We start from the raw sequence: 115343 nt of genomic DNA, 5'->3' as shown, positions 1-115343 counted from the left end.
AGGATACTGTTCTCATAAGATTCCATGTAGCCGGCCAGGGCCGGGTGGATCTTATCCTGCAGGCCGGGGTGCGGGTGCACACCACCCACTATCCTCCCCCCAATCCCCAGGTCCCGCCCTCTTTTCCCATGCTACTGCGCAAGTACCTGAAAAATGCCACGGTGGTAGGGGTCCGGCAACACCACTTTGACCGTATCCTGGAGGTGGACCTCCAGAAAGAACAGCGATACCGGCTGGTTGTAGAACTTTTCTCTCCGGGTAATATAATACTTTTGGATGAGGAGGATCGGATCATGCTCCCCTTAAAAAGGAGACTGCTCCGGGAGAGAAAGCTGGCCTCCCATGAAGAGTACCAGTACCCGGCTGAAAAGGGTATTAATCCCCTGGATTTAAAGTACCAGGACTTGGAGGATCTTTTTAAAGAATCAGATTCCGATGTGATCCGCACCCTGGCCCGCAGTGGCCTGGGGGGACTGTACGCCGAGGAGGTTATGCTCCGGGCCGGTGTGGATAAGAAGAAGCCCAGTCCGGACCTGGAAGAAAGTGAAGTGCAGCAGATCTTTGCAGCTATCAACAGTATATTCCAGCCCCTGAAGGACCAGGACCTGCACCCCCAGATCATCCAGGGAGATAAGGAGGATGTGCTGCCCCTGGATCTGGAGTTCTATAAAGGGAAGGAGCAGAAAAGTTTTGAAACCTTTAACCAGGCCCTGGATGAATTTTACAGCAGCAAGTTCGGGGAGGATATCAAGAAGGAACAGGAAGATGTGTGGAAGGTGGAGGTGGGTAAGTTTGAAAAACGGCTGCGCATACAGGAGGAGACCCTGGAGGGCTTTCACCGCACCATAGCTGAATCCACCCGAAAGGGGGATTTAATGTACTCCCATTACCAGCAACTCCAGGCTCTCATCGACACCATACAATCCGCTTTACAGAACCATTCCTTCAAGGAGATCGCCACCACCTTCAAGAAGGCCAAAAAGGAGGGAGTTAAGGAGGTCCAGATCATTGAGTCCATGGATAAAATGGGAGTCGTCACCCTTAAAGTGGAGGGTGAATACCTGAATCTGGATCCCCGGCTAAATATTCCCGAGAATGCTGAAATATATTATAATCGGGGTAAAAAGGCCAAAAGGAAGATCCCGGGGGTGAAAATGGCCATCGAACGCACCCGTAAGGAACTGGAGAAAGTGAAGGCCAAAAGAGAACTGGCCCTGGAACGGGTGAAAATACCCCAGAAACGGGTTAAAAGGGAGTTCAAATGGTTCGAGAAGATGCGCTGGTTCTTATCCTCCGACGGTCACCTGGTGGTGGGGGGACGGGATGCCACCACCAATGACCTGGTGGTGAAGCGTCACCTGGAAGGTAATGATATCTATCTGCACAGCGACATCCACGGAGCACCCTCGGTGGTTATTAAAAGGGGGGATACTGAAATAACCGAAGAAACCATCCGGGAAGCGTCTAACCTGGCCGCGTCCTTTTCCAGTGCCTGGGGTAAGGGTTACAGCAGCCAGGATGTCTACTGGGTGCACCCGGACCAGGTTTCTAAAACCCCCCAGTCCGGGGAGTTTCTGGCCCGGGGTGCCTTCATAATCCGGGGCAGCCGCAACTACATCCGGGGGGTGCCCCTGGAAGTGGCGGTGGGGGTGGTGGATTATCAGGGGGAACGTTTGATGGCCGGGCCCCGGGAGGCCGTCTCCCAGTACACAGATAAATATGTGGTCTTGAAGCCTGGTTACCGTAAAAAGGAGGAGTTGAGCCGGGAGATCAGGAAGCACCTGAACCGGGATGATGTAGTATCCCTAGAGGATATTATCCGGGTGTTACCTTCGGGTAAATGTGATGTGGTGGAGAAGGTGGGTTGAGGGTTACTGGAGGATGAGTCGAATGCTGAAAACGCTGATAATATATGAATCTAAATATGGAACCACCCGTAAGGTGGCCAAATATTTATCACTGGTTTTGGGGCCGGCACGATACTGTACCACCAGCCAATTCCAGCCGGAATATGAGGACTTTGACCTGGTAATTGTGGGGTCACCCATCTACAGTGGGAAGATCCTGCCACCGGTATCCCGATTCCTGGAAGACCAAGCAGAGTGGTTGGAAGGTAAGTTAGTTGCCCTGTTCTCTACCAGCATAAGTCCTGAAGATGGCTATGAAAAATTGGTGGATATGGAGAAGATCCTCGGGAAAGACGTCCCCAAGAAGGCCCTGGGCGGTACCTTAAAACTGGATAGTTTGGACTCGGATGATCAGAGGGATCTGGAGCTTTTTAGTGAGATGGTGGGATTCCCCCTGGAGGATATGGACCTTTTCAACCTGGAAGAGGTCTTAGAATACGCCCTGGAACTAAAAAATATTCGGGATAATCTCCTGCCAGCCATGCCCACCGCAGAGCTGCAAGAAGCTGTGGAAAGGTTTCTAAAAAGCCACAACACCTGCACCCTCTCCACCTCCTTCCAGGAACGGGTGAGGTCCACCCCCATCGAGTACACCTACCACCAGGGACATCTCTATCTGTTGAGTGAAGGTGGGGAAAAATTTGCCAACCTCCTCCGGAATAACCAGGTATCGGTGGCGGTGTATGAGGATTACACCACCATGAACAACCTGGCCGGGATGCAAATCAGTGGTGAAGCTTCTCTAGTTGAAACTGAGGATGAATATCAGGATATAATATCCATGAAGGGGTTAAACGTGAATATGATTCGAAATCTGCCCTTCAACATGAATATCATAAAAATAAAAGTCAACAGAATAGAATTTTTGTACTCTGAATTCGCCCGAAAAGGCTATGGGACTAAACAGATTCTTAACTTCCAATAGGGGCCAGGAGCAGTTTATATGAATGAAGATTACTATTTAGACTTCCAGAGGTACCCCCTAGAAACTTGGAAAGGGGAGTTGAAAGAATCAAAACTCCTCCCCAGCCGGCAGATATTAAAAGAAGACCTGGAAGCTAGGTTTAAGGTTCTAAAAGAGCAAGGGATTTCTAACCTGCAGGAACTGATGGATGCTTTGAAAACACCTGGAAAGGCCCGTGATTTTGCTTCCCAAACCGGACTGCCAGAGGATTACCTTCTAGTTTTGAGGAGGGAAGTTATGAGTCTGAAACCCGGGCCAGTTAATCTTTCCAAATTCCCGGGGGTTAATGCGGGCGCCATTAAAAAATTGGAGGAAGCGGGGATAAAAACCACCCTACACCTTTTCAGGAGGGTGAAAACTCCCCAAAATAGGGAAGAACTGGCGGATGAGTTGGGAGTGCCTCGGGAGGATATCCTGGAACTTACCCAGCTGACTGATCTGTCCCGGGTTAAATGGGTGGGGCCGGTCTTTGCCCGGATAATTTTAGATTCTGGAACCAATACTGTGGAAAAATTGTCCAAAGCTAAAAGCGGCCCGTTGTATGGAAGATTATTGGATATAAACCAAGAAAAGGGATACACCAAGGCCCGTTTTGTGGAAAGCGACCTGAGTTTGTGTATCGAATTTGCTAAAAAAGTCCCTATAATCATCGAGTATTAATAACTAGTTCTGTTATTTACCCCAGTGCCCTGCAGATAGGACCCCACCACGCCGATATAGTGATTCAGTCATCCTCTGATAGGGAGGGATGGCTTTATGACTGGCGAGGTAAAAAAAATAATTGTAATTAGATCCTTTTTTTCTCCTTCATCCTCTTTTTAAAAAGGAAGTTAAGGTCAATGACGTACTTCCCCTCCTCATCAGAGACGATGATGGAGTCATCATCCAGGAGGCTGGGCAGGTCCACCTCGTATACTCCATGTTCATGGACCATGATGGTCTCAATGGAATCTCCCCTGGCTTCTCTTATTTTAGGGGCCTTTCCCTCCTGGTGGTATTCAAAGAACTTACTACCACACTGCGGACAACCCTCCAGGAGCTTATCCGAAGTTTGGTACTCGGCCTGGCACTTAATGCACCGGTGCATCGGCACCACCCAGCTGGGCGATCATGGACAGGAAGTTGGATTTCCTTTTAACGGTTTTCATGACATTGGCCGGGCCAATGATGGTTATGCCCACGGTTTTACGCTTGGACAGGCCGAAGAATGTGCTCTGGTCCTTCTCCAGGGTGTAGATATCGATGCCCAGGAAGTTCTCCACATCGATCTCCCGCATGGTGGTTTCGATGAGTTCGGCTTCCTCGCTGGGGGTGAGGCCTCCCTCCATAACCAGGAGATCGCCATTTTTCACCTTATCCACGATCATGGCAATTTTTTCCATGCTGGAACGGTTTTTGAGAGCATCGGATGAGAGGAAATCCATCTTGATACTGTTGTTAGTTTCATCCATTGTAATCCTCCTAGAAATGGTTAACCATGGTCTGGTAGAGGTCTTCCACATTCTCTCCCTGCAATGCGGAGATGGGTACCACCCTGTGCTGGGGGAAAACCGCCTTGATCCTCTCGGTGGAGGCCTCGGGAAGGTCTATTTTGTTGGCCACTATGAGGAAGGGTATCTTACGGGCTTCCAGGTTGCCCATGATGGTGATGTTGGCCTGGGTCAGGGGGTCCTGGGTGGCGTCCACCACTAAAAGCACACCGGTAACATCATCCAACCATTTTATGGCTTCAATTATTCCCTTAGTCGCCTCTTTAGCCCTTTCTTTGGCTTCTTCCTCTGATAGGCCGAATTCCAGAAAGTCTTTATAGTCGATCTTGGTGGCGATCCCGGGGGTGTCGATGATGTCGAAGTCCAGTTCTAGACCATCCTGTTTGAGGGTTACGTGTTCCTGACGGTACACCCGGCGGGTTTCGTGTGGAACCTCTGACACTATTCCCAGGGGCTGGCCGATCCAGTCCGTGGTCATCCGGTTAGCCAGGGTAGTTTTCCCGGAGTTGGGATGTCCATAAAATCCGATTTTAAGTTTTTTATTTTTTCCAATGAGTTTGTAGAATACATCGCGAAAGTAGTTTCGCCTGAAAATCTTGAACATAACATTAACCACATAATCACTCCTGGTAAGTCTCACCCGGCTCTAAAACCACTACCGTTGCTCCGGTGGAGGATTCCACATCCTCTTTGAACCCCTGGGGGTCCTGTTCTATCACCGGGAAGGTGTTGTAGTGCATGGGTATTACCACATCTACATCCAGCCACCCGACGGCTATTTCAGCCTCCCGGGGGCCCATGGTGAAACGATCCCCAATGGGCAAAAAGGCCAGGTGGGGTCGGTAAATATCTCTAATCACTGTATTCATGTCTCCAAAGATTCCGGTATCTCCCGAGTGATAAATCCTTCTTCCATCTTCCAGTTCCAGTATATAGCCACAGGAGCTTCCTCCCGGTTGGCACATTCCCTCCAAGAAGTCCAGGTCCGAGGAGTGGTTGGAGTTGACCATGGTTATCCGGACGCCACTGGCCTCCACGGTACCACCCATGTTCATGCCCAGCGCCTCGATCCCCTGACATCCCAGGTATTTGGATAGTTCATGGATGCAGATCACCAGGGAACCATCCCTGCGGGCCAGTTCCAGGGTGTCCCCGAAGTGGTCCTGGTGTCCGTGGGTGACGCAGATCACATCGGCCCGTACCTCCTCTAAACTACAGGGACAGGAGGGATTCTCAGTTATAAATGGGTCAATAAGGATGTGCAGATCCTCACTGGTAACTATTTCAAAAGCAGAATGACCCAGCCAGGTTATTCTCATCCTTTAATCTCCAGATCCATCTCCTGGGAGAGGTTCCAGGCATCCTCGAACATGTGTTCTATTTCCTGGATAGATTTCTGGTCCCGGTACACCACACCCACCTCATAACTCTCGTAGATGGGGTCCGTGGAGATTATCAGTCCATTTTTATCATCAGCCACCACCGCTACGGTGTGCACGTGGGGCATGGTCCTGATCTGGACGTCGTTTTCTAAAAGGAGTTTTATAAGTTCCACAGATGCATCATCGTCCAGGCTGGCTTCCTGGATGATCATACGACTCTGGGTATCCATGAACTTCTTCAGGACCGACACGTCGATGTTACGCACCCAGGGATACATCATCAGGATCTTCTCCTCGGCCTGGGATATGGTCTCCTTAAGGGCTCCCTGTACGTCCTGGGCCTCGAAGGACCAGATTATACTGGGATCGGTGGTCTCGGTTTTAAGACGGTTCAAGGTCCCCTTAAAGGAGTCCAGTCGCTCATCAACCAGGGTTTCGATGTCCTGGGCATTCAGGATGTAATCATCTTTAAGTCTTTCCAACCGGTTTTTTACGTAAGCATCATCTTTAACCTCAGAATTAAGCGCTCCCTTACCTGGGGGTTTTATTGGCATTCTCCTGACTTTCTCCTTTTCTTCCCTAACCTTGGGTGGGGTTTCAATCTTTTCTACCTTGACCTTTTTAACCGGTTCTGGAGTAGTCTCTTTGGGTTGGGGGGTGATCTTCTTAGATTCTTCCCCTTCTTTGGTTTCTACTGGAGGCTGGGTAGTGCCCGTCTGATCTTTGGGAGCAGGACGGGGCCGGATGGGAGGCACTTTCCTCTTAACGGGTTTAGGAGAAGATTTCTCTTTCTCCGGAGTCTCTTTTTCAGGAGTTTTTGAAACTGCTAAACCCTTTAATGCTTTGGTTCTAGTGTTTTTAGGGCTTGATTCTTTTTTAGTTGAGATCAGAGCCGCAGAGCGGCCTGTGGAGCCTGCAAATAGGATTATTATAATCATACCCAACACCGTCATGATCAGTCCTAAGAAGAATGCTAACGGACTGGGTGGAGTTAAGAACCCAAGGTACATTAAGTAGAATCCAGCGATTACCAGTAACAACCCGAAAATGGTGACTATCATATTTATCATCATAAGCCTCCTACTGTTATTATGATAAGGGGTTATTTATAAATTAATAGGATTATCCTTACCCCTGGGCACAGCACCTTATAATATTGACGGCCTCCTCGGTTCCCTGGTACTCTAGAAATTTCTTTTTAGTAGTTGAAGCACCAAGTCGTAAATCATCACTCTCCAACAGATTATTTATATCCTCGGCCAGTTTACTCGGGGTAAGATCCTTCATATCCCTGATCCGGGATATTCCATAACTCTGCATGTTTAAAGCATTCTTCATCTGCTCGGGATGATTTTCAATGGGAACCATCAGATTGGGTACCCCCAGAGAAGCCAGTTCCATGGAGGTGGTGTGCCCGGCCAGACTCACCACCAGATCCGAGAGCTTCATCCAGCTTAACATGTCCCTCAGGAACCTCTTAACCAGGACCTTAGATGGGAAAAACTGGGAACTGACATCGATGTGGGGGCCGGTTACCAAGATGATGCGGTGACTTCTGATTCGATCCGCAGCATCAGCCATTAACTTTAGAAGTTTAGCCCCGAAGTGACTGCCACCCACCGTAGCCAGCACCACTCTCTGGGACGGGTCCAGATTATTGTTTCGTCTAAGTTCATCCCGGCTGGGCATGGTGTTTGGATCCTTTTTTAAAAGAGGGCCGGTGTAGGTTATTTTTTCTTTGATCTTTGGAGGTATTTCCTGGGATCCGGGTATATCCGGGACTATGATGGCCTGGGATAGTTTTGCAGAGTCCTGGATGAACCTTTCCAGGCCACTTTCCAGGTACTCCATCTTCCGATCCTGGGGGTAGATTTCTTTAAAGTTGAACTTTAACTCGTTGCTGATGAGTACACAGGGCACTCCCAGGACTTTACAGGTGATGGGCACCGAGTAGTGGGAATCAGCGATGACCACCTCCGGCTGGAAGTCCTTTATGATTTTGGACTCGTGGTATATACTTTTTAAAAAGGTGAAGGGGGCGTCCATGGATTTGCGGGCGGTGTGCTTCAGGTCCAGTTCCCCGGCACTGCCGTAGAACTTGATCTCTGGAAGCTCCACAGCCGGGTAACTGGTGAATTCCTTTAGAAACTGGTATCCCTCCCCGTAGCTGGCAAATAAAACTTCAGATCCGTCACCTTCCATTTTCTGGGCCACAGCCAGGGACCGGGAGACGTGTCCCATTCCAATTCCACAGGGGATGAAGAGGGCCTTCATGTTATTAAACTACATCGCTTGTTATTAATAAGTTTAAAAATTTGGAAAATGTGGAGTATTTTAGAATAGAATTATGCGTGAAGGTGAATGATCTACGGTATGACTTTTTAATCAGCCCAGTATGTAACAAAATACATCCCAAAAGTAAAAATAATAGTTCATTAATAAAAGTATGTAATACTAGCAAGATGGGGGTTGATACCAGGATACGGTTTCAATTCACAAAAATGATCCAGACTACGAAACATTTATATAATAGTAGTCCCAAAAAACAATATTGACATTCATAGAATAAACTATGCACGGAGGAGAAAAATATGGAGTTCTTAAAAGATGAAGGTGGACAAGGAGCAGCTGAATACATCCTACTGTTCGGTGGAGTAATCGTTATAGCCATTGCAGCTCTCTACATATACTACACCTACATGCGAGGCACCACCCAGTTAAACGCTGCTGAAGACGTTGAAACTGTAAGAGCAAGCGCCAAAATAGGATAAAGAAACTATAAATAAGAAGTTGCGTCTTAATAAGACGCTATTCTTCTTTTTTAGGAAGTTAATTCTCTGATTTAATATTTATAATTTATAATTATCGGGTTGGTGAAAATGGATTTTTTTACAGATGAAGGTGGACAAGGAGCAGCTGAATACATCCTACTGTTCGGTGGAGTAATCGTTATAGCCATTGCAGCTCTCTACATATACTACACCTACATGAAAGGCACTCTTGCATTTGAAATCAGTGAAGATATAGATAGTGTAAGAGCAAGCGCCAAAATAGGATAACCCAACTAAAAAGAATGCACATCTTGTGCATATTCTTCTTTTAATGGGATGAATTCTACTATAATTATATAATAAAAAGAATAAATAAATATTAATATGAAAAACTACATCTATCTAGATGAAAAAGGGCAAATTAGTGCGGAAATGATTCTTTTAATTGGTGCCCTGCTTATCATTGTAATCGTAGCTGGTGGTTACATCTTCGGGATCACCAAGTCCGTTGGCGGTAACATTACTGAAGTTATAGACACTGCCCGAGATAATACAATTGGAAGGATGTAATCCTGATTATTGAATATCGAATCTTTTTTTCTATTCAATAATAGTACATAACTTTTTCTATCATTACTTTAAGAGATTATCACACCCTCTAATCCCTGAAAAGCAATTTCGAATATTCTAAAATCTATTTTATATAAATATATAAGGAATTGCTGTTAAAATAATAAACCATGGAAGTTTCTGTAATCATTCCCATGTACAATGAAGAGGAAAATGTTCTCCTCACTTTACAGGAAGTGAAGAATGTGATGGGACAGTATAGTCCCTACCAAATTATTGCTGTGGATGATGGTAGTTCTGATAACACCCTTAACCTGCTGAACCAGTATGCATCAGAAAATCCAGAAGTGGAAGTTTTAAAGCATCCCCTAAACATGGGGATGGGAAAAGCCCTAATTACAGGTTTTGAAAAAGCCTCTGGTAAGGTAATAATTACTTTAGACGCCGATCTAAGTTATGATCCCAATTATATTCCTTTAATGGTTTGGAAATTGCATGAAGAAAATGCAGACATTGTAATTGGTTCCCAGTATATGGATGGGGGTAAAACAGAAGACATACCTTTTATTAGACTCTTTGTGAGTAAAATGGCCAACCGAATTGTTGGTTACTCCATGAATGAGAACATTAGCACCGTCACTGGTATCTTAAGAGCTTATAAAAAGGAAGTTCTGGATTCTATCGAAATAGAATCTCGTGGTACTGCCATAAATCCCGAGATACTTTCTAAAGCCATTGCCCTGGGATTTAAGATCATAGAAGTCCCTGTGACTCTTAAAGGTAGGGAATTAGGAGAATCAAAAGTACAATTCCGATCTACTACGATATCACACCTGCTTTTAACCTTCTACGAAAGGCCCATGATTCTATTCGGATTTGTGGGACTATTTTTATGCTTAATTGGGATAATATCCGCAATTTATCTCTTCTACTTGTACTTAATTGGACAGTTGGACCCCAATCGACCCCTGATGATATTCATGGTGTTAACTCTACTTTCAGGGATACAAATACTCATTTTTGGCTTCATGGCGACACAGATCAGTCTCTTGAAAAGAGAGATCTACATCGTGCAGAAGGAGAATAAGTTAATGAGGAAAAGATTTGAAGATGAATAATCCTTGATTAGGTGTTCTGATGAATTATCCTCACGTTTCGATTATAATTATAAACTGGAACGGTTGGAAAGACACCATAGAATGCCTGGAATCAGTTTATCAAATTGAATACCCTACTTTTGATGTAATTGTCGTAGATAACAATTCTCTTGATGATTCATTGGATCAAATTAGGGCATACAGTTCAGGCGAATTAAAGTTTGATTCTGATTTTTTTGATTATAATGCAGAAAATAAACCGCTCCATGTCACCGAATATATGGAAGGTGAAACTCCCTCGGATATTAAGAATCTGGATTTGATTATTTTAAAAAATAAACGAAATTACGGTTTTCCAAGGGGAAATAACGTGGGAATTAAGTTTGCTCTAGAAAATCTTGACCCTGACTTCATACTACTACTTAATAACGACACTATAGTACACCCTTATTTCTTAACTGAACTTGTTCAAGAAGGTCATTTAAATGAACTTGTAGGTATTTTAGGACCTAAAATTTATTACTATGATAAAAAGGATGTGATCTGGAGTGCAGGGTGCAGAATTTCATGGAAACTGGCTAGAGGTATCCAGATTGGAAGTGGCGAACTGGATCATGGACAGTACGACGAAAAAAAAGAGGTGGAATATGTCAGTGGATCGGCCTTTCTAATTAAAAGTGAAGTAATAAAAGAGATTGGATTGATGGATGATAAGTATTTTTTATATTTTGAAGAATCAGACTGGACTTTAAGGGCAAATAATGCTGGTTTTAAAAGTCTTTACGTCCCGAGGGCTAAAATTTGGCACAAAATTTCCAAATCGGGGGGTGGGATTTCTCAACCTCTTGGGCTCTACTATATAACCCGTAACCGTTGGGTATTTATGAAAAAGTGGGCTAAAAAGAGTGATTACATCTTTTTTGTAATTTATCAAGTTTTAGGTGCCCTAATACTTCCAATACTCCTGAGTATTGCATATAAAAACAAAAAATTATTTTTGGCTTATTACCGGGGCCTTAAGGATGGCATAAAATAGATATTATTTTAATCTATCAATATCAAGCCAATAGTAAGTTTTTTGATATAGTATCTGTAAATCTAAAGGTAAAACTGTATTCCAAATCCCTGTAGTAGTGTATATCCACTTGTAATGAGCTTTATGTTTTTTTATGAGTTTTTTTAAAGTCGAATAGTATCCGTCTGGAGTAAAGGAATACCCTGGAGAAGCATGATAACCACCCATAGGGATTACAAAAACATCATAACCTAAATTTTTAACAGTTAAACAGTAATCAGTCGCATATAAATGCCAGTTACCGCATGTTATTTCATCGAATTTTTTATCTTTAAATATTTTTTTGGGGATAATGAAAAGACATTCATCCAATGTCTGAACCTTCTGGGGTTCTTTAATTTGTATTTTTCCAGCAAATTTAGGTGGAAATCCAGTTTTAATATTAGATATAAAATCTCTACCATACCTTCCGGCGACCCCTGCAACACCTAAATGATCAAGATTTTTAAGAATTTCTTCAGCTTCTTCTAACCATATATCTGAATCCAGCTGAAAGTCCTGATGTGCAAACATTAAATACTGTCCAGTGGCTTTCTTCCCACCATAGTTCAGAGCTTCTGCAGCAGAATTGAATTTTTCAGAATGGTTGTCTATTAAAATCAATTCATATTCCTGACTTTGCGTAATTAAACTCTTCAATAGATATGTTTCAAGAATATCTTTATTATTATAAACGCAGACTAATGAAATCATTAAATACTCCTGATCAACGTTGAGGAGACGACCCGATATTTTTCATGTACCCAACCGCCAAATATAATACAAGATGTGATATCTTCCCTAATTTTATTTTTTCTGCTTAAATTTAGTGATTTAATCAAGATAATAATCAACATCCAATTTCAATTGAGTATTTGTAATAATTCAGTTTTTGTAAAGATGTTTAATGGTATGGATATAATTTAATTTTTCCGAATTAGTAATATTCCTCAATATAGGAATGTGACTCAGTATCATTTCTCTTATGAGTATTAAAGTGAACTGTATCTTTTGATTAATAGTTCCATATTCCTTTACAGTAAATGCCATATTATTTAAACTCAGTTTTTTGAAATAAAGCATCTTATCGTTATCTTTCTTTATACTCCGTTCACCTTTGTGGTATACCACAGATTTTGGCACGTAGATGGCTTTCCAAGATTTCTTATGTGCTCTCCAGGATAATTCCGCATCTTCATAGGAAATGATATAGTCTTCTTTAAATAAACCAACAGATTGAAGCATTTCACTTTTGTAAAGAGCAGCAGCCCCTTTAGCACCGATTATTTCTCTTTGATGATCATATTGATTTTTATCAACTTTTTTATAACCTCTGTCAATTATTCTTCCCCAATTAATAATATGACCTGTAGAATCGATAATTTTGTGATTATCATCCCTCAATATTTTTGGAGCGTAAATTCCCACTCGTTCTTGGTTTTTTGCTGCTTCCATTAATTCTTTTAAAAAGTTTCTATCTACAGTTGTATCATTATTCAAAAGTAAGATATATTCAGGATTTAATGCCATAAAAGTAAATCTAATCCCAATATTATTTCCTTTAGCATATCCATAATTTTTAGCATTTTTTAAAAGAATTAGTTCTTTATTGATATTTTTTTCTTTTTTATTAATTGAAATATGATTAAAATCTTTCTCTTCTAATTCAAACAATTTAATATCAGCGGTCCAGCCCGCTAATCTATGTTGAGTTTTATTGGAACAATATTCGTTTATTTTTTCGATAGAATCATCATCAGAACCATTATCAACTAGAACAACATGATAATTTTCATAATTGATTTTATATAGAGATTCTAAACATTCTAAAGTATCTTCCCATCCATTCCAGTTTAGGATAATAATTCCAACATTAGGGCCCATTCTTCACCTTCTGATGTTATTCAAATAGATCCTTAATTAGAGCATGATGATTTTAAAACATGTTTATATGCTTTTAATGTCATATCAGCAGCTTTATTCCAGGTAAAATGATGTAAAATTCTATTTTTCAATTTATTACTTTTAGGAGATTTCCAGGCTTTGAATACAGCATCTTGAATGGACTTGATATTTTGAGGGTCACAAACAAATACATCAAATCCAAAGTATTCTGTGATTGGTCCATGAATACTCACAACACAATTAACACCAAAACTAGCAGCTTCTAAAGTTGATAAACCAGGACTATCACGTAAACTGGGTAGAGCATGTATCTTTGCCCTTGAATAATAGTGATGTAAATCTTCATGTGGAATTTCGTTCAAGAAATATGTGTTTCCACGTTTTTTACCTGACTTAATACATTCTTTAGCATAAAATGAATTTTTGTTCCCAATAAAAACTAATGGAATATCAGGAAAATTGAAAAGCGCTTTTATTAGATTTAATTGACCTTTCCAAGTTTCAAGTCGCCCTACCTGGAGGACATATTCGTCAGGTAACTTTAATACTTCTTTAGGAGGTCTCTGTGCCTTATAAAGATCAAAATCAGTCATTGAAGTACAGTTTGGAACTATTAATGCTTTTTTACGAAGTTCAGGCATTTTGAACTTGTAGATTAATATTTCTAATTCTGCATAAGAATTAGGCAGAATGATGTCTGCTAACTGAAGCATGGCACGAACTTTATTAAATTGTTTTTGATTGTCAAAAAAAACTTGTAATCTTGACAATATATGGGGAATATTTTTATTAACTCTTGCAGCCATCCTAACAGCGGAAGAACTAGAATAAGAGTGTAGATCTTTATAATTTAAACCATAACTAAGATCCCAATAAATTGGCGATAATGTTATGGGTAAATTGTTTTTCTTGGCATTGAGCGACTGTTTTAAACCATTTTCTGGTTCTTGTATATTAAAGATGTGTACTAAATCGTAGTTTGACAAGTCTGCTACAATGGAACTATTAATGTCAACTATTAATCCTTTTTTTTCGAGATGAAATTTAGTTTTAGTGATTTGGGTAGTATCTCCACCCCATTCGCTAAACTGTTTATTTCGACTATTTTGCATTAAAATTTTAAATTTAAACACCTTCTACATAAATTAAAAGATTTCTATTTTGTTTTTTTATATCAATATTTACGTATAAATTTTTATTTTTCGCCAAAGTAATAGTCCCATAATTAAGCTACCAACTATTTCGTTTGCAATTAAAGCAATTGCAGAACCTATTGGCCCTATTGAAGGTAATAACATGATGCTGATCCCAATCACAATTAATAACTGTATAATGTTAACCCACCAATAAACGTACACCATGTCAAAATTATAACCTATTATACCTAAAGGACAAATTAAAATTGCAATACAATATCGAACGCATAGTAGAATTCCAATAATTATACCGCCATTATATGCCTCCCCAAAAATCCATGGAGTTGTAAAAGGCACAATAAATGAGTATAGTAAACCGAAAGTTGATGCAAGTATACTAAATTTAAATGTAATTCTTAACATTTCTACACTTTCGTGTGTTTTCATTAATTCCGATGCACGGGGCCAAAGAGCAGTATTTACTGCTGCAATAAGCACCGTGAGCGGTACAGTGAAATATTTAGCAACACTGTATATTCCTACTTGATTGGGTTCTAAATAATATCCCATTAACCAAATATCTGCTTGCATCGTAATCATTACAGCTAGTGACGAAATTACCATGAAAAAAGTAAAAGAATAAATATTATAGCTTTCTGATGATTCAGAGATGTTTTTTAAGTTTGGTGCTTTCCAGAATTGTTTTAATGTTTTTATGAATGAATTCGATGGATCTATAAATGTCGACTTAGGAACTGATAAAGCGAATGAAGAAGCGTTAATTATGCTAGCTAATATATTTACACCTATCACAAGCTGTAATGACCAATTATTTAGTAATGCAATGATTAATATGCCAATGAATATCACAACCGTCTGTAAAGTTGATAATATAGCATTGGCCCGAAAACGCTTTAGAGATTGGAAGTATACATATGGTATGTGGGATATTACACTAAAAATACCAATTAATAGGCTTAATCTAAGATAGTAAGTAAGACTTTCATCATGCCAGAAATTTGTGGAAATCAAAGGGGCTAATGCATAAAATAATGTTGAAAGTATTAATATTAAAACTAATCTAAGCCTGAAAGCCCATCTTAAGACTCCAAAAAAACCCACCTTATCATCACGTGTTGCTGCTTTAGAAGCGAATCTAATTGTAGTTTGCCCTATACCCAAATCAGATAATCCAATTATTAATGTAGAAAAACTAATAACAAGTGCAAATATTCCCATACCAGAAGGACCTAACCCCCGGGCAATAAGTGATGTTGTTAATAATCCCACTACAATAGCTACAATTTGGGGGATACTTGAAATAATCACATCCCCTATTGCTTTACTAAATGGTTTTATCGCATTTTTATACGAGTTTACTAATTTCATGATTGGAGTCATTTAGTGCCTTTTCTTATACTTAATAGATTTTAACTCAAAAATACATATGTTGTCATATAATTAGTATTTACGATAGTATTAGTGAAAGTGGTATAATTATAGGTTCATTTGAAATCCTATTTCAGATGTTGTAAATATGGTGGATTAATTATGAGAAATAGGGAATCCAAAAAACTAAAAGAATTTTACGAAAAGAATTATGAACGGGATTCTGACTTATTTGAAATACCCCATACTAATGACTTTATGTATGCCCAAGTTATCAATCAAATCCTCCCTTATTTACATCCGGGTATTAAGATTCTTGATTTAGGGTGTAATACAGGTATTTTAAGTTTCTATATGGCAAAAAAAGGGTGTGAAGTATTGGGTGTTGATCTTGCAAGCAATGCTATAGAATCTGCAAAAATTAATAAGCGACACCACAAGATTGAAAATGTTCAATTTGAGTCTATTGACTTTATTTTGGATTGGAAAAAGGAAAAAGAATTTGATCTAATCCTTTGTAACCAAGTTATTGAACACATCCCACGCGATGATCTTTTTTTAAACAAAATATTTCTTTCTCTAAAAGAAAAAGGAGATTTAATATTGTTCACTCCCACATCTTATTCTTCTTTAGCAATTCTTTCTAAAAAATTAACTGGGAAGTGTTATCATGATGAAGAGGTAGGTCACTTGCGCCGATATAATAGAAAAGGGATTCAAGATTTAATTAAAGGCATAGGATTTGAAATAAACAAAGTAGTCTTCTTAGACAGTGCATTAAGAGACTGGTTTATAATTTACAAACCATTAAGAAGGTTTAATACAATATTTTCACTCCCTATTGTTCGTAATGTTTTTAATGCTATTGATACCATATTAGCAAAATTATTCTTATTTCCAGCAACTATATGCATTCATGCTCATAAGAAATGATTATAGTTCTATTTTATTTTGATATAAACGGAAATAAAAACATTTTATGCATCTCAAACATTATTTTTTATTATATCTTCTGTTTTTTGATTTAACCATCATTTATCATATCAATTTATAAAAATTAATCTATTCTAATTAAATGAAATCAGAAGATTAGGAAAGAATTAATACAACTTGATATCATCCATTAATTACCCATATATTAATTTAAACCAGTAAATAGCATATTAAAGGAAAATTGGTAATATGGATATTTTAATGTTTACGCCACTATTTCATCCCCATATTGGTGGGGTAGAAAAACATTTAAAAAGAATATCTGAAGAATTAATTAAAAAAGGACACAATATCACAATAATCACTCAAAAAAATGATAATAAATTGTTAGACTATGAGAAAATCGGGAAAATTGAAGTATACAGATTTCAAAAGATGAAGAATTTCAGAATTTGGATCTGGATTTACAAACACAGAAAATTAATAAAAAAATCAGATATTATACATTTCCATGATTATGGAACATTTATTTATTGGTTTTTGCCATTTAGATTTTTGTACCCTCTAAAAAAACTATTTATAACTTTTCATGGATATGAAGGAATATTACCCATACCAAAAGTTGTAAAAGTATGGAGAAAAATTTCTGAATATTTAACTGAAGGTAATATCTGTATCGGTACATTTATCCCTAGATGGTATGGCACTAAAACAGATTTCGTATCCTTTGGGGGAGTTGACGAACCTATAAACCATATTAATTTTGAAAATGGATCTGCAGTTTATATAGGCAGATTAGAAAGTGATACGGGCATTACTGAATATATCAAAGCCCTAAAAATCCTTAAAAAAAAGAATATAAATCTAAAATTGGATATTTGTGGTGACGGTTCTTTGAGACATGAAATTACAGCTTATATAATTCAGAATGACCTTAACGTTAAAATTCACGGCTATGTAAATGACATTAATCCATACTTAATTAAATGCAGTTTCGCATTTCTTTCAGGATATCTATCCATTTTGGAAGCTATGATTAATAAAAAATTAGTCTTCAGCATTTATTCTGATGAATTAAGAAGAGATTATTTAAGATCAATACCAAACTCTGATGAGATAATGATCATCACAGATTCATCAAATGAATTAGCAAATGAATTATTAAGCTACTATAGAAATCCTGATAAAAGAAAGGAGAAGGTTGAAAAAGCTTATGAATTCGCTAGGGAACAATCCTGGAAAAACTTAGCAGATATCTACTTAAAATTATGGACTTTGAAGAGATGATCTAGTAATTAAAATCATTCCCAGATATTCTTAAATCTTTCAGACAATCTATCAAAATTAAATTTTTCTCTACCTTTTAAAAGATTCTGCTGTTGTTTAACATAGCGCTTATTCGAAGGATTTTTTATAATTTTTATAATAATATCTTTCATTTCTTCGTAACTGTCACATAAATAACCTATATCACCCATTTTATCAAAATAATATTGAAGATAAGGATTTCTAAAGGCAATTATTGGTTTCAAATAAGAAAACGCATCAAATAGAGTGGCGCTAGCTCTTAGTTTACTATATTGCTCCCCATAAACAAAAACAACATAATCAACTTCTTTAACATAATTACCATATTCTTCCTGACTTAAAGGAACATATGGTGATGGGACAAAGACCGATTTTGGAAACTTTTCAGCAGACTTATCAGTTAAGTGACCTATAACAAGAAATTCAGCATTTTTTATTTCTTTAATTTGATTTATATCTTCTGATAATTTAAAAAAAAGATTAATACCTTTCATAACATGTATTACACCTAAATAACCGAATTTAATTTTTTGATTAAAGGAAAATCCACTTATTTGATGAGATTTATAAAAATAGGGATGATCTATCGAATAGACATATCCTGCGAGTTTTGGTAGTTCTTTAATAAGATTTTTCTCTATAGGTGAACCCAAAACCAAGTAAAGTAATCTTTTTGAATTAAAAAATTGTAACCATATCTTTATCCAAAAAATTATTCTTGTAGGTACTAAAGGCATTGCTGATATTGAGTTTAGATCTCCATGAAGAACTGAAATAACATCAACATCTTTAAAAAATCTGGTTAAAATTTTAATAGAAATAAGTGTAGAGCTTCTTACAGAAGTAAATATAATTTTGAAAGATTTTAATTTTTTAGACAAAGTAAAAATGTTATTAATAATATTGAATTCCAAATTGAATCTGAAAAAATCGGATTGAGTTCTTTTTGGAATTTTTATTTCCTTATAATCAATATTTACAAAATTATCTTCAAGAAACTTTCTAACATATTTGATATGCTCCTTTTCTGCTAAGAATAATATCATTTCATCATTGAAAGCATTTTTTACAACATTAATGAAAGCAGAATTGAATTCTACATGCTCTAGTCCGACACATTGCGGTTCAACAATTATAATCATTTTATCCTCACGAAATCTATCTTAAATATTGTGATAGAAAAAAAAATAATTTTCTGCTATTTTTTTCCAATTAAACTCGTTTGTGATTATTATAAAACCGTTAGAAGTGATTTTATTTCTTTTATTCACATTTTTAATCAGTTCGATAATTTTCTTTGCTAGAAAAGAGTGATCCTTTTCTGGAATGAGAATCCCTGTTCTATTATTTTTGATAATATCAGGAATTCCGCCAACATTTGATCCAATAACCGGCACCCCGCAAGCCATGGCCTCCAATAATACCACACCAAGACCTTCAGTATTTCCCTGAGAATCAATTACAGAAGGTAGGACAAAAAGATCAGAGGAGTTGTATAAATTTAAAAGTTCAACATCAGAAACATTTTTTAATATCTCTATCTTATCCTCTAAATCCAAATCATAAAGCAAACTCTTAAGTTTCTCTTCTAGTGGCCCAGAACCCACAATTTTCAACTTTACATCGTCTCTTTCATTCACTATCTCCTTCATAGCTTTAATTAGATATTCATGTCCCTTTCTCTCAATCAAATAGCCTACAGACAATATCTGAAAAATATCTTCATCTTTGGGAACATCCATTGGCCTGAAAAAGTCCGTGTCCACCCCAAAGGGTATGATCTCTAATTTATCTTCATCCAGCCCTGCATCTACACAAGCATTCCTGGTAGCAGAGCTGTTGGTAACAGTCTTACTGGAATTATTCACCAGCCATCTTAAAGCAAATTGCATATGATAACGTTTGGCTAGATAAACCTCCTCCCCATGTATAGTGTTGATGTAAGGAACCCCATAAAGTTTCTTTAAAAACAAAGCACCCAAACCATTGGGGATAGGCCACTGCACATGGACCATGTCCACATCCCTAAATTTTAGCAGAGAATACCAAACATTGAAAATTAGAAAAGTGAAAACCTGAAACTTTACAAACCATCCTTCCTTTACGTTATCGATCATCCCGGCCCGTCCTGCTAACTTTTCAAACCTTTTGGGGTAAAAATAGTGGAATTTTTCTATCTGAACTTCATCCATAGAATATTTAGATTTTCCACCTGTATGTGGTGCTATGACGCATACTTCATGTGCTTTTTTAGCTATCTCCCTCATGAGTCGATGCACGAATATGCCGTGAGGATCATCCTCATATTCAGGGTAGGCAGAAGTAATTACTCCTATCTTGATTTTAACCACCTTTTCTTTTGAAAACGGTGAAAGTACGATACTGATGAACGGGTTCATAAGATGTAAATGTCATATTCCCCCATGTACCCCAATAAGATATATAATAATCTGGTTGTACTCTTTCCAGCTCCTGATCGAACGCAGCATTGTCTTCCATGGTGAAGTTGAAATCTTCGGGACCCACATACATAGACTGGTTATTTTTAAAGATAGGCATCTTTCCTACGTTCATCTGGAGATACCAACCAAAACCGTACCACAAGTCAGCGTAGATTACTTTGGATTTGTATTGAGGGTCGTAATCCATAAGCCAATGACTTACTTCGTAAATATCTTGATTTACGTATTTGTTATTCATATTAGCAGTTTTTATGGCTTCAAAATGGTTAATAGTTGAAAACAGCATCAAAATCGATAAAATTACCACAATTAGATACAATGTCAAGTTTTTCCCTTTGAAATTGACCCTTAACTGACTGGCTCCCCATGAAAAAGCACGCGTCAAGAAATAAGCTATCGGTACAATCATTGTAACAAAATAACGATGATCTTTCGTTACATATACGCTTTGGAAGATAAAAAAGGCCATAAACCATGAGAAAAAAAGCAAATCCATCTGACAATTTTTAATTCCTAAATCCTTCAGTATGGTATATATCAAGTAAATTAACCCAAAGAATATCAATTCTGACCCAAAATAGTGTATTTTTCCAAACGTAACCATAAATAAAATTATTAAGACACCAAATAACACCAATTTTGCCATATTTAATTTATTTAGCTTGATATTCAAAGAGCTCTTGCCACTCCTGATTTCCCTCCATTTTCTAAACCAGTAAACTGCAAATCCCAGTAGGGCCAATAATAGGACCATCAATGCCTGAACCCCTAAATAGGCATGCATATTCTTCAAGTAGTATAATGGATCGGGATGATAAGCAAAGTGCTCTGTTGATCCTGCCGCAGAGCTAGAGGTACGGAAAAAATCCATGAAACTATATAAAGGATTTCCAAATTTTATTCCCAGATATATAAGGAAAGGAAGAACAATGAGTAACGATAAACCCATTCCGATAAGAATATCCCTCCTACTTTTAATTTTATCCCAATTAATGAAAATGTAAAGGAAAATGGGAAATATAATGAGTGCCATGTTATACCTGGTTAAAAAGGCCAACATTGCCACCGGGAATGATAAATAGAACCACTTAGAATTTTTCTCCACCGCTAAATAGGTTAAGTAAATGGCCCAAATTGCAACCCCTACACTAGAAACATCATTAAAACCGGCTCCTACTAAGGTAAGGACCATTGGAAAAGTAGCAAAGAGTAAAGTACCCACCAAGCTAACTAAAGGACTAAAGCGTTCATTGAAAAAAAGGTAAAGTCCAACACATCCGGCTATGTATAGAAGACCATCTACAATGAATAGGGGTGTAACGGATAGATCGCCGAAGAAGAAGAAAATTGCGGTTAAAAACGAAATGAATGGTGGTCGGTTAAGATCCGTGTAGTTTATACTTTTCCCTGCAAATTCAGCAGCATTGGCCAGATAATCAAAGGTGTCCATGATAGCGCCAATGTCCATCTGGATTTGAATCTTAAAATAGGTGATTAAACTCACTATAACTATTAAAAGAGCTAAAAAAACCCATTTAGGCTTATTATTAAAAGAATATTTCAACAATTATATCACCTGTCAACAAAGTAAACCCCCAAATTCATCCTGGGGATCATGGCCATCAGAACACATTGCTCTGTGTTCTCAGTCCTGTTCAGCAGTCCTTTGGTTAAAATACTAACCGCACCTGTCTTCTGGCCCAGCTTCTCCACCCCGGTGACCCGGTCCATCACATCACCTACTTCATTCCCTTTTAGGACTTCCTCCACCACGGCAGGAGGATATTCAAAGCCAGCGCTCACCCCTAAGGTTATCCGTTCCCCATCGTAGATTGCACACCACTGCAGATCCAGATAACCGGTGATACTGTGGGGTGTCTCCAGAAATCCGGATTCAATACCCACCGAGAGATTAACATCCATAAATGCATTCCTGGCCCGGTTCATCGCCCCCTGGATGGTTTCGTCCAAGCCGATGGGCTGTTCACTTACCCCGGAGTCTACCTCAATTCCATCTACATCCACATTAGAATAGATTTGCTCCATAACATTACGGGTGGCCCTTACTTTCAGGGGGTTGTGGGTTCCTACCTTGACCTTTATCATTTATACTCCTCTGGTTTATCCATACTTATGCTTTCTAATGGCTTGCTATCTCCCTACAAGGGAAGGACTTAATAATGACGATAAATTTGTAATGTTTAGGACTAATAGAGTCTTTTTCATTCTAAGATAAGTATCTTATCCAATAGAACTTTCAACAGCAAAACCTAATCGTTTTATTGGATCCTATCTTCTGATTCTTAGGTTATTGCAGTATCCTTAATCAAGAGTTCTACTCTCTTTTCTGATTATTCTGATTCATGTTTAAAAATTCTTGGAAGATTTTGTTCTGCAGGATTGATCTCTTTATAATGGGCCAAATTTATCTTTTTAGTTGGATTCCAAACTAAATAATAATCTATATCATTTTCTTCAAGTCCTTTCTCAAGTTCTTGAGAATAAGTGTCAGTGGAACCATAAAAAGGAGAATCGAGGTAATATGATAAATGAAGAGTCTGTAATGCTAGCGAATCAGAAGCAATATTCCCTTGAATTTTATATTCATCTTTTAAATTCTCACTGACTGTGTAGATTGCCTTATTATTACTGTAATTTATAAGAGTGATGGTGGGTGACAAAATTAAAAATATGAAGAAAAGTACCAATATTGTATTAAAAATTTTATTTTCTATATTGTAATTCTCGTTGAGAACTTTGATTAGATAAAAACCTAGAAAAATCACTAAATAGAATAAAAAGTAAAAATATCGTAAATCAACAAAAAAGGGGAGATATCCTAAAATAAATATAATAAAAGTTACCATTAAGCAAAGGATTGCCCATTTTACTTGCTTATTTGGTGATTTAAAAAACATTAATATGCTTAAAATAATTATTGGTAGAATGAGAGGAGAAAATGTAAACAGGATAAAAATTGATTTTACAATATTTTTTATAAAAATATTAACCTGATATGTAAAAGATTGTATGGAATCGAATGGACTCCAGGGATAAAGTTTTACATAGGAAGGGTCCTCCCAAGGAGTTATGGCAGTGGGATTAGGGTGTGATACAGTTCCAAACATATTCATAGGATGGTTTAATTGGATATCGGGCCCCAAAGCATTATAATTATAAGTTCCTGATGTTCCAATAGTTAAATAACCATATTTTTCACTGATTTGAAAAGACCAAGCCCCTGCTATTAAGAAAAATACTGTCAAACCAATCAATAAATTCTTTAAGATTGTTTCGTTTTTTTTATACTTTTTAAAATAATAAATAGCGTTAAAAATTAAGTAATGGACAAGGAAAAATGGAAAAGCAAAACTCTTACTTAGATAAGCAAGGCCACCAGTTAATCCACAAAATAATCCAATTGTTAGGTTATTTTGATATTTAGGATCGAAAATAAAGTTTAGATAAAAAATTAGAAAACTTGACATCAACAAATCAGAAGTTAACATGAAAAAAACGAAACACAAAGTAACTGGAATCAAAGAGAATATAAAAAATGTTCTTAGTAATTGATTAATTTTGAACTTGAAAGTTAAAAAATACATTCCAATAATGTTGAAAGATCCTATTATTATCGATAATATCCAAGCTGATTTTAGAGCAGATACTTGACTAAACCCTTTCAAAAGAAAAGGAACCAACAACCACGAAAACAAAGGACTCCAATAACCATTCACAGCATCTTCAAAATTTCCTAATGCATATTTCTGTGCAATACTTAAGTAACATATCCCATCTGCACCTGGACCAAAATCATACTGAAAATAGCCAATCAAAACAATAGCTGTAACAAAGTAAATGAACAGTGCAATAATCAAACCGAAATAAGATCTCAGTTTCATAGAATCCGGTTTTAAATAAGCATCAGGATTCACCTCACCTTTCATTTAATACTCCCATCAGGGTTGATCTCTCCCTTCCTGATCCGGGTAGATGATATTGGTCTTCCATCCTCTGCCAGGACCATTCCAATGATTATTATATCCAGGGGCTTCATCCCCTTCTCCTGCCGTATCTTGTTGATCTCCCGGGCGGTGGGTTCGGTTTCGGGGCTGACCACTATGGCCTCTATGCTTTCATCCTCCACGGTGGGGCCGTAGTGTTCCTCCAGGCGAGCCAGGATATAATTACTATGCCCCTCCAGGAGGGCGTTTAAATTAGCCATGCGGACATTGCAGGGCTCGATTTCGCCCTTCTGGCCTCCAAATTCATCGGAGGTTACTCCGATGAGGACCTGTTCTGCTACCTGGAAGGCCTTCTCCAGTAGCATGCGGTGTCCCTGGTGGAACTTGTCGAAGGTTCCTCCCACTGCCACTTTACGGTATCTCTTATCTCCCATGCGGCTAACCCCTTTTTAGGTTAAGTTGATTATGTAAAAGGTTAGATAATAAACTATGCTCCAGGAACATAATGTGGTGGTCAAGAACCCCCAGCGTGTGGAGTTGCGCTTCGCCTCCTGTTACCCTAACCTGTACCGCAGTGCCATGTCCTCCCTGGGATTTCATATCATCTATGACTTTTTAAACAGCCGGGAGGACACCTACTGTGAGAGGGTAGTCTATCCCCACGCCCGCAGCCTGGAAACCGGCACCCAGTTGAAACATTTTGATATGGTGGGCTTCTCCCTCCAGTACGAGGAGAACTACCTCCACGTCCTGGAGATGCTCCAGAAAGGAGGGCTAGCCATCCGGAAAGAGGATCGGAAACCGGATGATCCCCTGGTCATTGCCGGGGGGCCCTGTGCCACCTCCAACCCCCTGCCCATGACTCCCTTCGTGGATCTGTTCCTGGTGGGGGATGGGGAGGCCATCCTCCCCCATTTCCTAGAGGTATTTAAAGAACTCAGAAACCCCCGGGAGGAGTTGCAGAAGTTCCTGGAAATTAAGGGTGTGTATCTACCCGATAATCCGGTGGAGATCAACCTCATCCCGGATATGGACCAGGCTTGGAAGCCGGTGCACCAGGTTATACCCGAGACTCGAGAAAAAAGTTTAACCCCGGCCTTCGGAAGATCCTTCCTCCTGGAAGTCTCCCGGGGCTGCACCCGGGGCTGTCGTTTCTGCATGGCCGGCTGCCTGTACCGTCCCCGCCGGGAAGTTCCCCTGGAGGAACTTCTAGAAACCGCCGAGGCAACCAGAGAATCCACGGGACTTAATAAAGTAGCACTTATCGGAGCCGCGGTCTCGGACCACTCCCGGATTGAGGATCTGTGCCAGAGCCTTTCAGAAAGAGGTTTCCAGATCACCCTACCCTCCCTCAGGGTGGAAGCAGTGACCGACCAGCTCTTAGAGATCCTGAAAAGTAGCGGGCTTAAAACCGTCACCCTGGCCCCGGAGTCCACCTGGAACCTCCGGAAGGTGATAAACAAGTCACTCACCGATGAGGACATCTTCCAGGTGGTTAAGAAAACCTTCCAGGAGGAGATGAACGTCAAGTTATACTTCCTGGTGGGCCTGCCCACTGAGACTGGTAAGGACTTGGAAGAAGTAACTAAATTAATCAAATCTCTCCAGAAGGAGGCCCCCCGTAAAAGCTCCCTCCGGGTGAGTGTTAATCCCTTCATTCCCAAACCCCACACTCCCTTCCAGTGGCACCACTTCAACTACAAAGAGATTAAAAGTAAAGTGAACATCCTGAACCAGGAGTTCCGTTCCCGTTACTTCAAGGCAGAAAGTCCCCGCAGCAGCCTCATCCAGTACGTCTTATCGGTGGGAGGAGCAGATATGGGGGATGCCCTGGAAAGATCACTCCAGCACAAGTTATACCTACCGGAATGGCAGAAACTGGCTCCCCACTGGGAGTTAACATCCAAACTGCCCTGGAGGAACATCCAGGTGGGAGTGGATGATGAATTTTTAAAAGATGAATATGAAAAGGCATTAAAAGGCGAATTCACACCCTGGTGTGAGACCTTCGGTTGCCAGAACTGTGGGGCCTGTGAATAAATAAGACAACAGATAGAGGTAAGGACCATGAAACCATCCCAACGTATAGAATCCATTGACTTCTCAGGAGTCCGGAAGATGTTCGAATTAGTAAAGGAGGACTCCATCAGCCTGGCTCTGGGGGAACCAGATTTCGACACCCCTACCAACATCAAAGATGCTGTTAAAAAGGCCCTAGATAAGAATTTAACCCATTACACCAGCAACCAGGGCATCCTGGAACTGAGGGAAGCTATAGCAGAAAAATTAAAAAGAGATAACCACCTAGAAACCTCCCCCGAAAACATCATAGTCACGGTGGGTGCCAGTGAAGCTCTCCTGATGGCCACTCAGGCCCTGGTGGAGAATGGTGATGAAGTAATCATCCCTGATCCGGGTTTCGTATCCTACGGAGCCTATGTGAATCTGGCGGGAGGTACAAATGTCCCGGTAAAGGTAAAAGAGGAGGATGAATTCCGTCTAACCCCTGAGAATGTTATGGAACATGTTAACCAGAACACCAAGGCCATCCTCATGAACTCCCCCAACAATCCCACCGGAGGCGTCCTGAAAAAGGAGGATGTGAAGGGCCTGGCTGAGATCGCCCAGGACCATGACCTAGTCATATTCTCCGATGAGATCTACGAGAAGATCATCTACGGTGCCAAACACTACAGTCCGGGCCGTTACACTGAAAACGTAATAACCATCAACGGTTTTTCCAAGGCCTATGCCATGACTGGCTTCCGGATCGGTTACACCTCCGCACCATCAGAACTACTAGAACCACTACTGAAGGTCCACCAGTACAGCACCGCCTGCGCCAGTTCCCTCTCCCAGGCTGCTGCCCTAGAAGCCCTGACCGGCCCCCAGGATAGTGTGGGAATGATGGTCAACGAGCTAAAAAGAAGAAGGGACCTGGTGGTGGAAAGAATTAACCTGATGGGGATCAAGTGCAAAAAACCCAGGGGAGCCTACTATCTCTTCCCCCATGTGGATGACCCTGAACTCTTCGTGGTTCAAGCCCTGGAAAAGGGGGTAGTCCTGGTACCGGGTAGCTCCTTCGGTAGCCATGGCGAAGGTCACTTCCGCCTCTCTTACGCTGCTTCCTATTCTGATCTGGAAGAATGCATGGATCGCCTGGAATCCCTAATAAAATAGCTCCTAATTTTTTTTAAATTGAAAATGGATTAGGTTTGCCTAATTCATTTATTCAAGGCGAATATTCCCCCTATATACATTAGGCCATCCTAACTCAGGGCAAGAAATAAATACTCTCTTTTTCATAGTTTATCAAACCGAAGTTTTAATTTAATTAATTTGCTACTTAAAAATGGGGATTGATTAGACTTGTGGGAAGAGGTTAAACTGGAGGGAATGCCGGGACTATCCCAGGAAGAAGTTAACCTTAAACTGAAAACTGAAGGATATAATGAGCTTCCCTCCCCGGATAAGAGAACCATATTCACCATTGCCCTGGAGGTGGTGCGTGAACCCATGTTCCTCCTTTTAATTGCCTGCGGCAGCATCTATCTGGTGCTGGGAGACCTGGAGGAGGCCCTGATGCTCCTGGCCTTCGTGTTCGTGATTATGGGCATCACCTTCTACCAGGAACGGAAAACCGAGAACACCTTGGATGCCCTGCGGGACCTGTCCAGTCCCCGGGCCCTGGTCATCCGGGATGGACAGCAGAAAAGGATCGCAGGCAGAGAAGTGGTCACCGGGGATATCATCATGCTCAAGGAGGGGGATCGGGTCCCGGCCGATGCGGTGGTGCTTTCCTGCAGCAACCTCTTGATAAACGAGTCCCTCTTAACCGGGGAGTCAGTGCCGGTGCGTAAGGTGTCCTGCCAGGGAGTGCTGGACATGCATCCTCCGGGTGGTGATGGACTTCCCTCAGTCTACTCTGGTACCCTGGTGGTGCAGGGACTTGGGGTGGCCCTGGTGCAGGCCACCGGACTGGATACTGAAATGGGCCGTATTGGTAAGAGGCTGCAGTCCCTGGAAACCGAGGACACCGTCCTCCAGAAGGAAACCCGCCGGGTGGTCCTGAACATGGCCCTGGCCGGTGCGGCCCTATGCGTAGTGGTGGTGGTAGTCTATGGCTTAACCCGCCTGGACTGGTTGCAGGGCTTCCTGGCCGGGATCACCCTGGCCATGGCCATCCTCCCCGAGGAGATCCCGGTGGTATTCACCATCTTCCTGGCCCTGGGTGCCTGGCGCATATCCCAGAACAATGTCCTCACCCGGCGTTCCCAGGCCATACAGGCCCTGGGATCGGCCACGGTACTGTGCACGGATAAGACCGGGACCATCACCCTTAACCAGATGACGGTCCGTGAACTGATGGTGCAGGGTGAGTCCCTGGAGGTTAACACCCAAGAACGGGAGTTGCCGGAGAAGTTCCATCCACTGGTGGAGTACAGTATCCTGGCCAGTCAGAGGGACCCCTTCGACCCCATGGAGAAATCTTTAAAGGAATTCGGTAACCTTACCCTGCAGGACACCGAGCACCTCCATGATGAGTGGAGCCTGATCCAGGAATATCCCCTCTCGGAAGAGCTTCTGGCCATGTCCCATGTATGGCGCTCCCCTGATGGGCAGGAATATCTCATCGCTGCCAAGGGGGCTCCGGAGGCAGTGGCGGATCTGTGTCACCTGCCAGAGATGGAATTAAATGTCTTGCAGGAGCAGATCACCACCTTAGCCGATCAGGGTTTGCGGGTTATTGGCGTGGCCCAGGGACGATTCACCCAGAAGGACCTGCCCGGAGAGCAGCACGACTTCCCCTTCCAGTTTCTGGGCCTGGTGGGCTTCCTTGATCCCCTGCGCCCCCAGGTACGGGAGGCGGTGGCCGAGTGTTACCAGGCTGGTATCCGGGTGGTGATGATCACCGGAGACTACCCCGGCACCGCTTCCCACATCGGATCCGAGATAGGGCTCCGGAACTGTGACCAGGTACTCACCGGGCCGGAATTAAACCAGATGAGTGATGAACAACTGAAGGAGAATATCCCGGAGGTTAACATCTTCGCCCGGGTGGTTCCGGAAGAGAAGCTGCGCCTGGTGGAGGCCCTCAAGGCCAGGGGGGATACGGTGGCCATGACTGGGGATGGGGTGAACGATGCTCCGGCACTGAAATCCGCCCAGATCGGTATCAGTATGGGTGGCCGGGGGACGGATGTGGCCCGGGAGGCCTCGGCCCTGGTGCTCCTGGATGATGATTTTTCCTCCATTGTCTCGGCAGTGAAGATGGGCCGGCGCATCTTCGACAACCTGAAGAAGGCCACCTCCTACATCTTCGCCGTGCACGTGCCCATTGTGGGCATGTCCCTTTTACCGGTGATCTTCGGCTGGCCCCTGGTCCTGTTTCCCATGCAGATCGTCATCCTGGAACTCATCATCGACCCGGCCTGTTCCGTGGTCTTCGAGGCAGAACCCGCCGAGGAGGATGTTATGCGCCGGCCTCCCCGCAGCTCCAGGGATCCCCTCTTCCATCCCTGGACCATAGGTATCAGCATCCTCCAGGGAGTGGTGGTACTCTTGATTGTACTGATGGTCTTTGTAGTGGCCTTCTACGGGGGTCGGGGTGAGGATACCTCCCGGGCTCTGGCCTTTACCACCCTGCTTTTTGGTAATCTGGCCCTGATCCTCTCTAACCGTTCCTGGAACAAAACCATTCTCCAGACCCTGCGTTCACCTAACCCGGCCCTGTGGTGGATCATGGCCCTGGCAGTTATTATCCTGGGACTGGTACTCTACCTACCACCTCTGCAGAGTTTATTCCAGTTTGGGGTGCTCTCACCCACCGATATCCTAATCTGTTTCCTGGCCGGTGGTATCAGTGTACTGTGGTTCGAGGCCCTGAAGGCCACCAAGTTCAGTCTGAAACCCCCTGCTAAGTGAGTAAGGGATGTTGGGAGTGGATTAGCACTACTGCCCTGGGGGGCCAATAAATATTAGCCTCCCCCACCAATAATAATGTCATGGCAGAGTCACTAAAAGGCAAGTTCAAAAAAAAGTGCCAGGAAATGGGCATACCCCTGGTGGGCTTTGCACCGGTGGATAGGTGGGAAAACCCACCCCCGGAACTGCCCCACCAGTTCGAGGAGTGGATACCCGAAGAATTCTGGCCCCAGTCCATCTACCCCGAGGCCAAAACGGTAATTGTAATTGGACTGCCAGTGCAGCTCCCGATACTGGATACCGCACCCTCCATATATTACCATGAACTTTACCATACCATTAACCGGCTTTTAGATGAGAAGGCCTACCTGTTATCTAATTATCTTACCAGAGAGGGTTATCCTTCTATCTACCTTCCCCGGGATGGGTATGGCGATATTGAAGTGCTGCTGAAAAAGCCCCTGGCCTTTTTCTCCCACAAGCACGCCGCTTATCTGGCCGGTCTGGGATCCATAGGGTGGAATAATGTACTCTTAACTCCAGAATATGGACCCCGGGTTCGTTTCACCTCAATCTTCACCACCGCCTCCCTGGAGGGGGATCCTATCCGTGGTAATGATCTGTGCACCCGTTGCCTGTCCTGCGCTAAAAGCTGCCCAGTGCATGCGCTGGCCACTAAAAAGGAAGAAAACTTCCCCCCACCTATGGAGAAGATGAATTGTGCCAATCGGAGCAGGAAACTCCGTAAGAAGTATTTATCCCCCTGCGGAATATGTATCAAGGTCTGCCCGGTGGGAGAGGATCGGGTGGTGTTTGACCGGGAAGATACCAGCATCTACTTCCAGGAGGAGAATTTCGAGAAGTATCACCGGGCCTGGGAGCATGTTAGAAAGTATGGGAGCAAAAAATAAAAAAAGATTCTTATGAAATATGAATTCGCAGCGAGAATGGGTAAGGTTCCCCGATCCTTTATTCGGGAGATACTGAAGGTCACTGAAGACCCGGAGATAATATCCTTTGCCGGTGGCCTGCCCAATCCAGAATCCTTCCCTTATCATGATATCAAGGAAGTGGCTGTCCAGGTTTTAGAAGAAAGCGGAGCCCAGGCACTCCAGTACAGCACCACCGAAGGGTATTATCCCCTGCGGGAATGGGTGTCTAACCGTTATCAGAGCAAGGGTGTGAAGGTAGACCCGGAGGAGGTCCTGGTTACCAACGGTTCCCAGCAGGGCCTGGATCTGGTGGGGAAGATCTTCCTCAACCAGGAGGACCCGGTCCTGGTGGAAAGACCCACTTACCTGGCAGCTCTGCAGTCCTTTGGACTCTACGAACCAGTATTCTATTCCGTGCCCCTGGAGGAAGATGGGGTGGATGTTAACCGGCTGGAGGAGGCCCTGCATGAATTTGATCCCAAACTCTTCTACGCGGTTCCCAACTTCCAGAACCCCACCGGCATAAGTTACTCCCTAAAACGCAGGAAGGAAGTTGCCCGGGTCTTAACCGGTAGTAATACGGTTTTCGTGGAGGACAATCCCTACGGGGAGATACGTTTCATGGGGGAGGACTATCCCCCGGTTAAGGCCTTTCTAGAGGAATCCGTACTCCTGGGCTCCTTTTCCAAGATAGTTTCCCCAGGCATTCGCCTGGGTTGGATAACTGCTCCAGCAGAGGTTATGGATAAACTGGTAACTGCCAAGCAGGCCTCGGACCTGCACTCCAGTTTACTGTCCCAGATGATTGTTCACCGTTATCTATCTGAGTACCCTGTGGAGGCCCATTTAGAAAAAATACGCAGCATGTACAAAAGTCAGCGGGACCTCATGGTCTCTTTGATACAGGAAGAGTTTCCGGATGATGTGCAGTGCACCGAACCCGAAGGGGGAATGTTCCTGTGGGTTACCCTTCCGGAGGGTATGTCCTCCCTGGAGCTTTTTGAAATGGCCCTTAAAGAGCAGGTGGCCTTTGTACCGGGACAGGCCTTCTATGCTGAAGAACCACAGTACAACACCTTGAGGATGAATTTCTCCAATAGCAGTGCGGAGAAGATAGAAACAGGTATAAAAAGGTTGGCCCGGTCCATAAGGGAACTTGAAAAGTAGTTTGTAATTATTTTTAAAAAAATATAGAAGGGGGGTTTAATTAAACCCCTTATGGTTTTCTTTTAGATAGGAACACTCCGGCAGTTACCAGTAAGAGTGCTAGGATGGTTCCTATTATTGGTACTCCTGTTTTTTGCATGGTCACGGTAGCTGCAGATACTTCGCCAGGTTCTTCCGGATTTGGTTCCGGCAGTCCCAGGATAGCTCCGGGGTCAATGGCGGCGTAGAGATATCTGGTTTCGTTTTTGTAGGTGGCAGGGTGGTGTATGCATTCGTAGATTGGTTTTGACAGGTCATCGCAGTAGGTGGGTATGTTCGCGCAGGCGTACCAGCAGTGGTAATACCAACTAAAGCTTGGGCCGTAGAACTGTGCGTCAGGATAAGATGATAACGGGTAGGTATCCTTAAGATTGTTCAGCCAATTATTTACTTCATTGTAGGTACCCCAGAACCAACCACCACCCAGTGGATAATGGGTCCATTCCGTGATAACTTGTTCGTATCCCACTATTACTTCTTCATCGTAGGCCGGTTGATCCACCACGGTTACGTTGTAGGTTCCATTGAATTCATTGTTGAACTTGCCAATCTTTGCTGCTTTAGTGTAAATAATTAATTCAGCTACTTCACCAGCATTTAAATTGCCAATATTCCAGGTTATAGTCCTTGTGGCTTGGTCATAGATGGCTTTGGCAGGATCACTATTAGATACATAATCTACCATGTCAGAAATGACGTCGGTAACCACCACTCCGGTAAAGTTGTCATCCAGGTTTGGATTGGTAACCGTTAAGTTAAAAATAATATCGTCACCAAGGTTTACTTCGTGGTCGTTAACCGTTTTTTCGGCCGTAGCGTTTAGAATTGGTTCTTCGGCAAAAACAGCACCAATTATGCTCAATCCCATTACTAGGATCAATATGGTTGAATAAATAGTCTTTCTCAATATATCCCCCCCAAGTGATATATTATTAATACAATATTCTTAATTAACTTATCGTTACAAGTGTGGGTCTTTATCTACTGGGATTCCTCTCCGGATGGAGAATATCTAATCCTCAGATAATGAATTAGGGCTAGATCTATTACCACATCACCATAACGAATACCGCGAACACCACATTGAGGTGGCCTGAACCATACTGGGCTCCCCTCATTAGGGGTGGTCACTTTTTCTGCTTTGTAGATACTCATCTTTTTTTATCCCCCCCTTTTTCTCTTTCCACTGTCTATTTTTATTTTTGAACGTATTTAAAATTTGCCCTGACAAAGAAAAATTAGTATTATTTTACAATATTTACACTTGAAATTCAACTTTTTATAAGCAAATAATTACGGGAATATTGATGACGTCGAACAATATTACAGTGGAAATGTATGTCTAAAAGTTGTATGAATTATTATTTCAATTGAGTTATTCACTCTGTAATGAGAATAATTAGCAGAATGAGAATAATTAGCGCCGGGGACGGGATTTGAACCCGCGTGATCCAAGGGATCATGGGATTAGCAGTCCCACGCCGTACCAGACTGGGCCACCCCGGCATTTGAAAAAAAGGTAGGTATTCAAAAGATTGGTGTCTCTACTATTTAAATACACAAGGACTTGGTGAGGTTAAAGTGGGCGTGTTCAAGAGTGGACAGACCTCGTGTCTACTGGTGATCCGGAAGGCCAACTCCACCCCGCTATTCCACAAGCATCAGCTGACCAGAGTAGAGCTGCTTCTTTCCAGACCTGACACGTTCCCCTGGTTAAGAACGTTAACCCTGGCCCTCCAGCCAGAGCCCGTCCACCAGTGATCCTGCGGGACGAGGTTTCGACATTGAACTTCTGGGCCAATAAACATTTAACCTGCCGCCTCTTGAACTTCGACCGCGCCGTATAGGGGATGTGCGCTTACAGAGGACCCCTGACCCTCCAGTCTAGCCCATTTAGTGTTGGTGGTAGGAAGTATTTTAAGGTTGTGATTCACCCACCCACCATTTCATTGGAATGATATTTCACCAGTTCCCAACATATAAATGAACATGGACGGGCTTTTGATAATGGCTGTGGTCATCAGCATCTACATGGCCTTTAACATCGCCGCCAACGACATCGGCAACTCGGTGGGGACGGTAGTAGGCAGTGGCTCCCTTAAGATGCGCCGTGCCCTATTGTTAGGGGCTTTTTTTGAATTTATAGGGGCCCTGTATTTTGGTAACAACGTTATCAGGACCGTAGGGAGTGGTATCATCTCTCCCGATGTCCTACAGGCCACCGGGGCTTTCATCATAACTCTATCTGCGGCTCTGTGGATCACCATCACCCTGCTGCGAAAGATACCCATCTCTGGTTCGGATGCCATTATAAGCGCCCTTGTCGGTTATGGATTAGTCAGTACAGGTATTTCCAGTATGAACCTGGGTACTTTAGGTTTTATTGTTATTAGCTGGATCATGTCCCCCCTCTTAGGGCTGGCAGCTGGTTTTGGGGTTTATTACCTTCTTAAAAATTTCTTATTCCAAAAAGTCACTGCCATGGCTGTTAAGGACCGTGTGGAGAAAATATTTTCCTACCTGCAGATCGGTAGCTCCGCCTTCTCCGCCCTGAATGTGGGGGCCATTGACATTGCCGTGGCCACGGGAGTGCTTTATTATGCCTTCGGAACATCAGTCAGCGAGAATATACAGATCCTGGGTGCTCTGGGGATTGTGGCGGGAATAATGGTGGCCGGGGGACGTATAACCGAAACCATTGGTCGCCGGATCACCGAGCTGGTACCTTCCCGCGGTTTCTCGGCACAGATAGCCGCAGCAACGGTGATATTTTTCTTTGCTGGTGTGGGCATGCCGGTTTCGCCCACCCAAACCCTGGTGGGCACGGTTATCGGGGTGGGGCTGGCCCGGGGTACCAGCACGGTGAAGGTGGATGTTATAAAAAACATCGCCACCACCTGGATTGTGACCATACCCGCCTGTATTTTAATCTCCGCTTCTTTATATCTCGTCGTGAACTTTCTGAGTTGAAGGTTTCCGGATTTCAAGATCTAAGCCCTGACAAACCATACTATTAAATGGAAAAAAATAATTGTCACATCCAGCAGATACAACTATGCTTATAAATTAATAGTTTCTTTGAAAAAGGCCCCGGGGGGTTTTTGGCAGCTAACTGTTGTGGAGGTATGAGATGAAAGCAGATGCAGTTAAAATAGGAGAAGCAGTTTATTGGGTGGGAGTTTTAGATTGGGATATACGGAACTATCATGGTTATACCCTGGGTGGAACCACCTACAATGCCTATCTGGTTTTTGGGGATGATAAAACCGTTCTTATAGACAACACTTATCCTGGGAGTTCAGCTCAGTTATGGGGCCGGATAGAAGATGCCTTTGCTCAGGAGGGGAAGGAAGTTAACATCGACGTGATTATCCAGAACCACATTGAAAGGGATCATAGCGGAGCCCTCACCGAAGTACACAAACGCTTCCCCAAGGCACCCATCTACTGCAGCGCGGTGGCCATAACCGGGCTTAAACAGCACTACCCCGGACTGGAGGGCGCTGATTTCCAGGCAGTGAAGACCGGGGACAAATTGGAAGTGGGGGGCCTGACCTTCGCCTTCCTGGATGCCAAGATGCTCCACTGGCCGGACAGCATGTTCACCCTCCTGGTAGACGAGGGCATATTATTTTCCAACGACGCTTTCGGACAGCATCTGTGCTTAACTGAACGTTATGACCATGAAATACCCGAGTACCTCCTGATGGATGCCGCCCAGAAGTTCTACGCCAACCTGGTGACCCCGGCCTCCATGCTGGTCCTCCACAAATTCAAGGAGGTCACTGACCTGGGACTTCTGGAGCAGATCCTGATGATTGCACCTAGCCACGGTCAGATCTGGACCGAACCATTGAAGATCATGGGGGCCTACAGCAACTGGGCCTCGGGTGTGTGTGAAGACAAAGCCACCATCGTCTACGATACCATGCACTACTCCACCCGGCAGATGGCCCATGCCCTGGCCGAGGGACTCATGAGTGAAAGGGTTAAGGTTCGTATGTACTTCCTGCATGAGGATGACCGTAGTGAGATTGTGAAGGACATCCTGGACAGTAAAGCCATTCTCTTAGGGACTCCCACCCTGTTTAACGGACCCTATCCCAGCCTGGGCGACCTTTTAATGTACCTGGAGGGTTTGAGCTTTCAGCGTACCGGATTGAAAAGGCTGGCGGCCACCTTCGGATCCAAGGGCTGGAGTGGCAAGGCTGTGGACCGAGTGGCGGATTGGTTAGAAAAGTCTGGATTTGAGGTCTTAGAAAAGTATGAGATTAATTATCAGCCCACCGCCGAGGAACTGGACCACTGTTACGAGATGGGTAAACAGATGGCTCTGAAGATCAAACAGATGGGTGAAAATTAAACGAGGTGAATGGATATGAAATCGATGGACTATGAGAGCCCCATAGATAATAGGAAGAAGGTGATGGTGGTTACCTTTTGGGTGAACCGAAAAGCAGCACGTACCGAGGGCTGTGCTCCCTTTCTAATAAAAAAGATCACCACCAGCCAGAACACCCATCTTCCCGACGAAACTAAACTCCTGAAATTTACTGAAGAGTTATTGGAAGAAGTAGCTGCTGATCTGGATGACGGAGAAACTGTGGAGTTTGTTTTCAACATCGGGGAAGAAGTCATGGATGTCAGTTTGAGTAACGACTCCTTCAGTGTGGAGGTAACCAAAAGTCCGGAAATTGAAGAGGAAATTATAGAAAAGCTGGAGATGGAACTGGGCAAGAAGTTCCCCAGTCTGTGTGATTCCTTCACTCCCCGGGTAACTCCCCACCAAAAATAAGGGGAGTTGTCTCTATTTTTTAAAAAAAATACATATCTACTAATTTTATCCGTTAAACACCTATAACTCTTATAATATCTCCGTCGGAGACTATTCCCTTAATCTGGTGGTCCTCAATAACCACCAACTGGTTGATGATCCCCTCCTCGTTACCGTGCTGATTCATCTTGCGAACTGCGGTTACAAGATCATCGTCCGGACTGACACAGACCACGTCTTTGATCATTACCTGATCCACGGTGGTACCCAACTCGTACTTATCCAGTATCAGGTTATGGCCCAGGTCAGTGGCCGTTACAATACCCACCAGCATCTCCCCATCCATGACGGGCAGAGAGCTTACCCGGTGTTTCATCAACTTTTCAAAGGCAAAAACCACGTCTTCTTTTGGTTCAACGGTAATTACGCCCTTTGTCATTACATCTTTAACCTTCAGTTCCTTTAACATCTTCTTCACTTCCGTAAGTCTGTGTTATGTTCTCGATAATTGAATCAATGGTAGTGGTAACATCAATGTTCTCGATGACCGGTATATGAAACTTGTTAGCCTGGCTTTCAAAGTAGAGGTGGGTTCTCCGGATATCATCAAAGGAGTCCATGTATCTTTTCAGTGGCCTTCGAGCCCACATCTGCCGGCAACGGGAATAAAAACGTCCTCGGTGCACTTCCTCATCTTGAAGGGTAAGAACGAACATTTTGACATTGCTGAGTGATACCAGGTCTTCTCTGATAAATCCAGGCACAATATGGACGCCTTCAATGACTATGCTTATTCCCTCTTTGATGGCCCGTTCAATTACGGCCTCCACTCCCACGCTAACCGTATCCACATGGTCCCGGAAACCAATGAGCACCTGGTCGGATTCGGATGGTGGTGGAATGCGCAGGGAGAGATATGCAGTGTAACTGGACTCGTATAAGGTGGGAATAAGTTCCTTGGAGCTGGTTTTACGCATGACCTCCCTTATCATGTCAGTGCTGATCATGTTACGGATGCCCAGCCGGTTGGCTACTTCAAATGCAATGGAGCTGGTTCCCACCCCGGAAGCACCCCCCACCAGGATAATCAAAGGATCAGTACAGCGGCGAAGATTTTTCCAGTGCCGGTACTTGGAGGCTATTTTCTTATCCTCATCCTGTAATTTCTCGATGACCTCCTTTATGAGGTCCTCCAGCATAATTACTTCCACTCCTTCTCGTTTGAGGTGAGCTTCGACCTGGGAGGCAAAGGTGTAAGCCTTGTTGGGGTCCATCTCGGCCCGGGTAAGAGACCTGGCCAGAACTCCCTTCGAGAAGGGTTCCCTGTATTTCTTACCACCTACTTCTCCTTCAACCATGATCATGCTCATCTACTCACCTTTTTAAAGTAAAAAAAGTATCTAAATGAAGATAGGTTTCCCACCTTTAAATCATTTTCTAACATTAAATTATTACCCATCATTCTCTAATAAAAGCCCCATGCTTTATTCAAGATTTTTTCAGATCTAAATCGATTAGTTCTGTTTCAATATCGGGCCTATTTTCCCCCTCTTCAGAGATGGTAATTAGACAGGCATAACCTTCATCCAGTTTACCGGGGTTCACCACCTGGGTCCGGCCGATTCTGTCTGTCCCCCTGGATTCGTGGATATGACCACAGATATTTATGGTGGGCTGGAATTCCTCTATAACCTGGCGTAGGCTGGTACTTCCTGCGTGTTCCCCGGAGGGAAGTAGGTCGGTTTTAGTACCGTGTGGTGGGGCGTGGGTTACAAAAATAGTTATTTTATGGTCCTTTATCCCTTCCAGGGCCTTTTTAGCCTCATCATAGATCTCCACTTCCTCAAACTCCAGGGGAGTGTTGAAGGGAGTGGGATTGGAACCACCAAAGCCACAAATACCCACATTCTTAACCACAGAACTCCGAGCATGGATGTTAATGGCACGGGAGCGTTCGATCTCACCATGGATGGATTCGGGGTCGCAGTTACCCGGTATAACCATAACTGGGACATCATAGGAGCTGATCTCGTTTAAGATATCTTCGCCCAATTTGGCCGGGCCAAAGTGGGTAATATCACCGGCCAATAGGACCAGATCCACCTGGTTAGTTTTCAAATAGTTTATTAGGGGTCTGAAGTCACCATGCATATCAGTTACTGCCAGGATCTTCATTTTAATCCTCCGATCTAAAATTACAATTTAAATCCATAGTAGAAAAGGGATGAACAAAAAGGGAGAATTATGGTTCAATCTGTTCTTTGAAGAATGAACCCAGTTCCTTGAGACTCAACTTGAGATTTTCTGGATCACCATAGACCGCCACCAGTCGGTCATCTTCAAATTCGATGATGACGTTATGGTATTCGGCTATTTCCTGAACCCGATCCTCGGCCAGGGGTATCTTGAAGTTCACCCGGACCATGGAAAAGCCGGGGGGTGCGCCCACCACGAACTTGGATCGCTCCTCCTTCAGGGGATAGACTTCTTCACCCCGTGCTGCTCTTCTAAGTTTATCCAGCCAGTGGTCAGAGTATTCTTTCCCCCTCTCATCTGCCAGGGCCATCAGGGCCTCCTGAACAGATGTTAAAAACTCATTCATCCTCTTAGCCTCCATGATCCGCTCTGGATCAGTGGGGTCCACCTTGTAAAAGTTGATGGTGGTCTTGGCCAGTCGGATGTTCTGGGGTATGGAGGGCGGGATCTGCACTTTATGACGGCGCAGGTCGGTTAAAAGTTCCACCAGGATCATCCAGGTCTGTTCGGCAGGAAGTGAACTCATAAATGGCCTTCCAATATTTTCTTGGTGCTGAAGTTTATTTCAGCATGAGCATCCTTTAGTTCTGCTTCTATTTCTTTAATATCCTGGTACGAGCTTAAAAACAGGACGTGATAACTTTCCGTGCCACTAATATTTAAGATGGCAATATCTTCATCCATTTTAATCTGTTTATCTTCCATGGAGGCCTTGTACTGCACGAAGGGTCCAAATTTTTCGGGTAGTTCAGTGTATCTGAAGATACCAACCAGGCTGGCTACAAACAAAAGTAACACCTCATTTATTTTTAAAAGTAATTTGGATGTTGAAAGTTAAAAAGTTAGCGATATTAAAAAAAGAAAAAGTTTGGGGAGAGTTATTCTCCACCAGTTATTTCATCCGAAGAGATCAAGCCTTCCTCACATTTTTCCAGTGCGGAGTCAACGCATATTTGGTGAGCATCCACAGTGAGGTCGTCTATACTGACTCCCATGGCCATACCATAGAGTTGGGCCAGGTGGAAGACGGGTATTTCGAAGTCGGTACCGAACTTGTTGTTGGTCTCCATTTGCCCCACATCGAACTGTAAGTGGCAGAAGGGACAGACGTTGATGATGGCGTCCACACCAGCTTCTCTCATGTTGGTGAGTTTTTCCTTGGTGAAATCAGCGGTTACGTCGTTATCCCGGGATCTTAAACCTCCACCAGCTCCACAGCACATCATTTTGTCCTTGTATGGTATGGATTTAGCTCCGGTGACTTCCACCAGTTCATCCAGGATGGTGGGCTGGATAGGGTCATCGATTCCGATTGCTTCGCTGGGTTTGAGGAAGTGGCAACCGTAGTGCACTGCTACATTGAGATTTAAAGGTTTAGTGACAGCTTCGGCTAGTTTGTCCAGTCCCACATCGTTGTAGAGGATTTCCGCAAAGTGTCGGACTTGGATTTCGCCCTTGAATTCACGGTTTGCTTCAGCCAGTACTTTGTTTACCTTTTCCTTCATTTCAGGGTCTTCGTGTAAGAGGTGGTTGGTTTCGTATAAGGAACCAAAACAGCCGTTACATTCGGTCATGATGTCATTACCCTGATCTTCAGCGATGGTGATGTTCCGGGCAGCTATTGAAGCCCAGGTGAGTCGGTCGAAGGATCCGAATACCCCTGGAGCAGGGCAACAGGATGCTCCTTCCATGTCTTTAAGTCCTACGCCCAATTTATCAAACATGATTCGGGTTGCTTTCTCAATACCGGGGTACCGGTTGTTCATGATGCATCCTAAGAAGTAGGCAAATTCTTGTTCAGCCATATTATCACCTTATTCTAGTTCTCCTTTCTCCCAGTTGTAGCCTATGAGCTTATCGAAACCGGCAGTCTTGATTATCGTCTGAACTTCCTCTAGTGCTTCGGGGAAGGTGTGGGTGGTTGGTGGTAGTTCATCCAGTCCCACTCGTTTTCTGAGTTCCATGGTGGCATCGTTAATTGGCACACCGTGTCCTGTTTTTAAAACGAAGGATCCTACTGCCTTGTGGGCAGGGGCCATGTATCCGGCCTGGGCAGCGTAGTTTCGCACGATCTTAACTACGTCCACAATCTTAATGCCCCGTGGGCATCTTTCCTGGCATTCGTAGCAGGTGGTGCACATCCAGATGGTGTCATCAGATATGACATCGTCTTTGAGGCCCATAACGGCTCGGCGCACCAGTTGTCGGACCCGGTAGGGAGTTCTCCTCCCGGAGGGGCAGGCACCGGTACAGGTACCGCACTGGAAGCAGATAGCCACACTTTCGGCACCGGCGTCCATTACTTCTTGTTTGAATTTTGGATCTATATCAGCACGGGTTATTTTATTTTCATCCGCATTGAGTAACGTCATACTTTCACTCCTTTCCTTTTTAGGTTCTTCAACAGCTTCTTCTGATTCTTCTGAAGGCTCATCTTCTGAAGGTTCCTCGGTTTTCTCTTCTGGGGATTCTGGTTCGGTTTCATCCGTCTTCTCCGACTCTGAAATGACTGGTGTTACTTGTTCTTCTGGTTCGATGATTTGTTCTTCGGTTGACTCTTCTTCATGGGGAGCTTCCTCCTCAGGAATAGTTTCAACTTCGACTTTCACTGGTTCATCAGCAACTGTTTCTGGCTCTGTTTCTTCAACCGGGGTTTGCTCTGGCTCTGTTTCTGTCTGGGGCTCTTCGGTTTTCGCTGGTTCTTCTGGTATTTTTTGTTCTGGCTCATCTTCGCCAGTTAAAACTTTTTTTAAGCGATTCAGGAAACTCATTTATAGTTCACGCCCCGGCCATCATATTAGTATCTAGAAAAACTTATGATTACCAATGAAGGGTGTATTTGGTTCCATATATATAGGTTGCGGAAAAATTGCTTTGTGTCACCTTTTAGGTTACACTCGATTTGGTAATCTAAAAATATGGTAAAAAACTTAAAGTAATAGTAGGGGGTGACCGGATGGGTGAACCACAACCCGAGGCCAGACGTGTATACTTTACCATCTTCTTTGGATTTATGTGGCTGCTGTTTCTGGCATTATGGCTAATCCTCTACGCAGAAGCCTTCAGCCTCATCCAGAATATCGGGATATTCCTATTATCCCTGGTGATAGTGGGGATAATAATGGTGGTCTTATGGGTACCCTGGAGTTACAGGCTGCCGGAATAGTGGCTATAATAATTAAGGAATATAATAAATTAAATATTGATAATTGATTAATTAATTGAAAAGATGATCCCATGTTGGAGATAACCCTACACGACGGCCCTGCCCGGCTGGGCAAGTGGAACAACCTTATAACACCCACCATACTGGACGCCGAGCAAGTAGCTGTGGTGGATAACCAGCCCATGCCCTATGAAGTGCCCCGGACCCTGGCCCAATGGTCAGTGGCGGAGACCATCCTGAAAGCACAAGAAGGTAATCGGGATGATACAGCCGTGATCCACGGGGCCAAGTACTTGGATCTTCGGCTGGAATGTGCTCAGGAACTGGAAAAGTTGGGCTATAGGAATTTTCTTTTGGCTAACGTTGATAAACTCCTAAAAAGACCCCGAAATCTGGTGGAGACGATGGTAGCGATCCGGGAGGCTATAAATCCTAATTCATCTTTATACGTGCCCTTCTGTCATCTGAACTTCATCCCCCTGCTTTCCTACCTGGGGGTGGACCTTTTTGGAGATGCGTCCTGCGGATACCATGCCCTACTAGGGGTTATGCTCACCCCTGACTTTAACTATCCGGTGGCGAACTATGAGATCTACCATAAGGAAAAATATGATATGGACTACTCCGGACTTTTAGAGTACAATAAAAACAGTATGGACTTCGTTATCCGGGAAGTGAAAGCCCATATGAAGAATGGGACTTTAAGGAACCTGGTGGAGATGCGCTGTGCCTCCTCTCCCGAGACCATGGCTGCACTCCGGATACTGGATAGTGAATATTCTGATTTTGTGTTGAAGTATACGGGGTTATATTAAATTAAAGAGGCTGTTTCTGGGTGAAAATAAAACGAAATGGGCCCATGTCCCAATTAAAATGAAATTTCCTAAATTTAAGATAAATATTTTAAATCAGTACTTGGAAACGGGATAGGTTGGAGGTTTAGAAGGAATCACAGTACAGGCTTAACTCCAGGAGGCTTATATGGCATCGTGTCCTTTTAACCTCCACAGATCCGGGGGCCTTTCACATATAAAGACCAAGGGGAGACATATTCGATTGGTTGGATGGAGAAAAAATTAACTCCCCAATGTTAGTATAGACTAACTAGTATTTACATTCATTTCAGAAAATAGTAAGTTTAAGTATTATAATCAGAAAATATTTTGATTTCTCCCTGTGCTAGAATCTACATGACACAAAAAATTTAACCAAAAAAAACAACAACCACCTACGGAGGCTATGAAATGTTTGACCAGTACCTATGTCCCAATACCAATTGCAACCATCAAAAATCTGGAAAAAAAGGACAGACATGTCCTGAATGTGGTGAGAAGTTAAAGAAAGTAGGAATGAGAGAAGGCACCAGCATCATACAGCAAAAGAGAAAAAGGTTCAGCTAATTAAAAGAAAATTAATTAATATTCTTTTCCTCATTTTTTAACTAAGACCACAGCGTAATGGTAGGGTCCCACTTCCATCTCTTCCTGGGATTGGAAGCCCCTGCTTTCCAGGGCGGAGTTAACTTCCTCCGCTGTGATACGACTCGATAGGGGAGGTCCGGGTGTGCCTTCTATCTTCTTAAACTCCACAATAGCCAGCCTACCCCTATTTTTCATGATTCTTAAAAGCTCGGGAATAACCTGATCCAGTTCTTCATTGTAGACGAAACCGTGCAGAACGTTGGCCATTAGACATAAATCCACAATTTCATCTTCCAGTGGTAACTTCCGGGTTAAGTCAGCTTCCACCACTTCCAGATTTTCGATTTCCCCTTCAGCTACTTTCTCCCGTAAAATATCCAGGGACTGGCTGTAACGGTCCACAGCCCATACCTTACCCTCAGCGCCCACTATTTTAGATGCTTCTCGGGATATGAAGCCATCACCACAACCGGCGTCCATGAACACATCGCCTTCGGATAGCTGGAGTGATGATAATACTCGTTTGGCATCCAGGATCGCTTCACTGGACTTTCCACCGTGTTTGTGCAGTTTTTTTTTCAGACATATTATTTTCTCCTATGATTCTGGTTTTAATCTGGTTCGGGAGAAGATTATAACTCCCAAGAAAAATATTATGGCGGTTAATAGTATGGACCATCCCACCTGGTAGGCTATATCATCCCATCCTCCTCCAAAGGTTAGTACCGTCCGCATGGCAGTGAGGGTATGGGTCCAGGGTAGTATCTCATAGATCTGGAAGGGCTGGCCCATGAAGTTGGCCACCACCACCTGGGGCAGCTGGAAAAAGGCCCCGGTGAGGAAGCTCATGGGTACGGTGATGATGGTGGCCAGGTTGGTGGCCTGCTGGTCATTTCTGGCAAAGGATGCGATGATCATTCCCAGGGCTACCGAGGCCAATCCTCCAATAACTCCCACCACTAACGCCAGTAGGATGGAGTTCAATCCACCCTGCCAGTTGAAGCCCATCAGGAGCGCTATTCCCAGGAGTATTAAGACCTGGGCTGCGGCCACCAGTGACCAGGGTAGCATGTTGCCTAATAAAAAGTCAATGGATCGCATCTTAGACATTTTAAGTCGTGATAATGTGCCCCGGTCCACTTCCCGGGTCAGGGCGGAGGCCACGGTGGTGGCCAGGAGGATGATGGCGAATACGATCATACCCGGGGCCAGGAAATCAAATTGGGTGAAGCTTTCTGTACCCGGAAGGGATTGTACATCACTTTCAATGAGTTTAGGGGCTGCTTGAACGTTTGTACCAGTTAGTTGGGCCTTTAATCCCGTGGACAGATCATCCTGGTATTGTTCGATGATCCCCACCAGTATTCCCTGAGAAATTCCGAACTCCACATACCCGGTGTCACCACGGATCAACACAGTATTAGAAGTGTTAACTCCATTTAATGAGCCCAGTATAGATTCAGAGAAGTTAGCTGGAATTATAACTGCAGCGTCAACTTCTCTATCTTTTAAGAGATCATCTGCTTCTTCTAGACTTGTCTCAGTGACGTTGAATATTTTAACGTCACTATCTTCATACTCCACGTCCTTCAGTATCTGGGTGAAGTTATCCCCAAAGTTTAGCTTCTCGGAGGTTAAAGGTAGGGTAGCTCCCTCATCGTTGTTGATTATGGCCAGATTGTGGGGCTCGTTTTCCTCTCCCATGCCTCCGAAGGCAAAGCCAAACACGACCATGAAGAACATGGGGAAGATCAGTATCATAATGAGACCTCTGCGGTCTCTTACTAGTTCCTTGGCTGCTTTAGATGCAATCGTGATGAACTTCATTTTAATCCCTCAAACGGGTTCCAGTTAGGTCTATAAACACATCTTCCAGAGTGTTTTGTCGTACTGATAGATCCAGGATACGTACCCCTGATGATTCTACGGTGCCCATGATCTGGGGCAGTTTACCCACCGCATCCAGGGCGTGCACATTCAATCTTCCATCCACTTCCAGCACGGAGTCAATCTCGTCCAACAATTCCAGGGCCTGTAATACCGGTTTATTTTTCTGGGGGTCGGATAGTTTCATATCCACCACATCCCCCTCACCGATCTCCTTTTTGAGGTTATCTGGTGTGTCCAGGCGAAGCAGTTTACTGTGGTCAATGATGGCTATACGGTCCGAGAGTTTATCCGCCTCATCCATGAGATGGGTGGTTAATATGACGGTTTTTCCTTCATCATCCCGTAAGGAACGTATATAGTTCCATAAAACCCGACGGGACTGGGGATCCAGGCCTTCTGAGGGTTCGTCCAGAACCACGATCTCTGGTTGGTGTACAATGGCCAGAGCCAGGTTCAACCGCCGTTTCATACCACCAGAAAGATCTTTAACCTGGGTGTTGGCCTTGTCTGTTAAAAATAAATCGGATAAGAGTTTTTCGGCCCTTTCTTGCCGGTCTTTTTTGGGCATTCCGTACATATCCCCCATGAGGTTCAAACTCTCAGTGGGAGTTAGATGTTCCCATAGCACCAGTTCCTGGGGACAGACCCCGATGGTGCCCTTTTCCACTTCATGAACATCCTGGCCATTTACCAGGACCTGTCCACTGGTGGGGCGTAACAGGCCCACCATCATACGGATGGAAGTGGTTTTACCCGCCCCGTTAGGGCCTAAAAAACCAAAAACTTCTCCTCGTTTGATTTTAAGGTTGAGCCTATCAACGGCCCGGAAATCACCAAAATCTTTGGTTAAATCCCGGGTCTCCATGATGTAATCCTTCATGAATATCTCTCCTTTCTATCCATTTACTAAGAAACATGACTAATGTACTTTACAGTTAATGATCTATTACTGTCATAAAGTAAGTATTAACCTCTAAAATAAGATTATAATTCGTTAAAGATAGTTCCTAACTATCAATTCGTTGATGATTCCCCGGCCCCACTTATCAGAATTTATATTACGCTTAGCAGCCACTCTTTCAATCTTATAATCCTGGTAAAGCTCATCAAAGAACTCATCATCCGGTTTCTCATTTTTAGGGTCACTGTTGCTGAGTATTAGGTAAGATCCCCGCTGATCCATATCCTGGTAGAAACGGGCCAGTCTCTTCTGATCTTCTTCACCGAATCCGTTGGCAGAGTAGTCCGTGAAATAAGAAGTGTGGTTTAGGGGCCGGTAGGGGGGGTCCATGTATACTAAGGTCTCCTCTTCTATGAAGTCTCCAGCCTGGGTGAAATCTGCGCACAGAAGCTCGGTTTTTTGTAAGGCTTCATGTACCAAGTGCAAGTTTGCTTCATCACAAATAGTAGGATTCGGATAGCGACCGAAGGGGACATTGTACTCCCCACTCTTATTGAGTCGGAACAGTCCATTGTAACCAGTCTTGTTGAGGAATATCAGGTAAGCAGTCCGCTCAACCCACTCTGAAGAGTAGTTTTCGTAGTCCGTATCGCCCATCTGCCCATTATAACTATCCCGGATCTGGTAATAATTATTTTTACGCTGCGCTTCTGCCATTTCCAGATGATCGGTTTCTATGTTCCTTAAAATATGTATCAGATCATGGTGATTTTTCTGGATCACCTGATAAGCCATGATCAACTCGGGATTAGCATCCAGGAGGAATGATTCTTCAACTTTATAATGGGCTTTCAAATGGAAGAAAAGGGCTCCGCCACCCAGGAATGGCTCCACATACCTGGGGATGACTCCTTCATCCAATATATGGGGTGGTAGGCGTTTTTCTAATTCCTTTAGTAGCTGGGTTTTTCCACCCACCCATTTGAGGAATGGTCGGGCTTTAGGGTAAACTTTTCGAGTCATTTAATTTAATCCCACTTATTAACACGTTAGATTTGTTATTGGAGAATATCCTCCGGCGCCCCAGCCAGCACCACCAAGGCCTCGGCCTCCAAGAAGTGCAGTTTCCCGGGGATGACGAGACAGTGCAGGGGGCCTCCAAAGTCCTCTTTAATCAGTTTTTTGATTTTGTTCGCACGCACCAGTGGCTCTGGGGCTCCCGCCCGGGCCACTACCACCGCCAAACTATCCCCGGTTAACACTTCATCTTCCCGGTCCTGGGCCACCCTCAACAGATACTGCAGTCCTTCGTTGGCGGTCATGTAGTAATCACGGTGGGCCTGGATGTCCAGTAGGGCCAGGGTGTGCAGACCCATCTTCAGGTTACTAACTATGACTTCATAGGGAGAATGGGGAAAGTAGTTCTCCTCGGGCCGGGGAATAGTGGTTACCTTGCCGAATTTATAGGCCTGTAACCCAGCTAAACCGGGTGCAGCCGATAGTATCGATGAGGAATGAATCACCCGGACACTTATCCCCAGTTTACGAGCTTCTATTAATAGATCAGTGTGGGTGGTGGCTATCAGCGGATCCCCCGCCGTTAAAAAGGCCACCTTACTGGTCTTTGCATGCTGAAGGGGCAGGTTTTCTTCTTCCACCTCTTCCCGTTGGAGTATCTTTATATCCGCACCAATTAAATCTTCTAAGGAACTTAGATCACCGCCAAAAAGACGGGCCGTGTAAAACTCAGCGTAAACAACATCTGCTGATTTAAGGGCCTCCAGACCCTTCAGGGATATGTCCATTTCATCGTAAAGTCCCAGTCCAACCAGGTAAAGCATATTTCCACCTTCAAGTCCTAGTTATGGGCTGGGAGGTTTATAAAATTTTATTTTAAGTTAGAACATAAATTAAGTTAGGCAAAGCTTGCCAAGATTCACTTAAGGGAAAAATGAGGAATCATATGATCGGACTCAAGGTCCCCCGGAAAGAAGCCAACCAGGCACGCCTGTTCCTTTTGGAAAATAAAATTCTGAACCTGGATTTTAAAATTAAACGTTCCCTGGATTACGTTTACTTACCCCTTCTGGAGAAACCCGGAAAGGATTTGATGAGGGATAGAAGCCTTCAGATCGTGGAAACAGAATTTGAAGAGGCAAAAAGAAGTCCCCGTAGTATGGAGGAATACTTGAAAGGTCAGATCCCAGCAGAGAAGATGGAGGACCTTAAGAAATCCTTTGACATCATTGGTGAGGTGGTGATTCTGGAAATACCGGAAGAACTGGAAGGTGAGAAAAAGGCCATTGCAGAGGCAGCTTTGAAGTTCACCAAACGCCGGGCCGTTTACCGTAAAGGGAGTGAAGTTAAGGGAATCACCCGAACCAGGGAACTGGAACACCTGGCCGGAGAGGATCACTCTGAGACCATCCACCAGGAGTTCGGAACCCGGATCATGCTGGACGTGAAGAAGGTCTACTTCAGTCCCCGTCTGGCCACCGAAAGGAAGATCATTACCGATCAGGTGGAGGATGGTGAACTGATACTGGACATGTTCACCGGGGTGGGGCCCTTCGCCCTCTCCATCGCCCGGCATCATGAGGTGGAGGTCTACGCGGTGGATATAAACCCGGAGGCCATCAACTATCTTAAAAGAAACCTGGAGCTGAATAAATTACAAGAACGAATAATTCCCCTTGAGGGTGATGTTAAGGACATTCTGGAAGGGATGGATCTTAAGTTTGACCGGGTAATCATGAACCTGCCTGGTTCGGCCCTGGAATTTTTACCAACGGCCCTGGAGCACTTGAAGCCGGGGGGGGTGGTGCATTACTACCAGTTCAGCCGGGATACAGATGATCCGGTGGAAAATATTAAAAATATGGCAAAAGACCGGCGGGTAGAAATACTTGAAATAAGGAAGGTGAAGTCCACCAAGCCCGGGGAGTGGCACGTGGCGGTTGATGCTAAAATAAATTGAATTTTTTATTATAAATTCATGAGAGCTATTCATAGGAGGGAGTTTGTATGGAAAGCATTCTACCAGAAGTACTGGAAATCGAGTATTCATTCCAGGATCAGGGCGGCCATAACACACTTAAACTGGTGGAAGGTCGGCTTTTCTTTTTCAGTGAAGCCCATTCACGACTATCCGAGAAGAATGAATATTTAACCATGGTATCGGCCCCGGAGAGGGATGATTGGATACTCTTCTGGAAGGCCCTGAACCACGCGGGAGTTTGGGACTGGGAAGAAGATTATCGTCCCGAACCAGGATTAACCCTGGAAGCTGATATCTGGTTAGTGAAAATAGACAGAGGAGGACAGTCGGTGAGGACCAGATCATGGTTTGTGGAACCTACTACCCGGAATGAATTTTTCATGGCCCTTAAACACCTGGCCGGGGTGGATGTAACCCTACCCTTCCAGTATCTGTCCCAGAAATTAAGAGAATAAAATATTCAGGTAAGATCTTTTAGAAGGGTTTCAAAATACCCTTCTCGGTGATGATGCCGGTAATAAGGTCCGAGGGCACCACATCAAAGGACGGATTCCTCACCTCGGTAAATAATGGCGCAGCTCTGCATCCAGCGAAGCTTAAAACTTCATCCGGGTCTCTTTCCTCTATTTCAATCTCGTAGATGGAATTGTCATGGTCGAAGGTGCTTTTCGGTGCGGCCACGTAGAAGGGCACCCCAAATCTCTTGGCCGCCAGGGCCACCATCAGGGATCCGATCTTGTTGGCCACTCCTCCCTTGGCCACCCGATCGGCGCCGATGATAACCTTATCAACTTCTCCCTCCTGCATTAGACGTCCGGCCGCTCCGTCAACAATTAGTTTTACGGGTATGCCCTCCTGTTGCATCTCCCACACGCTTAAGCGTGCCCCCTGAAGTACGGGCCGGGTTTCGTCACAGATCACGTTGATGTTCTTACCATCTTCATGGGCGGCACGTATCACACCCAGGGCGGTTCCGTAATCCACACAGGCCAGGGCCCCTGCGTTGCAGTGGGTTAGAAGGGTGTCACCATCACTTATGACCGTGGCTCCATGTTTTCCCATGGCCCGATTGGTATCCATATCCTCCTGGTACATTTTAAGGGCTTCTTCAAGAACCGATTCTGATTTAAGCACCCGGTCCACTGCCCAGGCCAGGTTCACGGCCGTGGGCCGGGCGGCTTTGATCTCCTGGGCTGCTTTTTCCAGATCATCACCGGCCAGTTCCGCCAATGCCATGGCAAAGGCGGCGGCCACACCTATGGCCGGGGCTCCCCGGACTATTAAAGTCTTTATGGCAAATATAACATCTTGGTAAGTTCCACACACCAGATACTCCACTTCGTGGGGTAACAGGGTCTGGTCTAACAGGTAAAGCTGATTATCTTTCCAGTACAGGGTTTTCATATCCATCAGATCCATCAAAAAGAATAATTATAGGGATCTTGATCCCTACTCTCCAATAATAACTGTCTCTTTAGTAGTGGCTGGCGGGGGTCATGTCTAGGTGCTTATCTTCCTTACCCGGCACTCCATAGGCATCGGCCCGACACTGGGTGCAGGCCCTGAACACCGGAATGATTTCTTCCACTGCATCACGTACCTCAGATAGTTCCGCACATCCCGGTCGGGGATAATCCTTCATCTTGTAGAGGGGTATGAGGGGCAGAACGTTCATCAGGTTAGCTCCACGTTTTTTTACTTCACGGGCAATGTCGATGATATGTTTATCGTTAAGGCCAGGTATTAGAACGCTGTTAACCTTGATCACCACTCCCTTACCGGCCAGTTTCTCAATACCCTCCAGTTGATTCTTGGATAACACTTCGAAGGCCTCTTTTCCCTGGTAAAGTTTTCCATTGTAGAATACGTTGGAGTAGATGTGCTGACCAATCTCTGGATCCACGGCGTTGATGGTCACGGTCACCGAGTTGACGTTGGCCTCCACAATGTCATCGATCCGATCGGGTAATAATAGTCCATTGGTGGAAAGGCATTTAATTAGGTCCGGGAATTTCTTATCGATAATCTTAAAGAACTCGAAGGTTTCCGGGTTGGCCAGGGCATCTCCAGGGCCAGCTACTCCCACCACTTTAATGCGCATATCCTTTATGACATCTTCCACATGTTCCACTGCTTGCTGGACGTTCATGACCCGGGCGGATACTCCGGGCCGATTTTCGCACTTGTTGATCTCCCGGGTGCAGAAGTTGCACTGTATGTTGCAGCGGGGGGCAATGGGCACATGGACCCTTCCCACTTTGTCGTGCATCTTCTCGCTGAAGCAGGGGTGTACCTTGGTTAAATGGGCAAATTTAGATTCATTTTTAAATTTAGGTTCACTCATCATTTCATCTCCCTAATCTAGATAATATTCAATCACTCCTCATCTTGGCAATGATCTCCCGGCTCTTATCAATCCACTTTTCCTGCATGAGCTCATCGGTACAGGTCAGGGCGATTATTTCATCCTCGGAGTAATGATCCACCACCCGGAAACCCTCGGGTATTATCCGGAAGAGCGCGTCGTAAACCTTCTTTTTAAGGTCCTGTTGGGGATCCGTAACCACCATTCCCGCCATGGTATGTTGAGGATCGTCCACCACTACTTCCATACGGCTGGGTTGGTGAATCTTGTTCCGGCCCTCCAACTCCCAAAGTTTTTTCAAAAGAGCGGGTAAATATTTCTCATCCTTAATACGAATAAATGCCTCGTTAGCCTTTTTATCGTATTTATATTCAGCAAATTCTTCTAGGAGTATGGGGGGGGATGTTTTCTCCATCTTTACCACTATAATAAAGACCGGCTCCCGGGGGTCGGCGTAGATCTGAACATCCTTCACCGAGCGGGTAAGCTGAACATCCTGTAAAACCTGTTGCAGTATCATCTCATACACTGCCGCTCCCTCTGGATCGTAGCATTCCACATTCATTTCATCTGGTCCCCTAATCCTGATACCAAAAGAGCAGAACCCACGGCCCCAATATGGGAGGAGTATTCCGGTACAATCACATTAATACCCCCCAGAACGGTGGACACTGCTTCCACCAGGCCCTCTATGAGGCTGGTTCCACCCACCTGTATCAGGGGTTCGCGCACATCTATTTCCTGAAGTTGCTGCTCGTACACTTGTTCCGCCACTGAATAACAGGCCGCGGCAGCCACATTCTCCTTGGAGTTACCAGCAGCCAGGGAAGTAACCAGGTCCTGTATTCCAAACACGATACAGTAACTGTTGAGTAGAGCTTGCTTGAAATCCCCCTTCAAAGCCAGGGGTCCCAATTCGCTGATATCCACTCCTAAACGGCGAGCAGTAATCTCCAGGAACCTTCCCGATGCCCCGGCACAGATTCCCCCCATGGTGAAGTTGTCGGGTATCCCGTCGTTGACGGTGATGACCTTGTTGTCCATCCCTCCAATGTCCAGGACAGTGGCTTCTCCCTTTTGATGGTCAGCCAGATAAACCGCTCCTTTAGCGTTAACGGACAGTTCTTCCTGGATTAGCTGGGCGTTCATATGTTTTCCGATGGTAAGACGACCGTAGCCAGTGACTCCTACCCCCTCCACATCGTCTAATTTGTAGCCAGTGTCGGCGAAGGCCTGATCCATGGCATCCTGACTACAAGCAATAACATCGGTAGTTGGCACCCATCCAGTTCCTATGACTTTGTTATTTTCCATTATAGCCACTTTGGTAGTGGTGGAACCAGAGTCTATCCCCATGGTTAGACCTTCCTGTTTCTCCCGGGCCAGAATGCTCTTCCGGGCCACGATGGTCGATAAAGCCTCCATCCTGATGAACAGTTCGTCGGCCTTGGTCCTCTCGGTGAAGGAGTAGGTCACCACCGGCAGGTTGGTGTTTTGCTGTATGAAACGACGAATCTCATTACGTACCAGGGCTCCCTCGGCGCAACGGAAGCAGGTGGCAATGAAAACGGCATCGGCATCCGATTTACCCTCTACCAGGGACATGGCCCGGGCGATCATAAGCCGGATGCTGCTACTGGCGGCGTTGAATCCAAACTTCTGATAGGCCTCGTTAATGTAGTCCAGGTCAGCTTCGGGTATGATTATCTCCGCACCAAAGGTAGCGGCAGCCTTTTCTATTTCCTTCTGCACCCCACTATAATCAGTACCGCATGAAATTTGTGCTATCTTCACCATGTTAGTCCTCTCCCTCAGCTTTTTCTTTTGCCTTCAAACCATCCAGGAAGGAATTTATCTGGTTAACCACTTCCATGGTCTCCTCCCTGGTTTCTGGATACTGCAGTTCCAGTACGGGGATTCCTCGCTTGCGGAGGAAGTACATAGACAATTCATTGGTCCGAGCACAGCCAATACATCCAAATCCGAATGGTGCATCTTCCATGATAATAGCAGCATCGGCTTCCTCGATTAGTGGTCCGAATATGGCCATACGGCCTCTTACTCCGGATGGAACCTCTATGGCCGCGTACTTAAGACCCTTAATGGGTTCCTCCTCGGTGATGTTAAAAGGTGGTGAATCGATTTCCGGGTCAGTAACCTTCTTTCTTATCTCTTTCTGCAGAACCAGTGCCTCGTGGCCTTTTCGCTCCACCAGGTCGGCTAGGATGAGTGAGTTCGGTGGAAAGATTGCTATTTTCATTTTAGACTCCCTTAGGTTTTTTAAGATCTTCTGGTCTCTGGGTAATCTGGATGATATCACTGTAGATACCCTGAGTAATGTCAACCACACCCAATGCAGCGATTACTTCGCCTCTTTCATGGATGGGAACCACCACTACGGGTGTACCCTGATATGGCCCTGTTTTGGGGACCTGGTGGGATATTTTTCCCTCCTTAAGTACCAGTTCCAGTGTAGGACCGGTGTAATTGTAATCTATAACCTTTCCGTCCTCTATACGAACGCCGGGTTGTGTTTTGGTGCGCATAGTCAGGGGTAGGCGGTTTACCAGCTCGTGTATGGCCAGGGCCAGTTCCGCTATATCTTCTCCAGTTGATGAGGAATTTATGTTCATTTTTCACACTCCTGAGCTATTTTTTTAAACTCTTCGGGACTTATCTTACCGCCTTTTTTTATTTCAACTGATTCTGGCCACTCCAAGGCTTCCCCTACGTATCCTAAAAGTTCGAATTCTTTTTCCAGTTGATGGAATCCCTCCCGAGCCCCACCTCTCTTGGCCCGGCAGCGTCTGGGATCTCCTGGCGGGAATCCTCGATCCTTGGTGAATATGTTGGCTGGATCCAGTTTTCTGATCTCATTTATGGCCTTTAAAACATCCACTTCTTTACCATGAACCACCGCCCCGTAACAGGTGGATTTTATGGTAAGGGGAAGTTCCAGCATGTGCAGTTCCCCCACCACTTGGCTTTGACTTACCTGGGCTGCCGGCCCCAGAATGATCATCCGGGTTACCTTAGACTCTTCTTCGGACATAAACTGTATCCCCTTCTTTAAATTTTTTAAGATTTTCCATACCCTTAACCACTTTTCCTAGGATATTTGTACCCTGAAATGGTTCTCCAGTGGGTCCAAACTCATCATGGTCCTCAAAACGGATCCCCAGCATCCCAATATGACGGCGGGACATGTTGGTTAATCCAATTTCCCAGGCTCGGGCCTGGCCCTGGGGCGAGTTTTCCGGGATCAGTCCCCGGGCTTCCCGGGAGTCTCCATGGAACATCATAAGATTCATGCCCGGGAATGCGAAGTGAACTTTTAGGGAGCCTACCGGGGCATCCAGGAGTCCTGTGATCTTCTGGAAGTACCAGGTAGAACGAGGAGCCTGGTTATACAATTCTATCTCTACCATGTCCTCTTTTTTAACCCCAAAAGTGGTCACTTCTCCTTTTTCTACAATTTCCATGGTGTAATGTGGCTCCTGGCGAACCACCACGGCCTCATCATCCTCCAGGCCACTCCTAATCTGCTTAATTCCATTCGCTCTTAAAAACCCATCTGCTTCTTTCTGGGTCATGGCCAGGGTCATTATCCTCTCGGGATGTATCTGGAGGGTTACTTCATCACCGTAGCGGGCAATATCCACCAGTTGCATCCCCTTAACCACTTTACCAAAAACGTTGTGGGATGGAGTGGACACCCGGTCTTCCCGGTATATGTAAACCCGACCCATACCCTTACCCTGGTTACGTAGGGTTAAAGTGCCTCTTTTACGCTTGGCAACCCATTCTATTTCTCTCTTAATTCCCTGAAGACCATAAGATCCCAGGAATGAATTAGAATCATAATCAACCTGTAATTTACCTGATTCCGAAAGTGCGTAGAAGTGTTCCACCGATTGGGGTGATCTGGGTTCAGGTTCCACCTGAAGGTAGGTGAACACCTGGTTGCCCTCAGATAACTCGGTTTCCAGGTCGATGATGGCTGCACTTTTCACTATGCTCTTCCTTTCCACTACTGGTTTGACCTCCAGTACATGGTCATCATCGGTAAGCTTCATTATGGTTCTTTTACCGCCCACCACCCTGGCAAAAACCCCATCATTGCCCTTAGGAGCCCCATAAACCGCGTTATGTTTGTCCTTGCTAAATATGATGTGGGTGGCATCGGCAGTGAATCCTGATAAACTGAATATAACATCCCAGCGCTGGTAGGTGTATTCGTCATGGGATGGCTTTAGGGAAGTGGCTATGGGTCCCACAGAGGCTTCCTGGGAGGTTATCCAACGTACCCTTAACCCTGAAAAGTCATGGTAACGCTCCTTCCACAGATCTATAAGTTCGGGAGGGGATTTTTTGAGTAATTCTATGATTATGCTTCCCTGAGGAGTCTTCAAGCGGTACTTGTTTACGTGTCTTTCCACTTCTTCCCTACCCTTTACCACTCCCAGAACACTTCCAGGTAGATAGGGGGCCTGGGCAGCTTCAATGGCATCCTTTATGGTGGAACCACTGGTAAGTTCAATTTCGTCTCCATTAACCTGAACCTTCATGAATCTCACCTAGATAATTTCCTCTTTTACTCCCATTATACTATCCCTCTGGAAGTCAAAAACGATCTCCTTTTCTTTATCACAGGTTAAGAACAACTTATTTTCCTCCAAAACAGTCCCCACCACACCACAGGTTATATTCACCTTTTCCAGGATGTTTTCACATTCATGGACCTTCTCTTCGGATACGGTTAGAACAAAACCTGCCCCGGGATACAGTTTAAGCCAGTCCTCCCAACTCACTTTTTCGTTGCGAGGGATTTTATCCAGTTCCACGGTTCCACCTTTCCCCGATGATTCTAAGAGCATTCCAAGAGTTCCCAGGATGCCCGGATTACTGATATCCCTGCCGGAGTTAACCAGATGTTTCCGGGCCAGCTCATTCATGGCCCTGATCTGACCCTGAACCAGTTCCGGGCTTTTCATGGTGGTGGTATCCCAGTTGAGATTGAACTGGGGATGGACTTCCCCATCCAGATCAATGGCCACCAGTATCTGGTCATCCACCTGGGCTCCTCCACTGGTAATCAGATCATCCCGGCCGATTATGCCAGTTATGGAAACGTCCAGAGCATTGTAAGGGGTATCAGGGTGTACATGTCCCCCTACCATTGGTACACCAAATTTTTCAACACCTTCTCTGATGCCCGCCATTATCTCGCGACATATATCAGAATCAGGGGTCGAAATGACGTTAGTCATACCCAGGGGTATGCCCCCCATGGCCGCAATGTCATTCACATTCACCAGGACGGAACAGTAACCAGCCCACCATGGATCAGCCTCCATGAGCTTGCCCCACATGCCATCGGCAGCCAGGAGTATCAATTCCCCGTGACCAATATCCAGGGCCGATGCATCATCACCAAAACTTAAAACCGTACGACCAGCAGTCTGATAGCTGTCACCTAACAGGCTGGTCACATTTTTTATGCTCTTTTTGCGGGTTATTCCCTCAAAATTTTTAATAGAATCAACCAGTGATTTTAAAGCCAAAAATCCACCCCAGTAGCTTTGCTTAACTTTAGTAAGTTAATTATTAAGTATATCTCACCTGATAGTGAGGGTTAATCTTCTTGATTATCTGTAGGATTTTATTTTTAAAATTTTCCATATTTACTATTTCTATGGTTTCACTACCTTTAAAAAGCTCCAGAAATATTTTTTCACCAATTATATCATCCCAGCCACTTTCCAGTTCAACCACCATGGATCCATCGGCTTTAAAACCTTCCTCCACCACTTTGTCCAGGTCACCATCAGTGATGCCGATGATGGGAACGTTGAAACGGTAGAGTATATCAGCCGCTACCAGAGTAGTGTCATCTCCCACTGTAACCACCACATCTGCATTCCGTAAACGATAAATATCCTCAGCAGCATGACTTAAATATGAAACCATCAGTTTTGAACCATTTTTCTCTGATGGTAATATCCGTGGTTTTACCCGGGACTTGCGGAGGAGTCCGGTCTTAATAATGGCCCTTTCCAAGTCCACCTTTCCCAACTTTTCCACTCCATGTTCCTTCAGTTCCCCGCCAATTAGCTGGGTGATTACACCATTCTCAGCCACCAGGGCCACGTCATGGGAAGTGGACCTTCCCACCACGATACCATTAACGAATATGTTCTCATCAGGGGATACACCGGCAATGTTACGGCAGATACGTTGACTTTCCTTCCAACAGGGATCGCTCTTTTCTATTGAATCTCTGATTTTCTGGGCTGAAACTGTTTTCAAACCCAACTTTCGGGCCATCTCGGTGGCTAGTTCCTGCAGATCAGCCCTCCAGGCCACTACACTACCATCTTCCTCACCGGGCCGTTCTATCTGAATAAGGGGAATGTGGGGGAGGCAATGGCTGTACACCTTATAGCCAAAGGCCTGGCCGGTAACACTGGACTTCCCATAGTTAATCAAAACAATAATATCCTGTCCGTCTTGGCTGAGAAGGTCAATAGATTGACTGGGAAGAAGTTTTTGACTTATATCAATTCGCCCTTCAAGATTGGAGTCGATTACAGCAGTTCTTCCCATGGTACCGCCCAGGCGGGCCTTTACCTCACCGTAGTCTTCCATAAATTCCAGTATTCGAAGGGCATATCCTGAATCCACAATTTCGGGTCCGTGGACCACCACACCAATCTTCATCATTTCACCTTAGGATCCTAAGCATATTATAATTTACCCACACTGAAATTGGAATTTCAAACCGATTTATATCTGCAGATCGTCCTTAAGATCATTTAAGATCCTTTTATTCGTCTTTTGAATAGTTTAGATCCACATATTTCACAGTCCTCCCCCTTATACTGGGGGGGATACTGCTTCTTGCATCCCTGGCAGATCAGTATCCAGCGGTACACTTCTTCAATACCCTGGGTTAAAACACTCCGGTAGAGTATTTTGAGTATTTTCGAAAGGTTCTGGATGGAGTAATCATCGGTAACCAGGATTGGTTCGTAAGATTCTGTTAAAGTTACTGCCAGGGCTAGTATTTCCGTATCAACCTCAGAAAGTCTCAGTATATCACCAGAGGTTTCCATTATGCTTTGAACTCTTTTAATGGCCCATTTCTCCGGTTCGCGTACCTCCAGCCTACCATCTTCCAGGGCATCCTCAGTAAAAATACGGGAATTAAAGTCCTTGATTTCTCTAATAACGCCATTTGTAGTCATATTAGCTGAATCAGATGATAAAAACCTTCCAATAATAGCAGAGGTATCCAAAACGTATACTTTGCCTTTTTTATTATTAGAATGACTAAAATTTGCCATAAAACACCGTTTGAAAATTTTTAAAGTTCATTATCTTCCAAATCACTTTTTTATTAGGAATTTATGATTTAAAAGATTTAAATTCGTTTTTGTAATTGGGAGAGGGGCTTATGAGAAAGGTTTTTATGTCATAAAGAATAAACTTTCCCTCCGAGGGAGAGAAGAATTTAGACTCCTCAAGATTTTTTCGCCACGAAAAAACCGCCTCCGATTTGGACCTAAAAACTCTCCCTCACCCTTTATATACGGGATTAAATGTTTTTTTTATAGGTCAGGTTTAAATAATTCACACCAATGTGGAGTATTCATCAGTAACCTCAGATTATAAGACTAATCCTACATATTAGAGCTGGACTTAAGGAAGTGATTTGGTGAAGAGCAGGAGCATGGAAGAACATCGAAAGAACAGCCCGCGTAGCATTAAAGTTGGAGTCATAACCCTCAGTGACTCTAAATATCAGGATTTTCTCAGGGGAAAGACTGATACCGATCTTTCCGGGAATTTATTAAAGGACTCTCTAGGTGATGTGCATCAGGTGTTGGATTATAGGATAATCCCCGATGACTCGCAAAAGCTCACATCAACCCTGGATGTCATGAAAGGAGAGGGAGCGGAGGTTATCGTAACCACCGGTGGTACGGGAATCGGTTCCAGAGACATTACCATTGAGACCCTTAAACCGCTTTTTGGTAAAGAACTGAGCGGATTTGGTGAAATATTTCGTTATGAGTCTTATAAAGAACTGGGAACCGGTGCTATCCTCAGCCGGGCCACAGCAGGAGTTTACGGCTCCACTCTGATCTTCGCACTTCCTGGTTCGCCAAACGCCGTAAAGCTGGGTTTGAAGATCATCAAGCCCGAACTGGGGCATCTGGTTCGTCACCTTAAAGAATAATCTGTGGGATGCTAATTTTTATAAGATGAAAAGTCGCTTTTAGTAACCAGTGGCTCCAGTTTAACTCCTTTTTTCAGAAGATTCTCCCGAGCCCCCTCTTCACGATCCACCGCCACCAAGGCCCGAACCACCAATCCACCACTATCTTTAACTGCTTCCACAGCTTTTAAGAGAGAATTTCCAGTGGTAGTAACGTCCTCCACCACCACGACCCGATCATCTTGTTTCAGTTCACCTTCTATGAGCTTGGAGGTACCGTAGCCTTTTTTAGATTTTCTGATCATGAGCATAGGAATACCTGAGGTCAGGGAAACGGCAGTGGCTATGGGAACTGCACCCAGGGCTGGACCGGCAACTTTGTCCACCCTTTCACCCTTAATTTTCTCAGCCATCATCTCGCCAATCTGGGACAGTATGCGGGGATCCGTGATGGCCTTCTTCATATCCACGTAGTAATCACTCTCCCGACCCGAGGCCAGGGTGAACTTGCCGAACTGGATTACCTGGTGGGTGGTTAAAAGTTTTAAAAGATTTTTTCGCTGTTCATCCATGAGAATCATCCATCCTCCGCCCTCTCAGACATAAACGGCATACCCCTCTCAGGTGGTCGTAACAATCACTGCAAACCCGGCTTCCACAAAGCTGACAGGCGTACATCTTTCCCTGTCTTCCACAGATACTGCAGATACCCGGAATCTCCAATTAAGACACCTGAAAAAATGAGTAATATTTAAAGGGTTTCTGAAGCATTTTTAAGGAGTATTTTATCGCCGATCTGTTTGATCATGTCATAGGGGACCACTGTTTCCCCTTTAGAGAGCCCCAGTCCTTCGGATATGCCGCCTTTTCCTAGTATGAAGGCTTCGATCTGGTTGGTTTCTATATTCAATTCCAGGTCCCTTACTTTACCAATGACCACTGCTGAGCTATCTAAAACTTCCTTTCCAATTATCTCTTCAATTATTCTCATACTCATCACCATCAAGATGGGGCGGTTTTACTCCCGACCTTCTTTTTTACTGATTTATTTTAATAATATTTTCGTGATACTATATATTTTTTTAGAGAAGTTTTTTTCTATGAGTATTTTTGGATTTTTCCCTTTATAATTTATTGAAATATATTTTAAAGTAGTTATAATGTAAATTAGATAAATTAAGATAAAATTTGTTTAGATTTAATTAAAAATAATAAAAAGAGGGATTTAGAGTTTAAATCCCTTTGAAACAAAGGTCCAGATGTTCCTGGGCGGGTGGTTTGGTTAACAGACTTACCACCACGGTAACCACGAAGGCCAATGGCAGACCAATCACGATGGGGTCTACCGTAGGCCAGGGTGCGGAGGTCAATATTACCGCATTACCGGTAAGTGCCTGGCAGATACCCAGGGCCGCTGCTGATTTCTGGTATCCGAATAGTATCCAGAACACACTGAAAACAGTACCAGTAACGAGTCCTGCTATGGCTCCAGCCTTGGTGGAACGCTTCCAGAACAGGGCAAAGGCATAAAGCGAAAGGAAAGCTGCTGCAGTTATACTGAACCACATGGCTGTGCCCACGGCGATGATGTTCTCCGGCAGTATGTATCCCAAGATCACGGCGATGATCACTGCTATGGCGATTCCTGCCCGGGATATCATCACTGAAGAGGCTCCCGTCTTTCTGGTTATGGTTTCATAGATGTCTCTTCCCAGGGCAGTGCCCTGCACGTGTACCTGGGCCGATAGAGTGGACATGGCCGCTGATAGTAGGGTTACCATGAAGAGATAGGCGAACCATACTGGCATGGCGGTTCCGATGAAAGCCGGTATGATCTTATCAGCATTACCCCCGGCCACGGCCACGGCCAGTTTCCCCACGGTATCAAAGAAGTACACGTTGGATAAGGAGCCCACTACGAAAGCCGTTCCAGTCATCATGAAGATGAATATGCCCCCTATGAGTACGGCCCGGTTGAGTTCCCGGTTGGATTTAACGGTCATGAACCTAACCGCCAGTTGGGGCTGGGATAAAACTCCAACACCCACCCCTAAAATTAGGGTACTTACCAGTGTCCACCAGAATGGGCTTCCCAAAGTGGGCATGGAGGTCCAGCCCGTGAATCCCGTGGCGGTGGCCTTGGCCGTGGCACTCTGGGGTACAATGTTAACCAGGTTGGTGAGGGCCTGGTTGGCATCTACCACTCCCCCCAGTATCCAGTAGGTGGAAACCAGGAGGAACAGCATTCCAAAGAACATGATGGTTCCCTGCAGGGCATCGGTATACATCACCCCACGTATACCACCAAAAATCACATAAACTGCCACTATAAGGGCCATTCCAATGAGGGCAAAGTTGTAATCGATTTGCAGGGTGGTCTCCACGAAACGGGCCATACCGATCAGGACCACCGATGCATATAAGGGCATTCCCAGGAATATAACTGCCCCCGAGAAATACTGGATGAATTTACTATTAAAACGTCGGGAAATGAATTCCGGGAAGGTCAGGGCACTCATATTGTGTCCCATTTTCCTGGTGCGTTTTCCGAAGAACACAAAGGCGATGAAAATACCCACCAGGATGTTCAGGAAGGTGAGCCACAGCAGTCCCATACCATAAACTCCTGCAGTACCTCCGAAACCCACGATGGCCGCGGTACTGATGAATGTTGCCCCGTAACTCAGGGCCATGATATACGGATGGGTTTTACGGCCGGCTACCATGTAGTCATCGGCACTTTTGGTACGTTTCCAGGCCACGTAGCCCACATACCCCACCATCAAAAGATAAATCAAAACTACAATACTTAAAACTAAAAGATCCACTAAAAACACCCCCTAAATGAAGAACGAGAATGGGTCTAAACTTGGAATCAGCCTTCTTCATCCCAGAGCCCCAGCTCTTTCTCCTCCATTTCTTTCTCCTTTTTATGCCACTCCATCTCTTCTTTGATCTGCTCTTCCTCGTCTTCACCGCCTTTATTCCAGTTTACGACACCATAAACTACACATAAAAGCATGGCCAGAATGCAGCCAATATACGCGCTCCAGATCCATGGATCATCAATTCCCAAAACCATTTATTGCACCTCTTATAATTCTGACAACCCAGTTTTTTAGTAGACTGGTTTATCATTATTAATTGGGTGAAATAGTCTTTTATAAATATCTATAAAAAGTGAAGGGGAGTTTTAGCTGAGAATTATTTAGATCAAAAAGTAATCAGCAATGAGAGAGTTTTTCTTAAAAATAAGATCATATTCAATGGATTTCTGCGCAGAAACCAGGGAAGATGCTTATTTTTATGCTCTATAAATCTGTATTAAACAGGAATACAGATAACCTCAACAATTAAAAGAGGTGAAGGTATAAATTACTATAAAAATAGGATGCCAAGATGATAGAACTAGTTTTTGGTCTTGCGGTACGGGCCCTAATCACCGATGACGATGGAAAGATCTTAATTATAAAAAGATCCTCTGAATCCAAGACTAACCCCGATAAATGGGAACTTCCCGGGGGAAAAGTGGATCAGGGTGAACCATTTGATCAGGCCCTCATTAGAGAAGTTAAGGAAGAAACTAACCTCAACATTTCCTTAGACCATGTGGTGGGGGTTTCGGAGCAGAATTTAACTCTGATAAGGGCGGTTCATATCATTCTCTCCGCTAAGGTGGAGGAGGGTGAACTTAACCTCAGCAGCGAACATGATGGCTACGCCTGGGTCTACTTTGACACTCTTCCAGAATATGAGCTGGCTGATTGGTTGCGGGACTTTGTTAAAAACCAAATCCCGGCTGGAGGAGATACTGCCGGAGAAGAAGACCAGGAGAGTTACCAGGAAATTCTGAAACCATGGCTGAGTTCCCTGAAGTCTTCAGTGGACAATATCCGGAAGAAGAGGTAGAATATAAAAAGGAGTGATTTGTTTGTCAGGAGTATCCGCACCAGTATATTTTGTTCGAGAAGAAGAAAAAGGAAAATCTATAGAATTAACCATTCCCCAGGAGTTTGTTAAGGACTTCTATTTCCGAAGTGATGAACACCTCATGATCATGCTCCGGGTGATGGGTACTGATTCAGATAGGGTTAAATATTTCTTTGAGGATGGTGAAGAGGATAAATTCACCGTGAAAACCACCGAAAGCCTTCATGGCAAGCAAATATCTGAGGAACTGATTCTGGCTTCAATTTACCTGGACGAAGGCCCTCCTCTCTCGGTAGACATCGACCAGGAGCTTCCCCTGATCAGAGTGATCCTGGACTTCCAGCGGAAGTAAAGGGTCAGGGGCCTGGGGGAAGGTCAAGAAATTCTGGGGGAAAATAGATTACTTTTACAATAAACCTCATTTCTTTTAATCAAGCTTCATTTTCATATCGCACTATTTTGAAGTAGGCTCCACTGAAGACTGTGGTCCCGGAAACGTTTAAAGAAAGACCCTGTGAGGATGTTCGGCCGCCCGGAGGTGTTTGACCATTTGCACCAGTTAAACCGGAGTTATTCCCTTGTGATAGGGATGGAGGTGTTCCGTTCAGGGACATACTGCCCGGAAGTGTACCGGTATTGTTACCAGAACCAGCCATATTACCAGGAGGCTGATTCGTTCCATTCCTGGAGTCTGGTTGTTTCTGTTCTGAGTTGCCAGTAGGTATCTTATCTAAGGAATTGGGTAATATAGGTGGCCCATAGGGGAGGAGGAAACTGGCCTCATAGTTTCCATTCGGTTGCTGGAATCCCCCCGAACTTTGATTGGTGGTGAGTTGATTGGTGCTGGTGAGTGTGACCACGTAAATGGTGCTGTTGGGATATTCGGTCTTAACCTCATCGATGCTGGAACTGGTGGTCACGTTTCCCCCCAAAACATACTCCACCCAGTACTTAGATTGGAAGTCTGCAGCTACAAAGACCGCATTTTCCACGGTGAGGTTCTGCTTGATCTGTACCAGTTCGTTGTACTGGGCGGTGGTGATGGTGGGCCCCATGTTATCAAAGCCCTCTGAGGCGGTGTGGTAACTGGAAAAGGCAAAGATGACTGCCACCATGATGACCAAAAGACTTATAATATGCTTACGACCAGGATACCTTGCCAGGGATTCTGTTTCCAGGAACTTCAGGCCCAGGGGCACCAGGAGGGCAATGGGTAAAAAGGCCATTAACAGGAAGCGGGATTGGTACTGGGAGGATGGTATGAAGGATAAAACCGCGAGAACACCAGCCAGTGCCAGATATAACCATGCTAACAGTGAATTTCTGTTCATTAGGTTGGGAGTGGTTATCTTTTCCTTTAAACCCCGGTATAGTATAATGATCGCCGCTAGAACTCCCACCAGATAAGGTAGACTGCAGAATATCATTGCAGTGAAGGGACTGGTAACGGTCCGACCCTCCGTGGTGGATGAGGATGAGTTGAAAAAGGAGATCACTGTACTGAATTTGGTGTACATCACCGGGTAAACTAGGAACAGGACTATAAAACATCCAAGTATCCCTATACTTAATATTATCAGAATTTTAAGGTCGAAAATGGGTAACTTACCGGTTTTAATTTTTTTCACCACAATATTGAAGATCAGCAGTGCGAAAAAGAGCAACACCGCCAGGGCCCCGGTGTAAATATGGGTGAGGAGGTTTAAAATTAGAAACAAGACGGTTAAAACTCCGAACTTTTTCCACTGGCTAATATTTTCAAACCACCGAATGGCGAAGTAGAGAAAGACCGCTAGGAACAGGACACCCACCAGGTTTTGCAGGTAGTCACCGATCATGGCGAAATAGTTAATGTTAACCGTAACCAGGAAGGCACTTAAAAGTGCAGGGACCCTGGATCCCACATTTTTACCACGAGCATAAAATTCGGTTAGTAAGTAAGCAGGAAAGGCCAGAAACGAACCCATCAGGGCCATTCCTATTTTTATTCCCAGGAAAGAGTTCCCAGTTAAAATTACCCAAGGAGTCAGCAAGTAGTAAGCCAACGGTGGATCGTTACTCATGGGAAATCCGTACTGGATCACGTTACGCACCTGGATATCATAGAAAGCCCCATCGATTCCGTAAGAGAAGGAGTAACGGGTGAGAACGTACATATCCAGAATGAATGAAAAGATAAATATGGCCACTAGGATAAAAAGCCAGTATTTTTCCTTCAGAACATTAGTTACACTCATTTTAACGCTGCTTCCCATGTTTTTTTAGTTGGTATTCGATAACTGCTTTGAAATCTCATTTCCATTTATGATAATAGGCTCTAAGTATGTTTTTTGGCGGTATAAACGACTTTAATTGTCTAAATTGCATCTTAGAGCCCTCTTCTAACCAATGAAATGGTTATCCTATTTTATTTACAGTCCACAGGATCATACGGGCCAGGAGCAGGGGATTTTCTGGATCCACTTCCGGATGGGAACCACTTAAAAGAACCCTCCCTGAACCGTAGTTCACGCCAAAAATGGCAGCGTACCCCTGGTAGCCGGTTTGATTATCTGCATAGGTGGCCATTGGCGTGTCTGAAGCAGTGGAGTACATGGCAGGACCGTTCTGATGGTGAAGGTTAAAGTTAGAGGATCCGTTTCCCAACACACTTCCACTGGAAGTTAGGGTTATGGGGACCAGTCCCTCGTAGATAACATTTTTAGTATTCACCGTGGATGCCAGGCCCCATCCAGAGTAGTAGCCATCCACCTGATTAGAAGCAGCGTAGGCCCCGCGCATATTCCTATATAACCTTTACCTCCGCTGACAAATTGCTTGATAGCCGCACTATCGATGCTACTTCCCTTAACATAGCTGGAGGCATCCCCACCGGGCACGATCAACACATCGTAGGTGGATAAGTTACTGGCCGTGACCACCGTAGTGGTGGCATATTCATAGTAATAGTAGGGGGTGAGGTTCTGACTGTTGGTGGTGTTAAGACAATCCAGAATACCGTTCACGCTTTCGGACATGGATCCCTCCCCATTGTAAACCAGGACTTTAACCGCCTCCACCTGCCTCGGGGTGTCGTTACTGGCATTTAAATCCCCGGTAAGGGGATATCCCAATATGATTAAAGATGAGAATAGGAAAAAGATTACAGCACCGATGACGAGCAAAATTTTAAATTTATTTATGGTTTAACCTCCTTAGCTCTTATGAAACTTAAATGTTAATTTTAATCCATTATAAAAGTAGTTTTTCCCAAATTGGTCCTTATTCCCACCAATATATACCCAAATCTTTACCAATTCTAAGAATATTGATCGAAGATACTGCACGTATTGGTGATACTAAAAAAAATATTGAGCAAAAAAAAAGATTAGAAATTACTTTTTAATAAAAAAAATGGCCCCACTCATGGAGTGGGGATGGGAATAAAGTTACCTTTCTAGGCACCAGCTCCACCGGCTAAAGAATCGGAATTAACATCCATCAGCACCGGTTTAGGTAGTTCAATGCCAATGGTCTCCTTGATGACGTCCTCCACAGTATCAACCGGGATGAACTCCAGTTCGGCCTTAACATCCTCGGGAACATCATCCAGGTCCTTCTCGTTCTCCCGGGGCAGGATAACCCGTTTTATCCCTGCCCGGTGAGCAGCCAGGATCTTCTCTTTTATTCCCCCTACGGGCAGTACTGCTCCTCTTAAGGAGATCTCACCGGTCATGGCCAGTTTGGAATCCACGATCTGTCCAGTGACCAGAGATGCGATGGTAGTTAAAAGCGCCACTCCGGCGGATGGTCCGTCCTTGGGTATGGCCCCGGATGGAACGTGGATGTGTAGATCTTTTTTATCAAATTCCATGTTCTTCAGGTGGAAGGCCAGTCTGGAACGGATGAGGCTCTGGGATATCTTGGCGGATTCCTTCATCACATCACCCAGTTGACCGGTTAGGGTAAGTTTCCCGGTTCCGGGCATGAAGGCACCTTCGATGAATAGAATATCTCCCCCCACCGGAGTCCAGGCCAATCCAGTCACCACCCCTGGCGGATTTTTCTTACCCACCTCGTTGATCTGGGTGATCTCGTGTCCCAGCATGTCGTACAGCATGTCCTCCTTAATTACGTAGGGTAAATCAACCTTACCCAGTACGATCTTCTCGGAGGCAACCCGGGCCACTGTGGCCAGTTGCCGTTTCAGGTTTCTCACCCCTGCTTCCCGGGTGTACTTTTCGATGATGGTCTTAAGGGCCTCGTCGGTTATCTGCAACTGATCCTTAGTTAGACCATTGTCTTCTAACACAAGGTCGATGAGATGGTTTTTTCCGATGTGGAACTTCTCGTGGCTGGTGTAGCTGCCAATCTCTATGATTTCCAGACGGTCCCGTAGAGGTCCGGGGATGTCACGCAGGGAGTTGGCGGTGGCAATGAAGAACACATCAGACAGGTCGTAGGGCACCTCCAGGTAGTGATCGGAGAAGGTGTCATTCTGTTCAGGGTCCAGGACTTCCAGAAGGGCGCTGGCCGGGTCGCCGCTGTAGGAAACCATTAGCTTGTCCACTTCATCCAGGATGAACACCGGATTTTTTTCACCAGCCCGTTTCATACCATTGATGATCCGACCAGGCAGGGCTCCCAGGTAGGTACGGCGGTGGCCGCGTATCTCTGATTCGTCCTTAACACCACCTAAACTGATTCTAACGTATTTTCTCTCGAGGGCTTCGGCGATGCTTTTTCCCAGACTGGTTTTACCAGTTCCGGGAGGTCCCACCAGTAGCAGGATGGATCCTTGCTGGTTATGTTTCAGTTTCATAACCGTCAGGTGCTGGATGATACGGTCCTTCACCTTATCCAGTCCGTAGTGCTCCTTATCCAGTAGGGAACGGGCAGCTTCGATGTCTATATCCTTGACTTCACTTTCCCCCCAGGGGAGGCTGACCAAAAGATCAAGGTAGTTTCGTATCACATTCTCTTCCGAACTGTGAGGACCCTGCCGGTCCAGTTTGGCCACTTCCTCCAGAGCCACCCTCCGCACTTCTTCGGGCATGTGGGATTCTTCAATAAGCTCACGATAATCTTTCTTACCAGATCCTCCTTCTGCTTCGCTGAGTTCGTCCTGTATGGCTTTTAACTGTTCTTTGAGCATGTTTTCCCGGTGCTTCTTATTCATCTCCTCATTGAACTTGGCAGCCAGTTCCATCTGGAACTGGATGGACTCTTTTTGTTCAATGAGCATATCCAAGAATGCCAGACTTTTTTCCTTTAAGGAACGTATTTCCAGGAATTTTTGTCTTTCATCCACGGAAAGTCTCATATAGGGGAATACGTATGCTATTACCTGGTTAAGGTCGTTTAGTTGATTGACTTTTTCCAGGTAGGATTCTGCTCCTTTAAAGTTTTCACTTATCTCCGAGACTAGGAACCTTATGTGTTTCAGGATTTCCTCCTGGTTTTCGGGGTCGATATCTACTTCGTCAGGTATTAAATGATATTCAGCCCGGTAATTCATGCCATCAGGGATGAGTTGGTCTATCTGAACCCGTTCTATGATATCTATCTTCAAATGGTAGAAGTCCCTCATTTCATGGGCATTTTCAATTCTGATGAGGGTTCCCACTGGATAGAAATCATGTTTTGCATAGCGACCTGCCCGGAATTCCTTCACCCCCAGGACAATGCCGTAGAAATCATCATTTTTAACCCGTTGATATATTTCGCTCCCGATTTTTTTACCAATTTTCATGTTCATATTGGTTTGGTGTAATAACACCCGGTCAGGTATGACCAGTACCGATAATTCTTCATTTAAGTTTGTTTCTTTCATTTTATCACTCAAGACGTTGTTTTTCAGGTGGAGAGGATTTTTTAAAAAATTCATGGATTATTTTAATACTACCGTTATAGAAGGACTCTTAACGGCTTATTCGTGCTTTTCGAGTTGTTCGCACTTTGCAAACGCACAGTTAAATAAAAAATCAATTGTTTTTTTGTGTTTTTGAAGGGCCTGTTTGTTGAAGGTGTAATAAATGTAATTTCCTTCTTTTTGGGCGATGAGGATCTTGGCTGTTTTGAGGACTTTCAGATGTTGTGATGCGGCTGGCTGGGTCAAGCCCATTATTTTTGACATTTCAGTTACACTGATCCTTTCTACTTCGCCGGAGGCCAGCGAGTAGACCAGAAGGAGTCGATTAACGTTGCCCAGAGCCTTGAATAGCTCTTCTAATTCAGAGGATATTAAAGAGCTGGTCCTGGAATTTATCCTCATCATGACTCTTAAGTATATAAGAATATACTTATATACCTTTCCTTTTTAGTACTTTTTGTTTAAATATTAATATTCACTGGGAACATTCTTCATAGAAATGTTTATATGTTCTCCACAAGAAGATGTAATTAGGTGAATTAGACTGAAAATAGTTCTAATATCACCCCCGTTACCGCCTCCGTAAAACGGGATGATAAGGATTCCTGGAGTGTTAAAACTCCGGGAATCTTTTTAATTACCCGGAATTAATATATGTGCAAGTTTTTAGCACCAATTTATGTGAATAGGTTGTAAAATTGTAATAAGGTGAAGTATAATGAAAGAAACGTTCAAGTTAACCAGCACCATGGATGTGAAGGACAAAAGTGGAAAACTTTTAGGGGCAGTATGTGTTGCTCCTGCCAAGGAAATTGGCAAACGGGATATACTTTTGATGGATGAAAAAAGCACACAGTCCGTCCGGAGTATTACTGAACTTATAAACATGCTCTCCAAAAAGAATGTTTCTTTTGAAGAACGTAAACAGGTTTTAGACTTCTTATCTGAAAGATTGCGGTATTTAGAGCGAGAAATTACCCTCAACACTTTGAAGACATTGAAAGAAAGCAAGGAATAATCCAATTAATTGACAATCAAAGGGGCGTAGACATTTCACCTGATAAAATGTCTCTTATGGAACCAAATGCAACCAAGAAAAGGTTGCATAGTGAGTTAGAGGAAAACGAAGCTAATTTTCGAATAGTTGCGGATTTTACCTATGACTGGGAATACTGGATATCACCCGACGGTAGAATAATCTATTGTTCTCCTTCATGTAAACGTATTACTGGGTACGAACCGCAGGAGTTTGTGAAAAGACCACAACTTCTTCACGAAATCATACACCCTGAGGATCAACCACTTCTGGGTGACCATTTCCAAAAAATAGACGCCGAAGATGCAAATTATCTGGAATTTCGCATAATAAATCGTGAGGAAGATGTGCGCTGGATTTCCCACGCCTGTAAATCTGTTTTTGATGAAAATAATCAGTATTTAGGCTGTAGAGTTAGTAATCGAGACGTTACTGATGAAAAGTTGGCCGAAAAGGCTCTTAAAAAGAGTGAAGAGAAGTATCGGACTCTTTTTGAGACCATGACGCAGGGTGTAATCTACAGGGATTCAAAGGGTCGGATTACTTCCATGAATCCTGCTGCCGAGAAGATTATGGGCTATAAGGTGGATGACATCGTAAATAAGAAAATTGAAGACCCCATCTGGAAGGCAATTCACGAAGACGGTACAGAATTTCCAGCAGAAACTCATCCAGCCATTGTAGCCTTAAAGACTGGGAAAACAGTGAAAGAGGTGGTAATAGGGATTGAAAGACCATGGCAAGAAGGTTACACTTGGTTGAACATACAGGCCATTCCCCTATTCCGGCCTGGAGAAGTGAAACCCCACCAGGTTTACACCATTTTTGAAGACATTACCCCTGAAAAACAAGCTGAAGAAGCACTTAAGGATGTCAAACTGAGTTACGAGAGCCTATTTTTTAATGATATGGTTGGTTTGGCTTATTGCAAGGTTGTTAATATTCCCCATGAACCTTTAGATTTTATTTTTATTGATGTTAATAATACATATGAATCCTTTTCAGGTTTAACACGAGAAAAGGTAGTGGGTAAAAGAATTAGCCAACTCTTGCCCAATTTAGATCAATCCAGAATAGATCTCTTAGCCAATGTGGGTCTAACCGGAGAAAGCATAAAATATGAACATTATGAGCCTCACTTTAAACGCTGGTTTGATATGAGCATCTACAGCCCTAAAAAGGGTTACATTGTTATCATCTTTCTTGAAATATCAGAGCGGAAAAATGTCGAAAATTCATTGCGCGAAACCCAAGAAAAGTTAACTTTACTCTTTGAAACGCTGCCCATAGGAGTTTCCATTATAGATCAGGACCGGAAGGTCATAGATGCTAATCCTGCACTGGAACAGATCCTAAGACTTTCCCAAGAAGAAATAATTAATGGAAAGCATAGAAGACGGAAGTACATCAGACCAGACGGTACAGAAATGAGAGAAGATGAATTTCCCAGCTCAAAAATCTTCCAAAGTGGAAACCAGATTAAAGAAGCAGAGATTGGCATCACCACAGAAGATGGGCAAACCATTTGGACCAACGTTAAAGCAACCGCATTACTTTTTCCCGATTGGAAAGGATTGATACTTACTTCAGATATCACACAACGTAAAAATGCAGAAAAGGCCCTTAAAGAAAGTGAAAAAAGTTATCGGGAGTTAGTTGACAATTCCCTGGTGGCCATCTTTAGGACTAATTTGCAGGGGGATATTTTATTTGCCAATGAGGCCATGGCCAGTATTTTCCACTACGATAGTGTTGATCAATTGAAGAAAGATAATATCGTAAAGTTATACCAAAATCAAGAGCAGAGAAATTTAATAGTTCAAAAACTGAAGAAGGATGGTCAGCTTTCCGATTGTGAAGTTGAAATGGTTGATAAATATGGTAAGATCACGCATGTGCTGGTAAGTCTCAATCTAGAAGGTTCCGTGATTACTGGTATGTTTATGGACATCACTCGGAGTAAGATAGCGGAGCAGAATCTGCGAGAAAGTGAAGAACGCTATCACTCTTTATTTAACCAGATGACCGAAGGTTTTGCCGTACACGAAATTATCTGCGATAAAGAAGGAGTACCCGTTGATTATCGTTTTCTAGACATTAACCCGGCCTTTGAAAAGCTTACCGGACTTAAAAGAGAAAAAGTAGTTGGAAAGCTGAAAAGTGAGGTGTTGCCAAACGATACTGTGGACTGGGCGAAGATTTATGGGATAGTGGCTCTTACTGGACATCCTATCCATTTCGAGGATTATTCAGATACTTTGAAACGATACTACGAGATTGATGCTTACTCTCCTAAGCCAAATCATTTTGCATCCATTTTTACGGATATAACTGAGCGTAGAATGGCAGAAGAAAATCTTAGAGTAACTCTAAAAAAGCTGGAGAAATCTAATTACGACTTGGAACAGTTCGCCTATGTGGCCTCCCATGACTTGCAGGAGCCTTTGCGGATGATAAGCAGTTTCCTCCAGCTTCTCCAACGACGTTACGAAAATGATTTGGATGAAGATGCCAATGAGTTCATTAATTTTGCAGTAAATGGAGCATCTCGTATGCAAGAACTCATAAATGATCTTCTAGAATTTTCCCGTCTGAATACCAAAAAAATCGATTTAAAGGAAATAGATACAAAAGAAGTGTTAGATCAAGTAATATTCGAATCAAAAATGATGATAGACAAGAATAATGCACTTATAACCCATGGCCCACTTCCAATTATCTCAGCAGATTATTCACAGATGAAACAGTTGTTACAGAATCTAATTACCAATGCTATTAAATATCATGGTCCAGAGAAGCCAAGAGTTCATGTTACAGCCCAAAGAGATGGAGGAGATTGGTTATTCACCGTAAGTGATAATGGCATAGGAATTGAAGAAAATCAGAGGGATAGAATTTTTAAGATATTCCAGCGGTTGCATGGAAGAGATGAATATGAAGGAACGGGCATAGGTCTGGCTATAGCTAAGCGGATAGTAGAAAGACATGATGGAAGAATTTGGGTGGAATCAAACCCAGAAGGAGGTTCCACATTCTACTTCACCATTCCCCAGGGGGTTAATTATGAGGTATAGCGCTGAGAATCCATTAGGTAAGATGGTTGAGATTTTATTGATTGAGGACAATCCTGGAGACATCCGTTTAGTGAAAGAAGTATTTAAAGATGCTAAATTAAATAACAACCTTCAGGTAGCATTGGATGGGGAGGAAGCCATTAAAATGCTTCGGCAGGAAGGAGAGTACTTCAAGACACCACGACCAGATCTGATACTTCTTGATTTAAACTTGCCAAAAAAGAATGGCAGAGAGGTTTTAAGAGAGATTAAAGAAGATGATAAACTTAAATGCATACCAGTGGTTATATTGACTACCTCCAATGCAGAAGAGGATTTAATCGAAACCTACAAACGTGATGCCAACTGTTACATTACCAAACCAGTTGATCTGGACGAGTTCATCAAGGTAGTGAAAAGTATCCAGAATTTCTGGCTGGAGATAGTAAAACTGCCTCCCCGGTGATAAAAATGAATGAAATTAAGGTTCTTTTAGTAGAGGATAACCCCGGCGATGTGATAATAATAAGGGAAATGTTTAAGGAGATTTATGGTCTTGATTTCAGGGTTGTACATGCCAAGGGACTTCATGATGGAATAAACCATCTTAAGAACACTGATTTTGATATTTTACTTCTGGATTTAAATCTTCCCGACAGCCAGGGAATTGAGACCGTTAAAAGCATGAACCAGGAAGCTCCAGATTTGCCCATCATCATCCTCACCGGATTTTCAGACGAGGAACTGGCCATTAGTTCCGTGGGAGAGGGTGCTCAGGACTACCTGGTTAAAGGACAGATAGATAGCCCACTTTTAGCCCGATCCATAAAGTATGCCATAGAGCGTAAAAGTATTGAAAGAAAATTAAGAAAAAGCGAAGAAAAATATCGACTTATGGTGGAGAAGATACAGTCCGGAGTGTTTTTAATAAACTCCCAGAACAAACTGAAATATGTAAACGAAGCCATGGCCAAAATGTTAGGTTACAGTGTGACCGAGATGATAGATAGGGATATCTTTAATTTTACAGTGCCATCTGACAAATATAAATTAAAGGATCATTTGAGCAGCCTCAAAAAAAGACCCGCGCAGACCTATGAACTGGAATTTATCACCCATAAAGGTTCCAAAGTATGTTTTCTCATTGCCACCAGCGCCCTGTTTAAAGGAAATGACTATTTAGGAGCCATTTCTATCATGACCGATATCAGCGCACGTAAAGGGATGGAAAAATCCTTAATGGATGCCATGATAGAGAAAGATAATGAGTTCTTCTTAATCATGGGCAGTATGGTGGAGGCCATGAAACCACTTATTCAACAGGATAACGTGGAGGACTTTCATGACAAGTTTACCTAGATTATACAATCCAGTTTGGATCACACTTAGTATTTCTTAGAATGTCGAAGTTATTTTTTTAGGAAGTGAAGAAATGCCCCACTATGGCGAAAAAAAGGCAGGGGGCATGTCCTACTGGACCCTGGAAGGGGATCAGACAACAGCCTTAAAACCCTACCTGGAAGGCCTTGATAAACAATCCCAATCGGTAATATTCAAAAGGAACCAGGAATATTATATCGCCAGCGCAGAAAAAACCATAGCCAGATTGGAACTGGCAAAAACCAGGGTCAAATGTACAGGAATATCTGATAAAAAGTATCTTATGTTGATGGATAAGATTTCTACTGGCCTGAACTGGCTGAATGCTCTTAAAAATGAAATCAAGGATGCAACCAATGACCAGGAACTGCAGACGGTGATATCTTATAAAAAATGGCATGCAGTGAAACTTTTACCATCGGCGGCAGAGGGATATGCCATTGCATATACTATGAACCTGAAAATTAATTACCAACCTAAAATTAAATTAAGCCATAAAACTGAGTTGGCAAATGCTAAACATCATAAAAAACACGCCCAAAAGATATTCAAGGATTTGTTAAATCTAAAAGAGAATTCAGACTTTCAAAAGGCCGAGATAAGTCGTTTAGACGCGTTTGAAGGGTTAGAAGCTGCTCAGATAATAATTAACTCCATGTTCGACAGATAATATCTTAATACCTTTGTCCCTTATCTATTTTTTAGAATATTCTGTTTAGTTAGATTGTCATGTTTGTGCACCAGTCTCACAAACTGCAAAATCGGGACATTAAACATGGAAGCGTTCATTATTAATTTATATTCCCCATTTAACCACCCTGAAAAGGCAGATTACTTCAGATACTCGTCTTTTTCTTCACCCAAATATTCCCGGTAAGATAATGCTTTGAATTTAGTTCCCAGATCACGAGTAATCCGTTCCATCCTTTTCACCTTTTCATGGATGTTCAGGGCTTTCAACTGGGTTAAATCTTCTTCCATCTCAGATAAACTGGCAATCATTTCCAGAAACAATTTTTCTGAAACGATCATGACCTTTACACCCTCCCCATAGGGTTTAAGATCCTGTGGCCGGCACTCCACCTTACAATTTTTCACCGTTCCCACAATAGGCTGCGGATCCATCTTAATACACCTCCTAATGCAATTTCCCGAGATCAACTACTGGGCTGCATCCCTCCTAGTCCGGACCTTCACATTTTTTTCAAATGCCTAAGATAATTCTTCTTCTGCCTTTTTAAGACTAATGGGCGCGTATAGTTAACATTAACACTTTTTAGTGCCATTCTACAGGCAGAAACCACTGGCCCATCCATGGTGTCACAGTGGGCCCATGATATCACCTCTACTTTTATTTTTGTATTTATTCGATAATAAATCCCAAGTAATATTTGCTGAAACCGCTCCCTTGAAACGCTCCCAAAGAAAATTAAATGGAGAATAAATTCCATACTACTATAAGTTACTGTTAAGGTAGAAAAAATATTTTAAAGCCACATGAAAACCGCAGATATCCCTAAAATCCGACTTCACAACCAACAACTGGAGAAAGGCAAATTCATAAAACCCGATAGATTGTTATCCTGGTTAGCGGCAATTCAGGCCCAGGACTATCAGGGTGCCAAATGGTCACTCGGTCTGCGCTTGCCAGGGAGTACTGAGGCCATGATTGAACAGGCCCTAAGCGAAAAAAAGATGGTGCGAACCTGGCTTATGCGTGGTACTCTGCATTTTGTGGCAGCATCAGATGTGCGCTGGATGCTAAACCTTTTAGCACCAAGAATCATTTCCAGGAATGCCCGGCGCTACCGGGAGCTGGAACTGGATGAACCTACCCTGGCTCGTAGCAATGAAGTGTTGAAGAATGCTTTACAGGAGGGGGAAGAGTCAAATCGGAGGGACCTGTTGTTAATTCTCGAAGAGAATGGCATCTCCACTAAGGGGCAGCGTGCCGCCTACCTGCTCCAGAGGGCTTCTCTGGATGGCCTAATCTGCCAGAGTGTAACGATCCGAAACAACCCTTCCTACATTTCCCTGGATTCTTTACCTAAAAATAACACTATAAAACCTGAGTATGGACTGGTGGAGCTTGCTAAACGATACTTCACCACCCGTGGCCCAGCTACTCTCCAGGATTTTGTGTGGTGGTCGGGACTGCTCATGGCTGATGCCCGGGAAGGTTTGGAGGGTGTGATGTCAGATTTAGTATCGGAAGATTTGAATGGTAAAACTTATTGGAGAACCCCTCACCCCACTCTCGAGTCAGATCTCTTGCCAAAGGTTCACTTACTCCCCAGTTTCGATGAATTTTTGATCAGCTATAAAGATCGCAGCGCATCACTGGTTACACCTTCCGCTCAGGAGGTGGCGGTGGGTAACCGTTTTAAAAACACCATTGCCATAAATGGTGAGGTTGTAGGAACCTGGAAGCGTGATTTGAAGAATGATGGGATGATTATAACCTCAATACTTTTCAGAATACTTGATGCCAAGGAGAATAATGCCTTGAAATCGGCAGGAAAACGCTATGTCGAATTTTTAGGCGCGACAGCCTATGATGTTAAATAGGATGTGGAGTCGTCAATAGATGTATAATCATACCTTATTTTACAAGCGTGTTGATTTTTTTCAGGTCTTCTAGGGGCTTGTTGGATCTTTTCAGGAGTGTTCATAAAGAAAGGCCCCGTAACTTGCCATTGGTTCTTTAGGAAGCTTGCCTGAAACCATTAAGAACCCCTTTGGGAGCAAGGCTCGAATAGCATCCCCCCACCGAGTCACTTCCCTATCATTCATTCAATGTCCTCCCGATTTTCCTTCTTCCAGGGGAAGTTTACTGATGTTCCAACCCACGAATCCCCCCAAAATATTATAGACATGGTGAAAACCAAGTTCTTTCATGATTCCCATGAAATACTCTCCCCTTACCCCGCTTTTACAATAAATGATGTATTTTTTATCTTTATCCATGTTTAAAACCTTCTTTCTGAATTGGTGACCATCATAATCTAGATTCTTTGCACCGGGGATGTGTCCTGCTGCAAATTCATCCCGAGGTCTAACATCCAGAACAACTAAGTTAGAGTCATTCTCATGTTTTTTAATAAATTTAAACGCATCCTGGGGTGATATAGTTCCCATCTGGTCTTTTTTAGATTCCGACATCAGACTCCTCCCGTTATAGAACTAAGGGGTCACTCGGGGCTTAGGTTTACCGTATATCAAGTCTGCCGCCATAAAAATTCACCGACCCCTTTTATGGCTAAATCCCATATTTCAACAATTCCTTCAGTGGGAAACAGGCTTTGCATCGAGCACACCCGGCTTTAGCTTTTAGAGGATTTAATCCGCACTCCCTAACAGTATCCAACCATTCCTGGTAGATCCTGACTGCATCTTCCAATTTAGGAGGGCGTTTTTTTTCATAATCTGCACCGTATAGTGGCCGGAAGGGTTTGGGTAGGGGTATGGCCCCGGTTTGGGCTATTTTTCTAATCCCCTCCATGGTCTTCTCCGGGGGCTCCAGACCCATCAGTATCCAGGAACTGACCTGGTTTTCTCCTAACACATTCACTGCATTGGTCATGGACTTCAGGTAAGCATCCAGAGAATTTCTCTTAGCTTTTCCGGGAATGACCTTTTCCCTCCTTTTCTGGTCATAAACCTCCAGGTTGAAACTAATGGCATCAGTGCCTTTAGAATGCAAATCTTCGATTTCTTCCAGGTTAAGTGGCCCTATCTCGATGAATATGGGTAGTTTGCTGACCTTTCTTATCTCCGCAATGGTGTTTCCATATATCCAGGCCGCGTTTTTAAGTGCCCCGGCGTTTAGGTTAATGTCCTTGGGTTCAACGTATTGTTTTCTTTTTAAGATCTCTTTATCGCTAAGGTCAGGATTGTACTTGTCCTCTAGGTTAAAACAGGCCCGTAATTCTGGATTTTCTTGGATGGTTTCTATGGTTCGGGCCACCTGCCGGGGATGGCGGAATATCACCCGGTGGCCCACATCGATTATGCAGAATTTACAGCCCTGTCCCTCTTTTTTGTAGGTACAAAAGTTGGACAGGGCCGTGGCCAGGGTATCTTTACCATGTAACTGTATCTGGTCAGAATGGGGTGTTAAATGCCAGGCAGGTTCTCTTAGGGTGGCTCTTATAACTTTTTCACCATCCTTTAGTATCCAGCCCTGGTGGTCAATGATCTTAAACTGGTAGGGTGATTCTTCCAGGAAGGGCTGGAGAACTCCAATGTTACAGGGTTCCTGGTGGTCTAGGATGAATGATTTCCCACTACCAGCCACTCCGGCCCTTGATTTTCCACTTTCAGCATATGCCTCCGGTACTATCTCCCGGGCATAGGGTGCGTTGGGATCCACCCGGATGCCTTTACAGAGCAGATCTACCTTTAATCTGGTTAATTGATTCATTTTAGAATATTTTAAATTTAAACCTCGTAGGAATTGATGTCTGGGGACTGTCTGGGGACGTTATGAAAATCAATAGTAATCTTAAAAATAAAAAAGGATGATGAGTTAGATTAGTCGCCGCTCAACAGGCCACCAATAGCTCCCCCAATCCCCATGGCTACGATATTCACGATTAGTGAAACCAGAATCAGGGTTAACCCGGTGACTAATCCTGCTGCTAATCCAGCGATACCACCAAAAATGGTTCCTCCAATGATTAACAGAATGGCCAGCACTATTGATCCGAAGGCTCCGGCCACGGTAGCATTCCAAAGACCTCCCAAAAGACCTTCATGAACCCAGTATCCCACAATAAATCCAGCAATGAACAGTCCCAGGTTAACACCCCAGTAGGCGTTGACAAAATATCCAAACAAGTTACCCAGTATCACTGCTAAAATAAATCCAACAATAACTGGACCCCATTTTACCATATAATTCCCCCTTATCTTTGTATTGGTGTTATAGAATATGGAATTAAACCTATCTAAACATTTGTATTAATTTTCAATGTCAGCTTCCTGGTACTCCACGAGCAATTGTTCCTCCTGGTCTTTTTTCGGGAACTTGAAGAATACTATGGCCGCTCCAATAATGATGGCTACTATCCCGGCAATGTAGGCCCAATGATCTCCTGCTAAAAATGAAGCTCTGGCGGCACTTATGATCTGGGTTGAATATTGGGGATGCTGCTGTGCAAGGGCCATGGCACTGGAAAATGATTTCTGAAGTGTTACTTCTATGCTGCTGGATATTTGCTCCTGGATAGAGGCCGGCAGAGCACTGATCTGTGATGCAATGGAACTGGCGTAACCAGCGGTTAGCAGGGCGCCGAATATGGAGGTCATGATGGCACCTCCAAAATCTCGTTGCAAGTCTGCCGTTCCCGAAGCCATACCCACTCGTTTAACCGGAACTGAACCAGTGAGGGAATGGGAAGCAGGAGTTCCTGCCAACCCGACCCCCACTCCGACTAGGGCATAGGCCAGCCCCACCTTCCAGTATGGAATGTTCTCCTGCCATAAGAACAGCATGGTGAAGAATCCTAACAAGCAGAATAAATATCCTAAAAGGAGTGTAAAACGGGCCCCATGAGACTCAACCAGCCGGGCAGATCGTGGTGCTACCAGAATCATCAGTGCTGCTGCCGGTAAAATTGAGATCCCGGCATCCAGGGTGGAGTAGCTGAGAACATTTTGTAAGAACTGCTGGCCAATGTACATGGCCCCCATTAGTGCACCAAAAACAATGGTACCTGCGCAGGCCGCCACCCAGAATATGCTACGACTGGCTACTTTAAGATCATAGAGAGGATTCTCTACGTTACGCTGGCGCCTTATAAATAAGACACCAGCAGCAGCGGCAATGATTATTAACCCCATAACCATAGCTCTTGAACCAGGAACCGGGGCAAAGTTAATGGCCAGGATTAAGGTTCCCAGTAATAAAAGAGATAGAAGACCTCCAATGTTATCTACTGGAGCTTTAGTTTCGTTTATATGAGCGGGAATGAACATTATGGCCATTATGAGAGCCACCGCAGCCAGGGGTAATGTCACTAGAAATACGGAACCCCAGTTGGCAAAGGTGAGAAGGTATCCGGAGATTACCGGTCCAAGGGAGGCTATAGCCGCCCCTACGCCGGACCATAATGCAATGGACCTGGTTCGTCTTACACCGGACCAAAAAGCAGCTATAAGTGCCAGAGTGGTAGGAAAAGCCATTCCTGCAGCTAAACCACCAAGTATACGGGCCATAATAAGGATCTCAACCGAAGGAGCGTAGCCAGCTACGATGGATGCGGGTATGGCCAGCAGAGTGCCTATGATAAGCATCATCTTCCGGCCATGGTGGTCTCCCAAGGCCCCAAACCACAGTACCGACGCAGCCAGCCCCAGGGAGTAACCAACTGCCACCAGATTAATCTGTACCTGTGAAGCGTCAAAAGCAAATCCGATGGAGGGTAGAGCCACATTGGCAACTGATAAATTAAGATTGGCCACCGCCGCCACCAGGATGAGGGTGGTAAGTACCATCATCCCGGGGTCAGAATCTTCTTTGGTGTTTAATTCCGCATCCATTTTTCTCAAAACCCTTGAATACCTAAGGGATTGCTTGTATATGAATATACTATGTAGTGAATATGCTATGCTGGCAAATTACTTTAATCACTCCAAACTTGGGGATGGACTAAATCCTGAAAATAAATGTTGAATTTTTATCAACGGTTGAATCTTCCTTTTATTCTCTTATACTGTTCTACTAAATCTTTAATTTGCTCTTTTACATTCTTCTTAGTGCTGTAGGGCAATATTCCGCCATTTAGACTTATTTCTTCTTTTTCTAATTGGCTTAGATTGGTGATGCCTTTCTCTTTCCACAGATCAAGCCATCCTTCTAGAGGACGTTCCAGGTTGGTAATATCCATCCCTAAGTGCTCTCCCCACAGTATTTTTCTGAAGTTTTCAATGTAACCAGATTGGGGGGAGTTCATGTCAAACATTATGGCATTCATTTCCATGTTCCGGTGATTTTCTGATATTTCACTACTTCCAAACTCCTCGGCGACACTCAATGAAGATCCGTCAAGATTAGCAGTGCCTATTGTGGCCCATATATCGTCTACGATGGCAACTTTGCTGTGAATGTAACAGTTATGCAGTTTGTTCTTTCCATTAGAGAATTTACCTGACCATTTGGCAAAAACTCCAATTTGAGGATGTTCAATGGTTAACCTTTGCAGGTCTAGTCCCATGAATTCAAAACCGTAATGTTGCCAGCTCCGGTAAGTGGGAACGTCAGGAACTTCATTAATGAGCATGATGACCTGTAACTTGGGGTTTAGTTCAACTGCCTTTTTTAAAGCCCCGATAATGTATTTATTGGTGAAGTACTGGTTTTCGAGATAAATAAAATCTTGGGCGTTGGTGATGGCTTTTCTGTACGCTTCCAGCACTCCGGCTTCTCCTTTTTTGGATAGGGTCTCGGGGGTTATGGATCTTACGATCTGTAGCGACTCATTTTCAACTCTCAGATCGGGATTGAAGTCCATTATCTTTTCTGAGGTTATAATACGGCTTATTTTTTTATTTAAAGATTTATTTTCATTAATCTTATCTTCACCATCGAAATCCAGGTCGGAAAGATAATTCCAGAGTTCAATGAAAAATTCTTCCAGGTGGTTGATTACTGGACCTTCGAAATACGTTGAAACGTCATGGTAAGGGCCTTCGTTTTTATCCAAACGTCTTGGTTCGTTAATGTCATGTTTACTGGTATCCCAATAGCTCTGAGTAAAGGGTGATCCAATTATAAATGCTTTCTCTCCATCGGCAACAATTACCTTGGCATGCATAGAAAATGGGCCTTTGGCTGGGAATCTTCTTACTTTCACATCACTTTCTTTAAAATAAGCATATAACTCGTCGTAATTATCAGGAACCACCCTATTTTCATTTATGATAATTTTAACATCCACCCCCCGTTTTTGAGCTTCTAAAAGTTTGTATGCTAACGGATCATCGCTTTTATAATCTGATGGATCATCTGAGAATGAAAAGAATCGGGGCACGAATTCAGGGTAAAATATAAACTGGGTTAAGTAAATGTAGGACTTAGCTTGCTCGATAACTTCCACCATCTTTTCCCAGGCCACATGATTATCAATCAATATTTCAAAATTATTATTCGAACTCACTCTGGATGGTGAAGCACTGTTTAATGTAACCGGCCATCCCTCAATCTCAGCCCGGTAAATAATAATATCCCTTATTTTTTCAATGGTGCTGGTGATGTTCTGGTGGACTTCCGTTTCTTTAAGCTCGAATACACCCAGCCTATCCTTAACTATGATTCTTATATCCGGATCTTTGTCGAGAATTTCTAGATATTTTTCTGGGGGATAGATGATGCGGTAATATCCATTTTCATCGGTAATCGAAGATCCTAAAAGATCATCCCTCAAGGAGAATAAGAGATTATATTTGTCCTTTATAAAATCCAGGGAACTTCCTAAAATTCCTTCTTCCTTAATTAAAATTCCTTCTTTAATAAAAGATTTAACCTTAGATTCTATGAGATTCAGGGCATTTAATTCAATTTTCCCATAATCAACATCTTCGGCTATTACGATCAATCCTTCAACAGGATTACCCTTTTCATCTTTAATCTGCCCTTCAACTCCAATATTTCCATTATGAAATTTTATAACCCCAAAATCAACAACATCTTCAATTTCTTTAGAAATGTTCATTACCGGTTTTTCATCGATTAAAAACACTATTTTTATTTTATTTTCCGATTTCTCCTTTTGTTCGAGATTTAAAGTTAAATCAATTTCAAATTTACCATTTTCATCAGTTACAGCATCACTGATGGTAGGAGCATCAGCAAAAAAGGAAGAATTGTCTAGAATTACCTTTAATTGAATGCCAAAGATGGGTTTTTCGTTATCGTCCACCAGTTGTCCATACACCTTAATTTCCATAGAAATCCCCCTTTCATTACTGAACTAGTTTATGAAGCTTAAAACAGCATTTAATCCGGAATAAAGACCTTCCAACTAATAAAAAAATCTAACCAGATTATTGCTCTTGGTATAAATTATATGGGATTTATATTGAAAATTTTTTTCCATCATATCAAACCATTAAAAATATTATAATCACTTCTTAGCTGGTTTGTCTGAAGGCCCATTAATAAATTTAATAGTACATTTAAATTGTATAATTATTTATATCATAATCAACATATAACATTTTATAACCATTAAAAGGAGGTGAAATAGATGGAAGAAGTAAAAGAAGCAAAAACCATGATTAAAGAAGTAAAATCTTTGCCAGTAGTCGCTGTTTCTTTGATAGTATCAGTTATTACATTGATTCTAGCATTCATATTTGGAGTGATCTGGTTCATAATCGGATATGCAGCCATATACCAACTAAGCACCATTATTATCAGTTTAAACAATGAAACAGCAGCAATAGTGAATTCAGTGGCAGGTTCAATCACATCCATGGGAGCCCTATATCTAATCATTATATGGCCTATAGAAGCATTTATCGGAACATTTATTTTGACTGCAATAGTAGCCCTACTCTACAACGTACTAGCACCCAGAATCGGCGGCATTAAATTAGAACTTGAATAAAAAAGATTTGATATAATAAAGAGGTGATGTAAATGGTTGAAACACAACAAGCGAGTGCAGGTGGGATGATTGGACTTGCAATTATTATCGCAATCCTAATACTGGTATTCCCCTTCTTAATCTATTGGCTAGCATGGTTTGCAGTATTCATGTTGTTCTTCGGTGGTATTGCGGCCTTATTCGCAAAATAGTCTAAATGAAAGCATGAATACTTACTTTTATTTTTTAAAATTGTCTTTATTAATCTGTAAAACTAACGAACATGAACCTTTAACAAAGTAACTAAAATTAGACTAAAATTAATACAAATAATAAATCACTGCCATTATACAAGTGTTATTATACATCTTTCAAATTCATTGATTGTGTTAGTCGATTTATATGTTTTTTAATTTCTTCTAATTCATTTTCTTTTTCGTTAAGTCTATCCAGTAGTTTTTTATATTCATCAGGGATGATTTCTCTTTCAATAGCCACTTTATCTATGGACAATTCATCTAAGGCGCCGATATATTTATTTTTAAGGACTTCTATTTCATTGTAAGAATGATAATCAATATTATCATTCAATTTTTGTCCTAGAAGAGCATTTATGGTTGATTCATCCATTCCTGATTCATTTAATTTATTTTTAAAGTACTTTCGAAGCATAGTAGAAGAAAAAAATCGTCTTTTTTTTGTTAAGTAGCCAAAGTTGGCCCTATTGTTCACACGTTTAAAGATAGAACCATGAGAAGATTTCTTTAAAGCATGGTTCTGTGAATTAACGAAAAGAGGATCGTTAAGTGATTTAATATCTTTATTCTTCCTTTTTCGATCAATCAAGTAGCTTATAATGGCTTTCGTTGATTCAGGAGTGTTAAAGGTAACGTAAGGTTTGCCAGTCCTATTTTTTTCTATTTTCCAAGTTCCAACAATTTCATCTATTTTAAGAAGTTTATTCGCTATTTTTTTTACATTAAATAATTCTTCAGGTTCTAAATCGAGGTATTCTGTAATGGAATTAATAAAATCCCCATAAGTTAAGCATCTTAACTCTGTGGCCTCCATGCCCGATGATAAATGTAGCAAAATTATGGCTTTATCTCTCAAGTTGCTTAATTCGAGAGCTTCTTTAATCTGATCTAAAGAAATGAGTATGTTATTCTCCAAATGAGGGGGTTCAATAAGTTTTATTTTGTTAATGTCCTTAGTATCAACATTAAAAGCATGATAAAATGCTTTTACAGTATCTACTCGGTTAATAATTGTATTTGAGGATTTACCACCTTTTTTAAGGGTTTCGATATAATCGTTGAAAAACTCATCTACTTTTCTTAAACCATCTTTTTGAGCCTCTTTAATTAACTGAGATGGATTTTTACCTACAAATTCAAAAAAAGATCTTAATCTTCCAGCATATACTCTTTCAGTTGCTTCCGAGAGGTTCCTGCCCCTAATGAACTTAACAAAATATGGATCATTAAATATTTCGATTTCAGATTCCTGCATAATAATCAGGCCTTTTCATTTATCAAACATTTCTGTGGTATTAAATATACTTATTTATCAACATATAAAAATTTAGTTATTATCTAATTTTTTAGCTGAAGCTAAGTCTTTTTGACCGAATTCAGACTTATTTAGGTCTTTTGTTATATTGTTGAGCATTCCCATCATATCGTAGATGATCTCGGTGAATATTTCTTCCCTCTCTAAAAATGCTTTTTCTAGTCCTTTCTGTACATTGATGTCAGAAACAATTCCAAGCAAACCAATATATTCCTTTTTAGAATTGAAAATGGGCGAAACTGCCAAGTTTGTCCAAAAAACGTTGCCAGTTTTATTTAAAAACTTAAACCAATTGTATCGTTCTATTTGAACCTCAAATGGTTTTCTATGCCGAATAAATTCATCTTTTTCATCAACAAAATATTTTATATGATTTCCTAACATTTCATCTTTGGTGTAATTCAGTATATGCGCCATATGATCGTTCAAATAGGTGATGACTCCATTTTTATCCAAAATAAACATTCCGGCGGAAGCTTTTTCGACTAGATAACGATATCTTCCTTCACTATCGGCCAATTCTTTTTCCATCTTTTTGCGTTCGGTGATATCTAAGTGAAGCCACAACCGGCCGTAAGGTTTATCGTATATAGATATGGGTATAAAATCGCGTATACATGTTCTTCCACCGGTCATATCAATTTCTTCACCTATTACCGGTTGCCAATTACCAACTATTTCCTGAATGCGGTTGATTTCCTCGGCGCTGTTTTGATAGACATTCTCAATTTTTTTAATCATTTCCGATGCGGTTTGTCCACTCAAGTCTTCTGGTGCTTCCCTAATATTGAAATAGTCACAAAACGCCTGGTTTGCAAACTCAACTAGATCATCCTCTGTTACCAACAAAATGCTAGCACGCATATTGGAAAGAATAGTATAAAAACGTTCCAAGGTGGTTTTAATTAACTCTTCAGCCAACTTAAGTTCGGTTAAATCAAGAATAGAAGCTATTGTTCTTTTTGTTCCGGGAATAACGGCCACATTAATTAAAATGCTCCTAATGTTTCCTTCTTTATCAACGAATCTAGCTTCATAATGTTCCGGAGGGGTTCCTAAATCATTTATACGCAGGTGGTGATATTCTTCCATAATTTCCAGATCTTCTTTTGATACCATTTCTTTCCAGCTTGTTTTATCTTCTAATTCTTCTTTAGAATATCCTGAAATTTTTTCAAACTGTGAATTAGCCATTAATATGGTATTATCTTCGTCAACAACAATGGTTGCTGTCCCTGTAATTTCAAAAAGAGCCCTATAAAATCCTTCTGATTGTCTAAGATCGTTTTCAACTTTCTTTAAATAAGTAATATCTTGAGCTGTACCCCTAACCCCAATAACCTTTCCATTCTTGTCGTTTATAGGTTTAGCGATAAGGTGAACGATACGTATTATACCATCCGGTCTAACTACCCTAACATCAATAGTGTGATCTTTGCCTGTTTTAAGTACATTTAGGAGAGCCTCATAAAAATATTCCCAATCGTCAGGATGTATAAACTTCTTTTGATCAAAATATTTGACCTGCCCATATTTGTGATCATATCCTACAATTTTAAAAAGTCCTTCAGTCCAGGTTAGATTTAGAGTTACAGGATCAACTTCCCAAAAACCAATCTTGGCAATGGCCTCTGCTTCGTTAAATTTGTATTTAATCTCTTTTAGATCGAGCTCTAACTGTTTTATTCTTTCAAATTCTTTATTATGTATAAATTCTTCATCCCCATAAGGATTAAGCTTTTTATTTTTCATATTATCAGTTTTAGGCATAAATTATAAGCCCTATATAATGAGCACTTATTCAACTAAGAGTTTTATTATTAAAAAAGAGTTGTAAGAATAAATAGTTAAACCTAACCTTCAGCAGAAATGTTATTTTATTCAGATAATGAACTTATAACTTGTCAAAAATGAAAGTATGGCAAGGATCCAACCCCCTATGTGATAAATTTTATTCTCAGGGCTTCACTATATCGGAGGCCAACTTGCCATCATTTTACTTATTTCTTTTTCTTAGAAACATCTTCCTCGCCACTGCCCATAAGTGATGCCAACCAGCGAGTTTCATCAAAGCTTTCCAGATAAACTATGATGACCATGGTTAAAGGCACTCCAATGAAAAATCCGACAGGCCCTAAAGCCCAACCCCATACAAATACTGAAGCAAATACCACATAAACTGACATTTGAAGATCTTTTCCAGTTAGTTTTGGGAAGACATAACTTTCTGCTATGGTATTAATAATGACAAAGAAAAGCCCCATTACTATAGCCCCTTGTATACCATATTTAGCCCACGCCACTAGTACGGGAGGTATAGCTGCCAGTATAATGCCTACATATGGTATAAATCCTAATACAAATGTCAATAATCCCCAGAGAACTGCAAAATCGATGCCAAACAGTAGGAGAATAGCCGAAACACCCACTCCATAAAGAAGATTTACTTTTGCTCGTATTACAAAGTATTCGACGAAGCCTTCGATGAGAGTAAATGTCTTTGTCAGGTTAGGATTATCAGCACCCATCATCTTTATAAGTCTATTTCTGATTTGAGGAAGCTCATAAACCAGGAAGATAACTGAAAACAGAATAAAAACTCCCATAGAGATAATCCCTGCAGAGTCTGTTTCAGGTATGCTGGAGACAATGAAATTTATTATTTCGTTCCCGTATTGTGCAAGAAAACCATTAGAACTTATAGATAAGGTTGGAATTGCTTTTATTAATTGCGCTAATGCCACAACAAGGAAACCTATTACTGCCGTACCTAAGGCCAAAATACCAACCAGGGTTACTATCACTGCTAAATTGTAAGATAGGCCTCTTTTTTTCAGCCACATCAAAAAGGGATAGATTATTATGCTCAAGAATATTGAAAGTAATAATGGCCCCAAAATCTCAGAAGTATATTTCATTCCTAAAAATGCCACAAAAATAACGGCTATTATGACAATTTGCTGGAGAAATGGTGGTATTTTAAAATCATCAATCATTTTTTTCCCTCCCTTTTAACGTGTAATAATTTACAATGCCAAATATTTATAATTATCGAAGTTAAATGTGCAATAACCAGTTTTAAAGATAGATCACATTCATACACCCTAAATTAAAGTTAAGAAGGTTAATTTAATGGCCAAAGTCAGGATCGAAATTGAAATATATAAATTCACTTTCTCGAAATTTTAGTTTTAAAAAAAGATTACTTGTATAAATCGTTTTTAGATCGCACATTAAAAACCAAAAGGAATCCTAATCGTCAACACCAACGCCAAAGGAATAATCCAAATATTCACTACTTAAACAAGAATAAATGAGGTATAAATTGTTCACAAATTATAAAATTGGAAATAGTTTATATGCCAGATTTAGGACCAGCGGACGTGGAGAGCTAGAAAGAGAACCAGAAGAAGAATGATGATGATGATTGGGAGCTCTTGGCAATAGAGGGATCTATGTCAGTAATAGCAAGAATACGAGGAACCAGAAGCCCGCGAAGCTGAAACTGATTTATCAAACGATACAGAAGTAAAATAAGAAAAATTAGCTATCTTTTAAAAAATGAGGAGTGATCACCGAATCGGAGTATGACCTCTTATTTGGTTAGGCCAATTTTGAATTCCTCTAATTTATTATTTCTTAAAAATTATGGAATGAGAAAACTTCTTTTTTTAACCTATAAATATTTCTTTTTGATTTCCTCGTACTCTTCTTCCGTTATCGCCCCAGCATCTAATAATTCTTTGGCTTTTTTAATTTCATCCATGGGACTGATGGTTTCTGCGTTTTCATATTTTTGTTCTCGGGTTTCTTTCAATTTATTTCTTAACACGGTAACGAAGGCATCTCCTTCATTTTTTTTAACCCTTTCAACTTCTATTTTCATTCCAGAAGTAAATATTTCAAGATCTCCCCATAAAACACCTTTCTTAAATTCTATACCGGTAATGTCTTCATATTCAACAAATTTTTCTCCTTTGGTCCATCCACTTATTCTTCCCGATTTTTTAAGACTTATACCATCTTTTTCAAGTTTCAGTTCGATTTTATTTCCTTCATGATGCCCAACAACCATTTCTATCACCGATTAAGTATCTTCATCATTAATGTATCTCAAGATACTATTATGTATGATTGCACATTTATAATCAATAATTATTTAATATTTGAATCATATAATATATTTAAAGTCAGTAATGGGCATGAAGAACCGAAATAAACATTTAGGGGCAATGATGGCTATAAAACTCTATTATCCATACAATAATATTAAAAAATTAATAAGGGGGAATAGCTTATGGCTGATGTGAACATTCCGCAGAATATTTTTTGGCTTATAATAATTGTAATCGCAGTAATAACCATAATCATAATCGTTATGCAGTGGAGAAGGGTTAGAGAGGCTCAAAGCAATGTAGAATTCCTTCAAAAACAGGCCGACCTCAAGAAAATTGAACTTGTAGGGAAGGACTTAGAAGCAAAACGTATGATGGAAAATGTCATACCTCTACCACAGGAACAACAAGAAAAACTCGCCCAAATACGGGGAGAAACCTCCAAACTAATGCACAAAGCCGGATTCATGCACAGTGAAATAAACGAAAGAGTAACCCGCCTGGAAACCAGAACCGAATACGAAAAACTCCAAAAACTCCTAACCGAAATAGAAAAAAAAGAAAAAGAAGTAGAAAAAAAGAGCAAAGGAAAAGGGGGACTGTAAAATATGACCGCACTGGAATTATTCGCCATCATAGTCTTAGCCGGAGCAGTAATAGTACTACTTTACTACTACATCCGAGACCGAAGTATAAGCTTAGAAACCATGAGAACCGATGCCACTAACCTGGGCCAAACTGTACGCACCGGAGCCAGTGATCTAGGAGGCAAAGTAAAAACTGAAAGCCATATGCAAGGCATGAGTGAAAAGTTACAAGTATCCGAAGTCAGTGAGAAGGTTTCCGGAGTCGGTGAAAAAATAAATGTATCTGGAGTCAGCGAAAAAGTCTCCGGCGTGGGAAAAAGCCTAAAAGGCAAAGTCAAAGAAGTCCCCATAAGCACCGACGTCCTATCCGGAAAAATAGACCAATTCCTAGACGAAAAAAGCGACCAACTCATAAAAGACTGGGAACTAGCCACTAAAAAAGATATTAGTGACCTGGAAAAGAAATATGGTAAAGTAGCAACGGATCTAGACGATTTGAGCAGACGCTTCAATGAATACAGAGGACATGCTAATAATAAATTTAAGAATATTGAAAAACGTTTGAACGCTTTAGAGGGTGAAGAATAAATCTTTAATGGCATTTAAAGATTTTAAAGAACTTAATCATCAATACATTCTCATTTCAGCAGGTGGTTATAAATGCTGATTTTAACCTCCCCAACCATTGAAGGGAAAAAGATAATTGAACATCATGGTTTAGTAACCGGAGATGCTCTCTTGGGAGCCAACCTATATAAAGATTTGTTCTCAGGAGTGAGAGATGTGGTAGGTGGAAGAACCTCCAAATATGAAGAAGAACTTACCACTGCCAGGAACTTGGCCATAGAGAGTATGGAAGAAAAGGCGGCAAAACAAGGTGCTAATGCAATCATAGGGACTCGTGTATCTTATCATAATTTGGGAGGCACCATGGGAAACACCATAATGGTCACGGTCACAGGGACGGCAGTTACTTACCAGGAATCTTAAACTCTGGAAGGGGAATATTGTTATGCCAGCAGTGGTGAAATTTCTCAGAGAAAAACGTTGGGCATTGGTAGCCATATTCTTAGGAGTATTCGCAGGCTTTGGTTCTGCTCTTATTTGTATAGCATGGAATTTAGTTATTTTTGGATTTAACATAATGTACATAGTGTCTCCTCTTCTGGGAGGGTTCATTGAAACTTTCATAGCTAGTAGAAAGTACGGGAGAAGTACCGGTGCTATCAGCGCTCTTTTAACCTTCATGATAATCAATGGTTACGGCTGGTTCGGTCCTGGCATAATCTTCCCCAAAGAACCTGTTACACTAAGCTTAATCACCATAATCGCCATAATACTCACGATTCAAGCTGCATTCCCTATATTGGTTAACTATATCCTCTTTGTAGTTGTTGTAGGCACATTGCTAAAGATAACTAAAGCACTACTCAACCTACCATCTAGAATAATGCAAAGAATGCCCGTTGAAACCGAGAAAAAGGAACAAACCAAACAACCAGATGAAATTTTCCTTGATGAACTATCTATACCGCTATTATCGGTTCCTCATGTAAATGGGAAGAAAATACAGAGATATGTAGGTTTAGTTGCTGGAGAAGGCATCGCCGAAGAGAAAAAGTCTGAAGGAAGACTTTCAAATCTTTTAAAAATCATTGAACCGACACCACTGGAGGATATGAATTTAGGAGAAGCCAAAAAGGGGGCCCTGTCCCGAATGCTCGAAAAAGCTAAATCAATGGGAGCAAATGGAGTGGAAGAAGTTTTAATTGACTATGTCTCAATGGGCGGGTTACAAGGGAGCGTGACCATCGTAACTGCCACTGGAACTGCGGTCATATTAGGTGATGAATTATCTGAAAAGACTTCTATAATAAATGAAAAAATAGGGGTTTCAGACAGTGCTGAAAGTATTTCCCGAGTGGATGACAATATAAGCGATGAATCCAGCACCGACGATTTATCAACTGGACACAACGAACACCCTATTAAACCAAGCACCGGGCTTAATAAATTTGAACTGGCTACCAGTAATGATCTTAAAGAGCTTGAAAAGAGATACTTAAATGTATTAAGAGACTTAAATACGCTCGATAATAGATTTGAGGAAGATGATAAATATTCAGATAAGATCGGGGAAAATTTAGATTTATTTAATAAATCTGATAATAGGGGGATGAATATCATGAGAATTAAAGAAGAGATAATTGGGAAAGAAGTCATGGATGTTAATGCAAATGTGATTGGGAAAGTAAAGGATCTGGACATAAACTTCGAAACCAGAACATTAGAAGCATTAATAGTGGGAGAAAGCGGAATTTTCGCAGGCTTAAGAAGTTCTGAAGACATTGTAATCCCTCCTCACATGGTAGTGGCTATTGGGGATAAGATACTCATAAAAAGAGAATACTGAGGCTAATAAAAAAAGAGAAAAAAGTTCTCCCCTTATGGAGTGTTTTTTAGATTAGTGCTAGTTTTCCGCCGTCTGTTAGTGGTTATGGTTTCCTATTCAGCCAGCTGTTTCAGAGGGGGTTTGGTCGTTCATATGTTGTATCCATCGTCATTCATGGGGATAAGCTGGGGTCTTCATCGGTTAGTCCAGTGCAGTGGGAATTTTCCACTTTAATTCCGGCAGAATCAGAGGAAAGGAGACTGAAAAGTTACCTGAAATTACAAAAAAAGATGCAGGAGTTGAAAGAAAGAAAAACCCTCAACTGAAGGGAAAAGAGATGAAAAATGGCCAACAAGATGAAAAGATACAGAAACTAAATATTTATTTTAAGATTCTTTTAAATAAATAAAAACAGGACATTCAGGGAATTTCATTATGAATAAAAAATTTTTGATCCTTTTGGTGACTATTATTCTAGTTACAGGAGTTGTGTCCATATCCGGATGCACTTCCTCAGTATCATGCCCTCAATGTGGTTCTTCTAATGTGGAAGATGTCAGAATTTACACTAACCTTACCACCGATAAGCAAATGCAAGTTTGCAACTGTAACAATTGCGGATACAATTTCGAAGTGGAAAAATCGTGATTGTAGTTTTTCATATCCCTGTATGCTGCTAAATTTATTTTTTAGCCCATTATATCCCTGCGCTGGTAAGCCAAGACTCCCAATAAGACGAGTAGGACTGCAACCAATAGAAGCAGAATAAGTGGTGTTTCTATGGTATCTCCGGCCAGTAACTGGGGTATGTGGGTAAAGGGAGAAATGTTCAGTATCCACTCACTGATATCAAAAAATTCACCTACTAAATCAATAATGACAATCACTGCCAGGGCCACCCAACTTAAAGAAGCCAGTCGCGGTTTTAACCCGAATAATGCCATGGAAATGCCGGTAAATAACCATATAGCTGGCAAATACACGAGAGCCGCCCCTAAAATACGGATAGCAACATCAGATAGGTTATTAGTGATTAAACCATAACTTAAGCCCATGCTCAAAGCAAATAAAATTAAAACTAATGCAGGAGCTAAAACAGCGAATACTAAGTTACTGACTGCCCATTGACTCCGGGAAACCGAACTGGTGAGAACCATTTCAGAATATTTCTTTGATTCCTGCGAGTGGAGCTTTAATGTGGCTATAATTGTGTAAAAGGCGAACAATTCGCTTAAAAATGCTAACATCATAGTAAAATAGCTATCAGTGACTCCGGCGTTACCTCCTAGCTGGAGAATCAAATTTACAAATTGAGGGTTAGTGCTAATCATATCAGTTATGGTTTGGACGGTGAATCCCAGCATAACCCCCATTAAAGCGAATATAATTACCCAAAATAGTAACATGCCCCGATGGAGTCTCCAGGCCAGTGCCAGGGCACTTTGCAAGTTTTTAGAGGCCCGTGCCGGGCCAGGCCTTTGGGTTATGATTCCTGCCCCTAAGTCTCGCTGGGAGGAGAGCCAGTAGGCCAGGGCAGTTAAACCAGCAATGAATGCCAGGAATATGGCAAAGATCCACATATTATTTTCGGCAAAAGGACCAATATGGTGCACCCAGCCATAGGGTGATAACCAGGAGACCCAGGCATAATCTCCGTCATCCCATCCAAAGATACGCACCATAAAAAAGGCAACTAAAAGACCAGACATTAAATAGCGGGCATCACCTGAACTTTCGGTTAACTGCACCGCTACCCCGGTGATAGCCACAAATAAACACCCGAAGGCTGCTAAACTCATACCCAGAACTAGGGAACTGTATGCATCAAGGCCCTGTACCATTAATCCCAGGCCAATCAAAACTGCGATGACTAAATTTACCCCAAAGGTGGTGATAAGAGCGGCGCTCAGCACTGCCTGGCGACCTACTTCTCCAGAATTTATTAATTCCAGCCGCCCTTTTCTTTCCTCGCTACGGGTATGCCTGATCATTAAAAATACACTGATTAGGCCCATAATCAATGAAGCACCAACACCCACCCTCCAGGCAGTTAGTGCTCCAATAGAGGAATCAAGAACCGAACCTAAAAGGGAAACATAGGTAGGATTATTCTTCAGCTGTAAATAAACTGCCATACGTACTGCTTCATCGGAATAAAGATTGATAAAACTGGCTGCTACAAATGCTACAAACAGGGCCATGAATATGACTAGAAGGGGTATGATAATTCTATCCCGACGCAGGATAAGCCGGATCATGGCTGCGGTACCAGCAAAATCGTCTTTTATTAGCATTAGAAATCAGTCCCCGGCCAGTTCTTCCTGCTCCAATGGCTCGTACTCCTCACCATAATAACGTGCGAAAAGCTCTTCTAATGTAGGAGGGGTACTTAAAAGTGATTTTACACCAAATTGAGTCAAAAATTTCAATACCGAGTCTATTTTTTCTGCATCCACACTAAAATGGGCGTGAGTACCTTCCATACTCAGATTATGGACTCCTGATAATTCTTCCAATCCGGTGATGGGCTGAATGGTATCCACAGTTATGGAGGTACGGGTAAGGTGTCTTAAGTCTTCAAAAGTTCCTGTTTCAATTATTTCCCCTTCACGGATAATGCTGACTTTGTCACAGAGTGCTTCCACCTCAGATAAGATGTGGCTGGACAATAGGATGGTTTTTCCTGCTTTTTTAAGTTCTTGTACCTGTTTTCGGAACACTCCCTCCATTAAAGGGTCCAGTCCCAGGGTGGGCTCGTCAAAAATATATAATTCCACATCCGAAACCAGTGCCGCTATGAGGGCCACTTTTTGCTTGTTCCCAGTTGAGTATGCACTGCATTTTTTGGTAGGATCCAGTTTGAATATCTTTAAGAGTTCTTCTCTTCTTTCGTCACGGAATCCTCCCCTGAGTCTTCCCAGAAGATCAATGACCTCTCCACCAGTGAGATTGGGCCATAAATTTACTTCCCCCGGGACATAAGCTAATCGGTGGTGGAGTTTCACCGCGTCGTGCCAGGGATCCTGTCCCAAAAGTTTAATATCACCACCGTTCTTGCGGAGCATTCCCAGAATAATACGGAGAGCGGTGGATTTTCCGGCTCCGTTGGGCCCAATAAACCCATACACTTCCCCCTCTTCTACTGTAAGATCCACCTTATTCAAGGCCCGAACCTTGCCATAATATTTCGTCAGGTTTTTTATTTCAATTACCGCCATCTATTCCCCTCTATTCATCCCGTTTTTTTTATTAAATTAAAAATTCTCATTTAATAGTTTTCTGTTTTCCTTAAATTATTTCTTTTCATCTCGATTTCATGGAAAAATAAAAATAAACCCAGTTAATAGCTTTAAAACAATTTAAAGCTCATGCCCCACCCGCACCCTAACCTCCGGACACTCCCTTAAAAATTCCATGATCTTCTCCAGAGTCTCCTGGGCCATCTCCACGTCCCAGGTGTAGTCACTGGGAGCCACTCCCCGGTCCAGGTTCTTCCGGATAAAGGCAGCATCCATAGTTAAAAAAATAGGACCTCCATAACCGTTTACCAGGAAAGACAGGTGCTTCCTGGTGTGTCCCGGCGTTAAAATAGCCCACAGAGATCCGTCACCCAAGAGATCTACACTGGGGCCCAGAGGAGGCATTTCATCTGCTCGGGAGAAGTCTATTTCATGTAAAACCTCCAGTCCCTCCAGAAAGTCTCCATGCAATTCCGGATAGTAATCATCATATTCTCCCTTAGCCACCACGTAGGGAATGTCTTTTGGAAGTTCCCGCTGCCCGGCTGTGTGATCGGCATGGAGATGGCTGAAGAAAACTCCTTCAAGACGAATTCCCCTAGCCTTGAGATGGTATGCAATGTTCTCATCCTTTTCTTGATGAAACTGGTCCACTTCGGAACCTTCCAATCCACCGTAGAGATCCCCGTAGTAAGAAGCATCCAGCCCGGCATCCAGAAGATAATCTCCTTTCTTTTCGTGATGAATCCAGTAGGCCAGGATGGGAACTTCCAGTTCCTCCTCCTCAACAGATGCAGCCCGAGGATGTGCAGGATTGACGGACCCCTTTCGGTTGATGGCCACCGTACCAGTAATGAAGACTTCCAGGGTGACAGGCCGGGAATGTTGGAAGACTTCCTTCCAATCTTTTATCCCTCGGTTATGGTAAGGAAATTGTAAAAGTTGCATATTCTTAAAAAAATAGGAATTTAGGGTTTTTAGCCCTATTTACCTTTATTTGCATCTATTCCAGCAAAACACTTGTCCACGTGTTCTTTCTCAGGAGGTTTGGTTAGGAGACTTACCACCACCGTTAACAGAGCTGCAATGGGCAGAGACATGACTATGGGATCTACTGTGGGCCAGGGTAGGGTGGTGATGATCACCGCTTTACCGGTTAGGGCCTGGCATATTCCCACTGCTTCGGCTGATTTTTTGAAGCCAAACAGTAGCCAGAAAAGACTCATTAAACTTCCACCCACCAGTCCTGCAATGGCGCCGGCTTTGGTGGCCCGTTTCCAGAATAATGCCACTACGTACATGGATAAGAAGGCCGCGGCTGTGATTCCAAACCACATGGAAGTTCCCACCGCGATGATGCTGGGAGGCAGGATGAATCCCAGGATAACAGCTATAACTACCGCTACCAGAATTCCCATTCGGGCTATAACTACTGATGAACCCTTTTTCTTCTCTCCCCGTATGGTTTCATAAATATCATGGCCAAGGGCGGTCCCCTGGACGTGTACCTGGGCCGATAAGGTGGACATGGCCGCGGATAAAAGGGTGATCATGAACAGATAAGCGAACCATAGAGGCATAGCGGCTGAGATGAAAGTGGGTATCACCTTGTCCAGATTACCTCCCGCCGCCTGAACCGCAGTGAGACCGGTTAGTTCGAAGAAGTACACGTTGGATAGGGAGCCCACCACATAGGCCGAGAAGGTGGTGACGAATATGAACACACCTCCTATTAAGACTGCCCGGTTGAGCTCCCGGTTGGATTTAACGGTCATGAACCGTACCACCAGTTGGGGCTGGGATAGCACTCCAATCCCCACCCCCAGTATTAAACTGGATACTAAGGTCCACCAGAATGGGCTTCCCAGGGCCGGCATGGAGGTCCAGCCTGTGAATCCAGTGGCGGTGGCCTTGGCCGTGGCACTCTGGGGTACAATGTTAACTAGGTTAGTGAGGGCCTGGTTGGCATCGGTAACTCCACCCAGCAGATAGTAGATTCCCCCCAGGAGGAACAGCATTCCAAAGAACATGATGGTCCCCTGCAGGGCATCAGTGTACATTACCCCTCTTATTCCACCGAATGTAACGTAGGCAGCTACGATGATGGCCATTACTATAAGAGCAATGTTATAGTCTATGCTGAGGGTAGTCTCCACGAACCGGGCCATACCGATCAGGACCACCGATGCGTAGAGGGGCATTCCAATGAAGATGATGGCCCCGGAGAAGTACTGGATGAAGCGACTGTTAAAACGACGGGATAAAAATTCCGGGAAGGTTAAGGCGTTGAGATTGTGCCCCATTCGTCGGGTTCTTTTCCCAAAAAAGACAAATGCAATGAAGATTCCTACGATGATGTTGAGAAAGACCAGCCAGAGAATACCCATACCATAATTAGCCGCCGTGCCACCGAAACCAACGATAGCAGCGGTACTTATGAATGTTGCCCCATAACTCAGGGCCATGATGTAGGGGTGGGTCTTACGACCGGCCACCATGTAGTCATCGGCACTTCTAGTACGTTTCCAGGCTATGTAACCCACATATCCTATCATTGAAAGATAGATCAAAACTACGACACTTAATATCAGCAAGTCCATTCCTTAGGCCTCCGTAATAGATATTGATGGATACTAATAATATATCCTACAATTATAATGATTATTAATTAAATTTTAAACAATATAACCATTGGGGGGAATGTCGCTAATTTTATACGTCCCCAGCAAAAATAGTATCTTTAAAGTAGTACATTAATTAAGAATTACTCATATCATCATGAGAACATATCCTAAACCGCATAAAAACTCTTCATGGCAGTGATAAGGTGCTAGAACCTTCCAGGAAAAAACCGGATAAAAGTAAGAAAGATTTCGTATCCAAGGCAGCCCGGATGCTAAAACCTCCCAAGAAGAGGGTGGATGAGCGAAAAAGTCCTCCAAAGAAAAGTTTAGGCAAGAAAAGCCCAACATCCCGTAAGGATCTTCTCTCCCAGAAGGTTCAGGAAAAAAGGGGCTATATATCGGCCAATCGCAGGTTATTTTTTATTCTAACGGTAGTTATTTGCCTGGTGGTAGCATTTGCCCTGTATTCAGGTTCTGAAGCTGGGAATGAAACCAACACCAACCAGACCAACAATTCCCAGGCCAATACCACCTTTAATATTTATAATGACGAGAATATAACCTTCAATTATCCCTTAAATTGGAATTTATCCGAGGAAGTAGAGTCTCCCGTGATGGTGACGGTGTATAAGGATAATAATAATCTTCTCTCAGTTTTTTCTGAAGATTTGGGAAATATGACCCTCCATGATAAGCTGGTGGAGTGGAAGGCCAACCTCCTCCAGACCAGCAACATCACCTATGAACAGGCCATAACTGTGGACAATGCCCGGGCCTATGATGTGGAATCCAGTATCCAGAGCGATTCCACCACCTACGTCACCCGGGGGGTGGCCTTTGAAAAGAATAGAAGGGTTTACTTTTTGGTTTTTGTATTTAATCAGTCACTCTTAAACTATAAGGACGATATGGAGCTTATTTTAAACAGTTTCCACGTTAAGGAGTCCAGCTAAATATAATTTCGTGAAATATCAGACAGGGGATAGTAATGATCTGGAATGAAGAAGCAGAATGTATGAATCAGGAGAGAAGGGAAGAACTACAACTTAAAAGACTGCAGGAAGTTGTCAAAAGAGCCTATGAAAATGTGCCTCACTATAAAAACCGTCTGGATCAGGCCGGAGTGAAACCGGATGATATAAGGACTCTGAAAGATATTGAAAAACTCCCCTTCACCACCAAAGAAGATTTAAGGGAGAGCTACCCCTTTGGAATGTTTGCCGTACCCCCTCGAGAAATCGTGGAGATACACACCTCCTCCGGAACCACCGGGAAACCCGTGGTATCTGGTTATACCCGTAAAGACCTGGATACCTGGTCGGAGGTTATGGCTCGTGGTCTTACCATGTTCGGAGCAGATCCGGACGATATAATACAGAACACCCATGGTTATGGTCTTTTTACAGGAGGTTTTGGAGTGCACTACGGCGCCCAGAAAATCGGCTGCACAGTAATCCCCATCAGCACCGGTCAGACCAAAAGGCAGATAGAGATCATGGAGGACTTTAAGAGCAGCGTAGTTATTGTCACACCCTCCTATGGCCTTTACCTGGCAGAAGTGGCCGTGGAGGAAGGTCTGGATACCAGGAGTTTGAAGCTGAAGGCCATCGGTTTTGGGGCTGAGATGTGGACGGAGGGAATGCGGCAGGAACTGCAGAACCGTTTCCATGCCCCGGCATATAATATTTATGGCCTGACCGAGATCATGGGACCGGGAATTGCCCTGGAATGCCCGGAACAGGACGGGCTGCACGTCATGGAGGACCATTTCTATCCGGAGATCATTGATCCCGAGACCCATGAAAACCTGAGTGAAGGAGAAACAGGGGAATTGGTACTTACCAACCTCACCCGGGAGGGAATGCCCATAATCCGTTTCAGAACCAAGGATTTAACCGCACTACGCCGTAAGAAATGTTCCTGTGGCCGTACTCTGGTTAAGATGGACCGTATCACCGGCCGTACCGATGACATGCTTAAAGTGAGGGGAGTGGCGGTGTTCCCCTCCCAGGTGGAGAAGGCCCTCCTCAAGATCGATGGCATAGAACCACACTACCAGATCATCGTAACCCGGCCTCAGCACCTGGACGAGATGGAGGTAAAGGTAGAAGCCTCTCCTGAACTCTTTTCAGACGAGGTTAAGGAGCTGGTAGGCACCAAGAAGAAAATTGAGAATTATATTCACGATGAAGTAGGTTTACGGGTTAATGTAACCCTGGTAGAACCCAAAACAATTCCCAGAAGTGAAGGAAAGGCAGTTAGGGTTTTTGATAAGAGGAAATTTGATAATTAAGGGGGAATCAGGTTGAAAATAAAACAACTATCCATATTTTTGGAGAACAGGAAAGGACGAATGCGAAAAGCACTTGATGTTCTGGAAAAGGGCAAAGTGAGTATCAGAGCACTTTCACTGGCAGATACCTCTGATTTTGGTATTTTAAGACTTATCGTCCCTGAACCAGGGAAAACTAAAAATTTACTGGAAAATAATGATTTCATAGTTAAAACCGGGGAGGTCATTGCCGTTAGAATGGTGGACGAACCGGGAAGTTTGGGTAAGATCCTGGGAATCCTGGATGAGAACGATATAAATCTTTCCTACCTCTACGCCTTCGTGGCCAAGGAGAATATGGCCATTGTCCTTTTACACCCGGAAAACATTAATGCCGGTATAAAAGCCCTGGAAAGTGGTGGAGCGGATCTGATCTCTGCTCAGGAGATTTACAATCTTTAGATCTCCAATATATTTTTCTAATACATTTTTTATTAAAAGAGAAGAAGAAAAAATAAATTTTTTCCTATTCATTCATGATTATCTCACCGGTATAGGCATCCACATAGAAAGAGCCGTATTTGGTAGCTCCAGATTCAAATTCCAGTGGAACATCCCAGGCCCAGGTATGAAGATGATTCTGGGTCCATTTGAATAGCACTGGAGTGCCATGAGCTTTGGCAGGGAAGCCCAGATCTGCAGAAGCATCGATGGCTATCTGTTGAGCCTGTTGAGCGGTTATATTAACTTTTGGGGTATCATTAGTGGCTTGATTGGTGCCGTTGTGAATGGGGGTGGCATTGGTATTAGTTTGATTGGTCGTGTTATTTGCAGGGGGTGTTGACTGCTGAGTCCCCAGGTAGTATGCGGCACCAGCCACCACTACCACCACCACTATTAAAATCAGGGCCATTACTTTGTTGTCCATGTTTCGATCTCCTATTAAATCCTTCTTCTTTTTTAGTAATTTAGTTGATGAACTTAAAAAAAATTTAACTGAAGGTTCCAAAACCTTGCTCAAAGGCCCGGGTATTGATGGGAACAGTCCTCTCCGGAAGGTTAGCCTTCATGGATTCCATCAGGGTTTTTTTATCCAGGGGAAATCCTGGTACGGTTAATGCTGCGCCCAGCATAACCATGTTCATGGCCAGGATGTGTCCGGCCTGGGTGGCCACTTTCACGGCATCCAGGGCTTTAACTTCCTGGGATTTGGAACACATTTCCTCCAGTATATCTTCCAATGGAGGATATGGAAGTTCACTGCCCTGAATATTGAAGGGGAGAATCCTGGAGGTGTTCATAACCACCCGGGTGTTCTTGCTGATCTTGGGAAGAGCCCGGAGTGCCTCCAATGGTTCGAAGGCCAAAAGCAGGTCTGCAGTTCCATCGGCTATGATGGAGCTGTGAGCGTGGCCTATCTTGAGTTCGGTGGATACTCCACCCCCCCTCTGGGCCATTCCATGTATTTCACTCATCACCACCACCTGGCCGGTTTTCATGGCCGCCTCCCCGATTACCACCGAGGTTTTAATAATCCCCTGACCCCCAACACCGGAGATGTAGATACTGTAAGCCTTCATGGTTTTTCCTCCTGGTTAGTATCTATCCTTTTTCCCTTTATAGCCCCCTGGGGACAAATTTGCACGCATACATTGCATTTCTGGCACAGTTGAGGGTCTATCTCCACCTGGCCATCACCCTGGTACAGGGCCGGGCAAGCCAGGGTGGAAAGGCACTCTCCACAGTCATCACATTTCTGGGCTTCCACCACCAGACGGGTGGTTCCCCTTTGCGTTCTAGTTTTAAGAAGTACACAGGGATGTTTGGAGATTACCACTGCCACTCCGTTGTGTTCCAGGGCTTCCTGGAATATTTGAATCGATTTTTTAATGTTCAGGGGGTTGATGGTGCGCATGAACTCCACCCCCGCCGCCTGCACCAGGGCTGGGATGGATATCTCCGGGGCCTCATTTCCTATTCCATCCACGGGTAGTCCCGGGTGGGGCTGGCCACCGGTCATGGCCGTGGTACGGTTGTCCAGGATAACCAGTAAGAATCGGTTTTTATTATGAACCGCGTTGACCAGGGGCGGTATTCCTGCGTGGAAGAAGGTTGAGTCTCCTATGAAACTCACCACCGGTTGGGAGGTGGCCTTGGAGAACCCGCAGCTGGTTCCGATGGATGAGCCCATGGACAGCAGGTAATCAGCAGACTGGTAGGGAGCTTCAACTCCCAGGGTGTAGCAGCCAATATCGGTGGGATGTATCACATCAGCTAGTTCCAGATTCTCGGATGCCTTACTCACCGCATAATAGGCGGCCCGGTGGGGACAACCAGGGCACAGAGTGGGAGGGCGGTTAGGAAGTGGTTTGTTACTTTCCTGAATCATCATCTTTTCTTTTTTAAGTCCTAAAACATTGTAGATTGCTTCACGTACGATATCCGGCGTGTATTCATAGATCATTGGCATCGAGGCATCTAATTTTCCGTTAACTATCACTTTCAGCCCATATTTGCCTTTGATGGCCAGGATTTCCTTTTCCATAATGGGATCCACTTCCTCGGCCACCAGCACACTATCCACACCTTGAAGGAATTTAACAACCTTATTTTCGGGAAAGGGATATGAGAAGCCTATTTTAAGAATGTTCACCGGCAACTGGTCTTCTTCCACCACATCCCGGCAGTAGTTGTAGGCACTGCCTCCAGTTATAATGCCCAGATTACCGTTCTGAGAATATTCCACATTCAAGGCAGAATCTTCCATAATCAGGCTTATTCGTTCCATCTTCTCCACCAGTCTACGGTGCATGATTCTGGCTGTAGCTGGTACCGGTACGAATCGTTCCGGATCCTTCTTGAAGAAGCCCTTCTCCGGTTTTTGCTCAACGGGACCCAGCTTCACAATCCCCCTCATATGAGAGACCCGGGTGGTGGTACGTACCAACACCGGTAACTGGAAGGCCTCTGATATCTGATAGGCCTCTAATATGAAGTCTTTAACTTCCTGGGGATTGGAAGGCTCTAGCAGGGGGAGATTGGCCAGCCGGGCGTAGTGTCGGTTATCCTGCTCATTCTGAGAGGAGAACATGGAAGGATCATCGGCGGTTAGGATCACCATACCTGCCCGGACCCCTGTGTAAACCGCGCTCATGAAAGAGTCAGAAGCTACATTCAGACCCACATGCTTCATGAAAGTGAATGAACGGACCCCCGAAGCAGCGGCAGCAGCAGCCACCTCCAAAGCCACCTTCTCGTTAATGGAGAATTCGAAGTATATACCTGCATCCCGGGCCAGGAGGTGTAAAACATCCCCAATCTCTGAAGAGGGGGTGCCGGGATAGGTGGCCGCCACCCGGACGCCGGCTTCTATTGCTCCACGTACCGCGGCTTCGTTTCCCAGTAGGAAGAGTAAATCATTTTCTTTTCCATTCAGAATATCCTTTAAGTTCATAACAATCTCCTAATTGTAAAATAGTGATTTAAAGTCAGATGGTACTAGATCTTGTTAGATGTCCATTCCATAGAAATTTGTCTAACAACTAGAATAGGTGTCCACTGCATATTAGGTTTAGCATTATAAGGTAGGTGAAGCATAAGGGAAGTTAGTTAGATGAGAAGGGGATTATAGGTACCTGTACATCTTCTTATTAGATGTTATTGAGATTTCCCGGAAATATAGGTATTTAGATGAAGATTAAAATAGAGAATCCTGACCTGGAATATGAGCTTATCTACCGTAAGGTCAAATATGCACGTTTGGAGATTAAAAATGGTGCTTTGCGACTTATAATGCCGGATGGAGCCATTAATCATGAGGATATCATTCGTAAGAATCAGGGATGGATCCTTAAAAGGTTATCCCTGCGGGAAAAGCAACTGGAAGAGGCTCAAAAGAGGTCAATTCATCATAATCGTTCTTTTGAAGAATTTCAAGGCCTGGTAATTCCCTATATGGAAAAGAAGTTAAAAGAAATGGGATTGAAGGTGAATAAGGTTCGTTTTCGTCGGATGAAATCCCGTTGGGGAAGTTGCAGTGCCGAGGGAAACATCAGCATAAACACCCATCTCCAGTACCTTCCCACCGAACTCATAGAGTACGTGGTCTTCCATGAACTGGCCCATCTGGTGGAGCGTAAACATGATAAAAACTTCTGGAACATCATAGCCCAGGAGTTTCCGGACTATGAAGATTGGGAACATGAACTGGCCCTCTACTGGCTGCGGGTGAAGGATCTCTAGAAACGGACGTCTCTGGTACTTACCGGTTTAACCATCCCGGCAAATCCCCATAACTTCATGATTTTCTGCATGGCCCGGCACTCGCCCTGGGCGGTGAAAACATCATTCTGGAGTATTATCTCCTTTACCTGGGCGGCATGGGGATAGTGGTGTGGATAGGCTTTAGAGTAGACTTCCAGGAACTTCTGCAGGATAACGCGTATTTCTGGGGCCAGGGGATAGTATCTTAAAAAGCCCCAGGCCAGGATATATCGGGAGACCATGATGATGTCCTCAAACTCCAGATCTGATGTGAACTGGCTGTAAAACTTCTCCCCCTCAGTTTCGCCGGCTTTAGCCACTTCTATCTCCTTTTTTAACATGGGGAGGTACTCGGAGCCAAAGGGGGGAAAACCATTCTCCTGGATTATACGGTTCACTGCCAGATCCTCTACTATGGAAAATAAAACGTTAGCCTTCTTTTTAACATCTTCACTGGCCTTTTCGGTGAAAACCGCCCGGCAATATCCCAATTTATGCAGAATGTAACCATGGGTAGCTTCATGGGCCACAGAGCGTTCCAAATCCTCACTCAAACGTGGTTGCGAGGAGTTCAAAACCACTACAGTATAATCAGGGTGGTAGTTGAAGGCCGCCCTGGCCCCGGTGATGCCCAGATCAGGACTCTGCAGAATCTTGACCGGCAGTCCAGTTTCCTCTTCTATCACCCTCAAATATTTTTCCAGACGAGAAGAAACTTGGAAGTAATCCAAACAATCACCATAAAATGTTTTTTAAGTTTTAACACTCTAAAAACCGGGATTTTTATGATATTCACCGGCCTGTAATCTTGTATTTATATGGGTGAGGTGCAATATTTAATTAGCTTTTATTTTAGTGACATTAACTAATTATTTCCCAAAGGGAATTTTAAAAAAATAACAAATTAGACTTATCTGGAGATTAAGATGATCAAGATCAAAGTTTTAAGGTACGACCCGCAGGAAGATGAGGAGCCCTACTTTGAAACCTACTCTGTAAAAGAACAGGATAAGATGAAGGTCCTGGATGCCCTGAATTACATTAACCATGAGCACCACGCTCATCTGGCATACCGTTCCTCCTGTCGGGCTGGACAGTGTGGTTCCTGTGCCTTGAAGGTTAACGGGGAAGTGGTACTGGCCTGTAAAGCGGAAATCAAAGATGGCGACGTGCTAGAACCACTGGACCTCCCGGTGATCAAGGACCTGGTGGTGGATCGCAGCGAGGTAGAGGAGAAAGTCAAGAGCATGGCCCTCTATCTGGAGGAGGGTTGTGAATTACCGGAATGCCCGGCTATCCTGGACCCTCAGGAATTGGCAGATTCTAAGAAGCTGAGAAGCTGCATCGAATGTTACTCCTGTTTATCGGCCTGTCCCGTTATCAAGGAAACCGATGAATTTTCAGGACCCTACTTTATGCGTTACCTTTCCAAATTCGCCCTGGACCCACGGGATTGTGCTGATCGGGCCCGGGAAGGAGTGGAAGATGGCCTGTACTGCTGCACATCCTGTGGTAAATGTGGAGAGGTCTGTCCCAAGGAGATAAACACCTTCGGAGGAGCCATCGAAAAGTTAAGGGAATTAGCTTGCCAGGAAGGTGTGGGGCCCCTTCCACCACACCGTTCTGTCTATGAACTCATCAAAAATACCGGACGTTCCGTGGAACCCCTGGGGGAAGGATTTATTAAGGCAGTCTCCGGCAAATCAGGGAAGGATACCTCAAAGGTTGCCTTTTTCACCGGTTGTCTGGTTGATTATCGTCTGCCCGAGATTGGTTTTGCCCTTATCGAAGTCCTTAAGCAGCATGGTGTGGACATCGTCATCCCGGAAGGGCAGGTCTGCTGTGGCTCGCCCATGATACGCACGGGACAGACTGACATCTTAGAGACCCTGGTGAAACAGAATGCCAAAGCACTCCAGGACTATGACACCATCATCACCGTTTGCGCCGGTTGTGGAGCCACCCTCAAAAATGACTACCCCCAGTACGGGGTTAAATTAAACGTGGTGGATATCAGCGAGTTTCTAATAGACAAAATGGACACCACTCACATGAAGCCCCTGAACCTGCGAGTTACCTACCATGACCCCTGCCACCTGGCCCGTGGTCAGGGAATTCGTAAAGAACCCCGTGAGATACTCAGAAAAATTCCAGGTGTGGAATTCGTGGAAATGGAGGAACCCAACCGTTGCTGTGGTGCCGGGGGAGGAGTACGTGCGGGTAAGCCTGAAATTGCCGCAGCTCTGGCTAAACATAAGGTAGAGATGATCAAGGAGCTGGATGTGGATGCAGTCATCACCATCTGCCCCTTCTGCGAGAACAACCTGCGCCTCTCCCTGGAAGAGGAGGGTGTGGAAGTAGAGGTTATGAACATCCTCAAACTCCTCCAGATGGCCTACCAGAACTAGGAGGCAGCTAAATGATCTACGTGGTGTTCGTGGAGCCGGAAGCCCCGGGTAACGTGGGTTTCATGGCCCGGGTCATGAAGAATTTCGGCCTACACCGCCTGGTTCTCATCAAACCCGGCGAATTAGGGGAAGAAGCCCATTACCATGCCATGCATGCCCAGGATGTGCTCCAGGATAGTGTTACCCACCATTCCCTGGAACAGTTCCTGGATGAGGAACAAGTTGATTTTGCGGTGGGCACCACTGGAGCAGCAGGAGGCAGTTATAATGTATCCCGGATTGCCATCACTCCAGAAAAACTGGCAGAATCTCTTGATCCTGATGCTAAGGTGGCCCTCATATTCGGCCGGGAGGGTGATGGACTCAGTAATCAGGAACTGGAACTGTGTAACGTGGTGGTAACCATTCCCACCAGTGACGAGTATCCCATCATGAACATCAGCCACGCCGCGGCGGTTATATTCTATGAACTGTACAAGAATGTTAAAACCTATCCCCGGCTAGAGGTGAGGGAGTCCTCCCGACAGGAACGGGAAGATATTGTGGGTTTTCTGGACCAGATCCTGGGAGCATTGGATTATCCCCCACATAAACACCAGAACGCACTTATCATATTCGGCCGGATACTGGGGAGGGCTTTCATAACCGGCCGGGAGGCTCACACCACTAAGGGAGTCTTCCGTAAGATTAGGGACATGTTGATTAAAGATTAAATCAATTTTTGAAATAGGAGTCAGTAGGATGCTGTTTAATGTCGGACCCCTGGAGATAATAGGAATAATAGTAGTAATAATTTTCATTTTGATGTTACCCCGCATTGTTCGAATGAGACTCATCTCCTCGGTGGTCCGGGCCACCAATGAATTGGAAGCTATGGTAAAAGATAGCCAGGAGTTGCTGGTCAAGTTATGCCAGGAGAAGGGGAATCCCAGTAAAGATCTCCATGAGCTGGTTGAAAATTATTTGGAGTTTTTTGTGATCCCCCCGGTGGATCTGGATCCCAACGGCATCGTGGAGAAGTACCGGAGGATACTGGATCTCAGTGAGGACCATTTCCAGAGAATGGCCCAGGAACTAGCCCCTGAGGCAGATCCGGAGTGGATATCCAACATTATAATGACCCTGAAATCCACCCTGGGACTTAAAGGGGTATTTAAGATGGTCCGGCATAACCTGGTGCTGGCCCAGAAAACCGGGAACCTGCAGATACTCCTCATGCTGCAGATGAGTTTGCCCCTGATTATGAGGATTGTTAAGGCCCAGTTTGAGGGTACCATGGCCTTCTCAGAGGGTAAACCCATAGGTGACGGTCTGGGGCCCTTAATAGCGGGCATGTTACTGAAAAAACATGTAGAGCTGGAGGAAAGGGATGGAATGATGGTGGGTCGACGGGAGATGGATGGTAGACACGTAATCATCGCCCGGGCCAAGGGGCCGGGAGCCAGGGTGGGAAAGGTGGGACCCACCATCACCGCCCTCATACAGGAGGAGGGTTTGAAGAGGATCATCACCGTGGATGCCGCGGTGAAACTGGAAGGAGAACAGACGGGGTCCATCGCCGAAGGAATCGGGGTGGTCATCGGAGGGCCGGGTGTTGATAAATGGATGATCGAAGAGTCCATGGCTAAAGGAGACCTGGAAACCGATGCGGTCATTGTTAAGATGAGCCCAGAAGAGGCCATCAGCCAGATGAACGAGGAGATCATGAAGGCATCGAAAAAGGCACTTTGTGTGGTGAGAGATTCTATTTACCGCACCGAAATTGGTTCCAAGGTCCTGGTAGTAGGGGTGGGTAACAGTTCCGGTCTGCCCAACATCATCACCGAACCCGGAAAGATAGATATTAAAAAGATAGAAAACGAAGACTTTAAAGAGGGTAGAGCATGGCGATTCTAAGTGATCAGGATATCAGAAAGTACCTGGAAATGAAAAAAATTATCATAGAACCCCTGGAAGATCCAGATAGACAGATTCAACCTTCTTCAGTGGACCTCCGTATTGGGAGTGAGTTTAAAGGCTTCAGAATAATCAGACAACCCTGTATTGACCCCCTAGATCCAACGGATCTGGAGTCCTACATGGAATCATTCCACATCGAACAGGGAAGTCCCTTCATAATCCACCCGGGGGAATTCGCCCTGGCCACTACCTACGAGACCGTTGAACTTCCTGATGACCTGGTTGCCAGGGTGGAGGGGCGTTCCTCTATGGGGCGGCTGGGCATCACCATGCACGTTACGGCCGGTTACATAGACCCGGGCTTCCGGGGTAAGATCACCCTGGAGATATCCAACATTGGTAAAATGCCGGTGGCCCTGTACAGTGGCCAGAGGGTATGTCAGATCGTGTTTGAAACCATGACCAGCCCCTCTTTAAAACCCTATGGGCATCCTGACCGGGATAGTAAGTACATGGATCAGGAGAAGCCAGTTACCAGTAAGATAAAACAGGACTACGAGATCCGGGACCGGAGGCAGTCCCGACTAATTTAACTCAAGACTATTTAATCTATATCCAATTTAAGTGATATTTATGAAGAACGAGGATGTAATGAACCTGGCGCGTAAACGCGGTTTTTTGTGGTCATCATTTGAGATTTACTCCGGATCAGCTGGATTTTTTGACTACGGACCATTAGGTGCCACCCTAAAAAATAAAGTGATGAACAAGTGGAGGGATTACTACGTGATCCGGGAGGGATTCTACGAAATCGAATCACCCACCATCATGCCCGAAGAGTCCCTGAAGGCCTCCGGACACGTGGATCACTTTAACGATGCCATGACCCAGTGTAAAGACTGTATGGATGTTTACCGGGCGGATCATGTCATTAAAGAGGCCACTGGGAAAGAAGTGGAGGGACTGGAAAACCAGGAACTCACCGAGATCCTGTCGGAAGATAAGATACGCTGCCCCAAATGCGGCGGACACCTCACCCATGTCTGGAGCTACAACCTCATGTTCCAGACTCTTATTGGCGCCAAGGGGAAAAAAACGGGCTACATGCGTCCCGAAACTGCCCAGGGCATTTTCATACCCTTCAAGCGACTTTTAAGGTTCTTCCGGGGTAAACTGCCCTTCGGGGTGGTGCAGCTGGGTAAAGCCTACCGTAACGAGATCTCCCCCCGGCAGGGTATGATACGCCTCCGAGAGTTCACCCAGGCCGAGGCCGAGATCTTCGTGGACCCCCGGGATAAAAGCCATCCCCACTTTTCCAGGGTGGCCGAAGAACTCCTCACCCTGTATCCGGCCAGTTGCCAGGAAGCAGGGGATGAACCCATCCAGATAACCGCCAGGAAGGCTGTGGATGAGAATATAGTGGCCAGTGAACTGTTAACCTACCAGTTAAGTCTGGCACGCAGCTTTTTAATGGAACTGGGACTTTCCGAAGATGTTTTAAGGTTCCGGCAACACATGTCCACGGAGATGGCCCATTATGCCATTGACTGCTGGGATGTGGAGGTCTACACAGACCGTTATGGCTGGATCGAGGTTATAGGAATAGCGGATCGGACCGACTTCGATTTGAAGTCCCACAGCGACTACAGCAAAGAAGACCTGCGGGTTTTCCTGGAATACCCGGAACCCCAGATTGTGAAGAAGCTGACCGTTAAGGCCAACATGGGAAAATTCGGGCCGCTCTTCAAGGGAGATGCCCCTATGATCCTGAAAGCATTGGAAGAAATTGACTCCGAGGCCATTAAAAAAGCCCTTGAAGAGGAAGGGGTGTTCCAGCTAGAGTTGCAGGGGAATAAATACCAGATTACCAGTGATCTGATAGGCTTCCAGATGGTGGAAGAAACTGTCCGGGGAGAAAAGATCTATCCCCACGTCATCGAGCCATCCTACGGTATTGACCGTATCGTTTACTCAGTGCTGCTACACAGTTACGTCCAGGAAGAGGACCGCACCTACTTTAAGCTGCCTGCCGATGTGGCTCCGGTGGAGGTCAACATCTTCCCCCTGGTGAACCGGGATGAACTAGTTGCAGTGACCCTACAGATACTTGGTGATCTGAGAAAAGAGGGCATCATATGCGAAAAAGACACCTCCGGAACAATCGGCCGGCGATATGCTCGTTCAGATGAGATAGGAGTCCCATTCGCAGTTACAGTAGACCATCAGAGCCTGGAGGATGATACGGTGACTATCCGTGAAAGGGACAGTCAGAAACAGGTTCGGGCATCTATCCAAGACCTTCCCCAGACTCTAAAGCTTCTAATATCTGGAAAAAAAGAATTAAGGGAACTTGAGACCGGGAAATAAGCCGTCTTAAGTTATTTCTTTTTTAATATTATTTTTTACTAACCAGTTCTTCCAGTTCCTCTTTAGGGATTAACTGGGCTATTTTTAGCTTGGTGGGACATCGACCCAGCTTAATATCATGTTTTTTGGCGATTTCCTTCAATTCCTTCATGGAGGCCTTCTTGGCCATTTCTTCTACATCCATAACTACACACCCCTTTATTATTATGTGGAATATTCAGTTAAAATTTTTTGAAAAATCCATTAAAAAACCATAATTTTAGTGGCCATCCACATCGAAATGGGTGGTGATATCCGCTATGATCTCCTGGGAAAAGTCTCCTAAGACATCCCCCTTAAGTTCCATGGGTCGGCAGGAACATCCCACACAACTGGGCATATATTTGGCAATGTATCCCGTGTTATGTTTTCTAGAAACAAATTCAGTGGTGTAACTATCCCGGATACTGATTTCCCAGTACCACTGGTAATCTCTGGCACCATCATTTTTTTCCAGGCCGATCTCCAGCACTACGGTTTTCCAGCGGGGATTTGCCGGGTCACCGGGACTGCTGCCAATTATAATCCGGCCCATAATCGGGATTTGGGTATTTTTGGTCTCAATAAACTCAAAATCATTTAATCCAGCTGAAATTTCATTTATAGGCATTAATTTAACATCCATGGCTTTCTCCCCCTTCTCTCTTACAAGACCTTGAAGCTAAGAATGATTTTTTTTTGGTGATAATTCCCCTTCGAATTCCTGATCATAACTCGCTAACCAAAATATAAATCTTTAATTGATGAGAAGTAGATTTGGTGATTTCAAATGATCGACGCACATATCCATGCTGATTGCCGGCCCTACGAGGATTTCGAGAAAATGGCGGTGGCCGGAATTGAATCGGCAGTTACTCTGGCCCATGATCCCCTGCGTATGAGTAACTCCGCGGTGGTACTGGACCATTTCCATCGTATATTAAACAACGACCGGGAGAGGGCTGCGGCTAATGGAATTGAACTTTTCGTGGCCCTGGGGGTACATCCCCGGAGTATATGTCCCGATGTGGATTTGGTTCTGGCAGAGTTGCCTATCCTCCTGGAAGATGAAAGGGTGGTGGCCCTGGGGGAGGTGGGACTGGAGACAGTAAGGGATGAAGAGGAAGCCATCTTCAAAGATCAACTACAACTGGCCGATGAACTTAGTATGAAAGTGGTGGTGCACACTCCCCGGCGTAACAAACGGGAAGTCACCGAAAGGACCCTATCTATCATAGCTGAAAATATTGACCCCACCCGGGTACAACTGGACCATGTGGATACCTCCATCATTGACCTGGCCCTGGAATTCGGGGGTTTGATGGGATTAACCGTGCAACCCCTGAAGGTAAGCCCCCTGGAGGCAGTGGAGCTTCTGGAAGAATATGGTTGTGAAGGATTTGTCCTGGACAGTGATATGAGTTCTTCACCTTCGGATCCGTTATCAGTGCCCAAGACTGTGCACCAGATGAAATTGGCCGGTCTGGGAAATGAAGAAATGGAAATGGTTTCTCACCGGAACGCTGCTGTCTTCTACGGAATCTAAGGGATCTAAATTCCACACCGGGTAGAGTAAAGGATGAGGTATAAAGGAGGGGTTTAGAGTTAGAAAGATTTTGTTTTTCTCCAACCCTAGCTAATTACGTCTAGAATCCGCCCCACTTTCTCACCTGCCGGGATGCGACTAGATTGGCCTCGTTTAAACAGTCCCGTCCATCCTTACCCTGCAGGTGACTGGCTAGAAAGGCGGCGGCGAAAGTGTCTCCGGCACCGGTGGTGTCGGTAACCTTGGATTCCACTGCCGGAGAAACTATTATCTCATCAGGGGTATAGAGGGTGGCTCCCTCCCGGCCCTTGGTAAGAATTACCCGAGGTACGCCCATTTCAACCAGGTATTCTGCTCCGGCAGAAGGTTCCAATCCGGTGAGTATTCCCGCCTCCTTCTGGTTCAAAAACAGTATATCAGCCCTCATTAAGGTATTTTTTAGTTCTGGGAGTCCAAATGAGGATAGTAACATTCCAGGATTAAAGGATAATATTTTGGCGTGTTGGGAAGCTTCCTCCACCACTTCCAGGTACATTCCAGTTAAATGCAAGACCTTCGCATCCTCAATGTAAGCCCTATCCTCGTCTATAAGTTGGAAATGGGCATTGGCCCCCATGTGGACGTAGATGGATCTTTCTCCCTGATCATCCACGGCAATGAAGGTCATCCCGGTGGGCTTATCCAATGATATGATTCTTTCGGTACCGATTCCTGCATCATCCAATGCCTGGCGGATGAGGTTGCCACCGTAATCCTCTCCCACCCGGGTCATTATCCCAGTTTTGATTCCCATCTCAGAAAGGGTTAAGGCCG

Annotated in this window: 121 protein-coding genes, 1 tRNA gene and 1 other RNA gene (2 of these 123 only partly in view); 49 read left to right on the top strand and 74 right to left on the bottom strand. The window is 43.6% G+C overall.

Going from position 1 to position 115343, the window contains the following annotated elements; genetic code table 11:
• The 3 genes in view from rqcH to FGU46_RS09045 are tightly spaced (at most 22 nt apart) and all read left to right on the top strand, a layout consistent with a single transcriptional unit that may run on beyond the window.
• Positions 1 to 1868, top strand: the 3' portion of a protein-coding gene (gene rqcH, locus FGU46_RS09055) for a ribosome rescue protein RqcH (protein ID WP_286474335.1). It extends 97 nt beyond the left edge of the window; only the last 1868 of its 1965 coding nucleotides appear in the window; the start codon falls outside the window, past its left edge; its stop codon occupies positions 1866 to 1868.
• A gap of 22 nt (positions 1869 to 1890) precedes the next feature.
• Entirely contained in the window at positions 1891 to 2832 is a 942-nt protein-coding gene (locus tag FGU46_RS09050) for a flavodoxin domain-containing protein (protein WP_286474333.1), read from the top strand.
• 18 nt (positions 2833 to 2850) lie between these two features.
• A complete protein-coding gene (locus FGU46_RS09045; protein WP_286474329.1) occupies positions 2851 to 3531 on the top strand; it encodes a DUF4332 domain-containing protein in 681 nt (226 codons plus the stop codon).
• A 127-nt stretch (positions 3532 to 3658) separates the two neighbouring features.
• Here FGU46_RS09045 and FGU46_RS09040 read toward each other — a convergent pair whose 3' ends face one another.
• The 6 genes from FGU46_RS09040 to FGU46_RS09015 all read right to left on the bottom strand — a co-directional run bounded on the left by FGU46_RS09040 (position 3659) and on the right by FGU46_RS09015 (position 8017).
• On the bottom strand, positions 3659 to 3958 hold the full coding sequence (locus FGU46_RS09040) for an OapC/ArvC family zinc-ribbon domain-containing protein (RefSeq protein WP_286474327.1): 300 nt from the start codon (positions 3956 to 3958) through the stop codon (positions 3659 to 3661).
• A complete protein-coding gene (locus FGU46_RS09035; RefSeq protein WP_286474323.1) occupies positions 3942 to 4322 on the bottom strand; it encodes a DUF2073 domain-containing protein in 381 nt (126 codons plus the stop codon). The genes FGU46_RS09040 and FGU46_RS09035 overlap by 17 nt, the downstream gene beginning before the upstream one ends.
• Positions 4323 to 4332: 10 nt before the next feature.
• The gene (locus FGU46_RS09030) at positions 4333 to 4965 is read right to left on the bottom strand and encodes an Era-like GTP-binding protein (RefSeq protein ID WP_286474321.1); all 633 of its coding nucleotides are present in this window, start codon (positions 4963 to 4965) and stop codon (positions 4333 to 4335) included.
• Positions 4966 to 4981: 16 nt separating this feature from the next.
• Entirely contained in the window at positions 4982 to 5680 is a 699-nt protein-coding gene (locus tag FGU46_RS09025; protein ID WP_286474318.1) for a metal-dependent hydrolase, read from the bottom strand.
• Positions 5677 to 6804 (bottom strand): hypothetical protein, encoded by a 1128-nt coding sequence (locus FGU46_RS09020; protein WP_353619891.1) that lies wholly within the window; start codon positions 6802 to 6804, stop codon positions 5677 to 5679. Before FGU46_RS09020 ends, FGU46_RS09025 begins: the two co-directional genes overlap by 4 nt.
• Before the next feature lie 67 nt (positions 6805 to 6871).
• Positions 6872 to 8017: a UDP-N-acetylglucosamine--N-acetylmuramyl-(pentapeptide) pyrophosphoryl-undecaprenol N-acetylglucosamine transferase gene (locus FGU46_RS09015; RefSeq protein ID WP_286474315.1), complete on the bottom strand. Its 1146-nt coding sequence runs from the start codon at positions 8015 to 8017 to the stop codon at positions 6872 to 6874.
• 317 nt (positions 8018 to 8334) lie between these two features.
• Here FGU46_RS09015 and FGU46_RS09010 point away from each other — a divergent pair, with 317 nt between their 5' ends.
• From FGU46_RS09010 to FGU46_RS08990, 5 genes are all read left to right on the top strand, one after another.
• Positions 8335 to 8514, top strand: coding sequence for a class III signal peptide-containing protein (locus FGU46_RS09010; RefSeq protein ID WP_286474312.1), 180 nt, complete (start codon positions 8335 to 8337; stop codon positions 8512 to 8514).
• Between the two features lie 108 nt (positions 8515 to 8622).
• Entirely contained in the window at positions 8623 to 8802 is a 180-nt protein-coding gene (locus FGU46_RS09005; protein WP_286478442.1) for a class III signal peptide-containing protein, read from the top strand.
• A 96-nt stretch (positions 8803 to 8898) separates the two neighbouring features.
• Positions 8899 to 9084, top strand: coding sequence for a class III signal peptide-containing protein (locus FGU46_RS09000; RefSeq protein ID WP_353619890.1), 186 nt, complete (start codon positions 8899 to 8901; stop codon positions 9082 to 9084).
• A gap of 170 nt (positions 9085 to 9254) precedes the next feature.
• Positions 9255 to 10202 carry a glycosyltransferase gene (locus FGU46_RS08995; protein WP_286474306.1) on the top strand — a complete coding sequence of 316 codons (948 nt, stop codon included), beginning with the start codon at positions 9255 to 9257 and terminating at the stop codon, positions 10200 to 10202.
• A 19-nt stretch (positions 10203 to 10221) separates the two neighbouring features.
• Positions 10222 to 11217 (top strand): glycosyltransferase family 2 protein, encoded by a 996-nt coding sequence (locus FGU46_RS08990; RefSeq protein ID WP_286474304.1) that lies wholly within the window; start codon positions 10222 to 10224, stop codon positions 11215 to 11217.
• Between the two features lie 3 nt (positions 11218 to 11220).
• On the opposite strand, the gene FGU46_RS08985 is transcribed toward FGU46_RS08990, so the two are convergent.
• The 4 genes from FGU46_RS08985 to FGU46_RS08970 form a co-directional block, all read right to left on the bottom strand.
• Positions 11221 to 11949 (bottom strand): glycosyltransferase family 2 protein, encoded by a 729-nt coding sequence (locus FGU46_RS08985; protein WP_286474301.1) that lies wholly within the window; start codon positions 11947 to 11949, stop codon positions 11221 to 11223.
• A 171-nt stretch (positions 11950 to 12120) separates the two neighbouring features.
• Positions 12121 to 13119 (bottom strand): glycosyltransferase family 2 protein, encoded by a 999-nt coding sequence (locus FGU46_RS08980; RefSeq protein ID WP_286474298.1) that lies wholly within the window; start codon positions 13117 to 13119, stop codon positions 12121 to 12123.
• A 32-nt stretch (positions 13120 to 13151) separates the two neighbouring features.
• The gene (locus FGU46_RS08975; RefSeq protein WP_286474296.1) at positions 13152 to 14252 is read right to left on the bottom strand and encodes a glycosyltransferase family 4 protein; all 1101 of its coding nucleotides are present in this window, start codon (positions 14250 to 14252) and stop codon (positions 13152 to 13154) included.
• Positions 14253 to 14321: 69 nt separating this feature from the next.
• Positions 14322 to 15665: a lipopolysaccharide biosynthesis protein gene (locus tag FGU46_RS08970; RefSeq protein ID WP_286474293.1), complete on the bottom strand. Its 1344-nt coding sequence runs from the start codon at positions 15663 to 15665 to the stop codon at positions 14322 to 14324.
• 162 nt (positions 15666 to 15827) lie between these two features.
• On the opposite strand from FGU46_RS08970, the gene FGU46_RS08965 reads away from it, so the two are divergent.
• Positions 15828 to 16598, top strand: a complete 771-nt coding sequence (locus tag FGU46_RS08965; protein WP_286474291.1) for a class I SAM-dependent methyltransferase — start codon at positions 15828 to 15830, stop codon at positions 16596 to 16598.
• Between the two features lie 249 nt (positions 16599 to 16847).
• Positions 16848 to 17885, top strand: coding sequence for a glycosyltransferase family 4 protein (locus tag FGU46_RS08960; protein WP_286474288.1), 1038 nt, complete (start codon positions 16848 to 16850; stop codon positions 17883 to 17885).
• Positions 17886 to 17899: 14 nt separating this feature from the next.
• On the opposite strand, the gene FGU46_RS08955 is transcribed toward FGU46_RS08960, so the two are convergent.
• From FGU46_RS08955 to FGU46_RS08930, 6 genes are all read right to left on the bottom strand, one after another.
• Positions 17900 to 19048, bottom strand: a complete 1149-nt coding sequence (locus tag FGU46_RS08955) for a glycosyltransferase family protein (RefSeq protein ID WP_286474286.1) — start codon at positions 19046 to 19048, stop codon at positions 17900 to 17902.
• 21 nt (positions 19049 to 19069) lie between these two features.
• Positions 19070 to 20257 carry a glycosyltransferase gene (locus FGU46_RS08950; RefSeq protein WP_286474283.1) on the bottom strand — a complete coding sequence of 396 codons (1188 nt, stop codon included), beginning with the start codon at positions 20255 to 20257 and terminating at the stop codon, positions 19070 to 19072.
• Positions 20250 to 21932 (bottom strand): glycosyltransferase family 39 protein, encoded by a 1683-nt coding sequence (locus FGU46_RS08945; RefSeq protein WP_286474282.1) that lies wholly within the window; start codon positions 21930 to 21932, stop codon positions 20250 to 20252. Before FGU46_RS08945 ends, FGU46_RS08950 begins: the two co-directional genes overlap by 8 nt.
• A gap of 8 nt (positions 21933 to 21940) precedes the next feature.
• The gene (gene yjjX / locus FGU46_RS08940) at positions 21941 to 22474 is read right to left on the bottom strand and encodes an inosine/xanthosine triphosphatase (protein ID WP_353619889.1); all 534 of its coding nucleotides are present in this window, start codon (positions 22472 to 22474) and stop codon (positions 21941 to 21943) included.
• A 245-nt stretch (positions 22475 to 22719) separates the two neighbouring features.
• Positions 22720 to 24315 carry a hypothetical protein gene (locus tag FGU46_RS08935; RefSeq protein WP_286474280.1) on the bottom strand — a complete coding sequence of 532 codons (1596 nt, stop codon included), beginning with the start codon at positions 24313 to 24315 and terminating at the stop codon, positions 22720 to 22722.
• Positions 24312 to 24767 carry a phosphopantetheine adenylyltransferase gene (locus FGU46_RS08930; RefSeq protein ID WP_286474278.1) on the bottom strand — a complete coding sequence of 152 codons (456 nt, stop codon included), beginning with the start codon at positions 24765 to 24767 and terminating at the stop codon, positions 24312 to 24314. Before FGU46_RS08930 ends, FGU46_RS08935 begins: the two co-directional genes overlap by 4 nt.
• Positions 24768 to 24822: 55 nt before the next feature.
• Between FGU46_RS08930 and FGU46_RS08925 the strand changes: the two genes are divergently transcribed.
• The 5 genes from FGU46_RS08925 to FGU46_RS08905 all read left to right on the top strand — a co-directional run bounded on the left by FGU46_RS08925 (position 24823) and on the right by FGU46_RS08905 (position 32357).
• Entirely contained in the window at positions 24823 to 26373 is a 1551-nt protein-coding gene (locus FGU46_RS08925; protein ID WP_286474276.1) for a radical SAM protein, read from the top strand.
• A gap of 27 nt (positions 26374 to 26400) precedes the next feature.
• On the top strand, positions 26401 to 27513 hold the full coding sequence (locus tag FGU46_RS08920; RefSeq protein ID WP_286474273.1) for a pyridoxal phosphate-dependent aminotransferase: 1113 nt from the start codon (positions 26401 to 26403) through the stop codon (positions 27511 to 27513).
• 189 nt (positions 27514 to 27702) lie between these two features.
• Entirely contained in the window at positions 27703 to 30258 is a 2556-nt protein-coding gene (locus tag FGU46_RS08915) for a cation-translocating P-type ATPase (RefSeq protein WP_286474270.1), read from the top strand.
• An 80-nt stretch (positions 30259 to 30338) separates the two neighbouring features.
• Positions 30339 to 31169, top strand: coding sequence for a 4Fe-4S binding protein (locus FGU46_RS08910; protein ID WP_286474268.1), 831 nt, complete (start codon positions 30339 to 30341; stop codon positions 31167 to 31169).
• 12 nt (positions 31170 to 31181) lie between these two features.
• Positions 31182 to 32357: an aminotransferase-like domain-containing protein gene (locus tag FGU46_RS08905; RefSeq protein WP_286474265.1), complete on the top strand. Its 1176-nt coding sequence runs from the start codon at positions 31182 to 31184 to the stop codon at positions 32355 to 32357.
• 49 nt (positions 32358 to 32406) lie between these two features.
• Here the strand turns inward: FGU46_RS08905 and FGU46_RS08900 are convergent, their stop codons facing one another.
• The 4 genes from FGU46_RS08900 to ffs form a co-directional block, all read right to left on the bottom strand.
• Entirely contained in the window at positions 32407 to 33303 is an 897-nt protein-coding gene (locus FGU46_RS08900; protein ID WP_286474262.1) for a DUF11 domain-containing protein, read from the bottom strand.
• Between the two features lie 74 nt (positions 33304 to 33377).
• On the bottom strand, positions 33378 to 33551 hold the full coding sequence (locus FGU46_RS08895) for a hypothetical protein (protein ID WP_286474259.1): 174 nt from the start codon (positions 33549 to 33551) through the stop codon (positions 33378 to 33380).
• A gap of 266 nt (positions 33552 to 33817) precedes the next feature.
• A tRNA-Ser gene (locus FGU46_RS08890) sits at positions 33818 to 33902 on the bottom strand.
• A gap of 73 nt (positions 33903 to 33975) precedes the next feature.
• An RNA gene (gene ffs / locus FGU46_RS08885) (signal recognition particle sRNA) lies at positions 33976 to 34291 on the bottom strand.
• Between the two features lie 88 nt (positions 34292 to 34379).
• Between ffs and FGU46_RS08880 the strand changes: the two genes are divergently transcribed.
• The 3 genes from FGU46_RS08880 (at position 34380) to FGU46_RS08870 (ending at position 37191) form a co-directional block, all read left to right on the top strand.
• Positions 34380 to 35366, top strand: a complete 987-nt coding sequence (locus FGU46_RS08880; RefSeq protein WP_353619888.1) for an inorganic phosphate transporter — start codon at positions 34380 to 34382, stop codon at positions 35364 to 35366.
• Positions 35367 to 35526: 160 nt separating this feature from the next.
• A complete protein-coding gene (locus FGU46_RS08875; protein ID WP_286474256.1) occupies positions 35527 to 36759 on the top strand; it encodes an FprA family A-type flavoprotein in 1233 nt (410 codons plus the stop codon).
• 15 nt (positions 36760 to 36774) lie between these two features.
• Positions 36775 to 37191: a hypothetical protein gene (locus tag FGU46_RS08870; RefSeq protein ID WP_286474253.1), complete on the top strand. Its 417-nt coding sequence runs from the start codon at positions 36775 to 36777 to the stop codon at positions 37189 to 37191.
• A 52-nt stretch (positions 37192 to 37243) separates the two neighbouring features.
• Here the strand turns inward: FGU46_RS08870 and FGU46_RS08865 are convergent, their stop codons facing one another.
• The 7 genes from FGU46_RS08865 to hdrC form a co-directional block, all read right to left on the bottom strand.
• Positions 37244 to 37639, bottom strand: a complete 396-nt coding sequence (locus FGU46_RS08865; RefSeq protein ID WP_286474251.1) for a CBS domain-containing protein — start codon at positions 37637 to 37639, stop codon at positions 37244 to 37246.
• Positions 37617 to 38534, bottom strand: a complete 918-nt coding sequence (locus FGU46_RS08860; RefSeq protein ID WP_286478434.1) for a 2-phosphoglycerate kinase — start codon at positions 38532 to 38534, stop codon at positions 37617 to 37619. The genes FGU46_RS08865 and FGU46_RS08860 overlap by 23 nt, the downstream gene beginning before the upstream one ends.
• A 124-nt stretch (positions 38535 to 38658) precedes the next feature.
• Complete coding sequence (locus FGU46_RS08855; protein ID WP_286474248.1) at positions 38659 to 39345, bottom strand: metallophosphoesterase family protein; 687 nt, start codon at positions 39343 to 39345, stop codon at positions 38659 to 38661.
• A gap of 67 nt (positions 39346 to 39412) precedes the next feature.
• Complete coding sequence (locus FGU46_RS08850) at positions 39413 to 39952, bottom strand: DUF2096 domain-containing protein (protein ID WP_286474245.1); 540 nt, start codon at positions 39950 to 39952, stop codon at positions 39413 to 39415.
• Positions 39949 to 40215: a DUF749 domain-containing protein gene (locus FGU46_RS08845; protein WP_286474243.1), complete on the bottom strand. Its 267-nt coding sequence runs from the start codon at positions 40213 to 40215 to the stop codon at positions 39949 to 39951. The genes FGU46_RS08850 and FGU46_RS08845 overlap by 4 nt, the downstream gene beginning before the upstream one ends.
• Before the next feature lie 89 nt (positions 40216 to 40304).
• Positions 40305 to 41231 (bottom strand): CoB--CoM heterodisulfide reductase subunit B, encoded by a 927-nt coding sequence (gene hdrB, locus FGU46_RS08840; protein WP_286474240.1) that lies wholly within the window; start codon positions 41229 to 41231, stop codon positions 40305 to 40307.
• Between the two features lie 9 nt (positions 41232 to 41240).
• Positions 41241 to 42197: a CoB--CoM heterodisulfide reductase subunit C gene (gene hdrC / locus FGU46_RS08835; RefSeq protein ID WP_286474238.1), complete on the bottom strand. Its 957-nt coding sequence runs from the start codon at positions 42195 to 42197 to the stop codon at positions 41241 to 41243.
• Positions 42198 to 42382: 185 nt separating this feature from the next.
• Between hdrC and FGU46_RS08830 the strand changes: the two genes are divergently transcribed.
• From FGU46_RS08830 to FGU46_RS08820, 3 genes are all read left to right on the top strand, one after another.
• Positions 42383 to 42592 (top strand): hypothetical protein, encoded by a 210-nt coding sequence (locus FGU46_RS08830; protein WP_286474235.1) that lies wholly within the window; start codon positions 42383 to 42385, stop codon positions 42590 to 42592.
• A gap of 71 nt (positions 42593 to 42663) precedes the next feature.
• Complete coding sequence (locus FGU46_RS08825) at positions 42664 to 43407, top strand: archaeosine tRNA-ribosyltransferase (protein WP_286474232.1); 744 nt, start codon at positions 42664 to 42666, stop codon at positions 43405 to 43407.
• 429 nt (positions 43408 to 43836) lie between these two features.
• A complete protein-coding gene (locus tag FGU46_RS08820) occupies positions 43837 to 43992 on the top strand; it encodes a hypothetical protein (RefSeq protein WP_286474229.1) in 156 nt (51 codons plus the stop codon).
• 30 nt (positions 43993 to 44022) lie between these two features.
• On the opposite strand, the gene FGU46_RS08815 is transcribed toward FGU46_RS08820, so the two are convergent.
• The 5 genes from FGU46_RS08815 to dph5 all read right to left on the bottom strand — a co-directional run bounded on the left by FGU46_RS08815 (position 44023) and on the right by dph5 (position 48645).
• A complete protein-coding gene (locus FGU46_RS08815; RefSeq protein ID WP_286478432.1) occupies positions 44023 to 44547 on the bottom strand; it encodes a class I SAM-dependent methyltransferase in 525 nt (174 codons plus the stop codon).
• A 63-nt stretch (positions 44548 to 44610) separates the two neighbouring features.
• Positions 44611 to 45840 carry an ABC transporter permease gene (locus FGU46_RS08810; RefSeq protein ID WP_286474226.1) on the bottom strand — a complete coding sequence of 410 codons (1230 nt, stop codon included), beginning with the start codon at positions 45838 to 45840 and terminating at the stop codon, positions 44611 to 44613.
• 1 nt (position 45841) lies between these two features.
• Positions 45842 to 46783 carry an ABC transporter ATP-binding protein gene (locus FGU46_RS08805; protein ID WP_286474222.1) on the bottom strand — a complete coding sequence of 314 codons (942 nt, stop codon included), beginning with the start codon at positions 46781 to 46783 and terminating at the stop codon, positions 45842 to 45844.
• 114 nt (positions 46784 to 46897) lie between these two features.
• On the bottom strand, positions 46898 to 47827 hold the full coding sequence (locus tag FGU46_RS08800; RefSeq protein ID WP_286474219.1) for a DNA adenine methylase: 930 nt from the start codon (positions 47825 to 47827) through the stop codon (positions 46898 to 46900).
• Positions 47828 to 47862: 35 nt separating this feature from the next.
• Positions 47863 to 48645, bottom strand: coding sequence for a diphthine synthase (gene dph5, locus FGU46_RS08795; protein ID WP_286474217.1), 783 nt, complete (start codon positions 48643 to 48645; stop codon positions 47863 to 47865).
• 122 nt (positions 48646 to 48767) lie between these two features.
• On the opposite strand from dph5, the gene FGU46_RS08790 reads away from it, so the two are divergent.
• Positions 48768 to 49781, top strand: coding sequence for a class I SAM-dependent methyltransferase (locus FGU46_RS08790; RefSeq protein WP_286474214.1), 1014 nt, complete (start codon positions 48768 to 48770; stop codon positions 49779 to 49781).
• A gap of 47 nt (positions 49782 to 49828) precedes the next feature.
• A complete protein-coding gene (locus FGU46_RS08785; protein ID WP_286474211.1) occupies positions 49829 to 50257 on the top strand; it encodes a hypothetical protein in 429 nt (142 codons plus the stop codon).
• A gap of 19 nt (positions 50258 to 50276) precedes the next feature.
• Here the strand turns inward: FGU46_RS08785 and mtnA are convergent, their stop codons facing one another.
• The 11 genes from mtnA to FGU46_RS08730 form a co-directional block, all read right to left on the bottom strand.
• A complete protein-coding gene (mtnA, locus tag FGU46_RS08780; protein ID WP_286478429.1) occupies positions 50277 to 51206 on the bottom strand; it encodes an S-methyl-5-thioribose-1-phosphate isomerase in 930 nt (309 codons plus the stop codon).
• Between the two features lie 70 nt (positions 51207 to 51276).
• A complete protein-coding gene (locus tag FGU46_RS08775; protein ID WP_286478427.1) occupies positions 51277 to 52146 on the bottom strand; it encodes a radical SAM protein in 870 nt (289 codons plus the stop codon).
• 28 nt (positions 52147 to 52174) lie between these two features.
• Positions 52175 to 52732, bottom strand: a complete 558-nt coding sequence (locus tag FGU46_RS08770) for a methanogenesis marker 17 protein (protein WP_286474208.1) — start codon at positions 52730 to 52732, stop codon at positions 52175 to 52177.
• On the bottom strand, positions 52729 to 53964 hold the full coding sequence (locus FGU46_RS08765; RefSeq protein WP_286474205.1) for a methanogenesis marker 15 protein: 1236 nt from the start codon (positions 53962 to 53964) through the stop codon (positions 52729 to 52731). Before FGU46_RS08765 ends, FGU46_RS08770 begins: the two co-directional genes overlap by 4 nt.
• Position 53965: 1 nt before the next feature.
• Positions 53966 to 54427 (bottom strand): methanogenesis marker 5 protein, encoded by a 462-nt coding sequence (locus FGU46_RS08760; RefSeq protein WP_286474202.1) that lies wholly within the window; start codon positions 54425 to 54427, stop codon positions 53966 to 53968.
• A gap of 1 nt (position 54428) precedes the next feature.
• On the bottom strand, positions 54429 to 54800 hold the full coding sequence (locus tag FGU46_RS08755; RefSeq protein ID WP_286474200.1) for a DUF2111 domain-containing protein: 372 nt from the start codon (positions 54798 to 54800) through the stop codon (positions 54429 to 54431).
• Positions 54797 to 55252 (bottom strand): methanogenesis marker 6 protein, encoded by a 456-nt coding sequence (locus FGU46_RS08750; protein ID WP_415926586.1) that lies wholly within the window; start codon positions 55250 to 55252, stop codon positions 54797 to 54799. The genes FGU46_RS08755 and FGU46_RS08750 overlap by 4 nt, the downstream gene beginning before the upstream one ends.
• Positions 55200 to 56735, bottom strand: a complete 1536-nt coding sequence (gene mmp3 / locus FGU46_RS08745; RefSeq protein WP_286474196.1) for a methyl-coenzyme M reductase-associated protein Mmp3 — start codon at positions 56733 to 56735, stop codon at positions 55200 to 55202. Before mmp3 ends, FGU46_RS08750 begins: the two co-directional genes overlap by 53 nt.
• A gap of 9 nt (positions 56736 to 56744) precedes the next feature.
• Positions 56745 to 57731, bottom strand: coding sequence for a methanogenesis marker 2 protein (locus FGU46_RS08740; RefSeq protein WP_286474194.1), 987 nt, complete (start codon positions 57729 to 57731; stop codon positions 56745 to 56747).
• 43 nt (positions 57732 to 57774) lie between these two features.
• Positions 57775 to 58887: a DUF2117 domain-containing protein gene (locus tag FGU46_RS08735; protein ID WP_286478425.1), complete on the bottom strand. Its 1113-nt coding sequence runs from the start codon at positions 58885 to 58887 to the stop codon at positions 57775 to 57777.
• Positions 58888 to 58982: 95 nt separating this feature from the next.
• On the bottom strand, positions 58983 to 59513 hold the full coding sequence (locus tag FGU46_RS08730) for a PIN domain-containing protein (RefSeq protein ID WP_286474190.1): 531 nt from the start codon (positions 59511 to 59513) through the stop codon (positions 58983 to 58985).
• A gap of 371 nt (positions 59514 to 59884) precedes the next feature.
• Between FGU46_RS08730 and FGU46_RS08725 the strand changes: the two genes are divergently transcribed.
• Positions 59885 to 60409 carry a MogA/MoaB family molybdenum cofactor biosynthesis protein gene (locus tag FGU46_RS08725; RefSeq protein WP_286474186.1) on the top strand — a complete coding sequence of 175 codons (525 nt, stop codon included), beginning with the start codon at positions 59885 to 59887 and terminating at the stop codon, positions 60407 to 60409.
• 11 nt (positions 60410 to 60420) lie between these two features.
• On the opposite strand, the gene pyrE is transcribed toward FGU46_RS08725, so the two are convergent.
• The 5 genes from pyrE to FGU46_RS08700 all read right to left on the bottom strand — a co-directional run bounded on the left by pyrE (position 60421) and on the right by FGU46_RS08700 (position 63470).
• Positions 60421 to 60960 carry an orotate phosphoribosyltransferase gene (pyrE, locus tag FGU46_RS08720; RefSeq protein ID WP_286478423.1) on the bottom strand — a complete coding sequence of 180 codons (540 nt, stop codon included), beginning with the start codon at positions 60958 to 60960 and terminating at the stop codon, positions 60421 to 60423.
• On the bottom strand, positions 60953 to 61111 hold the full coding sequence (locus FGU46_RS08715) for an orotate phosphoribosyltransferase (RefSeq protein ID WP_286474184.1): 159 nt from the start codon (positions 61109 to 61111) through the stop codon (positions 60953 to 60955). Before FGU46_RS08715 ends, pyrE begins: the two co-directional genes overlap by 8 nt.
• 28 nt (positions 61112 to 61139) lie before the next feature.
• Complete coding sequence (locus tag FGU46_RS08710; RefSeq protein WP_286474182.1) at positions 61140 to 61379, bottom strand: PRC-barrel domain-containing protein; 240 nt, start codon at positions 61377 to 61379, stop codon at positions 61140 to 61142.
• A gap of 241 nt (positions 61380 to 61620) precedes the next feature.
• Positions 61621 to 63216, bottom strand: a complete 1596-nt coding sequence (locus FGU46_RS08705; protein ID WP_286474178.1) for a sodium:solute symporter family protein — start codon at positions 63214 to 63216, stop codon at positions 61621 to 61623.
• 47 nt (positions 63217 to 63263) lie between these two features.
• Positions 63264 to 63470 (bottom strand): symporter small accessory protein, encoded by a 207-nt coding sequence (locus FGU46_RS08700; RefSeq protein ID WP_286474175.1) that lies wholly within the window; start codon positions 63468 to 63470, stop codon positions 63264 to 63266.
• A gap of 317 nt (positions 63471 to 63787) precedes the next feature.
• On the opposite strand from FGU46_RS08700, the gene FGU46_RS08695 reads away from it, so the two are divergent.
• Both FGU46_RS08695 and FGU46_RS08690 read left to right on the top strand, forming a co-directional pair.
• Positions 63788 to 64297, top strand: coding sequence for an NUDIX hydrolase (locus FGU46_RS08695; RefSeq protein ID WP_286474172.1), 510 nt, complete (start codon positions 63788 to 63790; stop codon positions 64295 to 64297).
• 13 nt (positions 64298 to 64310) lie between these two features.
• Positions 64311 to 64670 (top strand): hypothetical protein, encoded by a 360-nt coding sequence (locus FGU46_RS08690; protein ID WP_286474170.1) that lies wholly within the window; start codon positions 64311 to 64313, stop codon positions 64668 to 64670.
• A 79-nt stretch (positions 64671 to 64749) separates the two neighbouring features.
• Here FGU46_RS08690 and FGU46_RS08685 read toward each other — a convergent pair whose 3' ends face one another.
• The 5 genes from FGU46_RS08685 to FGU46_RS08665 all read right to left on the bottom strand — a co-directional run bounded on the left by FGU46_RS08685 (position 64750) and on the right by FGU46_RS08665 (position 70574).
• Positions 64750 to 66573, bottom strand: a complete 1824-nt coding sequence (locus FGU46_RS08685) for an ArnT family glycosyltransferase (RefSeq protein WP_286474168.1) — start codon at positions 66571 to 66573, stop codon at positions 64750 to 64752.
• A 142-nt stretch (positions 66574 to 66715) separates the two neighbouring features.
• Positions 66716 to 67099 (bottom strand): hypothetical protein, encoded by a 384-nt coding sequence (locus tag FGU46_RS08680; RefSeq protein WP_286474166.1) that lies wholly within the window; start codon positions 67097 to 67099, stop codon positions 66716 to 66718.
• On the bottom strand, positions 67027 to 67482 hold the full coding sequence (locus tag FGU46_RS08675; RefSeq protein WP_286474164.1) for a BPL-N domain-containing protein: 456 nt from the start codon (positions 67480 to 67482) through the stop codon (positions 67027 to 67029). Before FGU46_RS08675 ends, FGU46_RS08680 begins: the two co-directional genes overlap by 73 nt.
• A 272-nt stretch (positions 67483 to 67754) precedes the next feature.
• Positions 67755 to 70130 (bottom strand): endopeptidase La, encoded by a 2376-nt coding sequence (gene lon / locus FGU46_RS08670; protein ID WP_286474162.1) that lies wholly within the window; start codon positions 70128 to 70130, stop codon positions 67755 to 67757.
• Between the two features lie 96 nt (positions 70131 to 70226).
• Positions 70227 to 70574: an ArsR/SmtB family transcription factor gene (locus FGU46_RS08665; RefSeq protein ID WP_286474160.1), complete on the bottom strand. Its 348-nt coding sequence runs from the start codon at positions 70572 to 70574 to the stop codon at positions 70227 to 70229.
• A gap of 313 nt (positions 70575 to 70887) precedes the next feature.
• Here FGU46_RS08665 and FGU46_RS08660 point away from each other — a divergent pair, with 313 nt between their 5' ends.
• The 5 genes from FGU46_RS08660 (at position 70888) to FGU46_RS08640 (ending at position 76308) form a co-directional block, all read left to right on the top strand.
• Entirely contained in the window at positions 70888 to 71187 is a 300-nt protein-coding gene (locus tag FGU46_RS08660; RefSeq protein WP_286474157.1) for a hypothetical protein, read from the top strand.
• Positions 71188 to 71243: 56 nt separating this feature from the next.
• Positions 71244 to 74279, top strand: coding sequence for a PAS domain S-box protein (locus tag FGU46_RS08655; RefSeq protein WP_286474154.1), 3036 nt, complete (start codon positions 71244 to 71246; stop codon positions 74277 to 74279).
• The gene (locus FGU46_RS08650; RefSeq protein ID WP_286474146.1) at positions 74269 to 74724 is read left to right on the top strand and encodes a response regulator; all 456 of its coding nucleotides are present in this window, start codon (positions 74269 to 74271) and stop codon (positions 74722 to 74724) included. The genes FGU46_RS08655 and FGU46_RS08650 overlap by 11 nt, the downstream gene beginning before the upstream one ends.
• Before the next feature lie 5 nt (positions 74725 to 74729).
• The gene (locus tag FGU46_RS08645; protein WP_286474143.1) at positions 74730 to 75617 is read left to right on the top strand and encodes a PAS domain-containing response regulator; all 888 of its coding nucleotides are present in this window, start codon (positions 74730 to 74732) and stop codon (positions 75615 to 75617) included.
• Between the two features lie 73 nt (positions 75618 to 75690).
• A complete protein-coding gene (locus tag FGU46_RS08640) occupies positions 75691 to 76308 on the top strand; it encodes a hypothetical protein (RefSeq protein ID WP_286474142.1) in 618 nt (205 codons plus the stop codon).
• 161 nt (positions 76309 to 76469) lie between these two features.
• Here the strand turns inward: FGU46_RS08640 and FGU46_RS08635 are convergent, their stop codons facing one another.
• Positions 76470 to 76763, bottom strand: coding sequence for a hypothetical protein (locus FGU46_RS08635; RefSeq protein WP_286474139.1), 294 nt, complete (start codon positions 76761 to 76763; stop codon positions 76470 to 76472).
• 372 nt (positions 76764 to 77135) lie between these two features.
• Here FGU46_RS08635 and FGU46_RS08630 point away from each other — a divergent pair, with 372 nt between their 5' ends.
• The gene (locus tag FGU46_RS08630) at positions 77136 to 78206 is read left to right on the top strand and encodes a winged helix DNA-binding domain-containing protein (protein WP_286474137.1); all 1071 of its coding nucleotides are present in this window, start codon (positions 77136 to 77138) and stop codon (positions 78204 to 78206) included.
• A gap of 225 nt (positions 78207 to 78431) precedes the next feature.
• Here the strand turns inward: FGU46_RS08630 and FGU46_RS08625 are convergent, their stop codons facing one another.
• The 5 genes from FGU46_RS08625 to FGU46_RS08605 form a co-directional block, all read right to left on the bottom strand.
• Positions 78432 to 78800 carry a rhodanese-like domain-containing protein gene (locus FGU46_RS08625; RefSeq protein ID WP_286474135.1) on the bottom strand — a complete coding sequence of 123 codons (369 nt, stop codon included), beginning with the start codon at positions 78798 to 78800 and terminating at the stop codon, positions 78432 to 78434.
• A 97-nt stretch (positions 78801 to 78897) separates the two neighbouring features.
• Complete coding sequence (locus FGU46_RS08620) at positions 78898 to 80061, bottom strand: hypothetical protein (protein WP_286474134.1); 1164 nt, start codon at positions 80059 to 80061, stop codon at positions 78898 to 78900.
• A 110-nt stretch (positions 80062 to 80171) separates the two neighbouring features.
• Positions 80172 to 80534: a DUF5518 domain-containing protein gene (locus tag FGU46_RS08615; protein WP_286474132.1), complete on the bottom strand. Its 363-nt coding sequence runs from the start codon at positions 80532 to 80534 to the stop codon at positions 80172 to 80174.
• A gap of 66 nt (positions 80535 to 80600) precedes the next feature.
• On the bottom strand, positions 80601 to 82181 hold the full coding sequence (locus FGU46_RS08610) for an MFS transporter (RefSeq protein WP_286474129.1): 1581 nt from the start codon (positions 82179 to 82181) through the stop codon (positions 80601 to 80603).
• A 140-nt stretch (positions 82182 to 82321) separates the two neighbouring features.
• Positions 82322 to 84586, bottom strand: a complete 2265-nt coding sequence (locus FGU46_RS08605) for a phospholipase D-like domain-containing protein (protein ID WP_286474127.1) — start codon at positions 84584 to 84586, stop codon at positions 82322 to 82324.
• Positions 84587 to 84886: 300 nt separating this feature from the next.
• Between FGU46_RS08605 and FGU46_RS08600 the strand changes: the two genes are divergently transcribed.
• Positions 84887 to 85249, top strand: a complete 363-nt coding sequence (locus FGU46_RS08600) for a DUF3566 domain-containing protein (RefSeq protein WP_286474124.1) — start codon at positions 84887 to 84889, stop codon at positions 85247 to 85249.
• 32 nt (positions 85250 to 85281) lie between these two features.
• Positions 85282 to 85440, top strand: coding sequence for a hypothetical protein (locus FGU46_RS08595; protein WP_286474122.1), 159 nt, complete (start codon positions 85282 to 85284; stop codon positions 85438 to 85440).
• Positions 85441 to 85588: 148 nt separating this feature from the next.
• Here the strand turns inward: FGU46_RS08595 and FGU46_RS08590 are convergent, their stop codons facing one another.
• From FGU46_RS08590 to FGU46_RS08575, 4 genes are all read right to left on the bottom strand, one after another.
• Positions 85589 to 86740 carry a tyrosine-type recombinase/integrase gene (locus FGU46_RS08590; RefSeq protein WP_286474120.1) on the bottom strand — a complete coding sequence of 384 codons (1152 nt, stop codon included), beginning with the start codon at positions 86738 to 86740 and terminating at the stop codon, positions 85589 to 85591.
• Between the two features lie 72 nt (positions 86741 to 86812).
• Positions 86813 to 88552 (bottom strand): PAS domain-containing protein, encoded by a 1740-nt coding sequence (locus FGU46_RS08585; RefSeq protein ID WP_286474117.1) that lies wholly within the window; start codon positions 88550 to 88552, stop codon positions 86813 to 86815.
• 248 nt (positions 88553 to 88800) lie between these two features.
• The gene (locus FGU46_RS08580) at positions 88801 to 89796 is read right to left on the bottom strand and encodes an AI-2E family transporter (RefSeq protein WP_286474116.1); all 996 of its coding nucleotides are present in this window, start codon (positions 89794 to 89796) and stop codon (positions 88801 to 88803) included.
• Between the two features lie 680 nt (positions 89797 to 90476).
• Positions 90477 to 90875: an SHOCT domain-containing protein gene (locus FGU46_RS08575; RefSeq protein ID WP_286474113.1), complete on the bottom strand. Its 399-nt coding sequence runs from the start codon at positions 90873 to 90875 to the stop codon at positions 90477 to 90479.
• Positions 90876 to 91097: 222 nt separating this feature from the next.
• On the opposite strand from FGU46_RS08575, the gene FGU46_RS08570 reads away from it, so the two are divergent.
• The 5 genes from FGU46_RS08570 (at position 91098) to FGU46_RS08545 (ending at position 94303) form a co-directional block, all read left to right on the top strand.
• Positions 91098 to 91520, top strand: a complete 423-nt coding sequence (locus FGU46_RS08570; protein WP_286474111.1) for a hypothetical protein — start codon at positions 91098 to 91100, stop codon at positions 91518 to 91520.
• A gap of 3 nt (positions 91521 to 91523) precedes the next feature.
• The gene (locus FGU46_RS08565; RefSeq protein ID WP_286474109.1) at positions 91524 to 92090 is read left to right on the top strand and encodes a hypothetical protein; all 567 of its coding nucleotides are present in this window, start codon (positions 91524 to 91526) and stop codon (positions 92088 to 92090) included.
• A 72-nt stretch (positions 92091 to 92162) separates the two neighbouring features.
• The gene (locus tag FGU46_RS08560; protein ID WP_286474107.1) at positions 92163 to 92492 is read left to right on the top strand and encodes a YbjQ family protein; all 330 of its coding nucleotides are present in this window, start codon (positions 92163 to 92165) and stop codon (positions 92490 to 92492) included.
• Between the two features lie 22 nt (positions 92493 to 92514).
• Complete coding sequence (locus FGU46_RS10900; protein WP_353619887.1) at positions 92515 to 93915, top strand: heavy metal-binding domain-containing protein; 1401 nt, start codon at positions 92515 to 92517, stop codon at positions 93913 to 93915.
• A gap of 193 nt (positions 93916 to 94108) precedes the next feature.
• The gene (locus FGU46_RS08545; RefSeq protein WP_286474104.1) at positions 94109 to 94303 is read left to right on the top strand and encodes a hypothetical protein; all 195 of its coding nucleotides are present in this window, start codon (positions 94109 to 94111) and stop codon (positions 94301 to 94303) included.
• A gap of 280 nt (positions 94304 to 94583) precedes the next feature.
• Here FGU46_RS08545 and FGU46_RS08540 read toward each other — a convergent pair whose 3' ends face one another.
• The 4 genes from FGU46_RS08540 to FGU46_RS08525 all read right to left on the bottom strand — a co-directional run bounded on the left by FGU46_RS08540 (position 94584) and on the right by FGU46_RS08525 (position 99733).
• The gene (locus FGU46_RS08540) at positions 94584 to 96188 is read right to left on the bottom strand and encodes an ABC transporter permease (protein ID WP_286474101.1); all 1605 of its coding nucleotides are present in this window, start codon (positions 96186 to 96188) and stop codon (positions 94584 to 94586) included.
• 6 nt (positions 96189 to 96194) lie between these two features.
• The gene (locus tag FGU46_RS08535; protein ID WP_286474098.1) at positions 96195 to 97112 is read right to left on the bottom strand and encodes an ABC transporter ATP-binding protein; all 918 of its coding nucleotides are present in this window, start codon (positions 97110 to 97112) and stop codon (positions 96195 to 96197) included.
• 141 nt (positions 97113 to 97253) lie between these two features.
• Positions 97254 to 98081 (bottom strand): MBL fold metallo-hydrolase, encoded by an 828-nt coding sequence (locus FGU46_RS08530; RefSeq protein ID WP_286474095.1) that lies wholly within the window; start codon positions 98079 to 98081, stop codon positions 97254 to 97256.
• A gap of 35 nt (positions 98082 to 98116) precedes the next feature.
• Positions 98117 to 99733: a sodium:solute symporter family protein gene (locus FGU46_RS08525; protein WP_286474092.1), complete on the bottom strand. Its 1617-nt coding sequence runs from the start codon at positions 99731 to 99733 to the stop codon at positions 98117 to 98119.
• Between the two features lie 227 nt (positions 99734 to 99960).
• Between FGU46_RS08525 and FGU46_RS08520 the strand changes: the two genes are divergently transcribed.
• The 3 genes from FGU46_RS08520 to FGU46_RS08510 are packed head-to-tail and all read left to right on the top strand — an operon-like array spanning position 99961 to position 102491.
• On the top strand, positions 99961 to 100710 hold the full coding sequence (locus FGU46_RS08520; RefSeq protein ID WP_286474089.1) for a PsbP-related protein: 750 nt from the start codon (positions 99961 to 99963) through the stop codon (positions 100708 to 100710).
• Between the two features lie 35 nt (positions 100711 to 100745).
• Positions 100746 to 102050 (top strand): phenylacetate--CoA ligase family protein, encoded by a 1305-nt coding sequence (locus FGU46_RS08515; protein ID WP_286474087.1) that lies wholly within the window; start codon positions 100746 to 100748, stop codon positions 102048 to 102050.
• A 12-nt stretch (positions 102051 to 102062) separates the two neighbouring features.
• Positions 102063 to 102491 (top strand): ACT domain-containing protein, encoded by a 429-nt coding sequence (locus tag FGU46_RS08510; RefSeq protein WP_286474084.1) that lies wholly within the window; start codon positions 102063 to 102065, stop codon positions 102489 to 102491.
• 64 nt (positions 102492 to 102555) lie between these two features.
• Here FGU46_RS08510 and FGU46_RS08505 read toward each other — a convergent pair whose 3' ends face one another.
• The 3 genes from FGU46_RS08505 to iorA form a co-directional block, all read right to left on the bottom strand.
• Positions 102556 to 102957, bottom strand: a complete 402-nt coding sequence (locus tag FGU46_RS08505) for a hypothetical protein (RefSeq protein WP_286474082.1) — start codon at positions 102955 to 102957, stop codon at positions 102556 to 102558.
• Between the two features lie 64 nt (positions 102958 to 103021).
• Positions 103022 to 103609: an indolepyruvate oxidoreductase subunit beta gene (locus FGU46_RS08500; RefSeq protein WP_286474079.1), complete on the bottom strand. Its 588-nt coding sequence runs from the start codon at positions 103607 to 103609 to the stop codon at positions 103022 to 103024.
• The gene (iorA, locus tag FGU46_RS08495) at positions 103606 to 105483 is read right to left on the bottom strand and encodes an indolepyruvate ferredoxin oxidoreductase subunit alpha (RefSeq protein ID WP_286474076.1); all 1878 of its coding nucleotides are present in this window, start codon (positions 105481 to 105483) and stop codon (positions 103606 to 103608) included. Before iorA ends, FGU46_RS08500 begins: the two co-directional genes overlap by 4 nt.
• A 236-nt stretch (positions 105484 to 105719) precedes the next feature.
• Between iorA and FGU46_RS08490 the strand changes: the two genes are divergently transcribed.
• A complete protein-coding gene (locus FGU46_RS08490; RefSeq protein ID WP_286474074.1) occupies positions 105720 to 106271 on the top strand; it encodes a M48 family metallopeptidase in 552 nt (183 codons plus the stop codon).
• On the opposite strand, the gene FGU46_RS08485 is transcribed toward FGU46_RS08490, so the two are convergent.
• On the bottom strand, positions 106268 to 107023 hold the full coding sequence (locus tag FGU46_RS08485; RefSeq protein ID WP_286474070.1) for a hypothetical protein: 756 nt from the start codon (positions 107021 to 107023) through the stop codon (positions 106268 to 106270). The genes FGU46_RS08490 and FGU46_RS08485 overlap by 4 nt on opposite strands.
• 195 nt (positions 107024 to 107218) lie before the next feature.
• Between FGU46_RS08485 and tfrB the strand changes: the two genes are divergently transcribed.
• The 5 genes from tfrB to glyS are packed head-to-tail and all read left to right on the top strand — an operon-like array spanning position 107219 to position 112966.
• Positions 107219 to 108700 carry a fumarate reductase (CoM/CoB) subunit TfrB gene (gene tfrB, locus FGU46_RS08480; RefSeq protein WP_286474068.1) on the top strand — a complete coding sequence of 494 codons (1482 nt, stop codon included), beginning with the start codon at positions 107219 to 107221 and terminating at the stop codon, positions 108698 to 108700.
• A gap of 11 nt (positions 108701 to 108711) precedes the next feature.
• Entirely contained in the window at positions 108712 to 109413 is a 702-nt protein-coding gene (locus tag FGU46_RS08475) for an RNA methyltransferase (RefSeq protein WP_286474065.1), read from the top strand.
• 28 nt (positions 109414 to 109441) lie between these two features.
• On the top strand, positions 109442 to 110596 hold the full coding sequence (locus FGU46_RS08470; protein ID WP_286474063.1) for a DUF1512 family protein: 1155 nt from the start codon (positions 109442 to 109444) through the stop codon (positions 110594 to 110596).
• Positions 110584 to 111192 carry a dCTP deaminase gene (gene dcd, locus FGU46_RS08465; RefSeq protein WP_286474061.1) on the top strand — a complete coding sequence of 203 codons (609 nt, stop codon included), beginning with the start codon at positions 110584 to 110586 and terminating at the stop codon, positions 111190 to 111192. Before FGU46_RS08470 ends, dcd begins: the two co-directional genes overlap by 13 nt.
• Positions 111193 to 111232: 40 nt before the next feature.
• Positions 111233 to 112966 (top strand): glycine--tRNA ligase, encoded by a 1734-nt coding sequence (glyS, locus tag FGU46_RS08460; RefSeq protein ID WP_286474059.1) that lies wholly within the window; start codon positions 111233 to 111235, stop codon positions 112964 to 112966.
• A gap of 28 nt (positions 112967 to 112994) precedes the next feature.
• Here glyS and FGU46_RS08455 read toward each other — a convergent pair whose 3' ends face one another.
• Together FGU46_RS08455 and FGU46_RS08450 are read right to left on the bottom strand one after the other, a co-directional pair.
• Complete coding sequence (locus FGU46_RS08455) at positions 112995 to 113150, bottom strand: hypothetical protein (protein WP_286474057.1); 156 nt, start codon at positions 113148 to 113150, stop codon at positions 112995 to 112997.
• Positions 113151 to 113225: 75 nt separating this feature from the next.
• The gene (locus FGU46_RS08450; protein WP_286474055.1) at positions 113226 to 113630 is read right to left on the bottom strand and encodes a hypothetical protein; all 405 of its coding nucleotides are present in this window, start codon (positions 113628 to 113630) and stop codon (positions 113226 to 113228) included.
• A 144-nt stretch (positions 113631 to 113774) separates the two neighbouring features.
• On the opposite strand from FGU46_RS08450, the gene FGU46_RS08445 reads away from it, so the two are divergent.
• A complete protein-coding gene (locus FGU46_RS08445) occupies positions 113775 to 114530 on the top strand; it encodes a TatD family hydrolase (protein WP_286474049.1) in 756 nt (251 codons plus the stop codon).
• 100 nt (positions 114531 to 114630) lie between these two features.
• Here FGU46_RS08445 and FGU46_RS08440 read toward each other — a convergent pair whose 3' ends face one another.
• On the bottom strand, positions 114631 to 115343 hold the 3' portion of the coding sequence (locus FGU46_RS08440; RefSeq protein ID WP_286474047.1) for a carbohydrate kinase family protein. It continues 139 nt past the right edge of the window; the window shows 713 of its 852 coding nt (coding positions 140-852); its start codon lies off the right edge, out of view — the gene reads right to left on this strand; it ends in the stop codon at positions 114631 to 114633.

The sequence above is a fragment of the Methanobacterium sp. CWC-01 genome (assembly GCF_030323845.1).
Lineage (GTDB): Archaea > Methanobacteriota > Methanobacteria > Methanobacteriales > Methanobacteriaceae > Methanobacterium > Methanobacterium aridiramus.
The sequence above is the reverse complement of the archived record's forward strand: the minus strand, read 5'-3'. Positions and strand labels throughout refer to the sequence as shown.

Bases quoted from the DNA above. Each gene is read 5' to 3' on its own strand.
- FGU46_RS09050 (WP_286474333.1), top strand. From the start codon at position 1,891: ATGCTGAAAACGCTGATAATATATGAATCTAAATATGGAACCACCCGT.
- FGU46_RS09045 (WP_286474329.1), top strand. From the start codon at position 2,851: ATGAATGAAGATTACTATTTAGACTTCCAGAGGTACCCCCTAGAAACT.
- FGU46_RS09040 (WP_286474327.1), bottom strand. From the start codon at position 3,958: ATGCACCGGTGCATTAAGTGCCAGGCCGAGTACCAAACTTCGGATAAG.
- FGU46_RS09035 (WP_286474323.1), bottom strand. From the start codon at position 4,322: ATGGATGAAACTAACAACAGTATCAAGATGGATTTCCTCTCATCCGAT.
- FGU46_RS09030 (WP_286474321.1), bottom strand. From the start codon at position 4,965: ATGTTCAAGATTTTCAGGCGAAACTACTTTCGCGATGTATTCTACAAA.
- FGU46_RS09025 (WP_286474318.1), bottom strand. From the start codon at position 5,680: ATGAGAATAACCTGGCTGGGTCATTCTGCTTTTGAAATAGTTACCAGT.
- FGU46_RS09020 (WP_353619891.1), bottom strand. From the start codon at position 6,804: ATGATAGTCACCATTTTCGGGTTGTTACTGGTAATCGCTGGATTCTAC.
- FGU46_RS09015 (WP_286474315.1), bottom strand. From the start codon at position 8,017: ATGAAGGCCCTCTTCATCCCCTGTGGAATTGGAATGGGACACGTCTCC.
- FGU46_RS09010 (WP_286474312.1), top strand. From the start codon at position 8,335: ATGGAGTTCTTAAAAGATGAAGGTGGACAAGGAGCAGCTGAATACATC.
- FGU46_RS09005 (WP_286478442.1), top strand. From the start codon at position 8,623: ATGGATTTTTTTACAGATGAAGGTGGACAAGGAGCAGCTGAATACATC.
- FGU46_RS09000 (WP_353619890.1), top strand. From the start codon at position 8,899: ATGAAAAACTACATCTATCTAGATGAAAAAGGGCAAATTAGTGCGGAA.
- FGU46_RS08995 (WP_286474306.1), top strand. From the start codon at position 9,255: ATGGAAGTTTCTGTAATCATTCCCATGTACAATGAAGAGGAAAATGTT.
- FGU46_RS08990 (WP_286474304.1), top strand. From the start codon at position 10,222: ATGAATTATCCTCACGTTTCGATTATAATTATAAACTGGAACGGTTGG.
- FGU46_RS08985 (WP_286474301.1), bottom strand. From the start codon at position 11,949: ATGATTTCATTAGTCTGCGTTTATAATAATAAAGATATTCTTGAAACA.
- FGU46_RS08980 (WP_286474298.1), bottom strand. From the start codon at position 13,119: ATGGGCCCTAATGTTGGAATTATTATCCTAAACTGGAATGGATGGGAA.
- FGU46_RS08975 (WP_286474296.1), bottom strand. From the start codon at position 14,252: ATGCAAAATAGTCGAAATAAACAGTTTAGCGAATGGGGTGGAGATACT.
- FGU46_RS08970 (WP_286474293.1), bottom strand. From the start codon at position 15,665: ATGAAATTAGTAAACTCGTATAAAAATGCGATAAAACCATTTAGTAAA.
- FGU46_RS08965 (WP_286474291.1), top strand. From the start codon at position 15,828: ATGAGAAATAGGGAATCCAAAAAACTAAAAGAATTTTACGAAAAGAAT.
- FGU46_RS08960 (WP_286474288.1), top strand. From the start codon at position 16,848: ATGGATATTTTAATGTTTACGCCACTATTTCATCCCCATATTGGTGGG.
- FGU46_RS08955 (WP_286474286.1), bottom strand. From the start codon at position 19,048: ATGATTATAATTGTTGAACCGCAATGTGTCGGACTAGAGCATGTAGAA.
- yjjX (WP_353619889.1), bottom strand. From the start codon at position 22,474: ATGATAAAGGTCAAGGTAGGAACCCACAACCCCCTGAAAGTAAGGGCC.
- FGU46_RS08935 (WP_286474280.1), bottom strand. From the start codon at position 24,315: ATGAAAGGTGAGGTGAATCCTGATGCTTATTTAAAACCGGATTCTATG.
- FGU46_RS08930 (WP_286474278.1), bottom strand. From the start codon at position 24,767: ATGGGAGATAAGAGATACCGTAAAGTGGCAGTGGGAGGAACCTTCGAC.
- FGU46_RS08925 (WP_286474276.1), top strand. From the start codon at position 24,823: ATGCTCCAGGAACATAATGTGGTGGTCAAGAACCCCCAGCGTGTGGAG.
- FGU46_RS08920 (WP_286474273.1), top strand. From the start codon at position 26,401: ATGAAACCATCCCAACGTATAGAATCCATTGACTTCTCAGGAGTCCGG.
- FGU46_RS08910 (WP_286474268.1), top strand. From the start codon at position 30,339: ATGGCAGAGTCACTAAAAGGCAAGTTCAAAAAAAAGTGCCAGGAAATG.
- FGU46_RS08905 (WP_286474265.1), top strand. From the start codon at position 31,182: ATGAAATATGAATTCGCAGCGAGAATGGGTAAGGTTCCCCGATCCTTT.
- FGU46_RS08895 (WP_286474259.1), bottom strand. From the start codon at position 33,551: ATGAGTATCTACAAAGCAGAAAAAGTGACCACCCCTAATGAGGGGAGC.
- FGU46_RS08880 (WP_353619888.1), top strand. From the start codon at position 34,380: ATGAACATGGACGGGCTTTTGATAATGGCTGTGGTCATCAGCATCTAC.
- FGU46_RS08875 (WP_286474256.1), top strand. From the start codon at position 35,527: ATGAAAGCAGATGCAGTTAAAATAGGAGAAGCAGTTTATTGGGTGGGA.
- FGU46_RS08870 (WP_286474253.1), top strand. From the start codon at position 36,775: ATGAAATCGATGGACTATGAGAGCCCCATAGATAATAGGAAGAAGGTG.
- FGU46_RS08865 (WP_286474251.1), bottom strand. From the start codon at position 37,639: ATGTTAAAGGAACTGAAGGTTAAAGATGTAATGACAAAGGGCGTAATT.
- FGU46_RS08860 (WP_286478434.1), bottom strand. From the start codon at position 38,534: ATGATCATGGTTGAAGGAGAAGTAGGTGGTAAGAAATACAGGGAACCC.
- FGU46_RS08855 (WP_286474248.1), bottom strand. From the start codon at position 39,345: ATGAAGATCCTGGCAGTAACTGATATGCATGGTGACTTCAGACCCCTA.
- FGU46_RS08850 (WP_286474245.1), bottom strand. From the start codon at position 39,952: ATGAGTTCACTTCCTGCCGAACAGACCTGGATGATCCTGGTGGAACTT.
- hdrB (WP_286474240.1), bottom strand. From the start codon at position 41,231: ATGGCTGAACAAGAATTTGCCTACTTCTTAGGATGCATCATGAACAAC.
- hdrC (WP_286474238.1), bottom strand. From the start codon at position 42,197: ATGAGTTTCCTGAATCGCTTAAAAAAAGTTTTAACTGGCGAAGATGAG.
- FGU46_RS08830 (WP_286474235.1), top strand. From the start codon at position 42,383: ATGGGTGAACCACAACCCGAGGCCAGACGTGTATACTTTACCATCTTC.
- FGU46_RS08825 (WP_286474232.1), top strand. From the start codon at position 42,664: ATGTTGGAGATAACCCTACACGACGGCCCTGCCCGGCTGGGCAAGTGG.
- FGU46_RS08820 (WP_286474229.1), top strand. From the start codon at position 43,837: ATGTTTGACCAGTACCTATGTCCCAATACCAATTGCAACCATCAAAAA.
- FGU46_RS08810 (WP_286474226.1), bottom strand. From the start codon at position 45,840: ATGAAGTTCATCACGATTGCATCTAAAGCAGCCAAGGAACTAGTAAGA.
- FGU46_RS08805 (WP_286474222.1), bottom strand. From the start codon at position 46,783: ATGAAGGATTACATCATGGAGACCCGGGATTTAACCAAAGATTTTGGT.
- FGU46_RS08800 (WP_286474219.1), bottom strand. From the start codon at position 47,827: ATGACTCGAAAAGTTTACCCTAAAGCCCGACCATTCCTCAAATGGGTG.
- dph5 (WP_286474217.1), bottom strand. From the start codon at position 48,645: ATGCTTTACCTGGTTGGACTGGGACTTTACGATGAAATGGACATATCC.
- FGU46_RS08790 (WP_286474214.1), top strand. From the start codon at position 48,768: ATGATCGGACTCAAGGTCCCCCGGAAAGAAGCCAACCAGGCACGCCTG.
- FGU46_RS08785 (WP_286474211.1), top strand. From the start codon at position 49,829: ATGGAAAGCATTCTACCAGAAGTACTGGAAATCGAGTATTCATTCCAG.
- mtnA (WP_286478429.1), bottom strand. From the start codon at position 51,206: ATGAAAACCCTGTACTGGAAAGATAATCAGCTTTACCTGTTAGACCAG.
- FGU46_RS08775 (WP_286478427.1), bottom strand. From the start codon at position 52,146: ATGAGTGAACCTAAATTTAAAAATGAATCTAAATTTGCCCATTTAACC.
- FGU46_RS08770 (WP_286474208.1), bottom strand. From the start codon at position 52,732: ATGAATGTGGAATGCTACGATCCAGAGGGAGCGGCAGTGTATGAGATG.
- FGU46_RS08765 (WP_286474205.1), bottom strand. From the start codon at position 53,964: ATGGTGAAGATAGCACAAATTTCATGCGGTACTGATTATAGTGGGGTG.
- FGU46_RS08760 (WP_286474202.1), bottom strand. From the start codon at position 54,427: ATGAAAATAGCAATCTTTCCACCGAACTCACTCATCCTAGCCGACCTG.
- FGU46_RS08755 (WP_286474200.1), bottom strand. From the start codon at position 54,800: ATGAACATAAATTCCTCATCAACTGGAGAAGATATAGCGGAACTGGCC.
- mmp3 (WP_286474196.1), bottom strand. From the start codon at position 56,735: ATGAAGGTTCAGGTTAATGGAGACGAAATTGAACTTACCAGTGGTTCC.
- FGU46_RS08735 (WP_286478425.1), bottom strand. From the start codon at position 58,887: ATGAAGATTGGTGTGGTGGTCCACGGACCCGAAATTGTGGATTCAGGA.
- FGU46_RS08730 (WP_286474190.1), bottom strand. From the start codon at position 59,513: ATGGCAAATTTTAGTCATTCTAATAATAAAAAAGGCAAAGTATACGTT.
- pyrE (WP_286478423.1), bottom strand. From the start codon at position 60,960: ATGGATGAACAGCGAAAAAATCTTTTAAAACTTTTAACCACCCACCAG.
- FGU46_RS08710 (WP_286474182.1), bottom strand. From the start codon at position 61,379: ATGAGAATAATTGAAGAGATAATTGGAAAGGAAGTTTTAGATAGCTCA.
- FGU46_RS08700 (WP_286474175.1), bottom strand. From the start codon at position 63,470: ATGGTTTTGGGAATTGATGATCCATGGATCTGGAGCGCGTATATTGGC.
- FGU46_RS08695 (WP_286474172.1), top strand. From the start codon at position 63,788: ATGATAGAACTAGTTTTTGGTCTTGCGGTACGGGCCCTAATCACCGAT.
- FGU46_RS08685 (WP_286474168.1), bottom strand. From the start codon at position 66,573: ATGGGAAGCAGCGTTAAAATGAGTGTAACTAATGTTCTGAAGGAAAAA.
- FGU46_RS08680 (WP_286474166.1), bottom strand. From the start codon at position 67,099: ATGCGCGGGGCCTACGCTGCTTCTAATCAGGTGGATGGCTACTACTCT.
- lon (WP_286474162.1), bottom strand. From the start codon at position 70,130: ATGAAAGAAACAAACTTAAATGAAGAATTATCGGTACTGGTCATACCT.
- FGU46_RS08665 (WP_286474160.1), bottom strand. From the start codon at position 70,574: ATGATGAGGATAAATTCCAGGACCAGCTCTTTAATATCCTCTGAATTA.
- FGU46_RS08660 (WP_286474157.1), top strand. From the start codon at position 70,888: ATGAAAGAAACGTTCAAGTTAACCAGCACCATGGATGTGAAGGACAAA.
- FGU46_RS08655 (WP_286474154.1), top strand. From the start codon at position 71,244: ATGGAACCAAATGCAACCAAGAAAAGGTTGCATAGTGAGTTAGAGGAA.
- FGU46_RS08650 (WP_286474146.1), top strand. From the start codon at position 74,269: ATGAGGTATAGCGCTGAGAATCCATTAGGTAAGATGGTTGAGATTTTA.
- FGU46_RS08645 (WP_286474143.1), top strand. From the start codon at position 74,730: ATGAATGAAATTAAGGTTCTTTTAGTAGAGGATAACCCCGGCGATGTG.
- FGU46_RS08640 (WP_286474142.1), top strand. From the start codon at position 75,691: ATGCCCCACTATGGCGAAAAAAAGGCAGGGGGCATGTCCTACTGGACC.
- FGU46_RS08635 (WP_286474139.1), bottom strand. From the start codon at position 76,763: ATGGATCCGCAGCCTATTGTGGGAACGGTGAAAAATTGTAAGGTGGAG.
- FGU46_RS08630 (WP_286474137.1), top strand. From the start codon at position 77,136: ATGAAAACCGCAGATATCCCTAAAATCCGACTTCACAACCAACAACTG.
- FGU46_RS08625 (WP_286474135.1), bottom strand. From the start codon at position 78,800: ATGTCGGAATCTAAAAAAGACCAGATGGGAACTATATCACCCCAGGAT.
- FGU46_RS08620 (WP_286474134.1), bottom strand. From the start codon at position 80,061: ATGAATCAATTAACCAGATTAAAGGTAGATCTGCTCTGTAAAGGCATC.
- FGU46_RS08615 (WP_286474132.1), bottom strand. From the start codon at position 80,534: ATGGTAAAATGGGGTCCAGTTATTGTTGGATTTATTTTAGCAGTGATA.
- FGU46_RS08610 (WP_286474129.1), bottom strand. From the start codon at position 82,181: ATGGATGCGGAATTAAACACCAAAGAAGATTCTGACCCCGGGATGATG.
- FGU46_RS08605 (WP_286474127.1), bottom strand. From the start codon at position 84,586: ATGGAAATTAAGGTGTATGGACAACTGGTGGACGATAACGAAAAACCC.
- FGU46_RS08600 (WP_286474124.1), top strand. From the start codon at position 84,887: ATGGAAGAAGTAAAAGAAGCAAAAACCATGATTAAAGAAGTAAAATCT.
- FGU46_RS08595 (WP_286474122.1), top strand. From the start codon at position 85,282: ATGGTTGAAACACAACAAGCGAGTGCAGGTGGGATGATTGGACTTGCA.
- FGU46_RS08590 (WP_286474120.1), bottom strand. From the start codon at position 86,740: ATGCAGGAATCTGAAATCGAAATATTTAATGATCCATATTTTGTTAAG.
- FGU46_RS08585 (WP_286474117.1), bottom strand. From the start codon at position 88,552: ATGAAAAATAAAAAGCTTAATCCTTATGGGGATGAAGAATTTATACAT.
- FGU46_RS08580 (WP_286474116.1), bottom strand. From the start codon at position 89,796: ATGATTGATGATTTTAAAATACCACCATTTCTCCAGCAAATTGTCATA.
- FGU46_RS08575 (WP_286474113.1), bottom strand. From the start codon at position 90,875: ATGGTTGTTGGGCATCATGAAGGAAATAAAATCGAACTGAAACTTGAA.
- FGU46_RS08570 (WP_286474111.1), top strand. From the start codon at position 91,098: ATGGCTGATGTGAACATTCCGCAGAATATTTTTTGGCTTATAATAATT.
- FGU46_RS08565 (WP_286474109.1), top strand. From the start codon at position 91,524: ATGACCGCACTGGAATTATTCGCCATCATAGTCTTAGCCGGAGCAGTA.
- FGU46_RS08560 (WP_286474107.1), top strand. From the start codon at position 92,163: ATGCTGATTTTAACCTCCCCAACCATTGAAGGGAAAAAGATAATTGAA.
- FGU46_RS10900 (WP_353619887.1), top strand. From the start codon at position 92,515: ATGCCAGCAGTGGTGAAATTTCTCAGAGAAAAACGTTGGGCATTGGTA.
- FGU46_RS08540 (WP_286474101.1), bottom strand. From the start codon at position 96,188: ATGCTAATAAAAGACGATTTTGCTGGTACCGCAGCCATGATCCGGCTT.
- FGU46_RS08535 (WP_286474098.1), bottom strand. From the start codon at position 97,112: ATGGCGGTAATTGAAATAAAAAACCTGACGAAATATTATGGCAAGGTT.
- FGU46_RS08530 (WP_286474095.1), bottom strand. From the start codon at position 98,081: ATGCAACTTTTACAATTTCCTTACCATAACCGAGGGATAAAAGATTGG.
- FGU46_RS08525 (WP_286474092.1), bottom strand. From the start codon at position 99,733: ATGGACTTGCTGATATTAAGTGTCGTAGTTTTGATCTATCTTTCAATG.
- FGU46_RS08515 (WP_286474087.1), top strand. From the start codon at position 100,746: ATGATCTGGAATGAAGAAGCAGAATGTATGAATCAGGAGAGAAGGGAA.
- FGU46_RS08505 (WP_286474082.1), bottom strand. From the start codon at position 102,957: ATGGACAACAAAGTAATGGCCCTGATTTTAATAGTGGTGGTGGTAGTG.
- FGU46_RS08500 (WP_286474079.1), bottom strand. From the start codon at position 103,609: ATGAAGGCTTACAGTATCTACATCTCCGGTGTTGGGGGTCAGGGGATT.
- iorA (WP_286474076.1), bottom strand. From the start codon at position 105,483: ATGAACTTAAAGGATATTCTGAATGGAAAAGAAAATGATTTACTCTTC.
- FGU46_RS08490 (WP_286474074.1), top strand. From the start codon at position 105,720: ATGAAGATTAAAATAGAGAATCCTGACCTGGAATATGAGCTTATCTAC.
- tfrB (WP_286474068.1), top strand. From the start codon at position 107,219: ATGATCAAGATCAAAGTTTTAAGGTACGACCCGCAGGAAGATGAGGAG.
- FGU46_RS08475 (WP_286474065.1), top strand. From the start codon at position 108,712: ATGATCTACGTGGTGTTCGTGGAGCCGGAAGCCCCGGGTAACGTGGGT.
- FGU46_RS08470 (WP_286474063.1), top strand. From the start codon at position 109,442: ATGCTGTTTAATGTCGGACCCCTGGAGATAATAGGAATAATAGTAGTA.
- dcd (WP_286474061.1), top strand. From the start codon at position 110,584: ATGGCGATTCTAAGTGATCAGGATATCAGAAAGTACCTGGAAATGAAA.
- glyS (WP_286474059.1), top strand. From the start codon at position 111,233: ATGAAGAACGAGGATGTAATGAACCTGGCGCGTAAACGCGGTTTTTTG.
- FGU46_RS08455 (WP_286474057.1), bottom strand. From the start codon at position 113,150: ATGGATGTAGAAGAAATGGCCAAGAAGGCCTCCATGAAGGAATTGAAG.
- FGU46_RS08450 (WP_286474055.1), bottom strand. From the start codon at position 113,630: ATGGATGTTAAATTAATGCCTATAAATGAAATTTCAGCTGGATTAAAT.
- FGU46_RS08445 (WP_286474049.1), top strand. From the start codon at position 113,775: ATGATCGACGCACATATCCATGCTGATTGCCGGCCCTACGAGGATTTC.